108 protein-coding genes, 1 other RNA gene and 3 pseudogenes (1 of these 112 only partly in view) are annotated in these 115,343 nt (G+C 59.6%); 29 read left to right on the plus strand and 83 right to left on the minus strand.

The genetic code is table 11. The features are described 5' to 3' along the window. A protein-coding gene (gene hpf, locus BBBR_RS05985; protein WP_014483651.1) for a ribosome hibernation-promoting factor, HPF/YfiA family crosses the window boundary here: on the minus strand, positions 1 to 255 show its beginning. 408 nt of this gene lie to the left of the window's left edge; the window shows 255 of its 663 coding nt (coding positions 1-255); its start codon is at positions 253 to 255; its stop codon lies off the left edge, out of view. Positions 256 to 531: 276 nt separating this feature from the next. On the opposite strand from hpf, the gene rnpB reads away from it, so the two are divergent. Beyond that, positions 532 to 906, plus strand: an RNA gene (gene rnpB, locus BBBR_RS09915) — RNase P RNA component class A. A 71-nt stretch (positions 907 to 977) separates the two neighbouring features. Here rnpB and BBBR_RS05990 read toward each other — a convergent pair. The 7 genes from BBBR_RS05990 to BBBR_RS06020 form a co-directional block, all read right to left on the minus strand. Beyond that, on the minus strand, positions 978 to 1,577 hold the full coding sequence (locus BBBR_RS05990) for a regulatory protein RecX (RefSeq protein ID WP_003830647.1): 600 nt from the start codon (positions 1,575 to 1,577) through the stop codon (positions 978 to 980). Further along, positions 1,574 to 2,758, minus strand: coding sequence for a recombinase RecA (gene recA / locus BBBR_RS05995; protein WP_014483649.1), 1,185 nt, complete (start codon positions 2,756 to 2,758; stop codon positions 1,574 to 1,576). The genes BBBR_RS05990 and recA overlap by 4 nt, the downstream gene beginning before the upstream one ends. A 306-nt stretch (positions 2,759 to 3,064) precedes the next feature. Beyond that, positions 3,065 to 3,298, minus strand: a complete 234-nt coding sequence (locus BBBR_RS06000; RefSeq protein ID WP_003830645.1) for a DUF3046 domain-containing protein — start codon at positions 3,296 to 3,298, stop codon at positions 3,065 to 3,067. A gap of 106 nt (positions 3,299 to 3,404) precedes the next feature. Next, on the minus strand, positions 3,405 to 3,923 hold the full coding sequence (locus BBBR_RS06005) for a helix-turn-helix domain-containing protein (RefSeq protein WP_003830644.1): 519 nt from the start codon (positions 3,921 to 3,923) through the stop codon (positions 3,405 to 3,407). Between the two features lie 59 nt (positions 3,924 to 3,982). After that, a complete protein-coding gene (locus BBBR_RS06010; RefSeq protein ID WP_003830643.1) occupies positions 3,983 to 4,540 on the minus strand; it encodes a CinA family protein in 558 nt (185 codons plus the stop codon). A gap of 100 nt (positions 4,541 to 4,640) precedes the next feature. Further along, positions 4,641 to 5,276, minus strand: coding sequence for a CDP-diacylglycerol--glycerol-3-phosphate 3-phosphatidyltransferase (pgsA, locus tag BBBR_RS06015; protein ID WP_015438915.1), 636 nt, complete (start codon positions 5,274 to 5,276; stop codon positions 4,641 to 4,643). A gap of 178 nt (positions 5,277 to 5,454) precedes the next feature. Next, on the minus strand, positions 5,455 to 8,310 hold the full coding sequence (locus BBBR_RS06020) for a DNA translocase FtsK (protein WP_003830641.1): 2,856 nt from the start codon (positions 8,308 to 8,310) through the stop codon (positions 5,455 to 5,457). Positions 8,311 to 8,520: 210 nt separating this feature from the next. Here BBBR_RS06020 and BBBR_RS06025 point away from each other — a divergent pair, with 210 nt between their 5' ends. Next, positions 8,521 to 9,270, plus strand: a complete 750-nt coding sequence (locus BBBR_RS06025; protein ID WP_033892489.1) for a Fic/DOC family protein — start codon at positions 8,521 to 8,523, stop codon at positions 9,268 to 9,270. Between the two features lie 42 nt (positions 9,271 to 9,312). Here BBBR_RS06025 and miaA read toward each other — a convergent pair whose 3' ends face one another. Both miaA and miaB read right to left on the minus strand, forming a co-directional pair. Further along, complete coding sequence (gene miaA, locus BBBR_RS06030; RefSeq protein WP_003830639.1) at positions 9,313 to 10,296, minus strand: tRNA (adenosine(37)-N6)-dimethylallyltransferase MiaA; 984 nt, start codon at positions 10,294 to 10,296, stop codon at positions 9,313 to 9,315. Between the two features lie 122 nt (positions 10,297 to 10,418). Next, a complete protein-coding gene (gene miaB, locus BBBR_RS06035; protein ID WP_016462777.1) occupies positions 10,419 to 11,870 on the minus strand; it encodes a tRNA (N6-isopentenyl adenosine(37)-C2)-methylthiotransferase MiaB in 1,452 nt (483 codons plus the stop codon). A 72-nt stretch (positions 11,871 to 11,942) separates the two neighbouring features. Here miaB and BBBR_RS06040 point away from each other — a divergent pair, with 72 nt between their 5' ends. Then, on the plus strand, positions 11,943 to 12,743 hold the full coding sequence (locus BBBR_RS06040; RefSeq protein ID WP_003830637.1) for a GTP pyrophosphokinase: 801 nt from the start codon (positions 11,943 to 11,945) through the stop codon (positions 12,741 to 12,743). Here the strand turns inward: BBBR_RS06040 and BBBR_RS06045 are convergent. Then, positions 12,740 to 13,687, minus strand: a complete 948-nt coding sequence (locus BBBR_RS06045) for a DMT family transporter (RefSeq protein WP_003830636.1) — start codon at positions 13,685 to 13,687, stop codon at positions 12,740 to 12,742. The two genes, BBBR_RS06040 and BBBR_RS06045, sit on opposite strands and share 4 nt — an antisense overlap. A gap of 122 nt (positions 13,688 to 13,809) precedes the next feature. Beyond that, positions 13,810 to 14,631: a Bax inhibitor-1/YccA family protein gene (locus BBBR_RS06050; protein ID WP_003830635.1), complete on the minus strand. Its 822-nt coding sequence runs from the start codon at positions 14,629 to 14,631 to the stop codon at positions 13,810 to 13,812. A gap of 78 nt (positions 14,632 to 14,709) precedes the next feature. Between BBBR_RS06050 and BBBR_RS06055 the strand changes: the two genes are divergently transcribed. Then, a complete protein-coding gene (locus tag BBBR_RS06055) occupies positions 14,710 to 15,495 on the plus strand; it encodes a response regulator transcription factor (RefSeq protein WP_003830634.1) in 786 nt (261 codons plus the stop codon). A 62-nt stretch (positions 15,496 to 15,557) separates the two neighbouring features. Further along, positions 15,558 to 16,196, plus strand: a complete 639-nt coding sequence (locus BBBR_RS06060; protein WP_003830633.1) for a GNAT family N-acetyltransferase — start codon at positions 15,558 to 15,560, stop codon at positions 16,194 to 16,196. 118 nt (positions 16,197 to 16,314) lie between these two features. On the opposite strand, the gene acnA is transcribed toward BBBR_RS06060, so the two are convergent. From acnA to BBBR_RS06090, 6 genes are all read right to left on the minus strand, one after another. Further along, entirely contained in the window at positions 16,315 to 19,014 is a 2,700-nt protein-coding gene (gene acnA, locus BBBR_RS06065) for an aconitate hydratase AcnA (protein WP_032738324.1), read from the minus strand. 118 nt (positions 19,015 to 19,132) lie between these two features. Then, entirely contained in the window at positions 19,133 to 21,745 is a 2,613-nt protein-coding gene (locus tag BBBR_RS06070) for a cation-translocating P-type ATPase (RefSeq protein WP_003830631.1), read from the minus strand. A gap of 64 nt (positions 21,746 to 21,809) precedes the next feature. Beyond that, positions 21,810 to 22,394: a type 1 periplasmic-binding domain-containing protein gene (locus BBBR_RS06075; RefSeq protein ID WP_003830630.1), complete on the minus strand. Its 585-nt coding sequence runs from the start codon at positions 22,392 to 22,394 to the stop codon at positions 21,810 to 21,812. An 11-nt stretch (positions 22,395 to 22,405) separates the two neighbouring features. Then, positions 22,406 to 23,665, minus strand: a complete 1,260-nt coding sequence (locus BBBR_RS06080) for a class I SAM-dependent RNA methyltransferase (RefSeq protein ID WP_003830629.1) — start codon at positions 23,663 to 23,665, stop codon at positions 22,406 to 22,408. Next, positions 23,655 to 24,431, minus strand: coding sequence for a DUF3159 domain-containing protein (locus BBBR_RS06085; RefSeq protein WP_003830628.1), 777 nt, complete (start codon positions 24,429 to 24,431; stop codon positions 23,655 to 23,657). The genes BBBR_RS06080 and BBBR_RS06085 overlap by 11 nt, the downstream gene beginning before the upstream one ends. A gap of 15 nt (positions 24,432 to 24,446) precedes the next feature. Further along, positions 24,447 to 25,292, minus strand: a complete 846-nt coding sequence (locus tag BBBR_RS06090) for a DUF3710 domain-containing protein (RefSeq protein ID WP_003830627.1) — start codon at positions 25,290 to 25,292, stop codon at positions 24,447 to 24,449. Positions 25,293 to 25,416: 124 nt separating this feature from the next. Here BBBR_RS06090 and BBBR_RS06095 point away from each other — a divergent pair, with 124 nt between their 5' ends. After that, a complete protein-coding gene (locus BBBR_RS06095) occupies positions 25,417 to 26,277 on the plus strand; it encodes an exodeoxyribonuclease III (protein WP_003830626.1) in 861 nt (286 codons plus the stop codon). A gap of 308 nt (positions 26,278 to 26,585) precedes the next feature. Here the strand turns inward: BBBR_RS06095 and BBBR_RS06100 are convergent, their stop codons facing one another. From BBBR_RS06100 to BBBR_RS06120, 5 genes are all read right to left on the minus strand, one after another. Next, a complete protein-coding gene (locus BBBR_RS06100; protein ID WP_003830625.1) occupies positions 26,586 to 28,595 on the minus strand; it encodes a dipeptide ABC transporter ATP-binding protein in 2,010 nt (669 codons plus the stop codon). Between the two features lie 22 nt (positions 28,596 to 28,617). Beyond that, positions 28,618 to 29,622, minus strand: coding sequence for an ABC transporter permease (locus tag BBBR_RS06105; protein WP_003830624.1), 1,005 nt, complete (start codon positions 29,620 to 29,622; stop codon positions 28,618 to 28,620). An 18-nt stretch (positions 29,623 to 29,640) separates the two neighbouring features. Further along, positions 29,641 to 30,567: an ABC transporter permease gene (locus BBBR_RS06110; protein WP_003830623.1), complete on the minus strand. Its 927-nt coding sequence runs from the start codon at positions 30,565 to 30,567 to the stop codon at positions 29,641 to 29,643. Positions 30,568 to 30,956: 389 nt separating this feature from the next. Next, positions 30,957 to 32,597: a peptide ABC transporter substrate-binding protein gene (locus tag BBBR_RS06115; RefSeq protein ID WP_003830622.1), complete on the minus strand. Its 1,641-nt coding sequence runs from the start codon at positions 32,595 to 32,597 to the stop codon at positions 30,957 to 30,959. A 253-nt stretch (positions 32,598 to 32,850) separates the two neighbouring features. Then, the gene (locus tag BBBR_RS06120) at positions 32,851 to 33,870 is read right to left on the minus strand and encodes a tyrosine recombinase XerC (RefSeq protein ID WP_003830621.1); all 1,020 of its coding nucleotides are present in this window, start codon (positions 33,868 to 33,870) and stop codon (positions 32,851 to 32,853) included. 161 nt (positions 33,871 to 34,031) lie between these two features. On the opposite strand from BBBR_RS06120, the gene BBBR_RS06125 reads away from it, so the two are divergent. Both BBBR_RS06125 and BBBR_RS06130 read left to right on the plus strand, forming a co-directional pair. After that, positions 34,032 to 34,844 (plus strand): ABC transporter ATP-binding protein, encoded by an 813-nt coding sequence (locus BBBR_RS06125; protein ID WP_003830620.1) that lies wholly within the window; start codon positions 34,032 to 34,034, stop codon positions 34,842 to 34,844. Beyond that, complete coding sequence (locus tag BBBR_RS06130) at positions 34,841 to 37,699, plus strand: ABC transporter permease (RefSeq protein ID WP_003830619.1); 2,859 nt, start codon at positions 34,841 to 34,843, stop codon at positions 37,697 to 37,699. The genes BBBR_RS06125 and BBBR_RS06130 overlap by 4 nt, the downstream gene beginning before the upstream one ends. A gap of 252 nt (positions 37,700 to 37,951) precedes the next feature. On the opposite strand, the gene BBBR_RS06135 is transcribed toward BBBR_RS06130, so the two are convergent. The 5 genes from BBBR_RS06135 to typA all read right to left on the minus strand — a co-directional run bounded on the left by BBBR_RS06135 (position 37,952) and on the right by typA (position 42,848). Further along, complete coding sequence (locus tag BBBR_RS06135; RefSeq protein ID WP_025263055.1) at positions 37,952 to 38,209, minus strand: DUF6725 family protein; 258 nt, start codon at positions 38,207 to 38,209, stop codon at positions 37,952 to 37,954. An 85-nt stretch (positions 38,210 to 38,294) separates the two neighbouring features. Next, positions 38,295 to 39,311 carry a prephenate dehydrogenase gene (locus BBBR_RS06140; RefSeq protein ID WP_003830617.1) on the minus strand — a complete coding sequence of 339 codons (1,017 nt, stop codon included), beginning with the start codon at positions 39,309 to 39,311 and terminating at the stop codon, positions 38,295 to 38,297. Next, complete coding sequence (locus BBBR_RS06145; protein ID WP_003830616.1) at positions 39,305 to 40,285, minus strand: prephenate dehydratase; 981 nt, start codon at positions 40,283 to 40,285, stop codon at positions 39,305 to 39,307. The genes BBBR_RS06140 and BBBR_RS06145 overlap by 7 nt, the downstream gene beginning before the upstream one ends. 58 nt (positions 40,286 to 40,343) lie before the next feature. Next, entirely contained in the window at positions 40,344 to 40,784 is a 441-nt protein-coding gene (locus BBBR_RS06150) for an alcohol dehydrogenase (protein ID WP_019727473.1), read from the minus strand. Positions 40,785 to 40,916: 132 nt separating this feature from the next. Further along, a complete protein-coding gene (gene typA / locus BBBR_RS06155) occupies positions 40,917 to 42,848 on the minus strand; it encodes a translational GTPase TypA (protein WP_003830614.1) in 1,932 nt (643 codons plus the stop codon). A gap of 400 nt (positions 42,849 to 43,248) precedes the next feature. Here typA and BBBR_RS06160 point away from each other — a divergent pair, with 400 nt between their 5' ends. From BBBR_RS06160 to BBBR_RS06170, 3 genes are read left to right on the plus strand one after another with little or no spacing between them, the layout of a single operon-like run. After that, the gene (locus tag BBBR_RS06160; RefSeq protein ID WP_003830613.1) at positions 43,249 to 43,854 is read left to right on the plus strand and encodes a PadR family transcriptional regulator; all 606 of its coding nucleotides are present in this window, start codon (positions 43,249 to 43,251) and stop codon (positions 43,852 to 43,854) included. A gap of 16 nt (positions 43,855 to 43,870) precedes the next feature. Next, on the plus strand, positions 43,871 to 44,632 hold the full coding sequence (locus BBBR_RS06165; RefSeq protein WP_015438937.1) for an ABC transporter ATP-binding protein: 762 nt from the start codon (positions 43,871 to 43,873) through the stop codon (positions 44,630 to 44,632). Further along, positions 44,629 to 47,751, plus strand: a complete 3,123-nt coding sequence (locus BBBR_RS06170) for an ABC transporter permease (protein WP_003830611.1) — start codon at positions 44,629 to 44,631, stop codon at positions 47,749 to 47,751. Before BBBR_RS06165 ends, BBBR_RS06170 begins: the two co-directional genes overlap by 4 nt. 158 nt (positions 47,752 to 47,909) lie before the next feature. On the opposite strand, the pseudogene BBBR_RS06175 reads toward BBBR_RS06170, so the two are convergent. The 15 genes and pseudogenes from BBBR_RS06175 to BBBR_RS06245 form a co-directional block, all read right to left on the minus strand. Then, positions 47,910 to 48,080: pseudogene (locus BBBR_RS06175) on the minus strand (integral membrane transport protein); the annotation flags it as partial. Between the two features lie 97 nt (positions 48,081 to 48,177). Beyond that, a complete protein-coding gene (locus BBBR_RS06180; protein WP_003830609.1) occupies positions 48,178 to 49,476 on the minus strand; it encodes a cysteine desulfurase family protein in 1,299 nt (432 codons plus the stop codon). 2 nt (positions 49,477 to 49,478) lie between these two features. After that, positions 49,479 to 50,372 (minus strand): carboxylating nicotinate-nucleotide diphosphorylase, encoded by an 894-nt coding sequence (gene nadC, locus BBBR_RS06185; RefSeq protein WP_003830608.1) that lies wholly within the window; start codon positions 50,370 to 50,372, stop codon positions 49,479 to 49,481. 3 nt (positions 50,373 to 50,375) lie between these two features. Beyond that, the gene (nadB, locus tag BBBR_RS06190; protein WP_032738323.1) at positions 50,376 to 51,980 is read right to left on the minus strand and encodes an L-aspartate oxidase; all 1,605 of its coding nucleotides are present in this window, start codon (positions 51,978 to 51,980) and stop codon (positions 50,376 to 50,378) included. Between the two features lie 56 nt (positions 51,981 to 52,036). Then, positions 52,037 to 53,317, minus strand: coding sequence for a quinolinate synthase NadA (nadA, locus tag BBBR_RS06195; RefSeq protein ID WP_003830606.1), 1,281 nt, complete (start codon positions 53,315 to 53,317; stop codon positions 52,037 to 52,039). Between the two features lie 52 nt (positions 53,318 to 53,369). Then, positions 53,370 to 54,206, minus strand: coding sequence for an NUDIX hydrolase (locus BBBR_RS06200; protein ID WP_015438942.1), 837 nt, complete (start codon positions 54,204 to 54,206; stop codon positions 53,370 to 53,372). 132 nt (positions 54,207 to 54,338) lie between these two features. Then, positions 54,339 to 55,013, minus strand: a complete 675-nt coding sequence (gene scpB, locus BBBR_RS06205) for an SMC-Scp complex subunit ScpB (protein WP_003830604.1) — start codon at positions 55,011 to 55,013, stop codon at positions 54,339 to 54,341. 12 nt (positions 55,014 to 55,025) lie between these two features. Next, entirely contained in the window at positions 55,026 to 55,877 is an 852-nt protein-coding gene (locus BBBR_RS06210) for a segregation and condensation protein A (RefSeq protein ID WP_003830603.1), read from the minus strand. Beyond that, on the minus strand, positions 55,877 to 56,716 hold the full coding sequence (locus BBBR_RS06215; protein WP_025263063.1) for a ParA family protein: 840 nt from the start codon (positions 56,714 to 56,716) through the stop codon (positions 55,877 to 55,879). The genes BBBR_RS06210 and BBBR_RS06215 overlap by 1 nt, the downstream gene beginning before the upstream one ends. 224 nt (positions 56,717 to 56,940) lie before the next feature. Then, the gene (gene xerD, locus BBBR_RS06220) at positions 56,941 to 57,870 is read right to left on the minus strand and encodes a site-specific tyrosine recombinase XerD (protein ID WP_003830601.1); all 930 of its coding nucleotides are present in this window, start codon (positions 57,868 to 57,870) and stop codon (positions 56,941 to 56,943) included. 35 nt (positions 57,871 to 57,905) lie between these two features. Beyond that, a complete protein-coding gene (locus BBBR_RS06225; protein ID WP_003830600.1) occupies positions 57,906 to 59,060 on the minus strand; it encodes a glycerate kinase in 1,155 nt (384 codons plus the stop codon). Between the two features lie 70 nt (positions 59,061 to 59,130). Then, positions 59,131 to 59,514 carry a 50S ribosomal protein L20 gene (rplT, locus tag BBBR_RS06230; RefSeq protein WP_003830599.1) on the minus strand — a complete coding sequence of 128 codons (384 nt, stop codon included), beginning with the start codon at positions 59,512 to 59,514 and terminating at the stop codon, positions 59,131 to 59,133. Between the two features lie 51 nt (positions 59,515 to 59,565). Next, positions 59,566 to 59,760: a 50S ribosomal protein L35 gene (gene rpmI, locus BBBR_RS06235; protein ID WP_014483610.1), complete on the minus strand. Its 195-nt coding sequence runs from the start codon at positions 59,758 to 59,760 to the stop codon at positions 59,566 to 59,568. Further along, on the minus strand, positions 59,741 to 60,526 hold the full coding sequence (gene infC, locus BBBR_RS06240) for a translation initiation factor IF-3 (RefSeq protein WP_047928382.1): 786 nt from the start codon (positions 60,524 to 60,526) through the stop codon (positions 59,741 to 59,743). The genes rpmI and infC overlap by 20 nt, the downstream gene beginning before the upstream one ends. A 298-nt stretch (positions 60,527 to 60,824) precedes the next feature. Continuing rightward, positions 60,825 to 61,397 carry a hypothetical protein gene (locus BBBR_RS06245; RefSeq protein WP_003830596.1) on the minus strand — a complete coding sequence of 191 codons (573 nt, stop codon included), beginning with the start codon at positions 61,395 to 61,397 and terminating at the stop codon, positions 60,825 to 60,827. A 95-nt stretch (positions 61,398 to 61,492) separates the two neighbouring features. Here BBBR_RS06245 and BBBR_RS06250 point away from each other — a divergent pair, with 95 nt between their 5' ends. From BBBR_RS06250 to ybaK, 3 genes are all read left to right on the plus strand, one after another. Beyond that, the gene (locus BBBR_RS06250) at positions 61,493 to 62,218 is read left to right on the plus strand and encodes a thiamine diphosphokinase (RefSeq protein WP_003830595.1); all 726 of its coding nucleotides are present in this window, start codon (positions 61,493 to 61,495) and stop codon (positions 62,216 to 62,218) included. A 234-nt stretch (positions 62,219 to 62,452) separates the two neighbouring features. Beyond that, entirely contained in the window at positions 62,453 to 63,511 is a 1,059-nt protein-coding gene (gap, locus tag BBBR_RS06255; RefSeq protein WP_003830594.1) for a type I glyceraldehyde-3-phosphate dehydrogenase, read from the plus strand. A gap of 93 nt (positions 63,512 to 63,604) precedes the next feature. Further along, complete coding sequence (gene ybaK, locus BBBR_RS06260) at positions 63,605 to 64,111, plus strand: Cys-tRNA(Pro) deacylase (protein WP_003830593.1); 507 nt, start codon at positions 63,605 to 63,607, stop codon at positions 64,109 to 64,111. Positions 64,112 to 64,151: 40 nt separating this feature from the next. On the opposite strand, the gene BBBR_RS06265 is transcribed toward ybaK, so the two are convergent. Further along, on the minus strand, positions 64,152 to 65,144 hold the full coding sequence (locus BBBR_RS06265) for a 4-hydroxy-3-methylbut-2-enyl diphosphate reductase (RefSeq protein WP_014483607.1): 993 nt from the start codon (positions 65,142 to 65,144) through the stop codon (positions 64,152 to 64,154). A 291-nt stretch (positions 65,145 to 65,435) separates the two neighbouring features. On the opposite strand from BBBR_RS06265, the gene BBBR_RS06270 reads away from it, so the two are divergent. The 3 genes from BBBR_RS06270 (at position 65,436) to BBBR_RS11370 (ending at position 67,652) form a co-directional block, all read left to right on the plus strand. Further along, positions 65,436 to 66,392, plus strand: a complete 957-nt coding sequence (locus BBBR_RS06270) for an aldose 1-epimerase family protein (protein WP_003830591.1) — start codon at positions 65,436 to 65,438, stop codon at positions 66,390 to 66,392. A 134-nt stretch (positions 66,393 to 66,526) separates the two neighbouring features. Further along, on the plus strand, positions 66,527 to 67,471 hold the full coding sequence (locus tag BBBR_RS06275) for an aldose 1-epimerase family protein (protein ID WP_003830590.1): 945 nt from the start codon (positions 66,527 to 66,529) through the stop codon (positions 67,469 to 67,471). Between the two features lie 106 nt (positions 67,472 to 67,577). Continuing rightward, positions 67,578 to 67,652 (plus strand): 50S ribosomal protein bL37, encoded by a 75-nt coding sequence (locus tag BBBR_RS11370; RefSeq protein WP_003817083.1) that lies wholly within the window; start codon positions 67,578 to 67,580, stop codon positions 67,650 to 67,652. 74 nt (positions 67,653 to 67,726) lie between these two features. Here the strand turns inward: BBBR_RS11370 and BBBR_RS06280 are convergent, their stop codons facing one another. Both BBBR_RS06280 and BBBR_RS06285 read right to left on the minus strand, forming a co-directional pair. After that, positions 67,727 to 68,035 carry a hypothetical protein gene (locus BBBR_RS06280; RefSeq protein ID WP_003830588.1) on the minus strand — a complete coding sequence of 103 codons (309 nt, stop codon included), beginning with the start codon at positions 68,033 to 68,035 and terminating at the stop codon, positions 67,727 to 67,729. Continuing rightward, complete coding sequence (locus tag BBBR_RS06285) at positions 68,032 to 68,793, minus strand: sigma-70 family RNA polymerase sigma factor (protein ID WP_003830587.1); 762 nt, start codon at positions 68,791 to 68,793, stop codon at positions 68,032 to 68,034. The genes BBBR_RS06280 and BBBR_RS06285 overlap by 4 nt, the downstream gene beginning before the upstream one ends. Positions 68,794 to 68,943: 150 nt before the next feature. On the opposite strand from BBBR_RS06285, the gene BBBR_RS06290 reads away from it, so the two are divergent. The 3 genes and pseudogenes from BBBR_RS06290 to BBBR_RS06300 form a co-directional block, all read left to right on the plus strand. After that, a complete protein-coding gene (locus tag BBBR_RS06290; protein ID WP_003830586.1) occupies positions 68,944 to 70,491 on the plus strand; it encodes a UDP-N-acetylmuramoyl-L-alanyl-D-glutamate--2,6-diaminopimelate ligase in 1,548 nt (515 codons plus the stop codon). Between the two features lie 60 nt (positions 70,492 to 70,551). Further along, on the plus strand, positions 70,552 to 71,559 hold the full coding sequence (locus tag BBBR_RS06295; RefSeq protein WP_032738322.1) for a lipid II:glycine glycyltransferase FemX: 1,008 nt from the start codon (positions 70,552 to 70,554) through the stop codon (positions 71,557 to 71,559). Positions 71,560 to 71,777: 218 nt separating this feature from the next. Next, positions 71,778 to 72,185 (plus strand): annotated as a pseudogene (locus BBBR_RS06300) (GNAT family N-acetyltransferase); the annotation flags it as partial. A gap of 13 nt (positions 72,186 to 72,198) precedes the next feature. Here the strand turns inward: BBBR_RS06300 and smc are convergent. Together smc and BBBR_RS06310 are read right to left on the minus strand one after the other, a co-directional pair. Beyond that, the gene (smc, locus tag BBBR_RS06305; RefSeq protein ID WP_003830583.1) at positions 72,199 to 75,846 is read right to left on the minus strand and encodes a chromosome segregation protein SMC; all 3,648 of its coding nucleotides are present in this window, start codon (positions 75,844 to 75,846) and stop codon (positions 72,199 to 72,201) included. Positions 75,847 to 75,890: 44 nt separating this feature from the next. Further along, positions 75,891 to 77,492 (minus strand): bifunctional folylpolyglutamate synthase/dihydrofolate synthase, encoded by a 1,602-nt coding sequence (locus BBBR_RS06310; protein ID WP_003830582.1) that lies wholly within the window; start codon positions 77,490 to 77,492, stop codon positions 75,891 to 75,893. A gap of 587 nt (positions 77,493 to 78,079) precedes the next feature. Between BBBR_RS06310 and BBBR_RS06315 the strand changes: the two genes are divergently transcribed. Both BBBR_RS06315 and BBBR_RS06320 read left to right on the plus strand, forming a co-directional pair. Then, entirely contained in the window at positions 78,080 to 79,675 is a 1,596-nt protein-coding gene (locus BBBR_RS06315) for an aminopeptidase P family protein (protein ID WP_014483600.1), read from the plus strand. A 137-nt stretch (positions 79,676 to 79,812) separates the two neighbouring features. Next, entirely contained in the window at positions 79,813 to 80,334 is a 522-nt protein-coding gene (locus BBBR_RS06320) for an NUDIX hydrolase (RefSeq protein WP_003830579.1), read from the plus strand. Positions 80,335 to 80,431: 97 nt separating this feature from the next. Here the strand turns inward: BBBR_RS06320 and BBBR_RS06325 are convergent, their stop codons facing one another. Further along, on the minus strand, positions 80,432 to 81,709 hold the full coding sequence (locus BBBR_RS06325; protein ID WP_003830578.1) for an N-acetylglucosamine-6-phosphate deacetylase: 1,278 nt from the start codon (positions 81,707 to 81,709) through the stop codon (positions 80,432 to 80,434). 53 nt (positions 81,710 to 81,762) lie between these two features. Next, positions 81,763 to 82,575 (minus strand): glucosamine-6-phosphate deaminase, encoded by an 813-nt coding sequence (gene nagB, locus BBBR_RS06330; RefSeq protein ID WP_014483599.1) that lies wholly within the window; start codon positions 82,573 to 82,575, stop codon positions 81,763 to 81,765. Positions 82,576 to 82,911: 336 nt separating this feature from the next. On the opposite strand from nagB, the gene BBBR_RS06335 reads away from it, so the two are divergent. Beyond that, positions 82,912 to 84,036 carry an ROK family transcriptional regulator gene (locus BBBR_RS06335; protein WP_003830575.1) on the plus strand — a complete coding sequence of 375 codons (1,125 nt, stop codon included), beginning with the start codon at positions 82,912 to 82,914 and terminating at the stop codon, positions 84,034 to 84,036. 27 nt (positions 84,037 to 84,063) lie between these two features. Here BBBR_RS06335 and BBBR_RS06340 read toward each other — a convergent pair whose 3' ends face one another. Next, positions 84,064 to 84,978, minus strand: coding sequence for an ROK family protein (locus BBBR_RS06340; RefSeq protein ID WP_003830573.1), 915 nt, complete (start codon positions 84,976 to 84,978; stop codon positions 84,064 to 84,066). A gap of 225 nt (positions 84,979 to 85,203) precedes the next feature. Between BBBR_RS06340 and BBBR_RS06345 the strand changes: the two genes are divergently transcribed. The 4 genes from BBBR_RS06345 to BBBR_RS11380 all read left to right on the plus strand — a co-directional run bounded on the left by BBBR_RS06345 (position 85,204) and on the right by BBBR_RS11380 (position 88,612). Then, positions 85,204 to 86,418 (plus strand): ROK family transcriptional regulator, encoded by a 1,215-nt coding sequence (locus BBBR_RS06345; protein WP_003830571.1) that lies wholly within the window; start codon positions 85,204 to 85,206, stop codon positions 86,416 to 86,418. A gap of 69 nt (positions 86,419 to 86,487) precedes the next feature. Then, the gene (locus BBBR_RS06350) at positions 86,488 to 87,384 is read left to right on the plus strand and encodes a carbohydrate kinase family protein (protein WP_003830569.1); all 897 of its coding nucleotides are present in this window, start codon (positions 86,488 to 86,490) and stop codon (positions 87,382 to 87,384) included. A gap of 251 nt (positions 87,385 to 87,635) precedes the next feature. Then, positions 87,636 to 88,055: a hypothetical protein gene (locus tag BBBR_RS11375; RefSeq protein ID WP_003830567.1), complete on the plus strand. Its 420-nt coding sequence runs from the start codon at positions 87,636 to 87,638 to the stop codon at positions 88,053 to 88,055. Next, positions 88,028 to 88,612 carry an MFS transporter gene (locus BBBR_RS11380; protein WP_003830566.1) on the plus strand — a complete coding sequence of 195 codons (585 nt, stop codon included), beginning with the start codon at positions 88,028 to 88,030 and terminating at the stop codon, positions 88,610 to 88,612. The genes BBBR_RS11375 and BBBR_RS11380 overlap by 28 nt, the downstream gene beginning before the upstream one ends. A 118-nt stretch (positions 88,613 to 88,730) precedes the next feature. Here the strand turns inward: BBBR_RS11380 and dtd are convergent. Then, positions 88,731 to 89,210, minus strand: a pseudogene (dtd, locus tag BBBR_RS06365) (D-aminoacyl-tRNA deacylase); the annotation flags it as partial. A gap of 208 nt (positions 89,211 to 89,418) precedes the next feature. Next, positions 89,419 to 90,549: a tyrosine-type recombinase/integrase gene (locus BBBR_RS06370; RefSeq protein ID WP_003830564.1), complete on the minus strand. Its 1,131-nt coding sequence runs from the start codon at positions 90,547 to 90,549 to the stop codon at positions 89,419 to 89,421. A 309-nt stretch (positions 90,550 to 90,858) separates the two neighbouring features. Here BBBR_RS06370 and BBBR_RS10735 point away from each other — a divergent pair, with 309 nt between their 5' ends. Beyond that, positions 90,859 to 90,999, plus strand: coding sequence for a hypothetical protein (locus BBBR_RS10735; RefSeq protein ID WP_100198989.1), 141 nt, complete (start codon positions 90,859 to 90,861; stop codon positions 90,997 to 90,999). Position 91,000: 1 nt separating this feature from the next. Next, positions 91,001 to 91,207 carry a helix-turn-helix transcriptional regulator gene (locus BBBR_RS06375; RefSeq protein ID WP_003830561.1) on the plus strand — a complete coding sequence of 69 codons (207 nt, stop codon included), beginning with the start codon at positions 91,001 to 91,003 and terminating at the stop codon, positions 91,205 to 91,207. Positions 91,208 to 91,269: 62 nt separating this feature from the next. Here the strand turns inward: BBBR_RS06375 and BBBR_RS06380 are convergent, their stop codons facing one another. From BBBR_RS06380 to BBBR_RS06515, 30 genes are all read right to left on the minus strand, one after another. Continuing rightward, a complete protein-coding gene (locus BBBR_RS06380; protein WP_003830560.1) occupies positions 91,270 to 91,824 on the minus strand; it encodes a PBECR4 domain-containing protein in 555 nt (184 codons plus the stop codon). A gap of 557 nt (positions 91,825 to 92,381) precedes the next feature. Then, entirely contained in the window at positions 92,382 to 92,663 is a 282-nt protein-coding gene (locus BBBR_RS06385; protein WP_003830558.1) for a hypothetical protein, read from the minus strand. Positions 92,664 to 92,679: 16 nt separating this feature from the next. Next, positions 92,680 to 93,483 (minus strand): N-acetylmuramoyl-L-alanine amidase, encoded by an 804-nt coding sequence (locus tag BBBR_RS06390; protein WP_003830557.1) that lies wholly within the window; start codon positions 93,481 to 93,483, stop codon positions 92,680 to 92,682. Between the two features lie 25 nt (positions 93,484 to 93,508). Further along, the gene (locus BBBR_RS06395) at positions 93,509 to 93,736 is read right to left on the minus strand and encodes a histidine kinase (protein WP_225851442.1); all 228 of its coding nucleotides are present in this window, start codon (positions 93,734 to 93,736) and stop codon (positions 93,509 to 93,511) included. Next, on the minus strand, positions 93,726 to 93,890 hold the full coding sequence (locus BBBR_RS10920) for a hypothetical protein (protein WP_154646685.1): 165 nt from the start codon (positions 93,888 to 93,890) through the stop codon (positions 93,726 to 93,728). Before BBBR_RS10920 ends, BBBR_RS06395 begins: the two co-directional genes overlap by 11 nt. Positions 93,891 to 93,953: 63 nt before the next feature. After that, positions 93,954 to 94,343, minus strand: coding sequence for a hypothetical protein (locus BBBR_RS06400; protein WP_003830554.1), 390 nt, complete (start codon positions 94,341 to 94,343; stop codon positions 93,954 to 93,956). Between the two features lie 19 nt (positions 94,344 to 94,362). Then, the gene (locus tag BBBR_RS06405) at positions 94,363 to 94,851 is read right to left on the minus strand and encodes a hypothetical protein (RefSeq protein WP_003830553.1); all 489 of its coding nucleotides are present in this window, start codon (positions 94,849 to 94,851) and stop codon (positions 94,363 to 94,365) included. 19 nt (positions 94,852 to 94,870) lie between these two features. Next, positions 94,871 to 95,236: a hypothetical protein gene (locus BBBR_RS06410; RefSeq protein ID WP_225851441.1), complete on the minus strand. Its 366-nt coding sequence runs from the start codon at positions 95,234 to 95,236 to the stop codon at positions 94,871 to 94,873. A gap of 27 nt (positions 95,237 to 95,263) precedes the next feature. Beyond that, a complete protein-coding gene (locus BBBR_RS06415) occupies positions 95,264 to 95,707 on the minus strand; it encodes a hypothetical protein (RefSeq protein WP_047928254.1) in 444 nt (147 codons plus the stop codon). Continuing rightward, positions 95,694 to 95,864, minus strand: a complete 171-nt coding sequence (locus BBBR_RS10925) for a hypothetical protein (RefSeq protein ID WP_003830551.1) — start codon at positions 95,862 to 95,864, stop codon at positions 95,694 to 95,696. Before BBBR_RS10925 ends, BBBR_RS06415 begins: the two co-directional genes overlap by 14 nt. Positions 95,865 to 95,941: 77 nt before the next feature. After that, on the minus strand, positions 95,942 to 96,256 hold the full coding sequence (locus tag BBBR_RS06420) for a hypothetical protein (RefSeq protein WP_003830550.1): 315 nt from the start codon (positions 96,254 to 96,256) through the stop codon (positions 95,942 to 95,944). Positions 96,257 to 96,267: 11 nt separating this feature from the next. After that, the gene (locus tag BBBR_RS06425; protein WP_225851440.1) at positions 96,268 to 96,834 is read right to left on the minus strand and encodes a nitrate reductase; all 567 of its coding nucleotides are present in this window, start codon (positions 96,832 to 96,834) and stop codon (positions 96,268 to 96,270) included. Positions 96,835 to 96,848: 14 nt separating this feature from the next. Further along, complete coding sequence (locus BBBR_RS06430; RefSeq protein WP_003830548.1) at positions 96,849 to 101,699, minus strand: hypothetical protein; 4,851 nt, start codon at positions 101,697 to 101,699, stop codon at positions 96,849 to 96,851. Between the two features lie 6 nt (positions 101,700 to 101,705). Next, a complete protein-coding gene (locus BBBR_RS06435; RefSeq protein ID WP_003830547.1) occupies positions 101,706 to 102,611 on the minus strand; it encodes a hypothetical protein in 906 nt (301 codons plus the stop codon). Positions 102,612 to 102,626: 15 nt separating this feature from the next. After that, complete coding sequence (locus BBBR_RS06440; RefSeq protein ID WP_003830546.1) at positions 102,627 to 105,488, minus strand: hypothetical protein; 2,862 nt, start codon at positions 105,486 to 105,488, stop codon at positions 102,627 to 102,629. A 34-nt stretch (positions 105,489 to 105,522) separates the two neighbouring features. Then, complete coding sequence (locus BBBR_RS06445) at positions 105,523 to 105,849, minus strand: hypothetical protein (protein WP_003830545.1); 327 nt, start codon at positions 105,847 to 105,849, stop codon at positions 105,523 to 105,525. Next, on the minus strand, positions 105,846 to 106,268 hold the full coding sequence (locus BBBR_RS06450) for a hypothetical protein (RefSeq protein WP_003830544.1): 423 nt from the start codon (positions 106,266 to 106,268) through the stop codon (positions 105,846 to 105,848). The genes BBBR_RS06445 and BBBR_RS06450 overlap by 4 nt, the downstream gene beginning before the upstream one ends. Positions 106,269 to 106,368: 100 nt before the next feature. Continuing rightward, positions 106,369 to 106,635, minus strand: a complete 267-nt coding sequence (locus tag BBBR_RS06455) for a hypothetical protein (protein WP_225851439.1) — start codon at positions 106,633 to 106,635, stop codon at positions 106,369 to 106,371. Positions 106,636 to 106,640: 5 nt separating this feature from the next. Continuing rightward, positions 106,641 to 107,240, minus strand: coding sequence for a hypothetical protein (locus BBBR_RS06460; protein WP_003830542.1), 600 nt, complete (start codon positions 107,238 to 107,240; stop codon positions 106,641 to 106,643). Positions 107,241 to 107,253: 13 nt separating this feature from the next. Next, complete coding sequence (locus tag BBBR_RS06465) at positions 107,254 to 107,685, minus strand: hypothetical protein (RefSeq protein WP_003830541.1); 432 nt, start codon at positions 107,683 to 107,685, stop codon at positions 107,254 to 107,256. Beyond that, the gene (locus BBBR_RS06470; RefSeq protein WP_003830540.1) at positions 107,685 to 107,972 is read right to left on the minus strand and encodes an HK97 gp10 family phage protein; all 288 of its coding nucleotides are present in this window, start codon (positions 107,970 to 107,972) and stop codon (positions 107,685 to 107,687) included. Before BBBR_RS06470 ends, BBBR_RS06465 begins: the two co-directional genes overlap by 1 nt. 4 nt (positions 107,973 to 107,976) lie before the next feature. Next, the gene (locus tag BBBR_RS06475; protein ID WP_003830539.1) at positions 107,977 to 108,375 is read right to left on the minus strand and encodes a hypothetical protein; all 399 of its coding nucleotides are present in this window, start codon (positions 108,373 to 108,375) and stop codon (positions 107,977 to 107,979) included. After that, positions 108,372 to 108,890: a hypothetical protein gene (locus BBBR_RS06480; protein WP_003830538.1), complete on the minus strand. Its 519-nt coding sequence runs from the start codon at positions 108,888 to 108,890 to the stop codon at positions 108,372 to 108,374. Before BBBR_RS06480 ends, BBBR_RS06475 begins: the two co-directional genes overlap by 4 nt. A 14-nt stretch (positions 108,891 to 108,904) precedes the next feature. After that, the gene (locus BBBR_RS06485; protein WP_019727447.1) at positions 108,905 to 109,252 is read right to left on the minus strand and encodes a hypothetical protein; all 348 of its coding nucleotides are present in this window, start codon (positions 109,250 to 109,252) and stop codon (positions 108,905 to 108,907) included. A gap of 8 nt (positions 109,253 to 109,260) precedes the next feature. Next, the gene (locus BBBR_RS06490) at positions 109,261 to 110,463 is read right to left on the minus strand and encodes a phage major capsid protein (protein ID WP_003830536.1); all 1,203 of its coding nucleotides are present in this window, start codon (positions 110,461 to 110,463) and stop codon (positions 109,261 to 109,263) included. 14 nt (positions 110,464 to 110,477) lie between these two features. Further along, positions 110,478 to 111,224, minus strand: coding sequence for an HK97 family phage prohead protease (locus BBBR_RS06495; protein ID WP_003830535.1), 747 nt, complete (start codon positions 111,222 to 111,224; stop codon positions 110,478 to 110,480). After that, positions 111,221 to 112,627: a phage portal protein gene (locus BBBR_RS06500; protein WP_003830534.1), complete on the minus strand. Its 1,407-nt coding sequence runs from the start codon at positions 112,625 to 112,627 to the stop codon at positions 111,221 to 111,223. Before BBBR_RS06500 ends, BBBR_RS06495 begins: the two co-directional genes overlap by 4 nt. 21 nt (positions 112,628 to 112,648) lie before the next feature. Beyond that, positions 112,649 to 114,262, minus strand: coding sequence for a hypothetical protein (locus BBBR_RS06505; RefSeq protein WP_003830533.1), 1,614 nt, complete (start codon positions 114,260 to 114,262; stop codon positions 112,649 to 112,651). A gap of 13 nt (positions 114,263 to 114,275) precedes the next feature. Then, on the minus strand, positions 114,276 to 114,638 hold the full coding sequence (locus BBBR_RS06510) for a terminase small subunit (RefSeq protein ID WP_003830532.1): 363 nt from the start codon (positions 114,636 to 114,638) through the stop codon (positions 114,276 to 114,278). Between the two features lie 92 nt (positions 114,639 to 114,730). Next, on the minus strand, positions 114,731 to 115,027 hold the full coding sequence (locus BBBR_RS06515; RefSeq protein ID WP_003830531.1) for a hypothetical protein: 297 nt from the start codon (positions 115,025 to 115,027) through the stop codon (positions 114,731 to 114,733). Positions 115,028 to 115,343: the final 316 nt, after the last annotated feature.

Genomic DNA, 115,343 nt, shown 5'->3' on the forward strand with positions numbered 1-115,343 from the left:
ATCAAGCGCCATGTCCAGTGCACTGAACTCGTCAGTGCTGGAAGCCTCGGCGCGGACCACAGTGCGTCCGGCGATAACGGTGATTTCCACGCGCTTGGCGGTATCGGCCTGACGCGGGTTGCCCTCATGAGTCAAAACAATCTGCGCACGCTGCGCATCCGGGGCGATAGCGGTCACACGATTCATCTTGGTCTCGACGACATCACGGAACCTTTGCTTGATCTGCGTGTGACGTCCAGTAACGACGATTTCCATGTTGACCTCCTCTAGTTCAAGCGGTTTCCCGCTATGTGTGCCGAACAGCATCATCACCGTCCGGGTAAGTTTCATTGTAGACGAACAACGGGTAAACAGCCGGAAACTCGCCCATAGAAATACGTTTATTTTCCGACTTTTATCTGCACCCCATCAGTGCCTATACTGGGTGTTTGGGCCTTGTTCCTCAGCGCCGTATTTTCGGACGGTTCGCCATTTCGCTATATTTTTCTTTTCGCCAGCCGGTTCTCTATGGCATATGTATAATTGCAAGCTTGAGACCTCTTGATGGCCGCGGCCGTGATCTTCATTGGGATCGGCTGAGGAACTTCCGGGCTCCATAGAGCACGATGGCGGATAACGTCCGCCCAGGGTGACCTGAGAGATAGCGCAGCAGAGAATAGACCGCCCGTCCTCGACGGGTAAGGGTGAAACGGCGGTGTAAGAGACCACCGGGCCTCTGGTAACAGCAGGCCGCATGGCAAGCCTCATCGGGAGCAAGGCCAAGCAGATGGCGGTAAGGGCTGCTCGCCCATGTCATCGGGTAGGCTGCTAGAGCCTGACGGCAACGTCAGGTCGAGATGGATGGCCATCCGTGCCGCGCGTTCGCGTACGGCATGACAGAACCCGGGGTATAAGAGGTCTCATTTATTCTTTTGCGGCTCCGCCGTGAGTCTCTCCCTCCGGCGCTACGCACCACCTCCCTCGTCAGAGGGAGGTTATTACGACAGTAATTCGGCGGCGACGCGGCGTAGGGTTTCGGGGCTGTGCCCTTTGCGCCCGCCCGCGGACCAGAACCGGCGCTGACGCACCTGCCGATCAAGTCCACGTGTTCTGCGGGCCACTCGACGCCCCAATTCCCATGCGGCATCTTCGAATACGCCTTGTTGTTCGGCCTCACCGCACACCTGCTCGGCGAGCCAGCGATCCACGCCTTTACGGGCGAGCTCCATCACCGCACCGCGCCTGCCCATCATGCGGCCGGCACAGTAGCGCACCGCCGATTCCGCATAGGCACGATCATCGATCAGTTGCACACGGATGAGGCGTTCAATGACCTCATTAACGATTTCTTCGTCATACCCTTTGCCAAGCAGTCGTTCACGCAGCGCACCGGACGAGCGCGGAGCCGCATCCAAGAGACGCAACGCCGCCTCACGGCAGGCATCTGCATCGTTGGAATCATCGGCAACCGCGCCCATACCTCGCCGAGCGAATCGATGGGACGACTCCGCATCGACGTTTCTTTCGCCCTGTTCGGCACGGCATCGTTCCTCCAACGCAACGGGATTGCGCTGAAGGAACGCTTCTGCACTAATCATGATCGGGCCTTGGCGCGAGACGACTTGGCGGCAGGCGCTGCAGTGGCCTTGGTGTCCTTGGCGGCATCGGCCGCAGCGGCCTCGCTGACTGCGGCAGCTGCAGCAGCGTCTTCGTCTTCGGCAAACTGATCGGCGGAACCGATCAAACCAAATTCTGCCTTGACCTTGTTTTCAATCTCTTCGGTGATGGCCGGGTTGTCCTTGAGGAACTGACGAACCTTCTCTCGACCCTGACCAAGCTGGTCGCCCTCATAGGTGAACCACGAGCCGGACTTCTTGACCACGCCGACCTGTTGGGCCATGTCGATGACCGAACCTTCGCGGGAGATACCTTCGCCGTAAAGCATGTCGAATTCGGCGGACTTGAAGGGCGGGGCCATCTTGTTCTTGACCACCTTGACGCGCGTACGGTTGCCCACCGCTTCATCACCGTTCTTCAAGGTCTGGATACGGCGAATGTCAAGACGCACAGAGGCATAGAACTTCAGAGCCTTGCCACCGGTAGTGGTTTCGGGATTACCGAAGAACACGCCGATCTTTTCGCGTAGCTGGTTGATGAAGATGGCGGTGGTACCTGCTTGGGCCAAGGCACCGGTCATCTTGCGCAGAGCCTGGCTCATGAGTCGGGCCTGCAAACCGACGTGGCTGTCTCCCATCTCGCCTTCGATCTCGGCCTTTGGCACCAGAGCCGCCACCGAATCGATAACGATGACATCAAGCGCGCCAGAACGAATCAGCATGTCTGCAATCTCAAGAGCCTGTTCGCCGTTGTCCGGCTGAGAAACGATAAGCGAATCAGTGTCCACGCCAAGTTTGCGAGCATAGGCCGGATCGAGCGCGTGCTCGGCGTCAATGTATGCGGCCACGCCACCCTTCTTCTGGGCATTGGCCACCACATGCAGGGCAAGCGTGGTTTTACCGGACGATTCGGGACCATAGATTTCCACGATGCGGCCCTTCGGCAGGCCGCCAATGCCCAACGCCATGTCGAGCGCGAGCGAACCGGTAGGGATTACTTCGACATTTTGCACGGGCTGATCGCCGAGGCGCATGGCCGAGCCCTTGCCGAAGCTTTTTTCGACCTGCGCCAAAGCAGTGTCCAGCGCCGCCTTGCGCTTGGGATCGAGCTCGTGCTTGGTCTCGGTTGCCGGATCTTGGGCCGGCTTGGTCTCAAGTGCCATGATCTTCTCCTTATCGAAGTCGTATGCGGGTGAACGCCTTCCACCGTATGGGAGGCCATCTCCCACGACAAGCCAAAACGACCATTGTGGTTCCAGCTTGCCCGATCACGCAAGACAAGAACCGCTTATTCCCGCCGAAACGGGCGATTCGCATCTTGACATATACGGCGTGCCTATCCGTCACTGTGGATAACTATAGCCACACAAGCGAACATTTGTTCGAATTTGTGCAACGACACGCCGGCGAGTATCGTTCCTCGACCCAACCAATGAAATCGACCGCCCAGCGCCACAGCATAGAGCCCACTACGCAGCGGGCAGCGGCGGCGCGTTATGGTCACGGCCCCAACGCTTGGAATCAGGAATCTCCATCTGATCGCAGAGCACGTTCCAAATCACGCGAGGCTCCTCCCCCGCGTCCAAAGCCTCAAGAACGGTCATATTCGCCAGCTGCGGCATACGCTGATCCCGGGCCAGAGACCGGCCATAGCTACGACCGAACACTTCTTCAAGCAGCTCCCAAAATTCCCGTTCACGCATACCCGACAGTGTGCCACCACCCGCCGGACAGAAAAACCCGCACCGCCAAACGGCGATGCGGGTCAACAACTCAGGAGGACGTTCCCGCCCCTCATCTCCCACACGATTAACGTTCGACGGACTCGAGGTAATCGGCCACCATACGCAGCATCTGTGCAGTTGACACGCCCAGCGCATCGGAAATGGAGCTCAGCAATTCGGAGCTGGCTTCCTTCTGACCACGCTCGACCTCGGACAGATAGCCCAGCGAGACGCCGGCCTTCTCGGACACCTCACGCAGGGTGCGGCGATCACGCGTACGCAGATCACGCAGCACACGGCCGATAGCACCACGCAAAGAAACCTCACGTGGCTCCTCCTCGGCCACCGCGGTCTCGGCAACGGCATTGGGCTGGTATGAGGCGGATTCCTGCTCCTGCCGCATACGGTCACGAGCCGCCTGACGTTCATCCTTGGCCTTCTTTGCGGCCTGGGCCTTGAGCACCTGCTGCTGCGCAAACATCACTGCGCGGCGCTGGGCCGGGGTCAATTCACGCATACGGGCGACACCCGGCTGTACCGCCATCGGCTTCTTAGCGGACACTTCCATTTGTTCGTTCACTCGGGTCATCGTTTCCATCGCCATAGCCCCTTCCAAGGTCGGTTCAGTGTTTCCACTTAGTACAACACGATGACCCCGCGGTTTTATTCCTTAAAACTTGCTGTGAATAGACTCAAGTTTTGCAGAATATGAAATACGGTTTGGCGGCGAACCTCCTCGCGGGTGCCACTCAAACGCAATTCGACGGCCTTGACTATCTCGATGCCATCGTCAGCAAGAGTCGCAGGGATACGTAAACCCACATAGACCAGACCAGCGGGCTTATCGCCGTCCGGGCCGGGACCGGCTACCCCGGTGGTGGATAGCCCGATAACGCAATCACCGTATTCCGGCTGCCCATATAACCGCGCAGCGCCAGCCGCCATCTGACGCGCAACTTCGGGATGCACGGCACCCTCGCGCTCCAGCAACGATCGGTCAACATGCAGAATCGAGGCTTTGGCCTTGATGTCATAGGTGACGGCCGACCCCAGCAGCACATTGGAAGCGCCGGGAATACGCACAAAGGCATCGGAGAGCAGACCTCCGGTCAGCGATTCGGTGCAAGCTATCTTCGCGCCGCAAGTCTCGCAGACGGCAAGTATGCCCGCAGCAAGCTCGTCGCAGGATTGCTGCAGCTTCTCATTAGCGCTATCAGTCATATGCGGCCTTCCTTTTCCAACCTATGCAACGCCTATACAACAATGGGATGCGGCGGCAGGCCATATCCCATCAATGCCATACGTTACACGAATGATTCCGTCACTGCTTCTTGGTGCCGACGAACGTGTTGTACAGGTATATGACGCCCGAGTAGAGGCACAGCACCAGAGCCACATAGATAATGGCATAGGTCAGAAAGTAGTAGGCGGTCATCCAGAACGGCGTGCTCTGGCCGCTACCCAGAGACCACATCGGCAACAACAGCATGGCAAGACCCACACATTCAAACACGGTCTTGAGTTTGCCGGGCCATGCAGCGGCGATAACCTTGCCGCCGGGGCGTTCCATCACAAAGAAACGCATCACCGTAATGCCGATTTCGCGAATCAGGAACAGAATGGTGACCCACCAGGCGAGCTCACCAAACGCAGAGCATACGATCATCGCACCGCAGGTAAGCAGCTTATCCGCAATCGGGTCCATCAGCTTGCCCATTTCGGTGACCTGGTTGTATTTGCGGGCCATCCAACCGTCAATCTTATCGGTGGAGGCGGCGATGATGAACAGCACCGCAGCCACCCAACGCATGGTGAGGTTATTCGCGCCCCACTCACCTGCCATGATGTCGAGTACCAGGAAAATCACCACGAGCACAATGCGCGAGTAGGTGACCAGGTTCGGCGGCGCGTTCCATCCGTCGAACAATGATGATTTGGGCGTTGACTGCTTGTCCATTGTGTTCTCATCCATAGTGTTCACGTTACCCCCACACTTCTACCTTAGGTGGGTATTGGCTGGAGATTGACGGTTATTCTTCGGAAATCAGACTGTAACCCAGCGTCTGTGCAATTACGCTTCTCTCCCTCCGCCCCTTCGGGGCACCTCCCTCAGCAGAGGGAGGCCAAAAGATGATTCACTCACCAAGCTCGGGCTGCTGAGGTGCCGAGGATTCCAGCGAGCTGGTCTCTCCTCGGATAAAGGCGAGCACCTGCGGCAAATCCTGCGGTTGGACGAGCACCGCACGAGCCTTGGATCCCTCGGAGGGGCCGACCACGCCACGTGATTCCAGCAAATCCATAAGGCGTCCGGCTTTGGCAAAGCCCACTCTGAGCTTGCGCTGCAACATCGAGGTGGAACCGAACTGGGTGGTGACCACAAGCTCGGCAGCCTGCAGCAGCACGTCCATATCATCGCCGATCTCCTCGTCGGGCTCCAGGCTGTCCTTCTTCTCAGCCTCCTTGGCCATCTGTTCGATGTCCTCGCGATACTTCGGCTTGCGCTGCGTGCGCACGAATTCCACGGCTTTGCGAATCTCGGATTCGGAAACCCACGAGCCCTGCACACGAATCGGTTTGGCGGAACCCATCGGCAGGAACAGGGCGTCACCCTGACCAATCAGAGTTTCGGCACCGACCGTGTCAAGGATGACTCGCGAATCGGTGGCGGATGAGGTGGCGAACGCCAGTCGGGAAGGAATATTGGCCTTGATCAGACCGGTGACCACATCCACGGACGGCCGCTGGGTAGCGAGCACCAGATGCACGCCGGCGGCTCGCGCCAGCTGGGTGATGCGCTGGATAGAGCTTTCCACGTCGTTCTTGGCCACCATCATCAGATCGGCCATCTCGTCGACCACCACGAGAATGTACGGATATGGGGCCACCTTGCGCTGGGAGCCTGCCGGCGCATGTACTTTGCCGGCACGCACGGCTTCATTGAAGTCCTTGACATGGCGGAATCCGAAGTATTCCAAATCGGAGTAACGCGCATCCATCTCCTTGACCACCCATTCGAGGGCCTGTGCGGCCTTCTTCGGATCGGTGATGATAGGAGTGAGCAGATGGGGAATGCCCGCATAGGCGGAAAGCTCCACACGCTTGGGATCGACCATAATCAGGCGCACCTGTTCGGGCGTGGCGCGCATGATCAGCGAGGTCAGCATCGAGTTGATGAAGCTGGACTTACCGGAACCGGTGGCACCTGCCACCAACAGATGCGGCATCTTGGTCAGATCAGCGGTTACGAAATGACCTTCGACATCCTTGCCTATGCCGGTAATCATCGGGTTCGGGTCGTTCACGGCCTTATCGGAACGCAGCACGTCGCCCAGATGCACGATCTCACGATCCTCGTTCGGGATTTCGATGCCGATGGCGGATTTGCCGGGAATAGGCGAAAGGATGCGCACATCGGAACTGGCCACCGCATAGGCGATGTTGCGTTGCAGGTTGGTGACTTTTTCCACCTTGACGCCGGATCCAAGCTCGACCTCATACTGGGTGACCGAAGGGCCTCGCAAGAATCCGACAACCTTGGCATCCACCTTGAATTGCTCAAAGGTGGAAGTCAGCGCCCGAATCACGCGGTCATTTGCCGGCGTGCGCATCGCGTGGGGCTGCCCCCTGGTCAGCAAGCTCAGGTCAGGCAGCTGGTATGGCTTATTGGCATCGTCCTCAGCATCGTTCCCATTGGCAGCGTTTGGCTGGCCATCGGTATTGGGGATGCCTTGGCCCACGCCGCTGCCATCCGCATTGGCTCCCGTATAAGCGCCGGTGGCATCATCCCCGGCTGCCGCAACGGTGGCCATATCGGTTTGCGTGGCGCTGGGTGCCCATGGGTCATTTGTCGCCGGCCCGCTGGGCATAACGACAGTATGGTCGGCAGCAACCGCACTCGTAGGAGCGGCATCGGCGGCAGCCATGTCTCCGACGGCATGCGAGGCACCCTCATAGGCCGAGGATGCGATGGTCCGACCTCCCGTGATTTCGCCGGTTGCCGTATCTACCACTGGAGTTTCCGCAGCGGCGCCATGCTGGCTGGCCGCACGGTCGAAGGGATTGTCGGCGGCATACCGATCAAGGGTCTGGTCGTCCTCCGTCTTGGGTTTACGTCCAAACAGCCGAGCGAAGAGACCCGGTTTGGCCGTACCGGACTTGTTCTCTCCATCAGACTCCTCATCGGTGCCATCATGCGCGGGCACGCCTTCGGCAAAAGCGAGCGTGGAGTCTCCAACACGAACCTCGTTGGGGAACTGATTGCCGTCATCCGGCTCCTGGCCCTTGGGCACATACGGCTTGCGCTGGATCTTGGCGGATAGCTTACGAGCGTCTTCCGGTATATCGGTCACATGGGTGCCGGTAATCATCAGCAGGGAAAACAATCCGACAACTACGAACACGATAATCGCGAATACATTGGATAGACCCCAAGCAAGCGGCGAGCCAAGGAAAAAACCCAGTAGTCCGCCTGCAGATTGCAGAACCGCGATATTGAAGGATGTATGGCTAGACGCGATGGCCACATCAAGAATCGAACAGACGGACCACATCAGCAGCACCCAACCGGTGACCACACGTGGATTGTTGGATCCCTTGCCTGAGTTGCGCATCAAACGAATGGCCACAGCGGAAAGCAGCACCGGCAGCACAACACTCATCAGCCCGAGCACGCCAGACGCTATGGCATGCAGCAGCTGGCCAAACACTCCGTCAACACGAAACCATTCGGAAGCGCAGAACAGTACGGCGAGCACGAGCAACAGGAAGCACAGGCCGTCACGACGGTAGGCGGGATCGTACTCACCGACGCCGGTAACCGCACGTACGCCGGCGCCCAAGGCACGCGGAATCGCAAGCAGGACCTTCTTCCATGTGGGCTCAACATCAAGGTCGAACTCAGGTTGGACCTTGGTCTCGCCATCATGGGTGGAGTTCCCGCCGCCTTTGGATTTGCGGCCATTATTGCTGTTGGAGGATGCTGTTCGTGCCATATCGTGACTGATTCTACTAGGACGGGGGCTCATGGCCGGTGACGACACCGTGACAATGCAGGATAAGCGAAATCACCGGTCACTGTTTCAGCGATTTCATCGCGGCCATTCCCCTATCAACGTCGGATATACCCTATGATGGGTTGCATGACACCCGCAGAGCGTGCGAGCGCAGTCGCATTTGCACTGAAGAACTGCGCACTGGAAGCTATGACGCCGGGCGAGGCAACGATGCGAGCCGCGGCCTCCTACGAACGCGGTTTGGAAGCCGTGACTCATCTCATTGATGTGGCCGATGAGCAAACCGCTATGCGTTTGCGTGCCGCAGCGAGTTCCGCGGGCACGGATCGTTTGGCTGCAGGCAGTCTTGATGATCACGCCACGGATCGTGCCGATGCCGTGTTCGCCCGTACCGTGTTGCTGGCGGAACGTCGCTGGAACCCTTCAGGCGATTTGGATGAGTTGATCGCCATACACAAGGATCTCTTCGAGGGCGTGTTCGAGGATGCCGGCAAGCTGCGTACGTCCAATACCACGCGTGAAGTGACCAATGACCGTGAGCGTGCCGCGAATCCTGAGGCGTTCTTCCCGGCTGGTCTGATTGAGACCGGCGCGCATAATATCGCGACGGAATTGGCTGACAAACGCAACCTGCATGCCATGGATCGCGATGTGTTCGTACATGCGTTTGCGTCGCTGTATGACGAATTAGGTTATCTGCATCCGTTCCGGGGTGGCAATGCCATGGTGCTGCGCATATTTGGCTCACGGCTGGCTCATGATGCCGGGTGGGATCTTGATTGGGGCGAGGTGACACGCGAGGAATACCGTTCCGCCAAACACATGGCCTATCGCGGTGACATCTCCGCATTCGAGGATATGTTCGACCGTATTCTGCGTCCCGCCAATCCAACGCGCGTATTCCTTATAGCCGGTTGGAACCAAGGACCAGCACACTGATTTCCTGTACGTGTCTCCCCTCGAAGAGGGGAGACACGTGATTTATGCTGCGATATCTCCCAGATGATGTTGGGTATATTCGTCGGCACGGGCGTCAATGGGGTCATAGTCGCCGGCATCGGCATGCGCGATGATGGCCATCGCATTGTCGACCAGCTTCGGGTTCAGCGCCTGCAGCCAATGGATGCGAGGGTCGCGGCCGAACCAACCCATCTGCTTGCGGGCCAACCGCTTGGTTTTCTGCGCGATATCGGCAAACGCTTCGTTCACGTCCCAGATGCCGTCCAGTAGGTCGATGACCTGCTGATAACCGAGCGCGCGCACGGCGGTGGCGCCCAAATGAGGGCGGATACGTTCGACTTCCTTGATAAATCCATCGTCATACATCTGCTTGGTGCGCAGGTCGATGCGATGATCCAAATTCGGACGATCCAGATCAAGACCGATTTGGACGGAGGGAATCACATAACGGTAGCGCGGCAAGCTTGCCGAATACGGTTTGCCAGTAAGCTCGATGACTTCAAGTGCGCGAATGGTGCGTCGCGGGTTGCGCGGATCCATGCGCGCGGCGGCTTCGGGGTCTTTATCCCGTAATTCGTCGAACAGCACGCCCGCCCCCTCGGTTTTTTCGCGTTCCTCGAGCCGTTTGCGCACATCAGAATCAGTGCCGGGAAAAGTAATGTCGTCAATGGCCGCCCTGGCATACAGCCCTGAACCGCCCACGAGAATCGGGCGGATATCGCGCGATTGCAGATCGGTGATGGTCTGCCGGGCAAGTTGCTGGAAACGAGCGACGGTCATCGTGTCTTCCGGGTCGATGATGTCGATGAGGTGATGAGGTACTGCCGCCTGTTCTTCAGCGCTCGCTTTCGCGGTGCCGATATCCATACCGCGGTACATCTGGTAGGCGTCCGCGTTCACGATCTCGGCCCGCTCCCCCGCCTCGGCCAACCGCTTGGCAATGGCGATGCCAAGCCCGGTCTTGCCTGAGGCAGTAGGCCCTACAATGCTGACGACTCGCTTCATGTTGTTTTCCCCTCGTACACTTTTGCTCGTACCGTAACTCCCCTCAGTCCGCTTCGCGGCCGGCTCCTCTCAGAGAGGGGAGCCGAGAACTTGCAGTTCCTCTCTCTGAGTGGAAAACCCTCTCAGTGTCGTACCGAGTAGGTCTGCCCTTGAGCAAGGTCAGGGTCGGCGATGAGATTGTGGCGACCGGCATGGGTGACGGTGGCCGTCACGAAGTCGCCAATCTGCGGCATGGGCTGACCCTCGGGCACGCCGATATGCACCAGCACGCCGGTCTTCTCGCGGCCGGTGACTCGATGGGTGTCGGCATCCTTCTTGCCCTGAGTACCGGTGATCATCACTTCAACGTCACGGCCTTCGAAGGACTGCAGATTCTCCGCGGTGATCTGTTCCTGCAACGCCACCAGTCGGTTGAAACGATCCTGGACCACATCGTGCGGCACCTGTTCCATCTCGGCGGCCGGCGTGCCCGGACGCGGCGAGTAGATAAAAGTGAATGCGGAAGAGAACCGCGCTTGACGCACGACATCCAAGGTCTGCTGGAAATCCTCTTCGGTCTCTCCGGGGAAGCCGACGATGATGTCGGTGGAAATCTGCGCATCCGGCATGGCCTGACGCACCTTCTCCAGAATCGTCATGAACTTGGATGCGCGGTAGGAACGGCGCATGGCCCGCAGAATCTTGTCGGAGCCTGACTGCAGCGGCATATGCAGCTGATGCATCACGTTCGGGGTCTCAGCCATGGCTTCAATAACGTCATCGGTGAAAGCGGCCGGATGCGGCGAGGTAAAGCGAACACGCTCGAGCCCATCAATCGTGCCGCAAGCACGCAACAGTTTGCTGAAGGCGTAGCGGTCACCGATGCCATATCCGAAGGAATTCACGTTCTGCCCGAGCAGGGTGACTTCCTTGGCGCCGTTGGCCACGCACTGGCGCACTTCGTCAAGAATGTCTCCCGGACGGCGATCCTTTTCCTTGCCTCGCGTGGTCGGAACGATGCAGAACGTGCAGGTGTTGTTGCAGCCCACGGAAATCGCCACCCACGAACTCACGCGGGAAGCCCTGGCCGCAGGCAGTTGGCTTGGGAACTGCTGAAGCTGGTCATCGACCTTGACCTGCGGAGTATCGGTGGCACGGTTCTGGTTGAGCAGTTGCGGCAGGTCGCCGATGTTCTTGGTGCCGAATACCGCAGCGACCCATGGCGCCTTATTGGCGATTTTTTGGCGGTCAAGCTGAGCCATGCACCCGCCAACGGCAATCTGCAGGTTCGGGCGTTGACGCTTCATCTCCGCCCACAGGCCCACCGTGCCATACATGCGTTCGGCAGCGTTCTCACGCACCGCACAGGTGTTGAGCACAATGAGATCGAGGTCATGGTCATTGACCTGTTCCTCGGTGGCCGGCACATAACCATCTGTCTCGAGCACGCCGGCAATGCGCTCGGAATCATGCACATTCATCTGACAACCGAGGGTATGGATGTGGAACACGCCCTTGCCGCGTTCCTGTGTTGTAAGGTGCTCATCGGATTCAATCGAGGCGCGCTCCGCCTCGGTCATCATGTCTTCGTTCATAATGATCGATTCTATCGGCCGGGTTCGTCATGATGCGCGGCAGCGGTCCGCACCAACTGGAGAAACCGGTACATGGAGTATCTTGGGAGATTCCCCGGAAACTCCCATATCGGGCAGCTTGAGCCGAGTATATTGATTGACGTGATACTTGACCGACATAGCCGACTGAACACTTCCGACCTGCAAGCCCGACTGAAGACGCTGGACTTGCCCGGCGGCATCTTCAACACCGAGCAAGTCACCGAATTCGTGGATCAGATGCAGGTATATGAAGGCGCAATGTACGAAATCAGCACCAAGCTGGAAATCCTCGATGACGAGTTCCAGGTGCGATTCAGCCATGATCCGATACATCATATGGAACGGCGTCTGAAATCCGTGAACTCGATTATCGGCAAGCTGGAACGCAAGGGACTGCCGCTCAGCGTCAATTCCATCAAAGACAACCTGTTTGATGTGGCCGGCATCCGCGTGATCTGCAATTATCGCGATGACGTGTATTCCGTGTCGAACTACCTGTCGTCGCAGTCCGACATTCAGGTGCTGCGGGTCAAGGATTACATCAAGAATCCAAAGCAGAACGGATACCGTTCACTGCACGTCATCTATGCGGTGCCGGTGTTCCTGTCTTCAGGCGCGCATTACACGCCGGTCGAAGTGCAGTTCCGCACCATCGCCATGGATTACTGGGCATCGCTGGAACATGCGCTGCGATACAAAACCGACCTGCCGGACGCCAAACTAAATGAGCATTCGCAGACGCTGCTCGACTGCGCGCGATCCTTGCAGAACATCGAAGTGCAGATGCAGAACATTCACCGCGATATTAACGGCGCACCGCAGGTGGGCGAAGCTCCCAAGACCACAGACTAGTCTTTTCTCAGGAATTTTGGCAGTTTGGCAGGGGCCTGCGCCAGCAGAGTGCCAATGAAGATCAGCGCACAGCCAAGATATCCACGAGGAGTCATCACCTCGCCAAGCAGCAGCGCGCCGCCGACCGCGGAGAAAAACGATTCCAGGCTCATCAACAGGCTCGCGCGAGTCGGCGGCACCCACTGCTGACCAACCACCTGCAACGTGTAGGCGATGCCCACCGAACCGAAGCCAGCATACAGAATCGGAATCCAGGAATGCGCGGCACCGGCCCAATCGACCGAGCCCTCAATCAAGGAACCAGTCCAACTCAACACGGCGGTAGTACAGAACTGCCCGAATGAAAGTTTGATGGCATCCACTTTGGCACCCAGCGTGTCGATGACCAAGATATGCACGGCAAACAACACGGCAGTAAAGACCAGCAGAATATCCGACAACCCGATTGAACCGAATCCGTCAGTGATGCACAGGAAGTAAAAGCCCGCGATAGACAATGCCACGGCCGCAAACACCAGCACGCCGATGCGCCGACGTAGGAACACAAATGCCAGTAACGGCACCATCACGATATACATGGCGGTAAGGAATCCCGCGCGCCCGGCTGATTTACCGTACAGGATGCCATATTGCTGTAAAGTGCTGGCGGTGAAAAGCACAATGCCGCAAATCACGGAAATGATAATCGGGTTGGCGAGCAGACGAATCGCAGGCGATGAGGTCTGAACCAACTGATCTCCCGCACCGACTGCCGCGGTGTCGGCAGCTTCACTGGTACTGCTGCTCCCCCGACCACGCTGCCACAGCAGAATCGGCACCAATGACAATGCACCTAGCGTGAAGCGGGTGGCATTGAAGAACATGGGGGACATCGAATCCATGCCCTGCACCTGCGCCACAAACGCAAAGCCCCAAATCAGCGCGGTCAGCAACAGGCACAACATACCCACAAGTTCTTGTCTTTTCACGGGGAGTCAGCCTACCGCCCAGATGTGTCGGGCATGAAAAAGCCCGGCCACATTGTGGTCGGGCTTGATGCGGTCGTATGCCGCGAATCAGTTCATGACTAATCCCTGTTGCCCAGCAACTGGAGGATGTAAAGGAACATGTTGACGAAGTCGAGGTAGAGGTTCAGCGCGCACAGGATGGAAACCCTCTTGACCATCTCCGGCCCCTGAGCCTCGTACTGGCTCAGCAAAGCGCGCGTGGACTGCGCATCGTAGATGGTCATGCCGGCGAACAGGATCAGGCCAAGCGCGCACACAATCTGGGTCATGCCGTCAACGTGCAGGAACATGAGCACCAGCTGCGAGATGATAAGCACGATCAGGCCGATCATAAGAATCGGGCCGGCCTTGAGCATGTTGATCTTGGTGGTCATGCCGAACATGGTCAAAGCGAAGAAGAACGCCGCAGTGATACCCAGCGCGGTGACGATCGAACCAAGGCTGTACACCATGAAGATGGAGCTCAGCGTAAAGCCCATAAGCGCCGCGTACACATAGAACATGACGCGGGCGGTGCCGGACTTCATCTTGGTGACTCGGGCGCCAAGCACCACGGCAAGACCCACCTGAACCACACAAAGCGCGATGAGGCCGATGGCACCGGTGGATGCGAGGAACGCGTAATAGGCTCCCGTCATCTGCCCGATAAACGCCACTATCGCGGTGACGATGACGCCAATGGTCATTTCGCCGTAGACCTTGGTTACGGAAGCGCGGCGAGCCTCCTCATAGCTGTAAGTCATCGTCGTGTTGATGGCCGTTGTGCCTGCACCCGTGCCTTGCGCGGCATACTGGTAGTTCTGCTGCGCGGTGTTGTAATCGGAAGTATTGTATTGCGGGTTGTACTGCCCGTTGTTCTGGGGCTGCTGACCGAATGTCATAATCGCTCCTTTAGCGTTGTTTCACGTTCCATACTAGTAGAGCAATGCTGAACATTCCATGAATGAGAACGGCTTTTCGTGCATCTCAGCTCGCGGCGTAACGAATACCGAGTTGTTGATGATTGGTATGAAGCTCAGTACCAGTCCCAAAGCGCCAAACACCACGGCAACAACACCACAGATCGTAAGGGGTTGACGAGGCTGATGTTGAGCGGTCTCAGCAGGAGCAATCGGACCGGGCTGCGTAACGGGTTGCTGATCGGATCAAGAGGGACTGACGAACGTACGGCGTCATGCGCCCGAAACACCGGTATCGCTGGAGGTTTCGGCTTTCCCATCGGCGAACAGCCGGATGTGGTGTTGATGGATATTGCCATGCCTGATGTGGACGGCATTGAAGCAACTCGCAGACTGCAATCGCTGCCCCATGCCCCGCATGTATTGATTCTGACTTCGCTCAGCCCTTCCAGCACCGTGGAGCGTGCGGTGGAGGCCGGCGCTGAAGGCTTTGTATCGAAAACCGATGCTCCTGATGACATTATTCGCCGCGTTCTGGGAGTATGCGCCGGGGCACCACAGTTCAACACAGCCAGTCAGAAACAGCTGATTGACGATTTAAGCGAGTCTCAACCGCGCTCGCGCAGAGATGCGGCGCGCGAATTGCTTGGTGCGTTGCCCGATCGTGAGCGTGAAGCCGTGATGTTGGCTGCGGAAGGCTATACCAACGCCGAGATCGCCTCCCGTATGTTCATCTCGGAACGCACGGCAAAAGCGCATCTTTCCTCGGCTGCGGACAAACTGAACATGGGTCGGGTACAGATGGCTCGACTTGTGGAGAGGGCCGACCTGCCCGCACGATTGTAAGATGCCCTTCCGTTACGCTCGCGGCTTCATCATTGTTAGGACGTAACAGGCATAATGGGCATATGAGTGAACCGATTATCCGCACTTTGCGCAAGAGCGACTACCCGGCATTAATCGACGTGGTGCGCCGCATGTGGTACCCCGAGTACGACGAGAAAACCGGCCTGCTGGCGGCCGAGACCGACTGGGAGAACTGTCTGGCGCGCGCGACCTGCGCGTTTACCGCGGAGCTCGACGGGGAACCAGTCGCGTTGATTCTGGGGCGAGTCGACGCGTTGGACCATCGCAGGCCGTTGAACACTCATCGCATCAATTCCTTGCGAGGTCTGCTGCGATTGGTGTGCGCTAAGGACGGACTTAAGGCCGCCGGCGATATTCTGGGGATTCTCAATATCGATGAGCATCTGCGTAAACAGGCTACGCAGACTGGTCACGACTACTCGGCGGAAGTGGTGTTGTTCGTGCTGGATCCGGCGGCTCGTGGACATGGACTAGGCCGCCGCATGTTCGATACCTTGATGACTGCATTCCGCGAAGCCGGAGTGAGCAAGTATTTCCTGTTTACCGACACCACCTGCGATGTCGGATTCTATGTGCATCTCGGTCTGGCCCAGGTAAGCGAGCATACGCTGCCCACGAATGGCGACGGCGAACAGGCCACGTCTTTCTACCTCTATGAGGGGCTGGTTCCCGAGAATTAAATTACCCTGCTCGGCATAGACGACAAACCATTACAAACGATAAAGGCCGGCATCTTAGAAGATACCGGCCTTTGCTCCCCTCAGTCAGCTTCGCGCTCAGAGAGGGGAGCCAAGAAAGTTACTTCATGAGGTTGCGCAGCACGTACTGGAGGATGCCGCCGTTGCGGTAGTAGTCGGCCTCACCGGGGGTGTCGATACGTACCACTGCATCGAACTCGGTCTTGGAGCCGTCCTCGTGAGTGGCAGTGACATGAACCGTCTTGGGGGTTACGCCCTCATTGAGCTTCTCGACGCCGGCGATGTCATAGGTCTCGGTGCCGTTAAGGCCCAAGGACTCATAGGATTCGCCTGCCGGGAACTGCAACGGAAGCACGCCCATGCCGATGAGGTTGGAACGGTGGATACGCTCGAAGCTCTCGGTGATCACGGCCTTGACGCCGAGCATCACCGTGCCCTTGGCAGCCCAGTCACGCGAGGAGCCGGTGCCGTATTCCTTGCCGGCCAGCACCACGAGCGGCACCTTGTTATCGATGTAGTCGCGGGAGGCTTCGAAAATCGTGGTCGGCTTCTTGGCGAGGAAGTCGTAGGTGAAGCCGCCGGGCGTCACCTCCTCGCCCACGGAGGCGAGCAGCTGGTTGCGCAGACGGATGTTGCCGAACGTACCGCGCACCATGATCTCGTGGTTGCCTCGACGGGAACCGTAGGAGTTGAAGTTCTTCGGCTCCACGCCGCGCTCGGTCAGGTACTTGCCGGCCGGGCTGGAGGCCTTGAACGCGCCTGCCGGGGAGATGTGGTCGGTGGTGACCGAGTCGCCCAACAGGGCCAGCACGCGGGCGCCGTGGATGTCGGCGACCGGGTCCGGCGTGGCCTTCATGCCGTCGAAGAAGGTCTGCTTGCGCACGTAGGTGGACTTGTCGTTCCATGCGAACAGTTCGCCTTCCGGCACGTCGAGGCCCTTCCAGCGATGGTCGCCGTCGAATACGGAAGCGTAGTCCTTGAGGAACATCTCGCGGCTCACGGTGCCGTCCACCACGGCGGCCACCTCGGAGTTGGTGGGCCAGATGTCCTTGAGGTACACGTCGTTGCCATCCGCGTCGGCGCCAAGCGGCTGGGTTTCGAAGTCGAAGTCCATCGTGCCGGCGAGCGCATAGGCGATAACCAACGGCGGGGAGGCCAGGTAGTTCATCTTGACGTCCGGGCTGATGCGGCCTTCGAAGTTGCGGTTGCCGGAGAGCACGGCGGTGACGGTCAGGTCGTTGGTGTTGATCGCCTCGGAAATCTCGGGCAGCAGCGGGCCGGAGTTGCCGATGCAGGTGGCGCATCCGAAGCCGACGAGCTGGTAGCCGAGCGCGTCGAGGTCGTCCTGGAGGCCTGCGGCCTTCAGGTAGTCGGCCACGACCTGGGAGCCGGGAGCCAGCGAGGTCTTGACCCACGGCTTCGGCTTCAAGCCCTTGGCGTGCGCGTTGCGGGCGATCAGGCCGGCGGCGATCATCACGGACGGGTTGGACGTGTTGGTGCAGGAGGTGATCGAAGCGATAGCCACGTCACCGTTCTCGATGTCGAAATCGCCACGGAAGTCGGTGGACACAGCCACCGGATCCTTGACGGTCTTCTCGGTCTCGTAGGCGGGAGCGGTCTTCTCGAACATCTCCTTGGCTTCGGACAGCAGAATGCGATCCTGCGGGCGCTTCGGACCGGCGATGGACGGCACCACAGTGCCGAGGTCAAGCTCCTCGTATTCGGAGTACTGCGGTTCCACGTAATCCGGGTCGGAGGCGTCGCCCCACAGCTTGTTGGCCTTGGCATAAGCCTCAACCAGCGCGACCTGCTCTTCGGAGCGGCCGGTCAGACGCAGATAGTCGAGCGTGACGTTGTCGATCGGGAAGATGCCGCAGGTGGAACCGAACTCCGGGCCCATGTTGCCGATGGTGGCACGGTTGGCCAGCGGCACGGAGGCGATGCCCTCACCGTAGAATTCCACGAACTTGCCGACCACGCCGTGCTTGCGGAGCATGTCGGTGATGGTCAAGACCACGTCGGTGGCGGTGACGCCCTCCGGGATGGAACCGGTGAGCTTGAAGCCGACCACGCGCGGTACGAGCATGGAGATCGGCTGGCCAAGCATGGCGGCCTCGGCCTCGATGCCGCCGACACCCCAGCCGAGCACACCCAGACCGTTCTCGGTGGTGGTGTGCGAGTCGGTGCCCACGCAGGAGTCAAGGTAGGCAAGCGTGTTGCCGTTGGCCTCGGTCTTGCTCATGACCACCTTGGCCAGGTATTCGATGTTGACCTGGTGGATGATGCCGGTTCCCGGCGGCACCACGCGGAAGTTCTTGAATGCCTGCTGGCCCCAACGCAGGAACTGGTAGCGTTCGCCGTTGCGCTGGTATTCGATGTCCATGTTTTCCTGGACCGCGTTGGCGATGCCGTACTTATCGATCTGCACGGAGTGATCGATGACCATGTCGGACTGAACCTGCGGGTTGATGACCTCCGGGTCGCCGCCAAGCTCCTTGACCGCGTCACGCATGGTGGCGAGATCCACGATGCAGGGCACACCGGTGAAGTCCTGCATAATCACGCGGGACGGCGTGAACTGGATTTCATGGCTGGGCTCGGCGTTCGGATCCCAGTCAAGCAGGGTCTTGACGTGCTCGTCGGTGATATTGGCGCCATCAATATTGCGTACCAGATTCTCGACCAGTACCTTCAGCGAGTACGGCAGATGATCGATGCCGTCGAGATTGGCGATGTTGTAGTAATCGAAGTCCTTGCCGGCGGCCTTCAAGGTCGCCAGCTGGTCGTCGCGTAAGGACATGCTTCCTCCGAAATCATGTATCGGCTTGTCTATGCCGCTGATTATCCGCTTCAAATGGTACGGGTACGTTACTTTGCCTCTGGCGTGTCGGCTTGAAGTGTGAGACAATTCGCCGCTATTAGATGTTGAATCCGTGTTGGCGCAGCAGCTTGCCGGATACTTTGCCGACAAGCGGCGCCAGCCATAGGCAGATCACGAAAATCAGGGCTGAACCACCCAAGGCGATCAGTGTGGCCACCAACGTAGTGCCGGTCGGCAGAATCAACGCGAAGAAGTTCGCGACAAACGGGATGAACGCACCAATCACTCCGGCTGCGGCAAACGCCGCGACCAGTATGCCTCGCCAACTGTTGAGGGGCTGAGCCACGCGGGCGAGCACGAATACGCCCATCAGGAACAGGATGATCGCGCTGGTGGCACGCAGCGCGGATAGATCGACGTTTTTAGTCACGTCCCAGCCCATGATGCCGGGCAGGAACCATGCCGTCAGCAGCACGGACAGCGCGGTGGCGATGCCGCCCGGCAACGCGAAGGTGACCACACGCTTCAAGAATCCCGGAATATAGCGGCGGGTATTGGGCGCGAGCGCCAGAATAAACGCGGGCATACCAATGGTAAGGGCGCCAATGTACGTGATGTGGCGCGGCAAGTATGGGTACGGAATCTGGGTCAGCACCACACCGAGCGAAATCAGCGCAGAGTACACGGTTTTGACGAGGAACAGGCTGGCCACGCGTTCCATGTTGGCCATGACCTGGCGGCCTCGCGCCACCACATCCGGCAGATGAGAGAACTTTGAATCGACGAGTACCACTTGGGCCACGGCTTTGGTGGCCGGCGCGGCATTGCCCATAGCGATGCCGAGATCCGCTTCCTTGATGGCGAGCGCGTCGTTGACGCCGTCGCCGGTCATGGCCACCACGTGGTTCTGCGTGTGCAGCGCCTGGACGATGGCCTTCTTCTGGTTGGGTAGCACACGGCCAAGCACATCGACGTTTTCCAGCACGCGAGCGAGTTCGTTCACGTCTTCCGGCAGTTCTCGCGCGTCCATGAATCGCGGCTCATGTTCGCCGGTCAGCCTCACTTTGCGGGCGATGGCACCAACCGTGACCGGATTATCGCCGGAAATCACGCGACAGCGCACACCCTGCTCACGGAACCAAGCGAGCGTCTGCTCGGCATCCTCACGGATCTTCTCGGAACACAGCACCAGCGCCACCGGTTTGGCCTGCGGGTCAATCTGTGGATTGTCCGTATCAGCGAGCGATGCCGTGGAACGCGCAACCAGCAGCACACGATTGCCGTCATTGGCGTAGTCACTGACTTGTTGCAGCACATCCGAATAATCACCGTCGAGCGCGGAAATGATGACTTCTGGCGCACCCATGTACCAGGTTTCACCCCCGCTGGCGGGGGCTGTCATCGCAAGATGACTGGGGGTGATTTCAGTACGGCCACCCTCCGACTCGCTGCGCGAGTCACCTCCCGCCGGCGGGAGGATAGGCTTCACCACCGCACTCCATTTGCGGGCCGAAGAGAACGGAACGCGGGATTCGACTTGGCCCGGTCCGTAGCCTTGAGCTTTTAGACCGGCGAGCACGGCCTGTCCGGTGCCGTTGGGCTGTTCCTCGTTGCAGCAGTCGTAGAGGGCCTGCGTGGCCGCCTGTTCAGTCAATGTCTCAAAAGAACCACCCTCAGTCGGCTGCGCCGGCAGCTCCCGCCAGCGGGAGCCAAGCATGATGAGCTGGTTGAAGGCGATGCCGCCATCGGTGATCGTGCCGGTCTTATCAAGGTTGAGCGCATCCACGCGGGCGAGCGTCTCCACGGATTCAAGTTCCTGCACCAGCGTGTTGTGGCGAGCAAGCCGCATGGCGGCCACCGCGAAGTTCAGCGAGGTCAGCAGCACGAGGCCCTCAGGAATCATGCCCACCACGCCGGCGACCGCGGAAACTACAGCCTGCCTCCATTCGCCGGTGGAGAGCGCCGCATCCCATCCGCCGACCGTGTGAATCTGCGAGAGAATCAGCAGAATGCACAACGGCACCACGAGGAAGGTCATGAACTTCAGAATCGTGTTGATGCCCTTGTTCAGGTCGGACACGGTCTTCTTGTAGACCTTGGCCTGAGCGGTGAGCGTGGCGGCATATGAGTGGCTGCCCACGGCGTTGACCTTGACCAACGCCATGCCGGAAACCGCAGTAGCTCCGGAATAGACCTGCTCCCCCACTTTGTGGCGCACGGTTCGCGATTCGCCGGTGAGCATGGATTCGTCGAGTTCCAGTCCCCAGGTCTGGATGATCTGACCGTCGGCAGGCACCTGTTCGCCGGAACGAATCCACAGCAGATCGCCGAGCACGATTTCGTTGTGCGGCACTTCGACATCCTCGCCGTCGCGGCGCACCAGAAAATCAGAGGCCACAAGAATGGAGAGCTTGTCCAGCGTGCGCTTGGCCTTGAGCTCAGTGAAAATGCCGATACCCGTGTTGATGATGATGACGAAGCCGAACACCGCATCCCGCCACGAGCCGGTGACCAGCACCATGACCATGGCCACGAAGATGATGCCATTGAACAACGTGAATACGTTGGCTCGTACGATGTCCTTAACCGAACGCGAGGTGGAGGTTTTCACCGCATTCGATTGGCCGCTTTCAATACGCTGCGACACTTCCTTGACAGTAAGACCGGTTTCGCTGATCTCAGGCATTTCCACAGCTGCTGTTGCACTCATATCTTCCAGCCTACCGTGCCGGATTCCATAATTCGCTACGATTCAAGAATGATTTGATTTAGATTCACTCTGTGGCAACGGCGATGGTACGGTCGTGGGGTTCGTCGCGGGCGATGGTGATGACTGCATCGGCAATGGAGACAGACTTGGCGCTAGCAGCATCGTCTGTGTTAAGAATGGCAGCGTATAGCAGTTCGTCTTCGGGCGCATGCTTGGGATTGAGCAGGGCGACGGGAATGCCGGCTTCGCGCACATTGGTCAGCGCCTGGTTCCAACTGTCTCGATTCGCGTCGGTGACATCGATGCCGCTGATGATTACGATTTTGACTGCGCGGTCCACGAAATCGGTGACACCTTGCTGCGCGGTGGCCGCAATCTTGTCAGCAGTTTCAGAATCGCCCGGCGTATCCAGCGAGGCGTAATACACGTTGAGAGTGTCATCGGCCAGCGCATCGATGGCCTTCTTGTCCGCCGCGGTATCGGTCGATCCGACGAAACCGACGGTGATATCCGTTTTGTGCGTCGAATCATGGGCCACCGATGGCATGCTGTCTTGCGTATCGCCGACGGCGCGACCGGTCGGCGTGCAAGCGACCAATGACAATACGACCGCCCCACAGGCCAACAACCTCAGAATTCGACGCATCATAGACCCACCCGTCAACGGCTGAAAACGGCCACTGTCTCGACGTGGTGGGTCATCGGATAGATGTCGAAGGCACGGATGTCCTTGAGCTCGTATCCCTCTCCAATCAGGGTGGCGGTATCGCGAGCAAGGCTGGTGGGGTCGCAGGCAATGTAGACCACGCTGGAGGCACCGGCCGCCGCAATCTGGCGGCAGACCTTGGCACGGGCGCCGGCGCGAGGCGGGTCAAGCACCACGATATCCGGCTTGGCCAAGTGCGCGGGCACATGTTCCAACGTTCTGGAGACATCTCCGGCACGGGCATCCACGTCGTTCAGATTCATGGCACGCAGGTTGCGCTGGGCATTCTTCACGGCCACGCGCGCGCCTTCCACGCTAAGCATGCGGGTGCGTTCACCGGTCATGGTGGCCAGTGGCAGGGTGAACAGACCGGAGCCCGAGTACAAGTCCCAGATCACAGGTGCCACAGCACCCTGCAACTGCTGGTTGACCTGATTGATCACATGCGTGCCGAGTGCAATCGGTGCCTGACGATGCACCTGCCAGAAACCGTTGGCATCAACCCGATAATCGAAGGTCTTGCCGTTGATGGTCACCTGTTCAGTGAGCAGCTGGGAGCCATTACGCAGCTCGCCATCGATAAGCACGGCATAGTCATCTGCAGCAATATCAGCGTCGCCACGCGGCTCAGGTACGGACAGACGGATCTGGGAGCCGGGCTCAAAGCCGCCCTCCCACACATGCTCGCGCTCGGCCACGTCCAGCAATGCGCGGGTAGCGAGAGGCATGGTGTCGATGGCCACGCGAGTATGCGTACCGCGCCGGCGCATGGACGGCTTGCCGTTCTCGTCGGCAATCATTTCGATGCGGGTGCGCCAGTGAAGACCGTCAAGCTCCTCATCACCGGGCATGCGATCGATTGGCACGGCCACATCGATATGACCGAGCCGGCTCATCTGCTCGGAAACGGTGAGGGCTTTCCACTTGAGCTGGCCGGGCAGTGAGACGTGCACGAGATCCGCGCCGCCGACTCCCCCGCCCATCGCCAGCGGGCCGGCAAGAGACCAAGCCGGATCGACACGGTCCTCGGATGCTTCGAGCACTTCGATAACTTCACCGGTCCAGAACCGATCATCGCGATCATGAGGTTCGTCAAGTTCAATGCGTACCAGTTCGCCGGGCAAGGCAAAGCGGACGAACACCACGCGGCCATCGATATGGGCCACGCAGCGGCCCTGATCGGCGTATCGCTCGATGCGGACTTCAGCTTGCATCGCTGTCCTTTCCGGTTTTGCCCGCCACGGGTTCGCTGACGGCCTCAGCCGCAGATCCCGATTCGGATTGCGTAACGTTCTGAGTAGCCACGGCTTTATGACGGTGCATTGGCGTGGCGATGATGAGGTAGCTCACCCAAATCGCCAGCGCCCAGAACGGGATGCCCATAAGCAGACGGGCCACGCCAAGCGCGGCCACATGATTGGTCAGATACAGCGGCACCTGCACTGCCAATCGCAGCAGGAACAGACCGACCCATAGACCGGTGATGATCATGTAGGCACGTTTCAATGCCTTATCACTCATCCAGTCGTTGAACCACGCCTTGAAATGCTCAGTAGGCAGGCTACGGATAAATTCGACGACCAGTCCGAGGCCGGGTACCCGTGCAATCAATGAGACGGCAAGCAATGCGGCATAGCCGGCATTGGTAATGAATCCGAAGATGTAGTAGTTACGGGCCTCATGGGTCTGCCATGCCCAAATCAGGCAGATGCCGACCGCCACCAGGCCGGAAACCGCGCCCATCACCGATTGGCGTTGAATCAGGCGCGCGATAACCTGCAACACCGCCAAAATAGCCGAAACGGCGATGGTGAGGTTCAGATTGCTCGTGACCACGAACAGCACGACGAATACCACGCCGGGCAGCATGGATTCGATAACGCCACGCGGGCCACCGATGGCGTCGATGACGGAGAAATCCTCGCCTTCATTGCCGGCGTCGGCTAGAGCGGACAGGCCGGTGCGTTTGTTGTCTGCCAAGTCTCTTCCTATAAATCAGCGAACTTCGGAGAACATCGGGCCGCGAGACAGCGTGGTCTTCACTTCGGTCTGCTGGTCCTGGCTCAGCGGACCCTTCGGCTTGTTGTCCGGAATGTCCTTGAAGTGTTCCTTGCCATTCTCCTCGCCGGCTTCGGCGGCGGCCTTGCGCTCGGCAGGTGCCACGGGCGGGTGCATCGGAATCAGATCGCGCGGAGCCAGCGGCTCTTCGCCGCGCTCAACCACGATGTCCGCAAAGAATTTGTTCAGTGCCTCGGTCTCCGGGCTGTCCGGATCGGTGGCAGCGACACCGGAGAAGATGCCACGCAGCATCCAACGCGGACCGTCCACGCCGACGATTCGGGTGTTTACGGTCTTGCCGCCCTTGACGTTGACCGGCAGCTTCAGCTCGGTGCCAAACACGCCTTCGACCTCGGATGCAGCCTTGTTGGCCTCAATCAGATCAGCGCGCACATCATCCCAGAGCCCTAGGGTCTTGGGAGCTGCGAACGCTTCGATTTCCAAGCTGGACTTGCCATAGGTGATGGTGGAACCAAGCACCTGCTGGGTGGCGCGGTTGGCCTTGATGCGCAGTTCGATGTTCTGCATGAACGGCAGATAGTAGGCACCCAGATCCAGATAGTCATCGTAGTCGGGTACTTCTTCGTCGTTCACATCCCACGGACCGCGTTCCTCGCCACGGCCCACGTACTCGCTGGAAGGTTCCGCCAATACGGTTTCAGCGCTTTCCGCCTTTGCTGCGGCGTTTGCGGCCTCGGCAGCCACCTTGTCCTCGTCGACAAGCTCTACGGCCGGCTCGGTTTCCTTCTTGTCCTTCTTCTTGCCGAATCCGAACAGTCCCATGATTCCTCGTTTCGTATAACGGTTGCAACCTTGCTAACACTAGCACTCAGGCTTAGAGAAAGCTGAGCATCGCGGCCGCCGGTGTCCGGTTCGATTCGTAGGGAGGCCACAATAGTATGGCCGCATGACCATCACCATTACCACGTCTAACGTCAACGGCATTCGTGCGGCCAAGCGCAAGGGCATCGAGGATTGGGCCGGCAAGCATGCACCGGATGTCTGGTGCATGCAGGAGGTTCGCGCACCTCAGGACGATGTCGATTCCATTTTCGATGAATTTGGTTTTGAATACGCCACCGCCGGCAAAATCGACGCGCCGGCCGACCTCCATACCATGAACGAGGTCTGCCGGGTGAAAGGCCGCGCGGGAGTCGGGCTGCTCACCGACTTGGAAGTGCTTGACAAGCGATATGGTCTGCCAGGTCTGAGCGAGGATGTGGATTCGGGGCGTTGGATCGAAACCGATGTCAAAACGCCTGAGGGCTATACGATCACCGTGGCATCCGTGTACATACATGCCGGCAACACCGATGATCCGACCAAAATGGAACAGAAGTATCGTTTTCTGGACACTATGCTGGCCCGCATGGGCGCGCTTCGTGATGAAGCCGCACATGGCGGCAAGCAGGCTGTATTATGCGGCGATTTCAACATCGCACATACGCCGCTCGATATCAAGAACGCCAAGGCCAATGAGAAGCACGCCGGATTCCTGCCCGAAGAACGTGCCTACGTGGACAAATGGCTGGACGAATACGAGTTCGTGGATGTGATGCGTTCGTTGGCCGGTGATATTCAGGGGCCGTACACATGGTGGAGCCAACGAGGGCGCGCCTTCGACAACAATGTCGGCTGGAGAATCGACTACCAGTTCGCCACGCCCGAGCTGGCGGAGACCGCACGCGGATTCGTCATCGACAAGGCTCCCACGTATGACAAACGCTGGTCCGATCACGCCCCACTCACGATTACATACGAGGTATGACGTATTCTGTGGGACAACATCCGAAAATCGACGATTTTCGCGGGTCGTCCCACGCCCCGCATCATGAGCAATCATCGACTACGCCAAGAATGGCGTAATTCCGGGCTTCGTGAGAAATCTACTGTGGGACAACACTCATGTTTATCGATTGATGTTGATGTTGTCCCACAAATTGTGGGACAACATCGGAAAAACACTGATTTTTGCCTTTCGTCCCACGCGAACCATCATGCAAACCGACACATATGAATATTGGGGTCTTTCCACGGATGGAAAGACCCCAATACTATGCGCTCAAATGCAGATTATCAGTCCAGACCGAGCTGGAGCTTGCCGCCGGGGATGGCGTCGAGCAGGTCTCGGGTGTACTGCTTCTGCGGGTGGTCGAAGACCTCATCGGTGGTGGCGTGCTCCACGAGCTTGCCATGCTGCATCACCACGACCTCATCGGCGATCTGGCGAACCACGGCTAGATCGTGGGTGATGAACAGATAGCTCAGGCCCTTTTCGGCCTGCAGGTCGTTGAGCAGACGCAGCACCTGATCCTGCACCAGCACGTCCAAGGCGGAGACGGCCTCATCGCACACGATGACGTCCGGATCCAGAGCCATGGCTCGTGCGATGGCGATGCGCTGACGCTGGCCACCGGAAAGCTCGTTCGGGTAACGACCCATCACGGAAGCCGGCATCTCGACCATGTCCAGCAGTTCCTTGACACGGTTGGCACGCCACTTCTTATCGCCAATCTTGTGGATGCGCAGGGGCTCCTCAATGGAACGGAAGATGGAGTACATCGGGTCGAGCGAACCGTACGGGTTCTGGAACACCGGCTGCACATGGCGGCGGAAACCGAGCAGATCCTTGGCCTTGAACGTGGAGGTGTCGCGACCTTCATAGAACACTTTGCCGGAAGTGGGCTTCAGCAGGTGAAGCACCATGTTCGCCACGGTGGACTTGCCGGAACCGGATTCGCCCACGATGGCCAGGGTGGTGCCACGCTTGACGGAGAAGGACACGTCGTCGACGGCCTTGAACATCTCCTTCTTGCGGGGCAGCTTGAATTCCTTGGTCAGGTGGTCGACGGTGATGATGTGCTCGCTTTTCTCAAGCGTGCTTTCGCCGGCGATGTGGTGGCCAAGCAGGGCGTCCGCGTTCTCACCGCGCTCCTTGGCGGAGATGATGCGCTGGGAGGCCAGCGACGGGGCGGCGGCCACGAGTCGCTTGGTGTACGGGTGCTGCGGGTGCTGCAGCACCTCGAGGGACGGACCGGATTCGACGACCTGACCCTTGTACATCACGACAATGCGCTGGGCACGCTCAGCGGCAAGGCCCAGATCGTGGGTGATGAACAGCACGGCGGTGCCCAGTGAGTCGGTGAGCATGTGCAGGTGGTCGAGGATGCGCTTCTGCACGGTCACGTCCAGAGCGGAGGTCGGCTCGTCGGCAATCAGCAGGTCGGGGCGGCAGGCCAGACCGATGGCGATGAGCGCACGCTGGCGCATACCACCGGAGAACTCGTGCGGGAACTGACGGGCACGGGTGGCGGCGTCGGGCAGACCGGCCTCGGACAGCAGACCCGCGATACGGTCATCCATTGTGGAGCCGATGACGTACTTCTTGGCGAGGTACCAGGCCTGATCGTCGGCCACGCCGGCCTTGATGAGGTCGTCGGCCACGCGCCAACGGGTTTCGGAGCCCGGAACCCATTCGTTGGTGAAGCGGGCGACGGCCTTGTCGAAGGCCTCGCCGGACACGCCGGCTTCGGTCAGGGCCTTCTTGGCCTCGGTCATGAGCTCGGGCAGTTCCTTGGCGCCGAGGAAGGTCTCGTCGTCGTTGCCCTTGACTTCGACCTCGTCACCGGCCAGGGCCTTGGCGAGGGCGGAGCGCTTCTCATGGTCCACGTCCATGTTGTTGGCCTTCAGCGCTTCCTTGACCTGGGTGCCGATACGCCACACCGGGTTGAGGTTGCTCATCGGGTCCTGAGGCACGAGGCCCATCTTGGTACCGCGCAGCTTGTCGAACTCGCTCTGCTTGGCGCCGGCGATCTCCTCGCCGTCAAGCTTGATGGAGCCGTTGACCACGTGACCGGTGCCGGGCAGCAGGCCCAGCACAGCCATGGCGGAGGTGGATTTGCCGGAGCCGGATTCGCCCACGATGGCCACCCACTGGCCGGGATAGACGGTGAAGTTGGCGTCTCGCACCGCATGCACCGGCTTGCCGGTGTCGGTGGTGAAGTCGATGGCCAGGTTCCGGACTTCCAGCAGCGGGCCATGCTCTTTCTGCATGGCCAGCATCGTGGCGTTGGTATTGTCAGTCATTGTCTTTCTCCACTCCCCTTGCTCAGGCCGTTCGGCTCTTCGGGTCGAGGGCGTCCTTGACGGCGTCGCCCATCATGATGAACGCAAGCACGGTGATGGCCAGTGCGGCGGACGGGTAGAACAGCACCATCGGATCGGTCTGCAGGTTGGTCTGCGCGCTGGAGATGTCGCCGCCCCAGCTCACCGTGGTGGTCGGCAGGCCGACGCCGAGGAAGCTCAGCGTCGCTTCCGCCACGATGTAGGAGGCCAGCGAGGTGGTGGCGATGACGATGATCGGGGCCAGGGAGTTCGGCAGAATGTGGCGGAACAGGTTTCTGGCCGGCGTGGAGCCGAGGGCCGTGGAGGCGGTGTTGAATTCGAGGTTCTTCGATTCCAGCACGGCGCTGCGGGCGATGCGGCATACGCCGACCCAACCGAAGAGCGTCAACACCAGCACGATCTTCCAGATGGACTTGGAGGTCTTGAACATCTGGAGCACCACGATGGCGCCGAGCAGCATGGGCAGCGCGAAGAAGATGTCGTTGATGCGGCTCAGCACCGCGTCGACCCAGCCGCCGAAGAAGCCGGCGACGGCGCCGATCAGGGTGCCGACGATCACGACTAGTAGCGTGGAGAGCACGCCGACAGACAGCGAGGTGCGCGTGCCGTAGATCACGCGGGTGTACACGTCGCAGCCCTGCAGGTCGTAGCCGAAGGGGTGTCCGGCGGAGGCGGGGCTCAAGGAGTTGCCCAGATCGCAGGCGTTCGGATCCTGCTTGGTGAACAGACCGGGGGCGATGGCCACCACGATGATGAACAGGATCAGCAAGCCGGAGATGATGAACAGCGGGTTGCGGCGCAGGGTTCGCCAGGCGTCGGCCCACATGCTGGTGGCCGGTGCGGATTCATCGACGGAATCGACGTCCTGCAGCGGGGTCTCCTCGAGGGGGGCTACATAACGGTCCTGACCGGGCAGGGTTTCCATGAAGTATTCGGTTCCCGGCTCGCCGGTCTGGTTGAGCTCGTTTTCAGTGGTTTCGTTTGCCATGTGACTCACTTCTCCCTATCACGCGTAGCGGATACGCGGATCGAGGGCCGCGTACAGCATGTCGACAACGAGGTTGCACACTACGAAAATCAGCATGAGCAACGTGACGATGGACACCACCAGGTTTGCCTCGCCCTTCAGAATGGACTGGTAGGTGAGGAAGCCGATGCCGTGGATGTTGAAGATCTGCTCGGTGATCATGGCACCACCCATCAGGCCGCCGATGTCCTGGCCCAGGTAAGTGACGACTGGAATCAGGGAGTTGCGCAGCACGTGGCGCAGCATGACCTGACCGTTCGACATGCCCTTGGCGCGTGCGGTGCGCACGTAATCCTCGGCGATGTTGGAGGAGATTTCGGAACGGGTCAGTCGGATGATGTAGGCCATCGACGCCGATCCGAGCACCATGGCCGGCATGAGCAGGTCGAGGAAGCCGGGGTCGGCGCCTGCCGTCACCGGCAATATCGCCCACTGAATACCAAAGACATATTGCATGACAAAGCCGGTGACGAAGGTCGGCACGGAAATAAGCAGCAGGGAGACGATCAGGATGACGGTGTCGTACCACTTGCCCTTCTTGAGGCCCGAGATGATGCCGAAGACCACGCCGAAGATCGCCTCGAACACGAACGCCATCAAGCCGAGCCGGATGGTGACCGGGAAGGCGCGGGCGATTTCGTCGAGAACAGGCTGCCCGGCGAAGGTATCGCCGAAGTTCAGGGTCAGTGCATTCTTCAGGTAGATAAAGTACTGAACGATGAACGGCTGGTCGAGATGGTATTCTGCGCGGATCTGGGCTGCGACGGCCTCATTGACAGGCTTGTCTCCGAACATGGCCTTGACGGGGTCGCCCGGCAGGGCGAATACAAGGGCATATACCAGAAGAGTCGTACCGAGAACCACGGGGATCATCTGCAGAATGCGTCGCAGAAGATACTTACCCATACGGTTGCTCCTTATTTCCTAGATCGGCCAGAAAGGGTATAACAAGACCCCTTCCGGTCGATAAATACTCCGACAGTTTACCGCATGCCCGGACTGTGATATGTAAATTTGCGTTAACGCAAGGTTTGAGATTGGGCAATACTGGTGGATATGTCCATGGTTGCGGTCGGATAGTGGATACTTTAACTTGGTTCCCGCTGTCGGGAGCTGGCTCGCGAAGCGAGACTGAGGGTGGTTCATCATGGTGTCACCACCCTCAGTCGCCTACGGCGACAGCTCCCGCCAGCGGGAGCAAGCACCCCTCACACAACACAATAAAGGGCGGGGATCTTGCGATCCTCGCCCTTTATTTCCGAACTACCTAACGGTATCCGTTCAGTGAGTCAGACTCACTTCTTGGACATCTCGGTGTAGGTCGGGAGGTTCTGCCAATCGAAGGCGTAGCCGGACTTCACGTTGAGGGAAGCCGCACCGTTGGCGTTGGAGTAGTACAGCGGGATGGCCGGAAGGTCGTTGAGGAGGATTTCCTCAGCCTGCTGGTACAGCTTGTTGGCGTCATCGACGGACTTGGCGGCGGCGGCCTGCTTGCACATGTCGTCGAAGGCCGGGTTCTTGTAGTCACCGTCGTTGGAGCCGTTGCCGTCAGCAGCAGCGGTGGAGTACAGCTGCCACAGGTAGTTCTCGGCGGACGGGTAATCGGGCTGCCAGCCGGTACGGAAGGCGCCCTTCATCTGACGATTGGTGACGGCGTCACGGAATTCCTGGAAGGTCGGGATCGGGTTGGTGGCCGCGTCGATGCCCAGGTTGTTCTTGAGCTGGTTCACGACGGCGTCGTAAATCGGCTTGGCACCACCATCGGCGTTGTAGGAGAAGGTGAGCTGGCCGTCGTACTTGGAGATGGTGTCAGCCTTGGCCCACAGTTCCTTGGCCTTGGAGGCGTTGAACTTCAGGTTGTCGGCACCCTTGAGGGAGTCGGAGTAGCCCGGGGTCTTCGGGGAGGTGAACTCGGTGGCGGCGGAGGCGTTGCCGTTGAGCACCTTGTCGATGAGCTGGTCACGGTTGATGGCCATGGAGATGGCCTGACGACGCAGCTGACCTTCCTCGTCGTTCTTGAAGTGATCAAGGGAGGACGGGATGGTGAAGGTCTGGATGACGGAGCCGACCTCGGAGTAAGCCTGGACCTTCTTGTCGGTCTTGAAGGTCTTGGTGAAGGCGGCCGGGACGGATTCCATCACGTCGAGGTTGCCGGCCTGAATGTCACGGTAAGCGGCGGAGTCGTCGGTGTAGACCTTGAAGGTCACGCCATCATTCTTGGGCTGCTCGTTACCCTTGTAGTCAGGGTTCTTGACGAGGGCGATTTCCTTGTTGTGATCCCAGTGGTCCAGCTTGTACGGGCCGTTGCCGACCGGCTTCTGGCCGAAGGCCTTCGGGTCCTTGTAGAAGGACTCGGGCAGCGGGGCGAAGGCCGAGTAGCCGACCTTAATCGGGAACACGGAGTCGGACTGGTTCAGGTCGACGGTGAAGGTGGTGTCGTCCACGACCTTGAGGCCGGAGAGCTGCTCGTCACCCTTGAGGCCATCCTTCTGCAGATCGTCATAGCCGGCGATGGCGGAGAAGAAGGAGGAGCACTTCTGGGCGTTCTTGGCGTTGGCCACGTAGGACCAGGCCTTGGTGAAGGACTCAGCGGTCACCGGAGTGCCGTCGGTGAACTTCCAGCCAGACTTGATCTTGATGGTGTACTGGGTGGCGTCATCGTTCGGGGTGATGGACTCGGCCACTTCGTTGGAAGCCTTGCCGTCCTTGTCGAAGGAGACCAGACGGGAGAACAGCAGGTCGACCGGCTTGCCGCCGCCGGTTTCGTTGGTGTTGCCCGGGATCAGCGGGTTCTGCGGTTCGGAGTTGTACGCAGTGATGATGTTGGAGCCAGCGGTGTCACCGGAGGCAGCGTTGCTGTTGGAGCCGCCGCAGGCGCTCAGCAGCATGGCCACGGAGCAGGCCATGGCAGCGAAAGCAAGAGCTTTCTTCTTCATATGATTTCTCCTATTCATTAGGTTGCAGGACGTCTCAGCCCCGCCTCATGCGAACGGGACTGGATTCCCCGTCACCCGTGAGACTTGCATCTCACGATGTCTCGAACAATCCAACCCGTTGCTGATTGCCTGACATTTTTGCGCACTTGGGAGACAACCAGTTGCTTTTTTGTTACGCCTATGTAAAATCATGGTCCATTTACCGGCTATGTTCAGCCTTTGCTAAGTTTGTTAACCATCGTCCACATAGTGGTCATGCTCGGGGGAATGCCTGACCGTAACGGTTTTTGAGCTGCTCGATGGACACGTGCGTATAGCGTTGTGTGGTTTTCAAGGAGGAATGCCCAAGCATCTCCTGCACTTCCCTCAAATCAGCTCCCCCATCCAACATGTGCGTGGCTGCCGAATGGCGCAAGGCATGCGGGCTGATGTCCGGAACGCCCGCTTCACGTGCGGCCTTATGCACGATTTCACGCGCCACACGCTGGTTCAGCCGTTTACCACGCATACCGAGGAACAAGGCTCCCTCGTCTGAAGAAATACCGTTCGGGGGGACGGCTTTTTCAATCGCCAAACGAGCCAGCGCTGGCCGTCCATAATCGATCCAGTCCTGCAATGCCTGCTCCGCAGGCAATCCAAACGGAACCACCCGTTGCTTGTTGCCTTTACCGGTCACTCTGACGGTGCGATTGGAAAAGTCGACATCACGAATATCCAAAGAAACCAATTCGGCCACGCGGATGCCGGTGGCATACAGCAATTCGAGAATCGCCACATCCCGCTGGCGTTCTGCGATTTCCCTCGCCCGATCCGCGCTCCGCCCACGAGCGGAATGAGGACCATCAGCCGAGGAATCATTGGAGATATCACGATTCTTCCGTTGCAGGGCCTCACTATGCTCAGCACAATCAAGAAGCTGCTCGGCCTGCGATTCAGTAAGTACAGTCGGCAAGGTGTTAGGAATCGAGGGGGTCATTAATGTGGCGGCCGGATTGACACCAACCACGCCATGCTCATAGCCCCAAGCGAAGAAACCTCGTACCGCTACGGTTTTGCGGGCCATACTGCTTCTGGCGTGATTGTGCGATTCCGTTGCCATCCAACTACGCAGATCATTCAGCGTGATTTCGTTCAGGCTGACCACACCACGCAACTCGAATAGGTGGAGACAAGCCTCAATGTCGCAACGATACGCTTTTAGCGTATTAGCGGATAGCCCACGATTAGCTCTCAGATAGGAAATAAAGGAGTCGACGTCACTGCTAAACCGCATACTTATCGCTCCTCTGTCGAGTACTGTCAGATAAACTATAGGCACAGAGCGGCCCCATACACGGGTATCCCCTTTGCCGTGACAACGCCAACCGGCCTTGACTCAGGGAACGAAACCGTATTGGCCGCAAAGAAACGAACTTCCATGATGATTGGGGCAGTATGGCACGGCACAGCGCAAAAGGCGTCGCACAAAGCATCGAACAGGCCGAGGAACAGCACGACCATGTGGTGGCGCGGGCCGTAGATCTGACGAAAACCTACGGTGACGCCGACAGCCAGGTAGTGGCGCTGGATCATGTGAACGTGGAATTCCAGCGCGGCCAGATGACCGCAATCATGGGCCCGTCCGGCTCAGGCAAGTCCACGCTGATGCATTGCATGGCGGGACTCGACCAACCGACTTCCGGCAAGGTGTTTATCGAAGGCCTCGAAGTGTCTTCGATGGGCCAGAAGCAGCTCACCGACTTGAGACGTGCGCAGATAGGATTCATCTTCCAGTCGTTCAATCTGGTACCCACGCTCTGCGCTGAAGAGAACATCCTGCTGCCTTTGCAAATTGCGAAGAAGCCGATTGACCGCGATTGGTTCAAGCAGGTGGTCAAGGTGGTCGGGCTGGAGAAGCGACTCACCCACCGGCCAAGCCAGCTGTCCGGCGGACAGCAGCAGCGCGTGGCCTGCGCCCGTGCGATGATGGCCCGCCCGTCCGTGATTTTCGCCGATGAGCCCACCGGTAACCTCGATTCTCGTTCTTCACGTGAGGTATTGGGCTTCCTGAAGCAGTCTGTGACCGAATATGGCCAGTCCATTGTGATGGTGACGCATGATCCGCGCGCCGCCTCCTACGCTGACCGCGTGCTGGTTTTGGCCGATGGCCATATTACGCAGGATCTCGACCACCCTACCTATGAGCAGATTCTTGAGGTCTTTGCCGATGACGGTGCGGATGAGGCCGGCAAGGTGGCACAAGCATGATCAAAATCGGATTGCGCGACGCCCGCGCGCATTTCGGGCGATTCGTCATGTCCATCATCGCCATCGCACTAGGCGTGAGCTTTGTGGTCGGCTCGTTCTGTTTCCGTGAAATGATGAACAACCAGGTCTCCGACATGATGGGCACCAGCGCCGACCATGACGTATATGTTCGCGGCTCAAAAGAAGTCAAATCCGACTCCTCCGGCCTGATGGCCGCCTCGTCTTCCTCGAAAACCTATAACACCATCAACGTCGATCTGGCCTCGACCATCGGCGACGTCAAGGGCGTGAAAAGCGCGGAAGTCGTGTATTCCGTGTCCGGCACGGTGCTGGTCGGTAAGGACGGCGCGGCCGTATCCACCATGGGAGCGCCGACATTGGCCGTGGGCTTTGGCAAGGATGTGCCATGGCGTTCCGCCACATTCACTTCGGGCACAGACCCCACCTCGGACGACGAAATCGCCTTGCATTCCTTTGCCGCCGAGAAGGCGAATCTGAAGGTTGGAGACAAAACCAAAGTCGTCTACCCGGACGGGCCGAAAGACGTAACGGTAACCGGTATCTTCGATCTGGATTCCTCGCTTGCCGGTGCCATCATCATCGATATTCCACCATCTTTGGCCAAGACGTACGCCACCCAGCAAAGCGACGACCCGGATAAGACCGACCAGATCGGTATCTACGGTAACCTCAAAACCCCGCTGGACGAGCAGGCGCAGCAGGAACTCGCCGACCGTATCAATAAGGCGTTGCCTGCCGGCTCCAAAGCACATGCCATCACCGGCAACCAGCTGCGCGACGAGTCGACCCAATCCGCGCAGGAGGCACTGGGCTTCGTTCAGCCATTGATTCTTATTTTCGCGGTAATTGCCCTGTTCGTGGGCTCGTTCATCATCGCGAACACGTTCTCGATGATCGTGCGCGAATCAATGCGCGGCTACGCAGTGCTGCGATCAATAGGAGCCTCCCCCGCCCAGGTGTTCACCACGGTGATCGTGCAGGCGATTGTGCTCGGTGTGGTCGGTTCCGGCATCGGTATCGGGCTCGGCTGGGGCATGGTCAAAGGCATCGTCGCGATGATGGGTCAGATGGGCACGCCGATGACCGGATCCTCGAATCCGAGCGTCTCGGACATGCTGGTTGGTCTCGCGGTAGGCCTGATCGTCACGCTGATCGGCGCGGCGTTGCCGGCCAGTCGTGCCGCAATGGCCCCGCCCATTCAGGCAATGAACGAGACCGTGAACCCGGAGAAGCCAGTATTGACTCGCGGCATCATCGGCACCACGATGATTGTGGTGGGCGCACTGACCTGGGCCTGGACCTGCCGCATCGCAGTGGCGGACGGCGATCCGACGCTAATCGGCTGGCTCAACGACTTCGCTTCCTGGACCGGCACCGGCTGGCCGCTTGGCGTGGGCGCGGCGCTTATCGTCATTGGCGTTATTGTGGCGGGCCCGGCTTGGGTCTCCCCTGCCGGCGCGGTTTTGGGCTGGATTCCGGCGCATGTGTTCCAGGTAACGGGCCGGCTCGCCACTCGTAATCTCTCCCGACACAAGCGCCGCACCTCGAACACGGCGGCGGCCCTATTCGTGGGCGTGGCAATCGTCTCCTGCCTGAGCGTGGTGGCCACCTCGGCCAAGGCCTCGGTGAATGACATCGTCGACACTGGATTAAAGGCTGATTTCTCCATATCGTCCGCGGCATCCGGCCAGATTCCCGATAATGCCGTCGAAGCGATTAAAGGTGTAGATGGGCTGAAGTCCGTGTCTTCAAATCGAATGATTTTCGGTGCGAAGTATGACGGCAAGCAGGTCAAGGGCATGACGTTCGCGGCTCAGGATTCCCTGTTCACTGACGTGTTCGCGCCCGAAATCATTGCAGGTGACGCGAATAAAGCATTGCGTGGCGGCGAACTGGTGGTCGGCGAAGACATCGCCGACGATCAAGGATGGAAAGTCGGCGACACCGTAAAGGTGTCCACCGAGAACACGACGGTCGACGAAGAGGCCACCGCCCAGGCACAGGCCGACTATCAGACACAGGTTCAGGCTCAAATTCAATCGTTGACCGAAGAGGCGCAGAAGCTGGCATTGGCTGGCGATGCGGCGGGAGCGCAGGCCAAATCCGATGAGATTCAGCAAGTCACGCAGCAGGCTCAAAACGTGGATCCTGCAACTTTGGTGAAAACCAAGCAGGTCACGGTAATCAAGAAGCTCAAAGTCGGTGCGATCATCTCGAATTCGGTATACCGTTCGTGCGTGTTCGTCAATGATGATTTGGGCGACCAGCTGGGAACCAAGCAGACGATGTTCACCATGCAGATGTATCTGGTGGCCAAGCCGGGCGAGAATCTCGACAAGTTGGAGCAGCGCATCAAGAAGGCGGTCAAGCCGTACTACGTGATTTCGGTGATGAACCGCGACGAATACAAGTCCACGATGGGCTCGATGGTCGATCAGATTCTGTTGGTGCTTTATGCGCTGTTGGCATTGTCCATTGTGATTGCGATTTTCGGCATTGTGAACACGTTGGCGTTATCCGTGTCCGAACGCACCAAGGAAATCGGTCTGTTGAGGGCCATCGGCACGTCGCGCGGCCAGGTGCGAGGCATGTTGGGCATCGAAGCGGCCATTATCGCCGTGTTCGGCACGGTGATGGGCATGGTGGTCGGCGTCGCGGCAGGCGCTGTGATTCGCGCGGTGTACGAGGCCGACGGCCTGAGTGTGCTCAGCATTCCGTGGGATCAGCTCGGAGTGTTCCTCGTGCTCTCGATTCTGGTGGGTCTCATCGCCTCCGTCTCGCCTGCCTCTCGCGCGCTCAAGCAGCCGGTTCTGGATGCTGTTGCCTCGGAGTAACTGCTGTCACCTCGCATTATTCACTGATATCTCGGAGTAACCCAATAATCTCGTCATCATTCATCTCGCCCAGCGACAGATATTCAGGAAATAACCCCTTTCGTCCTGAACTTCTGTCGCTGAGTCGCAGTCAGCAACAGGATTTTAGGGTGAAGACGTTTGTTTCCTGAATTTCTGTCACTGAGTTACTGTCAGCGACAGTATTTCAGGGCGAAGCCGTTTATTTCCTGAATTTTTGTCGCTAAGCAGTCGTTACGGCCTCAGAGGCGTGACCGGACGCTCCGGTATCGGCTTCAATGTGGCGATTTGCTCCTGATGAATCGTCACGTTTTGTGCTGGACGAGAGCCGTTGGCCGCGGCGTCACGCACCAGTTCCAACGTGTAGCCGTCCCATGAGACCACATGACCCACGTAATCGCGGAATTTCATACGATGGTCAGTGGGATCCACGCCCTCGGTAACACGCACCACCACTCGCGCGCCTGTTGGAATCTGCCTGGGCAACGTCATAATCATCATCCCCTTGCCGTTCCCGATATATCAACTTCGATACGCATTCCACTGTACTCGTCGTACCTGTGAGCAACGGTATTGACTACATGGCAGGGCGCAGCTGAATAATCGCCTGACGTGGGTTGACGAAGCCGATGATGGCTTCACCTCTGCGCGCGGAAAACAGCAAGGTCTGCTGCCAACCGGATTCAGGAACGGTAAGCTCGCGTTCCGGCAAGCTCTCGGCTGCACCGTCACTCGCATGTGTGAGTGCGGACTTGTACTGGCGGAACGGGTTGCCTTCAGCAAAGAACCGAATCACGTCGGTTTCGTCGCCGTCATGCAATTGGTCGGCCATATCAGTCAGACGCTTGGCCATACGGCGAAGCAACGCTTCGACATTCAACGCATCCTCCTCGACCATCGCACGCGTGCGATTAGGGTCGGTCAGAGCCACACGGGTCATATCCCTCCAACAGCCAGCGGCCAATGCGGCCGCAATATTGCGATCGGGGTAGGCAGACAGTTCGTTGATCAGCGCGGTGGATACCACGTGTGGCATATGGGAGATCATTGCCGCAGCTTTGTCGTGCGTCTCATCGTCCAGCACGATGAGACGGTTGCCAACACCTTTGGTAATCAAAGCGGCCACGTCAAGGAATCGTTGATAATTCGTGGCACTATCAACGGTCACCGCCCATAGTGCATCATCGTACAGATGCGGGTCTGCAGCCTGCCAACCGGACAATTCGTTGCCGGCCATCGGGTGGGCACCCACATAGCACTCCCCCAATCCGGCGGCTTCGACCTGCTCGCGAACCATGCCTTTGACCGAGCCCACATCAGTGATGGTGGTACGCGGATGTTCGACCATAAGAGGAGCCAACGAGTCAAGCATTGCAGGCATGGCTTTCAGCGGATTGCACAACACGACCACATCCGGCTCAGCATCCATGAGCTCAGCCAATGTGCTTTTGCAGAATATGCCATCTGCCTCGGCTTGAGCATAAGGATGCGGGCGATGGTTCCATGCGACTACACGTATGCCCCGCTCGGCCAGGCGCCGGGCAAGAGAACCGCCAATCAGTCCCAGTCCAATGATTCCGACTGTATTTACCACAACAATTCCCTCCTGGCCTCTTCGGTGTGCTGCCAGCCTTCTGACGGATGCTCAGCATCGACATGGACACCACCTTCGGGCAACATCCATGCATCAACCGGCGGGCTGGGACGTTCACGACGTGGGTATACAGCCAGAGTCTTAGCCCAATCACCATGTTCGGCAATTTCTTCGAGCACGGCATGGAACTTGGGCTCCCGCGGCGAGGCATCAAGCGTGGCGATGAAACTATAAGTGCCATCGTTCCCCTTTATGGGGCGGGAAATGAAGCTGGTCATATTCAGTCCTGCGTCACGCAGCACATCAAGCAGATCGGCCAATACACCAGGACCTGTGACCAGCGGAATGAATGTGATGATGGTTTCAAAATCGTCGGCATTATTGCGGTGCGCGCGGGCATTGAGATCCTGAACCACATCTCGCGGAGCAATGACAAGGAATTCAGTGCGGGCTCCCTCGAAATCCTGCACATGTTCGGCAAGGGTATCCAGGTTGTACAACTCACCACAGATGCTGGGACCGAGCGCCACTTGGCCGGGCTGCAAATCGCGGCAGGCAGCGGCATTGGACGATGAGGGCTCGGGCTTGAGATGATGTTCGGCGATGAATCGTTTGCATTGCGCCAGACCATGTGCGTGAGCGCTGACGATGCCGCCGGTGCAATCATAAATGCCGTGACCTCGCACCGTGAAAGCATTAAAGACCACATCCACACTGACACGGGCAAAACCCGCTACATCAGTGGCATCAATCAGGGCATCGAGGTTGGGCACCACATACCCTTCGACGTTGTTTTCCCAAGCGATCACGCCCCAACCCTGACGCGATTCGACGGCTTGCATGATGGCAGGTACATCCGGTAGAGCAACGAGGTCAAAGTCCTCGAGCGGTGCGAACCGATTGGCGGCCGTTATTGCCGCCTGATGGGTGAATGTGCCCTCCGGGCCCAAATAGAACAGTTTCATGCGTGCCATAAGGTTCTATGGTAGCGGGTTTGAGGGCGATGGCTGCGCTTTTGCTCAGCGATGGTCTCTATCGGGATTGCTTCGGCATAACGCTGAACCAGCGTGCGGGAAGGACAAGCAGGATCACTTGGACGAGAATCAGGCCGTAGAGCCAGATGTATCCGGCATGCTGGGCGAAGAACGGCATCTCGCCTTGGAATCCGGCGACAATCAGCGCCTTGCCTGAGGTGGTGGTCAGGGCCATGCCCCAGGCAGTCAGGGAAGATGCGATGAGATGCAAAGCCAGACCAACCACGCCCATGCGTGAGCGGGCACACCATGTCGACAGGCCGATAATCAGGAACGCAAGAACCAATCCGTATGGAATGTTCAATTCAGCCCCCATACGATGGGCGAACGTGCCCACAAAGGCAGATGCCACGCCCGCCGCAATCGTGATCAATACTTTGACCAGCACGTTCTGACGATGCGACCACGGACGCAAATCGGTATTGCTCTTCACAGTCATGCGTTTCAGTATAGATATAGACATGCCCCCGCTGGCGGGGCTGTCGAACGAAATGAGACTGGGGGTGGTTTACGATGACCACCCCAGTCGGCTCCGCCGACAGCCCCCCCCGCCAGCGGGGGCAATTCGGAATCACTTACCCTGCTGGGCGGCGTTCTGGCGGCGCTGCTTGGCGCGCCACTTGTACCAGTCCTCGCGGCCGAGGATGATCTTGCGCACGCGGATGGACTCAGGGGTGACTTCCACGCACTCGTCCTCGTTGGCGAAGTCCAGGGACTCCTCGAGGCTCATCTTGATCGGCGGGGTCAGGGTTTCAAGCACGTCGGCGGTGGCGGAACGCATGTTGGTCATGTGCTTGGCCAGCGTAATGTTCACATCCAGCTCGTCGGGCTTGTTGTTCACGCCCACGACCTGGCCCTCGTACACCGGAGACTGCGGCTCGACGAAGAAGTTGCCACGGGCCTGCAGACGCTGCATGGCGTACGGGGTGGCCACACCCTGACGATCGGAAACCATGGAACCGTTCTGGCGGATGGTAATCTCGCCAGCCCACGGCGCATAGCCGGCGGACAGGGAGGAGGAGATGCCGGTGCCGCGAGTGGCGGACAACAGTGCAGTACGGAAGCCGATCAGACCGCGGGACGGCACGGTGAACTGCAGACGAACCCAGCCGGAGCCGTGGTTGGTCATGCCGTCCATGCGGCCCTTGCGGTCTGCCATGAGCTGGGTGACGGTACCCATGTACTCTTCCGGCACGTCGATGGTGGTGTTTTCCATCGGCTCGTTGACCACACCGTCGATCTTCTTGGTGACCACCTGGGGACGGCCGACGGTCAGCTCGTAGCCTTCGCGGCGCATCTGCTCGGCGAGCACGGCCAGCGCCAGCTCACCACGGCCCTGGACTTCCCAAGCGTCGGGGCGATCGGTGGGCAGCACCTTGATGGACACGTTACCGATGAGCTCGCGGTCAAGGCGATCCTTGATCATGCGGGCGGTGAGCTTGTGATCCTTGCCTTCGGTGCCGGCCAGCGGGGAATCGTTGGTGCCGAAGGTCATGGAGATGGCCGGGTCATCGACGTGGATGAGCGGCAGCGGCTTCGGATCGTTGGGGTCAACGATGGTCTCGCCGATCATGATGTCGTTGACGCCGGCGACAGCCACAATGTCGCCGGGGCCTGCGGACTCGACCGGGATACGGTCAAGGCCCTGGGTGCGCAGCAGTTCGGAGACGCGGAAGTTCTCGAGAGAGCCATCCACCCGGGACAGACCATAGGTCTTGCCCTTCTCAAGGGTGCCGTTGTAGATACGGACCAGGCCGAGTCGGCCGAGGAAGTCGGAGGAGTCGATGTTGGCCACGTGAGCCTGCAGCGGAGCACCCTCTTCATATTCCGGAGCCGGAATGGTGGAGATGATGGCTTCGAACAGCGGCTCAAGGTTGTCGTTGTCCGGCAGGCCTCCGTCGGCGGGCTGGTTGGTGGAGGCGTAACCGGCCTTGGCGGCGCAGTAGATGACCGGCATTTCGAGCAGCTGGTCGAGATTCAGGTCGATGCCTTCGTGCTGCACATCGTCGGCCAGGCCGAGCAGCAGGTCGGAGGTTTCGCCGACGACCTCTTCGATACGGGCGTCAGGGCGGTCCACCTTGTTCACGCACAGGATGACCGGCAGCTTGGCTTCGAGTGCCTTACGCAGCACGAAACGGGTCTGCGGCAGCGGGCCTTCGGAGGCGTCCACGAGCAGCACGACGCCGTCGACCATGGAGATACCGCGCTCGACCTCGCCACCGAAATCGGCGTGGCCGGGGGTATCGATGATATTGAGGGTGATGCCCTCCGGGTGGCCGTACTTGGCAGCCAGCGGGCCGGTGTATTCCACTGCCGTGTTCTTGGCGAGGATGGTGATGCCCTTCTCGCGTTCCAGATCGTTGGAATCCATCACACGATCCGGCACTTCCTCACGCTCGCTAAACACGTGGGACTGCTGAAGCATGGCATTGACCAGGGTGGTCTTGCCGTGATCGACGTGAGCCACAATCGCCACATTACGGATATCTCCACGAACCGCCATCGAAACCTCTCTTAATACTGATTTTCTTGCGTAATCGTTCGGTACTTGCGTTCTCGAGTACTTGCTCTTGGATATCTACCTGTACCTACACACAAACCGTCACGATGTTACTGGCACACCTTGACACACAACGGGCCCGGCTTTCTGAGAATTAGTCACATGTCATCTGGCTTGCGAGACTTGTTGTATTCCACACTCTCGACTCCCCTCCCTGAGGGGAGCTGTCGCCGTGGGCAACTGAGGGGGCGCCAAGTGCATCCCTGAATGTATCCCTGAATCTCCCCTGAATCATCCCTGAGTACAGCATCGTCATGGGTAGTTACTGAGTAACCTGATATCCAACGATAGTTACTCAGTAACCTTCGCCCAAGGCAAACCGTCTATGCAAAGGGGATGCGGTATGGCAATCAGAGAAGCGCTATTAGCACTGTTGGAGCGAGGCCCGGCCAGCGCCTATCAGCTTAAGAAGGACTTCGACCGCACCATCGGTCTGACTTGGCCGCTCAATATGGGGCAAGTTTCCACTACGCTGCAGCGGTTGAACCGCGACGGATTGATTGAAGAGACCGCGCCGACTACTAGCGGATCCAATGATGTCGGCACCGCAGCGGCCGCACCATTATGGCGATTGACCAATTCCGGCGCCCAAGAGCTTGACCGATGGTGGCGCTCCCCCATTACCCCGGAACAACGCGGACGCGACGAACTAGTGATGAAGCTGGCCGTCGCCGTGGAAATACCCGGCCTCGATGTTTCCGAACTCATCCAACACCAACGCCACGCTTTGCAGCAACTGCTGCACGACATCACCCGACTGCGCCGGCAAACACCGCCCACCGAACTCGCCACACGTCTAGTACTCGACCACCATATTTTCATCACTGAAGCGGAATTGCGCTGGCTCGATACCGTGGATGAGACCCAGCTGCGAGCACAACTGGCGCAGCACCCCGTTTCGGCACCTCTCACGGCAAGCTCAGCCGCACTCACCGCCACCATTCAATAGTGCATAGGAGCACATCATGACTTCTCCCGTTCTTTCTTCTCTCCCGCAATCTTCCCCATGCGCGCTGGAATTACACGACGTCACTCGCGTTCACGGCAAAGATGCACGTCGTGTCACCGCGCTCAGTCACGCCAATCTCACGCTTCGCCCGGGTGAATTCGTGGCCATCATGGGCCCCAGTGGTTCCGGCAAATCCACTTTGCTCAATCTTGCGGGCGGGCTCGATGTGCCCACGCAGGGGCACGTGCTGGTCGAAGGCCGCGATCTGGCCACACTGTCAGTGGCCGAACGCGCGGCCATCCGCCGCAAATCGATAGGCTACGTGTTTCAGGATTTCAATCTGCTGCCTTCCCTGAGCGCAGCCGAGAACGTGTCGTTCCCCTTGGAATTGGATGGCTGGAATCCCCGCAAGGCACGTGAGGCCGCGATGCAATCCCTCAATGAAGTGGGGGTAGCCGATATGGCTGATCGCCGACCTGAAGACATGTCTGGCGGCCAGGCGCAACGTGTGGCGATTGCCCGCGCACTGGTCGGCCCACGCCGTCTACTACTGGCCGACGAGCCGACCGGAGCTCTGGATTCCAATGCCGGCATGACGATTCTCGAAGTGTTGCGCACCCGCGCAGATCGCGGCGCGGCCGTACTGCTGGTCACTCATGAGCCTCGCTTCGCCGCCTGGGCCGACCGCACGGTGTTTTTGAAGGACGGCCGTATCATCGATGAAACCGGCTCCAGCAATATGGATGATTTGCTCAACCTTGAGGAAAGGGGAGCATGATGGCACGCGCAGCCCTCAATAATCTTGCCAATGCCACCGTCGGTCGCTCTGCCCAAATTCCCCATGCCGCTAGGCCAAGCCTTGGCGCACGTTGCAACCGGTATCGGGCCGCGCTGCGACTCGGCTGGCGCGACGCACTACGGCACAAGGCCCGCACCCTACTGTCCTTGCTGCTGGTAATGCTGCCAATCGCCGCAATGGTGGCCTCCATCGGTATGACCACCACCATACCGCCCACCAGATCGCGTGCGCTGGCGACAATCCCGGCTGATACGCAGGCGGTCATCACCGCCACCGCCAGGCCCCGCACCGGCCAACCGTTCCGGCAGTCACCCGAAAGCGGCGGCGTGTGGCAGGACGATCCCTCCCAGCAGCCGGCCTCGGCCGCCGAGCTTGCGAAGATTCTGCCGCAACAGGATCGGCTGCTCCCGTATTGGCAGTCGCCCGAACTCATCGCCATCACCGGCACCGCGTTGCAACCCGGCGAACAGACCAAGGCTGGGATCGACGTGAAAAGCGGGAACGACATTGATCTGAACGCAGCCTCCACCGCGACCATGACCGAGGCTTCACCTGAGGCATTGCAACGAATGTTGCCGAAGCTGGTCAAGGGTTCGGCGCCGCAGAATAATACGCAGATTGTCATCAGCCGCACATTGGCGGATAATCTCGGCGCTTCTCTCGGTAGCACGGTGACGTTCGTCGCTCCGCCGTTCGATGGCTGGATGAGCCTGGACGGGCGCATCGGCGAGGCGGTGGCCGACACTCAGCGTGCTTGGACAGTCAGCGGGCTGACCGATGAATCCGAAGCCGCGGCATGGGGCTTGGAAGGCTGGATGTCAGCCATATTGGAATCTGATGGCGTCGGCGTGGATGGCCATTATTTGGTGATCGGTCCAGAGCCGGTCACGTGGGCGCACACCCGCAGCATGAACCTGTTGCAGGCCATCGTCATTTCCCGCCATGTGCTGACTGACGGCTATCCGCCCGCATCGCAGCTCTACCCGATACAGATCGATGCGGCTACCATGTTGAACCACATGGTCACTGTGGTCATCACCATGCTGGTGGGTATGTTGCTGGTACTGTTTCTGGTCACGCCCGCGTTTACGGTGTCGGCAGATCAGTCACGTCGTGTGCTTGGGCTCGCGGCCGCATCCGGTGCTGCACCACGTGACCTCAGTCGAATCATTTCCTCGCAAGGTCTCGTTATCGGCGCCATCGGTGGCGTGCTGGGCTCGGCATTGGGATTCGCGCTTACCTTGGCGGCCGGCCCTGCGATAGGTGCATTGCGCGGATCCACGCCGCTGGAGATCCTGCACGGATTCTCGTGGAGCTCGCTGCCGATGGGTATTGTCACGGCAATCATCATTGGATTTGCCGCGACGATTGCGCCGGCTCGGCATGTGGCGCGTATGCATCCAGTCGATGCGTTGAAGGATCGCCCGACAAGAGAGGAAATCGGCTACGGTGAATCCGCGAATGGCGTGGATACGAAGCTTCGCCGTAATCCTTTGAGACTGCTCCGTGTTGCGGTTGGTCCGATTCTGGTCTTGGCCGCCATCGTATGCGCCGCGCTCAGTCTGACATTGCCATTGCCCACGCTGGCCGATCACAATCCGGGCGCGGTTCCGGCCGGAACCGAAGCGCATATGGCTCTGCTTGTTGCCACGATTTTGTTGGCTGTCATAGGGCTTGCGTTGTCGATTCGCACTTTTGCACGGTGGTGCGGCAAAGCGAGTTCCCAACTGAACATCGGCGCACGCCTGGCACTCAGGGATGCAGCCGAGCATCATCGACGGTTCGTTCCGGCGGCATGCGCGGTGCTGATTACCATGTGCATCGCCTCGTACACACTGGTAATCACCGGCTCCATGGTGGCGGACCAGCGAAATTCCACGATGACGATGACGTATGGACCGTCGGGGATGGCCATTGGGGCCGACGTGCATGTCAGCAATGAGTTCGACCGTGCTGTGGTGTCGGATGCGATACGCCGGCTTGGCAAAGAGACACCGATACGCGCTCATTACCCGGTGTACACCGAGGATGTCAAGCGATGGTCAAAGCTCAATGATACGACCGAAGTCGATTCCGACAAGTTGAACGCCGAACACGGCTACATGTATGCCGCTGCATTGCTCCCGGCCGGTCACACTTGTGATAACCCAACGATCCAAGAGCAACCGGACACGTCCACATGGGTGGGCCAGGATGCCGCTTCGGCCCTGTATCCAAACGTTCCGATACGTTGTGTGCCGATAAACCGATCCCATCAGCCAACGTATTCGAATATACTGCCGAGTTTCCGCGGCGTGAATCTCATTATGGATGGCAATGCGATGCGTTTGTCCGGCTTCCCGAACGCGGATGAGGCGGCACAGGTGCTTGATGCGGGCGGTGTGGTGGTCGGCGATGCCGGCACAATCGACGCGGGAGGTATGGTGCGTGTGGCCATTTCGCCGAATCCGGCAATTGCAAACGAATCTCAGGCCACACATATCGAGAAGCGCAAGGCCATCTACGTGCGCGGCGCGTACCCGCTGGTGATGAGCCCGGCAACAGCACAGGCGCTCGGCATCAAACAATTGCAGTATCTGGGTGAGTATCTAGACTTCGCCGGTGGCAACTCCCCCATTACCGTAAAGAAGGCCTCAGCTTATGCAATCGAAAATCTGCCGCTAGCATCCACGAGCACTGACGGGAATCGCCTGCCGTGGGGTGACAATATGGCATTGGTGCCCATTGGCCTGTTGGCATTGCTGGCACTGATGGCCACGCTCGTTTCATTGCTGCTGGCTCGCACGCAGGCCCAGCGCGACATGGCCACGATGGTCGCCGTGGGCGCGCCACCCCGATTCCTCAGACGTTACGGCCTGACGCAGGCTGCGGTGATTCTGCTGGCCGGCGCGCCAGTGGGCGTGGTATCCGGCGTGGCGTTGGGATGGCTGCATGTGGCATGGAACCGCAGGATCGGCGTGGACGGTCATTGGCTGGAAACCGTGCCGATCTGGGGATTGCAGGCGGCGCTGGCATTCGGCGTAGTGGCAACCGGACTGCTGGTGGCGTGGCTGGTCACAAAACCACCGCGCAATCTCACCCGTCGTTCCCTCGATTGATCAGTGACATACGGCAACTCTTGCCGTGTCATTCGGGAGCTATAAGACAAAAAGTGGCCCACACATTGGTGTGGGCCACTTTAGTAGTGAAGGCTGAAGTGTAATCAGTCTTCGAGATTGAGGCCTTTGCGCTCGGGCAAGCAGAGGGCTGCTATGCAGGCGAGGATGAAGGCGGCCGCGAAGGAGACGAGGCCGACGTCCATGGCGTCGAATGCCCAGCCGACGCCGGAGGCGACGAGGAGTTTGCGATGCGCCTTGTTGAACGGCAGTCGGTCGAGGCGCTCGTTGCGGGTGAGCTGCGCGGGTTGCGCTGAAGTGGTGGTGCTCACGGCGTTTCCTTTCTGGTAGCGGGGGCAGAATTCGCGATATCTGCGAAAACCACCCCAGGTCAGCTTTGCTGACAGCCCCCCAGCCAGCGGGGGCAAGTTAATATCGGGTGAGGTCGGTGTAGGACTCTTCGATGGCGAGGCTGATGCGTTCGACTTGTTCACGGGTCAACGGTGTGCGGAACGTCATACGCAATGCCGATTTAGCAATGGATGGTTCGAGCCCCATAGCCAGCAGAGTCGGCGGAATTTCGTGACGTCCAACCGCGCAGGCCGAACCGGACGAAGCAGCGATGCCGCGTGCATCCAAATCGACGAGCAGGGCTTCGCCGGTGACGCCGGGGAAGATGAACGAGGCGTGGCCCGGCAGGCGACGCTCGGGGTCGCCGGTCAGGTCGGCGCGGGGAGCCACGCGGCGAACCGCGTCAATGAGCATGTCACGGGAGGCAACCAGTTCGCGATAATGCGCCTGCATGCGCGCATTCGACTCATTGAGCCCGATGGCGAGCGCCACTGCACCGGCCACGTTCTGTGTGCCTGAGCGCAGGCCACGCTCCTGCCCACCGCCGGAAAGCACTGGTTCGATGGATGTGCGGCCACGTACCAGCAGCGCGCCCAAGCCTTTGGGCGTGCCGAACTTGTGGCCGGAAACGGATAGAGCATCCACATCCCAATCGCGGAAACGAATCGGAATCTGCCCGGCGGCCTGCACGGCGTCCACATGAATGGGCACGCCATGCTTATGGGCTATGCGAACCAACTCCTCCACCGGCTCCACAGTGCCGACCTCGTTGTTGGCCAGCATGGTGGAGACGAGCGCGGTGCGCTCCCCCGCCTCGCCGTCGAGCTCGTGTTCCAGCGCGTCGAGATCGAGATGTGCTTGCGCATCCACGGGAATATGCACGACGTCGAAACCGAACCATTCATGCAGCCATGCCGCCGATTGGGCCACGGCCGGGTGTTCGATGGCGGAGATGATAATGCGTGGGCGGTGGTTTGTCGTCTGCTCTCCAGTCTGCGATAAGGCGGACGGGTCGGCCAGGTCGGTGCCGAACTGCTCGCCATCGTCTTCGGCAAGTCCATAGAACGGCTGTAATCCCAACTGCCGCATACGGGCCATGGCAATGCCTTTGATGGCAAGATTGTCCGATTCGGTGCCACCGGAGGTGAAGATCACGTCATCTGGCCGGGCTCCCAATGCCGCAGCGAACGATGCGCGTGCCGCGTCCAGCGCACGGGCCGCGGTTTTGCCGGGCTGGTGCACGCTGGCCGGATTGGCATAGGCGTCGGTCAGGAACGGAGTCATGGCTTCGAGAACGGCCAGGCTCACCGGTTCGGTGGCAGCGGCATCGAGATACAGTTCGCCGGCTTCGCTGGACGTGTTGGGAGTATCGGCCATGATCAGATCCAGTCCAATCCGAGGTCGATGCTGCGCACGGAATGGGTGAGCGCGCCTACGGAAATCACGTCCACACCGGCGGCAGCCACGGCCGGAACACGCTCCAGATTCATGTTTCCACTGGCTTCCACGATGGCCTTGCCATCAATGAGTTCTACTCCGCGGCGAGTGTCATCGAGTGAGAAATTATCCAGCATGATCGTGTCTGCGCCGCCCTCGAGCACGGCAGGAATCTGCTCGAGGCTATCGACTTCCACCTCAATATGCGTGGTGTGGCCTACCTGTTCGCGCACGTGACGAATGGCACCGGTCAGGTCGATACCATGTGCGGCGAGCGCCGCCAGATGATTGTCCTTCATCATGACCGCATCGGACAGTCCGTAACGATGGTTGTGGCCGCCACCGCAGACCACGGCATACTTCTCGAACGGGCGCAAGCCCGGAGTGGTTTTGCGCGTATCGACGATGCGGGTGCGTTCGTAACGGTGAGGACGGGTGACCGATCCGTCATAGTTGTCACTGTAGATGGCGTTCACCGCGTCCACGAAAGCGGCGGTCATGGTGGCGATGCCGCTCATGCGCTGGGTGAAGTTGAGGGCGATGCGTTCGGCGGTAAGCAGGTCACGTACCGGACCGGTTACGGTGGCGAGCACCTGGCCGGCTTGGAATCGTTCGCCGTCCTTGATGGCAGCGGTGACAGTGACGGCTGGGTTCTGCGTGGTGAACGCAGCGCGAAACACCTCGATGCCGCTCATCACGCCGTTTTCGCGTGCGGTGAGATGGGCCGAGCCGGTTTCGCCCGCGGGGATCGTGGTCTCGCAGGTGATGTCGCCGTAGGGTGCGTCTTCGGCGAGCGCCGCTTCGACGGCGGTATGGATGATGTGTTGCGTAAGCATGGGTCAATCCTTGATGTAGGCGACGGAGTGAGCCCATTCGTCCTGCGGCTCAGCATAATCGGTGCGGGCGTGGGCGCCTCGGGATTCGGTGCGGGCGAGCGCGGCGGTGGCGGCCACATAGCCCACGGTGAGCATATTACGGTTCTCCAGTGCTTCAGCATCGGCCACGTCGGCCTGTGCGTCTGCTGTAGCAAGTCCTTGACCGAGTTCGGCGATAGCGGTTTGCAGCCCATCCGCGTCGCGCAGTACGCCAACGCCATGCCACATGGTGTTTTGGATGCGGGTGCGATTCCACACATCTGCGGTTGCGTCATCGCTGGTGAGCACCGGGGTCTTCAATGCAATTAGCTTATGCGTGAATGCTTCGCCGGTGGCGGAGTTCAGGAACGGTTCGGGAGCCCAGACCGTGTCATCACCGTCCGCGACTGCGGCCAAACCGGCACGGCGACCGTAAACGAGTCCTTCGAGCAGTGAGTTGGAGGCGAGCCTGTTGGAGCCCATCACACCGGTACGGGCGCATTCGCCGGCAGCATACAGGCCGGGAATCGAGGCGCGAGCGTCCAAATCAGTGCGGATACCGCCCATGTAATAGTGCGCGGCCGGTGCCACCGGAATCGGCTCCTTGCTCCAATCGAAGCCCAGCGAGCGCGTGTAGGCGTCGATGGTTGGGAATCGGTGGGCCAGGAAGGCTGCCAGATCGGGATTCTCCTTCGCCATCGGCGAGGCATCGAGCATGACCGGCTTGCCTCCCTGACGTTGCATCACGCGGAAGTTTTCGCGGGCCACTACGTCGCGCGGAGCAAGTTCGGCACGCGGATCCACGTCTTTCATGTATCGGCGCCCGTACTCGTCCAGCAGTACCGCGCCTTCGCCTCGCACGGCTTCGGAGACGAGGAAGTGCTCGCCCACGGCCATGGCGGTGGGATGGAACTGGTAGAACTCCAAGTCGGCAACCTGTGCCCCCGCACGCCATGCGGCGGCAACACCATCAGCAGTGGCAACCTGCGGATTGGTGGTGTACGGGTACATGCGTCCCGCGCCACCAGTGGCCAGAATCACGCGGTCGGCGGCAAGATCCTTGTCCTGCCCGTCAATCAGCAGCCGGACGCCGGCAATACGGCCGTCACGCACGATAAGGTCTTTGAGGAAGGCATGTTCGATGATATGGATACGCGGATTCTCACGCACCATGGCGGAGACGTCCAACTCAAGCACCTTGCCTGTGGCGTCTCCCCCGGCATGAACCACGCGGGCACGAGAATGCGCCGCCTCAAGGCCACGTAGCATATGCCCCTGTGCATCCCGGTCGAAGTGCACACCGGCCGCGGCAAACTCACGAACACGGTCAGCTCCCTCACGGGTGAGAATGTCCACGGCCTTCGGGTCGCACAGACCGTGACCTGCCGCCATGGTATCGGCCGCGTGCAGCTTCGGGTCGTCATCGGAGAAAATGGCGGCGGCGATACCTCCCTGCGCATGGTAGGTGTTTGATTCCACCAGTTCCGTCTTGGTTACCAAGGTCACGTCATGATCGGTACCGGCCACGGCCAGAGCCGCGGACAGTCCGGCGACGCCGGCGCCCACGACGACGATTTCAACGTTGCTCATTGTGTTGCTTTCCTCTGTTTTTTGGTTCGCTCCCGCTGGCGGGAGCTGGAGAGAGGTCACGGGTGAACGCGCAGCATGCGCTCCAATGCCACCTTGGCTTCGCGGGCGGTGTTGTCATCCACGATGATACGGTTGACCACATTGCCCTGTTCGAGGTTTTCCAGCGCCCAGGCCAGATAGGCCGGGTGGATACGGTACATCGTGGAGCACGGGCAGACCACCGGGTCCAGGCAGAACACGGTCTTGTCCGGGTACTGCGCGGCCAGACGGTTCACCAAGTTGATTTCGGTGCCCACGGCGATGGCGGAACCGGCGGGCGCGTTGGCGATCTCCTTGACGATGTATGCGGTGGAGCCAGTGCCGTCGGCGGCGTCGACCACCTGCATCGAGCATTCGGGGTGCACAATCACCTTGACGCCCGGGTATGCCTTACGTGCACGCTCGATCTGTTCGACGGTGAAACGCTGGTGCACGGAGCAGAAGCCCTTCCACAAAATCATCTTGGCTCGGGCGTAATCGGCCGGGTCGGAGGCACCGCCCTGAGCCTTGAATGGATCCCACAGCGGCATCTCGCTCAGCGGAACGCCCATGGCGCGGGCGGTGTTGCGGCCAAGGTGCTGGTCAGGGAAGAACAGCACGCGCTTGCCGCGCGCGAACGCCCATTCCAGTACGGCGTGCGCATTGGAGGACGTGCACACGATGCCGCCGTTGCGTCCGCAGAATGCCTTCAGCGCCGCGGAGGAGTTCATATAGGTGACCGGGATAATCTGCTGACGACCATCGGAATCCGGCTCGGTGCCGCAGATCTCGCCGAGCTGATCCCAGCATTCCTGCACCTGGTCGATGTTTGCCATGTCGGCCATGGAGCAGCCGGCGGACAGGTTAGGCAGGGTCACACTCTGCTCGGGGGTGGAGAGGATATCGGCGGTTTCAGCCATGAAGTGCACGCCGCAGAACACGATATGGTCGGCGTCCGGGCGTTCGGTGGCGTTCTTGGCCAGCTGGAAGGAATCACCCACAAAGTCGGCATGCTTGATAATCTCATCACGCTGGTAGAAGTGGCCGAGGATCAGCAGTTTAGAGCCAAGACGCTGCTTGGCGTCGGTGATGCGCTGCTGCAGTTCCTCGTCGGAGGCCTTGCGGTATTCGTCCGGCAGCACCTGCTGGCGCGGCGCGTTGGCGGGCAGACGGTCGAGCATCGAGGCACCGGGACCGTAGCTGGGTGCGGTGGTGTCGAAATGCCACGGATCCTGGGTCAGTCCTGCATCGCAGGTGCTTTGCGCGCCCAGCTTGGCGATGATCTCGTCAACGGAGGGCGCAATGAATGATGCGGTCATAGTGGTTCCTTTCTGTAACGTCTATGCGCCGTGCCTGCAGGCATGGCAAAAATCAAATCTGTGCGGATGGGCTCAATGCAGCAAGCACATCCTTGCGTTCGTTGCGCTTGGCCATTGCCGCAATGCCACTGCCGTCGAATTCATGCGGCGTTCCGGTATGGGCAGGTAGCTGAGGCACATATCGGTACACGGCTGCCGGCCGCTGACGGCCTTCACGCACTTTCTCACCGGTGTCTTCAAGATCGCCGGAGGAGAGCATTTTGCGACGGAAATTCGCCAAATCAAGGCTTTCTCCGGCGATGGCCTCGTATACGCCGTGCAACTGCCGCAAAGTGAAGGTGGGACCGAGCAGACGGGTGGCCACGTCAGAGTATTCGATTTTGGAGCGCAACCGAAGCAGTGCGTAGTCGATAATCTCGCGATGGTCGAAAGCCAACGGCGGCAGCTCATCCTCGGGGAACCAGCGCACATTATCGCCATCCTCGAAATGCGCGGCCTCGGCCTGGCCTACGAGCGCCCAGTACACGACGGAGACCATCGGCAATCCACCATGGGAGCGCTCTGGCCCGCCAAAGGTGTACAGCTGCTCGAGGTAGCGAGGATGCAGCGCAGTAGTTGACTCCAATGCGGAGTAAGCGGACTGTTCCAGCGACCAATCGGACCTCAGGTCGCCTCCGGGCAGAGCCCAAGTGCCGAGGAAAGGCTGACGGACTCGCTTGACCAACGGCAACCACAGACGGGAATGAGGTGTTCCAGCTCCGGTCTCAGCAGATTCGGCTTGCGTTGCGCCATGTTCGGGCATGTCATCAGGGCCAAGCGCCAAGATCACCACGGACACACCAACCTGCGGTGGTGCACTGCGGCGCTCCGACACATTGCCGAATCCCATGCCTTGCCTCTTTCCAGTGAAATATTCTTTCTGGTCAGACAGCATAGCACTACTTATAGTCATAATGACTATAAGTCACAATATATGCGAGAACAGTAACAAAAACGGTCTGCATTACCGCAGACCGTGCTGTCAGGAAACCGGCTCCTCGTCTGATTCGCCGGGTCTTGTCATTTCCGCCACAGACGGCAGGAACGGGGCCAACGATGGCAACTCATCAAGGCTATTGAGTCCCATCTGGTCCAGGAAGAACTCGGACGTGACCAGCAGCGCCGCACGGGAATCGGGGTCCATGCCGTTCTCTGCGATAAGGCCTCGCACGGCGAGCGAGCGAATCACGCCATCGGAGTTGACGCCACGGATTGCCGCCACCTGCGCACGGGTGACCGGCTGCCGATAAGCCACAATAGCCAGCGCCTCCAAAGCCGCCTGGCTCAGCCGCGCGGTCTGCCCATCGGTGACGAACGCGGAGACGACCGGCTCGAATTCGGCGCGGTTAGCGAACTGCCATCCTCGTGCGGTATGACGCAGTTCAAATCCTCGCGGGCGAATGCCACGAGCCGCATCACCCTCATATTCGGCACGCAGTGCCTGCAATGCATCTTCTACGTCGCTCTCATCCACCACCAGCACACGGGCCATATCCTCTACAGTCTGTGGCTGGTCGGCGACCATAAGAATGGCCTCCAGACATGCAGCCAGCCCGCCGGGAAAATCATCGACGGTAAAGTCCACATATTCGGGACGCGACTGCTCCGCTACTTCCGTCTGCCCATTATGTTCGTCATATTCGTTGCGCTCGCTCATCGGTCACCTCTCTTACGCAAAATCACCTTCGGAAATGTTCACGTCGCTCATGGCATCATCCACACCGGCGACCCATCGCAGATGCAGCTCCTCGAACGGCCCATTCTGCCGATATTGCAGCACACCTTGTTTGAAGAACACCAGCACGGCCATGAACCGGGCAACCACCTCGATACGGGATGCGCAATCCTGGGTCAGCTCGCTAAATGACATCGATTGACTACCAGATTCCAAAGCCTTGCGCAATCGGTCACGCACCACCACGGATTGCGCCCGCAAATCGACCAACGGCACATGCAGTTGGTGAACCGACACCTCGGAGGCCGGTGCATTGGCGATCACCTGTGCGGCGAGTTTCGCCAGTTCCGCGGGCGTGAGCGTCCACACGAGCTCGGGCAGCATGGCCTGTATGCCCTCATCCATATAAGCCGGGTGGGGGAACCGCCCGGAATTGGCGGCGAATCGCGCGCGGAAATCGCCGGCCGCCTGCTTGTAGGCGCGGTACTGAATCAGGCGAGCGAACAGCAGATCGCGTTCGCGCAGTGCCTCGAGACTCTGCTCGTCATGCTGATTCTCCTCGCCACCGGGCAGGATGGCCACGCTTTTGGCCTCCACCAGAATCGAAGCAACATCCAGGAACGCACTGGCCTCGTCCATGTTCTTCGTGAAGTCAAGGCCACGCACATAAGCCAGGAATTCCTCGGTGATTGAGGAGAGCGAAACCTCGGTCAGTTCGAGCTTGTTGTTGGCGATCATGCCGAGCAACGCATCGAACGGCCCGGAATAGACCTCAAGATTCACCTGGAAGCCGGAGCCTATGGCGGCCTCGACTTCCTCCTGCTGGCTTACGAGAGTTTCGCTCATCAGGCCACAATGCCGCGAGACACGAGCTCGCGGGCCACCTCGCGGTATTCCTTGGCGGTCTTATGCCCGGGGGCGTAGATAACGATGGGGGCCGCAGCCACACTGGAGTCAGGCAACTTGATGGATCGGGAGATGAACGTGTGGAACACCTTGTTCTCGAACGCCTCATAGATACGCTGGCATACTTCCTCGCAGTGGAGGGTGTTGGTGTACATGGTCACCAGCACGCCGTAGACCTCCAACGCGGGATTGATGCGGGACTGGACCTTCTCGATGGACTGCATGAGCAGAGCCACGCCACGAAGGGCAAAGAATTCGGCGGCCACCGGAATGATCACGCCATCGGCTGCGGCCAGGGCGTTCACCGTGAGCAGGCCAAGCGAAGGCTGGCAATCCACGATGATGACATCGTATTCGGCCTTGAGCTTGCGCAGCACACCGTTGAGAATCTGTTCTCGGCCCACCTCGGTGACCAGCTGGACTTCGGCCGCCGACAAGTCAATGTTTGCAGGAATCACATCGATGTTGTCGAACGCGGTGTGCTGCACCACATCATGGGGATCCACAGACATATCGAACAATGCGGTGTAAATGGTGCTCTCCACGGCATTCGCATTGATGCCCAAGCCCACGGTGGCGGCACCTTGCGGATCAAAGTCGACGATAAGCACTCGGCGGCCATACTGTGCCAAAGCTCCGGCGATGTTAATGGAACTCGTGGTCTTACCCACACCGCCCTTCTGGTTGCACATGGCAATGACTCGAGCCGGACCGTGCTGCTGCAACGGTTCGGGAGCCGGGAAGGTTTCGTATTCACGTCCAAGAAAATCGGTAGGCATATCGTCTACCTTATCAATATCCGTGTTCCGAGATGGTGCAGCGACATACGTTTCGTCCATCGGCAACGTACCTTGGCGGAATGTGCTGCTGCCGCGACGATCTGCCATGCCTGAACCTTCCATCAAACTCTGATTTCTCCCGACTAGCCTACTCTTATCCGTTCGCTGCCACCGTTACCACATCGCGCCACGCCAGTATGCCGAAACAATCCGTCTCATCGCCGCTAACGCGCTCTGGGATGCGCGGTGAGATACGTTTCGATCAGAGCCTCGGGACTCACGTGCGTATATATCTGCGTGGTGGTGACGCTGGCATGGCCCAGCAGTTCCTGTACGGTGCGCACGTCCGCACCGCCCTGAATCAGATGAGTGGCGAACGAATGCCGCAGCGTATGCGGATGCAGCGGCTTGGTGATGTCGGCCCGCCCCCCCGCTGTTTTGACGATTTCCCATACCGATTGGCGTGAGATGCGTTTGCCTCGCTTGTTCAGAAACAGCGCTCGACGTTCAGGGACTTTGGCCGTTGATCTGCGTTCCAGCTCGCCTCGACCCGCGTTGAGATACGCCACGACTGAGTTACGGGCATAACTGCCCAACGGCACCAGCCGTTGCTTGGACCCCTTGCCCATCAATCGGACGACCTTCTCCTCAAGGTCGATGTCGTCCAGATTCGTGCCCACGGCCTCCGAGACGCGGCATCCGGTGGCGTACATGAATTCGAGAAGGGCCTTGTCCCGCAACACCACCGGGTCGGTGGAACCGCCGACGGCTGCGGCATCCAGCAGCCGGGACACCTCGTCAACGCTCAACACGTCCGGCAACACACTGGCCCCTTTGGGGGCTTTGACCGAAGCGGCCACATCCGCCGATACCGCATGCTGGGCCAAGGCAAAACGGTGAAATTCGTGGATGGAGGCCAATCGGCGGGCCTTGGATCGCGCGGATTCCCCGTCCGCATCAAGTGCGGCGATATAGTCCTCGACATCCTGTTTGGCTATATCATCCGGCTTGGTGATGCCATGGGTCTGAAGCCAGGCGACATATTTATTGAGGTCGGATTCGTAGGCGGAGACGGTGGCTTTGGCGAGTCCCCGTTCGATGCCGATATGCACGAGGAACTGCTCCCGCAGTGTGCCGAATCCGTCAACGCCCATAACGGCTCATATTACGCCATCGTTCTGTGCCGGCCTCAACGCCGTCCGAGACGTATCAGACGTCCGACGTTTTCCGCCGCGCGAATGAGATTCCTTGGCCCATCGGCAATGGCCTCGTTCAATGGCATGGCACCGGGAACAATGCCGAACACCGCATCGACACCCACGTCATAGAGTTGGTCGATGCCTTCGCCCACATGTCCGGCAAAAGCGACCACACCGATATGCGGATTACGCTCTCGCACCGCCTTGGCCACTCCCATCGGCGTTTTGCCGAATTTCGTCTGAAAGTCAATGCCGCCTTCGCCGGTGAAGCAGTAGTCGGCGCCTTCGGCGCGCTCGACAAGACGGACCGTGGAAGAGACGATATCCACGCCGGCACGCATCGTGGACTGGGTGAAGGCGAGCAGTCCCGCGCCAAGACCGCCTGCGCCGCCGGCTCCGGGCGTATGGGCCACATCGATGCCCAGTTGATCCTTGATCACCGCCGCATAATGGGCAAGATTATTGTCGAGTTGGGTGACCATCTGCGGCGTCGCACCCTTCTGCGGACCGAATACCGCCGAGGCTCCGGTCGGCCCCACAAGTGGATTAGTCACATCGGAGGCAATCAGTATGCACGTGTTTGCGATGCGCGGGTCAAGCCCCGACACATCCACCGTGGCAAGTCGATCAAGAAAACCGCCACCGCGGGGAATGGGATTGCCGTGTTCGTCAAGGAAGCGGACGCCCAATGCCTCTGCCATGCCTGCACCGCCATCATTCGTGGCTGAGCCTCCCACACCAAGTATGATCGTGCGGACTCCATCATCAAGCGCGTGCTTCATGAGCTGGCCTGTGCCATAAGTGGTGGCGACGAGCGGATTGCGGGTGTGTTCGTCGACGAATTGAATGCCGCTCGCGGCGGACATCTCGATTATCGCAGTAAGTCCGGAATCGTTAGCATTCCCAAGAATGCCGTATTCCGCAAAGGTCTCTCGCTGCAGCGGATCGAGCACCTGCGCACTGCATATGCGGCCATGAGTGGCATCCACCAAAGAGCGAACCGTGCCTTCGCCGCCATCGGCCATCGGCACCATCACGTATTCGGCATCCGGAAACACCCGCAGCAAACCATCTCGAATAGCCGCGCATGCCTGCTTTGCCGTCATACATCCTTTGAATGAATCCGGTGCAATCACAAATTTCATAGCGAATCCTTACCGCCACATATGCGAAAACCCCGCACAATGGCGGGGTTCTTACCAGATGTCGATAGACTCAGGCCTCAACCGGAGCGTTGACGTCCTCAGGCAGAGCAGCCTTGGCGGCGTCCACGATGGTCTTGAAGGTGTCCGAGTCGGAGACGGCGAGCTCGGCGAGAGCGCGACGGTCCAGCTCGATGCCGGCAAGACGCAGGCCCTGGATGAAGCGGTTGTAGGTGATGCCCTCAGCGCGGACAGCAGCGTTGATGCGCTGGATCCACAGCTTGCGGAAGTCACCCTTGCGAGCCTTACGGTCGCGGAAGTTGTAGTTAAAGGAGTGCAGCAGCTGTTCCTTAGCCTTGCGGTACAGGCGGGAGCGCTGGCCGCGGTAGCCGGAAGCCCTCTCGAGAACAACGCGACGCTTCTTGTGGGCATTCACTGCGCGCTTGACACGTGCCATAATCTATTCCTCAGCTTTCTAAAGTCTTGTTTGTTCCTGTAAGCCCTAAGCTCACTTCTGCAGCAGCTGGTGCAGCTTCTTGGCCTGGCCACCGCGCAGCACGGCATCGGCGGACAGAGCGCGACGCTTGCGAGCGGACTTGTGCTCGAGGTTGTGGCGCATGGCGGAACCGGCCTGCATCACCTTGCCGGAGCCGGTGATACGAGCGCGCTTGGAAGCGGCGGAATTAGTTTTCATCTTCGGCATTGCTGCCCTCCTTGCTGGTTTGCTTCTTGTCGGAAGTCTTCTGAGAAATCGCGGTCTTCGCATCGGCCGCGGCCTGAGCCTGCGACTCCTGCTTGGCCGCTAGGCGAGCCGCCTGACGAGCCTGACGCTCGGCGCGGGACTCGGCGCCACGACGGCGCTGCTCGGACTGGGTATGCACCTTCTTGCCCTTCGGCGCGAGGGTCATGATGATGTTGCGACCCTCCTGCTTCGGCTTGGACTCAACGGTGCCGAATTCCTCGACATCGTCGGCCAGACGCTGCAGCAGCTCCACACCACCGATCGGACGGGAGATCTCACGACCGCGCAACATGATGGTGACTTTGACCTTGTCGCCTCCGTTGAGGAAGCGGGTCACATGGCCCTTCTTCACGTCGAAATCGTGGTCGTCGATCTTCAGGCGGAAACGAATCTCCTTGATTTCCGCGGTGCTCTGGTTACGACGAGCTTCACGAGCCTTGATCTTCTCGTTGTACTTGAACTTGCCGTAATCGATGAGCTTGGCGACCGGAGGCTTCGCGTTCGGGGCCACCTCGACGAGATCGAGGTTTGCCTCCTTGGCCAGGTTCAGCGCGACGGTGGTCGCGATGACGCCCACCTGCTCGCCCTTCGGGCCGATCAGGCGTACCTGCGGGACGCGAATCTCGTCGTTAATGCGTGGTTCGTCGCTGATGATGACTCCAATCCTCTGCTTCAATTCCTTGGGCCGGGCTCCTTGATGAAATGCAATCAACGCTCGATGGTTCATGGCAAGCCGGAACATACGCATTCACGCATATGCACGCAGACATATCGTCATTCCTGATTGTGCTCATTCATCTGGCACAATCGCTAGGCTGTTTGCCTTGAACCCGAGGCCTTGAAAAGCTTCCAGGTGGGGGTGCCCCGCTTTCTTGATTTCTCAAGCCAAATGGAAAGTCTACCATATGCCCGGACATTGACGGGCCGTGTGTCGGGTTCCCTACTGCACGGCGCGCAGCAGGCCGCCAATACCCTCATCTTTCAGAATCTGACGATACGGGCCGGCTTCCTCGGCGATGATTTGATCAATGGCATGCATGCCCAGCACTTCGACCGGCGCTTTGTCGTCTGTGAGAATGGTCGACGATGAGTCCGGTTCGCTCGTAAGTGGTCTCACGCAGGTTGAGTGCCTTGGAGGCCTGCTGCATGGAGTTCTCTTCGGAGCCGGAACCCGGCTTCTTGGCGAACAGTTCGCGGTTCGTGGTATTCGGCACGTCGGCCGTCAGCATGTTCCCATTGCCGAACACGCTGGCGATGTTCATTTTCGGATAATACTGCTTCAGCTGGCGGGCGTAGGTGCCGGTGCCCATGCCGAGGATCAGCGCGGCGGCCACCATAATGCGCATATAGAGCTTGTCCGGGTTCGGGTCCTTGTCGGTCCAGCGCCCGCCGAACACCGCGCCCAACGCCAAGGCGATCATGATGGTGCCGATGATAATGGTCCATACAATCTGCGAGCTGGAGAAATAGGGCGCAAGCAGACGGGACGCGCCAAGTTCCGCGGCCATGACGGACATGCCGGAGAAGAACTCGGTGACGTAGAGGAATACCTTCGATTTGAGAATCGGTCTCTCGCTAGCCTCGGTAATCTGTGCCATCACCTTCGTTCCCCTGCCTGATCACTACTGTTCTGTTGCGTAGCCTATCAGTATTTTCTTCCCCGCAGGCCGCGCAACGGCTACAGTAGTCGGATATGAGTAAGGTATGCGTGATTTTCGGAGCCGGAGAATACTATGCCGGAACTCCCGTGGTGCCGGATGGCGCGTATGTGGTAGCGGCCGATGGCGGACTGGATCATACACGCGAGCTGGGCATCGTCCCCGATGTGATGGTGGGCGATTTCGACTCATTGGAAGGACGCCCGCCCCGCACCGACGTACGCACGATTACGCTGCCCTCGCTGAAGGATGACCCGGACATGCTCTCCGCCTTGAAAGTCGGCTGGGCGGCGGGCTGCCGCGAATTCCATGTCTATGGAGGTCTGGGCGGACGCATTGACCATACGATTTCCGGCATTCAGCTCATGACCTTGCTGGCTGGGCACGGGGCAAGCGGATATCTGTATGGCGACGGACTGATAGTCACAGCAATCACGGATGGCAAGCTCTCCTTCCCCGCGCACCCGGTACCCGAGGACGGACGAATGGTGTCGGCGTTCTCCCACTCCGATGTTTCACTTGGCGTGAACGAACCAGGATTGAAATACGAACTCAAAGACAGCACGCTGACCAACACAATGGTGCAAGGCGTCAGCAATGAGTTCCGCGACGGCATAGATGCCGCCATCAGCGTGGAACATGGTACCTTGATCGTCACCTTCCCCATCGAAGTGGCATTGCCGCAGGTAAGCCGTTTCCATGAATTCAGTGGCGGCATCGGCAAGCTGGACACTGAAGTGTCCAAGCTGTTGGTTCGCTGACCGGACGTGAGCCCCAACTTCCGTGGATTCACGCCGTCGGTCCAATACGGGAAACCGCATATCGGTTGCCGGCGATCCACAATGTGAGCGCTCACAAAAAAAACGACGTTTTTGCTCAAAACGCACGCTCAGACATTGCCATGTGTACAGAGTCGGCATTACAGTAGCAACTGTTGGTAAACAATGGCCCGGTGTGCCAGAGCGCACCACGGGCACCCTACAAGGGAGAATTACATGACAGTTAAGATTGGTATCAACGGCTTCGGTCGCATTGGTCGTCTCGCCTTCCGTCGCATTTTCGAGCTGCAGGCTCGCGGCGGCCAGGCTGGTGACATCGAGGTTGCCGCCATCAACGATCTGACCACCCCGGCTACCCTGGCTTACCTGCTGAAGTACGACAGCACCCACGGCACCTTCCGTCATGACGACGGCACCCCGGTTGACGTCAAAGCCACCGAGGACTCCATCATCGTCGACGGCAAGGAATACAAGGTCTACGCCGAGAAGGACGCCAACAACATTCCGTGGGTCAAGAACGACGGTGTCGAGTACGTGCTCGAGTGCACCGGCTTCTACACCTCCGCCGAGAAGTCCCAGGCTCACATCAACGCTGGCGCCAAGAAGGTCCTGATCTCCGCCCCGGCCAAGGATGACACCACCCCGACCGTCGTGTTCGGCGTGAACCACGACATCCTCAAGGCTTCCGACGTGATCGTCTCCGCCGGCTCCTGCACCACCAACTCCATGGCCGCCATGGTCAAGCTGCTGGACGAGAAGTTCGGCATCAAGGCCGGCTTCATGACCACCATCCACGCCTACACCGGCACCCAGATGCTGCTCGATGGCCCGCGTGGCACCAAGACCGGCCGCAACCTGCGCGCCGCCGCCATCAACACCATCGCCCACTCCACCGGCGCCGCCAAGGCCATCGGCAAGGTCGTTCCGTCCGTGAACGGCAAGCTGCAGGGCCACGCCCAGCGCGTCCAGGTTCCGGACGGCTCCGTCACCGAGCTGACCACCGTTCTGAACACCGAGACCACCGCCGACGAGATCAACGAAGCCTTCAAGGCCGCCTTCTCCGACACCGACTACTACGGCTACAACGATGAGGGCATCGTTTCCTCCGATATCCTCGGCGACACCCACGGTGGCGTGTTCGACCCGACCCAGACCGACGTCAACACCATTGACGGCGTGACCCTGGCTCGCACCGTGTCCTTCTACGACAACGAGTACGGCTTCACCTCCAACATGATCCGTACCCTGCTGTACTTCGCTGAGATCTCCGAGTGAACCACTGCGGTCTAGGCCGCTACGGTTCGTTTGAGAACTAAGCTGTGAGACCCCCGCCTTGTGCGGGGGTCTCTTCGTAGTAGAACGGTAATCATGGCAAAGAAGAAGCACGATAAAGGCGCAGGATCCACTCCGGCGACCGTCCAGCTGGAAAAAGCGGGCGTCGAATTCCACGTCTATGAATATGAGCATTCCAACGATCACATGGACGATGGCTACGGCGTGGAAGCGGCCACCAAGCTCGGTTTCGACGAACACCAGGTGTTCAAGACGCTTATGGCGGACACCGGCTCGGAGCGTGTGGTGGGCGTGGTGCCGGTCAGCGGGCATATGGATTTGAAGGCTCTGGCCGCGGCAGCGGGCGCCAAGAAGGCCTCGATGGCCGACCCCAAAGTGGCTATGCGCGAATCCGGCTATGTGGTCGGCGGCATTTCGCCTTTGGGCCAGAAGACGCATCATAAAACCGTATTAGACGAAAGCGCATTGCAATTCGACCAGATTCTGGTCTCCGGCGGCAAGCGCGGCCTGTCCGTAGGCGTCAATCCGCAGGACCTGCTCAAGGTGTTGGACGCCGTCGCCGCGCCAATCGGCACGTGGTGACTTTGTCTTGGCTCCCCTCGCAGAGGGGAGCCAAGGATGACTATTTCTTCCGGCGCAGCTCGGCAGGCAGCACGAAGTGCATGTTTTCCTTGATGGTTTCCACCGATTTCATGCCGGTGAAACCCTGATTGCGCAAAGTATCAATTACACCGGAAACCAACTCATCCGGCACGGAGGCGCCCGAGGAAATGCCCACGGATTCCACGCCCTCAAACCATGACGGATCAAGCTCGTTGGCATCATCCACGCGGTAGGCCTTGCCTCGCTCGCCCAAGCCCTCCTGAGCCACTTCCATCAGACGTACGGAGTTCGAAGAGTTGGCCGATCCGACAATCACCACACAATCGGACTGCTGGGCCACCAACTTCACCGCCGCCTGACGATTCGACGTAGCATAGCAAATATCAGAGCTCGGAGGCTCCTCAATCCACGGAAAACGAGCCTTCAACGCAGCAATGGTGCCGGCCGTTTCATCCACGCTCAATGTCGTCTGCGAAAGCAACACCAACTTGGTGTCGGGTGCAAAATCCAGCGAATCGACATCCGATTCATGCTCAATCAGATGCACATGCTCGGGGCTCTCCCCCACTACGCCAACCGCCTCATCGTGCCCTTTATGCCCGATGTAGACAATCTCATACCCCTCGCGCACAAAACGCAACACTTCACGATGCACCTTGCCTACCAGCGGGCAAGTAGCGTCCACCACGTGCATACCACGGCGCTGAGCCTCCGACTTCACCACCGGAGATACGCCATGAGCGGAAAACACCACCGGAATGCCAGCCGCAGCGGCCGCATCCGGAATCTCGCTCAACTCTTGGACGAATACCGCACCCTGGCCTGCCAAATCCTCGACCACATGCTTGTTATGCACGATTTGCCTACGCACATACACCGGTGGCAGACCATCCTCACGGTGGAGCTTCCCAGACGATTCCGCAGCCTTAAGAATCGTTTGCACGGTGAGAATCGCACGATCCACACCAGCGCAAAACCCGCGCGGGTCGGCGAGCACCACACTTTTGGTCATCGGAACCTCCTGAATGTCAACACTGTTCTCCAGTGTAAAGCAGGGACTACAGGAGGTTACTGCCAACCTCCTGTGCCAGAGCCCGTGCTCCGCCATCTTTTCAAAGAATCCCCGCGTTTTTCGCGTACGATGTGACACTCGCCACGTTCACCACCCGCAATGCTCTTTCCTGATACACGTGCCGACTCCATAGCCGCCGCCAATCCCGCTTCGACAGCGGAAACGCGCTAGACTGAGGCCAGCGATAGCAGGAGCTACCGAACCATCCATCCTCACTACGGGAGTGATTCCATGACGAGCAAAACGCCACGCACCGGCAACCAGTATTCGATTCACCACGGCGACTACTCCGCTGTGATTTGCGAGCTAGGCGCGAAAATCCGCCGGTTCGACTTCAACGGCAAGGAAATCTTCTGTCCATTCGGGGTCAACGATCTGACCCCGACCTGCAACGGATACGTGCTGGCCCCTTGGCCAAACCGTATTGAAAACGGTGAATACGATTTCAACGGCAAGCACTACTGCGCTCCGGTCAACGAATATCACCCGGCTCCGCGCAACAACGCGAACCATGGATACGCCTACCACTACATGTGGAAGCTCGAATCGCTCACCGACAGCGCCGTGACGCTTTCACTGCGCTTCCCCAACCTGGACGGATACCCGTTCGATGTGACCGTGACCGTGACCTACGAATTGGGCGAAAATGGCATGACCGTGACCATCAATGCCCGCAATGATGGCGACGAGCCGGCACCTTGGGCTCTTGGCCTGCACCCGTGGCTTGCCAACGGCGAGCAGGGCGCGACTTCCGCCGAACGCGATGCCGACTCCGCCGCCTGCCATCTGCAGATCAAGGCCGCCAGTCATGTGACGGTGAACGAGGCGCTGATTCCCACCGGCACTGAACCTGTTGCCGGCATCTACGATCTGAACGATGGTCCGACGCTCGAAGGCCGCGCTTTCGATGACGCCTGGGTTGATGTGGAGCGCGCCGCCGATGGCACGACCACTACCACGTTCACCCGTCCTGATGGTATCGAAGTGAAGCTGATCGGCGACGAAACCATCAATGCCTGGCAGTGCTACACCGCCACGGGAGCTCCATTTGCCGAGCATCCGTACGGCATCGCCGTCGAACCGATGACCGCCCCGGCCAACGCCTTCCGCACCGGCAACTATCTGGTGACACTCGCACCCGATAGTGATTACACCACTGTGGTGCGTTATGAAGTAGCCCAGAAGTAATCCAGAAATAGCCCTATGAATTGGCTCTCCTCATTGAGGAGAGCCAATTTTGTTATCTATATACGCCGCGTCCCAACGCTGATGCGGTACGATTGCGAGCGGTAACAATACGCTTTCACAAAGGAGTGTGCACTATGGCTTTGAAGCCTCGCACCGGTAACCAATACGCCATCTCATCCGGCGAATGGAGTGCCGTTGTCACTGAGCTGGGCGCCAGCTTGCGCGAACTGAAATGGCGCGGCGAAGACATCATCGTCCCCTTCGACCCGGACAAGGTGATTCCCTGCTGCAACGGATGTGTGCTGGCACCGTACCCGAACCGCGTGACCAACGGTCAGTACTCCTTCGACGGTGAAGACTATCAGATGCCGATCGACGAATTTGACCGTCAATCCTCCCTGCACGGCTATGCCTACCGTTATATGTGGGAGCTTGAGGACCTGCAGGAATCGCATGTGACGCTCTCATGGCGCTCCCCCGACATCGCCGGATATCCGTTCGACATCACCATCACCGCCACCTACGCGTTGGACGAGAACGGCCTTACGGAGACCTTCACCGTGCACAACAACGACGCCGTGAAGGCACCGTGGGCGTTCGGCATTCACCCGTGGCTTGCCAACGGCAAGCATGCCACTGGCCCGGCCATCACCGCCGACAACGAGCCATGCCGCCTCGAGCTGCATTGCGACACTCACGTGACTGTTGACGAGCATCTGCTGCCCACTGGCGAAGAGCCGGTCTCCGGCATCTTCGATCTGCGCAGCAACCCCACCCTTGAGGGGCGCGGCTTCGATGACGCCTGGACCGACATCACCAACCGCAGTGCTGACGGCAGCACCTCTGCCGTATTCACCCGCCCCGATGGCATCAAGGTCACTCTGACCGGCGACAAGACCATCAATTCCTGGCAGGTCTGCACCGGCAACGAGATTGGCGAGAAAGTCCGTCAGCCCGGTGTGGCCGTCGAACCGATGACTGCCTACGCCGATGCATTCCGTACCGGCAAGGATCTGGTCGTGCTCGAACCAGGCGCTGATTACACCACTGTGGTCACGTTCCAGGCCGAGCAGCTCTGAACCAATCAGCCGAATGTGCGCCATATGGGCGCGCGGTTTGAGAACGTCGCGCTCATGTGGCATAATTCCGAAGGCTTAATTTTTTACTGCAGCAAAGGAGTCCATCATGGGCATGCGCGGACGTAAGCGCAAGGATCGTCGTAAGAAGGCCGCCAACCACGGCAAGCGTCCAAACGCCTGATTCTTCGCGTTTGATATAAACGCAAAAGGCCCGTCTGAGCAATCAGACGGGCCTTTTCATATATATCTCTCACATCATTTGTCCTCGCCGCAGCAATGGTCGAGCGTGGCTTTCAGACGGGCCATGAGGCATTCAGGAGCCACATCCGGCCGCAAGTAGGCGCGCATCGCGGCAATCAGAGCCTGTTCGCGCGCATCGCAACACGTGCTGGGGTCAAAACAGTCACCCTCGGCCACGATATGCACGTCAGCCGATGCCGTTCCAGTCTCATCATCACGATGATGTACTGCAGTAATGTGCACTTCCGTCTGGCTGACCGTGCCATCGGACGAAGTACGGGTTATGGAGATGTGACGGGTATGCTCTGTCGGCTGGTCGTTCATCGCATCTCATTTCCCTGAGGCTTACGAGACTGTCGAAGCATGCGAGCGCGTGCTACCGTATCCGTGATGGTTTGCGCGGCGTCATCGCTGTCAACAGTATGTTCACTAGTTCCATTATGGACGTGTTCCACGGTTTGACCAACGTTTTCGCCCAACTTCGCTGATGGTGAATCGGTAATGTATCCGCGATCCTTGGCATATGAGGCAAGTTCCCGTTTCAGTTGAGTACGTGCACGGTTCAACCGGCTCATCACCGTGCCTATTTTCACCCCTTGCTCGTCAGCCACCTGCTGATAGGACTTGCCGTCGATGGCGGCATCGATGAACACTTGCCGACGTTCTGGAGACAATTTGGCGAGCGCAGCCATAATCTCTTCCGGAGCAAAGGCATCCAGATATTCCTGTTCGGCAGATTTCAACCCATCTGAAGTATGTTCAGAAGCATCGTAGATGTCCCAGTCATCATATTCGCCGGTCGAATCGTTGGCGCGTTGCGGACGTCGTTTGGCCTTGGCGTACTGGTTGAAATACGCGTTTCGTTCGATGGTCGTCATCCATGCCTCGAAGTTCGATCCAGGCTGGAAGGAATCAAACGCCTTGAACCCGCGCTCGAACGTATCCTGCACCAGATCCTGCGCATCGTCGGGGTTGTTGGTCAGCCTCATGGCCTGACGATAGAGCGTGTTGACGGCGGGCATGGCGAGCTGCTCGAAACGAGCGCGCTTAGCCGCCATGGATTCCCCGGCTTCGGCCGGCATCCCGGTATGCACTGTTGCTTCGCTTGTCGTCACAATTCTCCATTCTAGCCAAATCTTGTGCCCATATCGTGGCTGATGACATGTGAGCCACGCCACGGCATGACCGCCCTGTAGAATGGCTAATCGGCTAGGAATAGGGAGAAAAGATTTATGGCTTTGACTTTGGCTGCGGCCGCCGAATTGCTCGACCGACATCATCTGCTCCGCGAAATCATCCAAGGCGATTGCTGGACCGACAACGCAGCGGATCTCGCCGGCGCCGACGAGCCGTTCACCGCCATCACCTATGACACCCGCAAAGTCACTCCCGGCACACTGCTATGCTGCAAGGGCCGGTTCAAGGCGGATTACTTGACGGACATCGATCAGGCCGGACTTGCCGCATACATGGCCGAAACCGAGTATTCCGCCGTCACCCGCGCCCCTGGACTGATCGTCAATGATGCGCGTAAGGCCATGAGCCTGCTGTCCGCTGAGTTCTATGGCCGCCCGCAGGATGAGCTGACCGTCATCGGTATCACCGGCACCAAGGGCAAGACGACCACCGCCTATTTTGTGCAGGCCGTGCTCAACGCCTATTCCGGCGGCAGGGCCGCACTGTTCTCTTCGGTGGACAATTGCTTGGACGGCCACACATATGCAGAATCCGACCTGACCACGCCCGAGTCGATGGACGCTTTCCGCATGATGCGCGAAGCCGCGAATAACGGCATGCGGTATCTGGTGATGGAAGTCTCCTCCCAGGCATACAAAGTGGAGCGCGTGTATGGCCTGACGTTCGATGCTGGGGCATTCCTCAATATTTCCCCTGACCACATCAGCGCCATCGAACACCCCACATTCGAGGATTATCTGTATTGCAAGCGGCAGATCACACACAATTGCCGCACACTGGTGCTCGGCGCCGACTGCGATCATGCCGATTTGATTCGGCAGGATGCTCAAGCCTCGAATGTACCGGTCACCACTTTTGCGCTGCATGCTGCGGACGGGCACGGCACGCATGCCGATTTCGTCGCGCTGCCGGATGCATCCTCAGGCTACCTGTTCCAGGAGCAGGGCAAGGCTATTGGCGATTTCTCGCTGGAACTGGAAGGCGAGTTCAATGCCGCCAACGCCGCTGCCGCCATTGCCTTGTCACGTGCAGTCGGCGTACCAGCTGGCTCAGAGGCTTTCCGCGCTCTGGAACATGTGCATATTCCCGGGCGTATGGAACATTATGAATCCGGCAATATGGTGGCGTACGTAGATTATGCGCACAACTATGTGAGCACGAAGACCCTGGCCGAGTTCGTGACACATAAATACGCGGATCGCAATCCGCGTGTCGTCGTGGTCACTGGCTCCGTGGGAGATAAAGCCGTGGACCGCCGTGAAGGCATCATCAAGGGTGCGCAGGATTATGCGGATCGCATTATTCTGACTGCGGAAGACACAGTGCACGAGCGCATGATCGATATTCTTCATGAGATGCAGGGTTATATCACCAATCCTCGAGTCGTCTCGGATATCGAGCTCGATCGTGCGAAGGCCATCGAAAAAGCAGTCGAGGATGCGCACGCCCATGCGGACAGGCTGACCATTCTGCTGGTCATCGGCAAGGGCGAAGAACGTTGGATCAAGGTCGATGGCAAGCACGCGCCTTACGAGGGCGATGACCATGTGGTCAAGCGACTGTTCGGACTGTTGAACGACTGATCAGCCAGCCATCTGAACCCGCAATCGGAATAAGAAAAGCAAGAGGATAAGGAGCAATCATTGATTACGCTGGAACACGTCACGTTGCCGACCATGGAACAGGCCGCGGCAGAGGCAGGCATCGCACTGCCGATTGAGCAGACGGAAGCCTGGGGCCGCTATCAGGCCAAGGTGCCGGGACGTCGCCCGTGGGGCGCGTACCTTATTCGCCGCGACGGCGATTTGGTGGCGGTCATCTCCCTGATCGATTACGAGACCCACGGCTACCACTACCTGCGTTCGCTGCATGGTCCGGTGTGGAAGACCAAGCCCACCCAGGATGAGGAGCGCGAGGTCATCGACGCGATGGTCAAGGCCGTGCGCTCCCACGACCGCAAGGTGGTGTTCCTGCGCGTGGATACATGGTTCGATGAAGGCTACTACCGCGTGCTGTCCACGGTACCGTATGACCAGACCGTGATCGTTGACCTGACCGGCGGCGACGACAAGATTCTTGAGCGCATGGTGGCGCGTGGCCGTCAGAACGTGCGCAAGGCCCTGCGCGAAAGCCCGGCCACATGCGCCGACGAAACCGAGCAGGCTTCCAAATCGTTCGACGAGTATTACGGCGTGATGGTCGACACCGGCAAGCGCGACGGCTTTGCCCCGGCTCCGAAGCAGGACTATGAGGATATGATTCAGGAGCTCGGTCCTGAGCACTGCCGCCTGTTCGTCAGCCGTATCGACGGCAAGGTGGTCAACTGGTGCCTGATTACCTTGAACGACAATCGCGCCGTCTACTACTACGGCTGCATGAGCACCGCCGTGCGCCGCCTGCGCGTGCCGGACAAGATGTTCTATCACATCTTCTGCACACTGGGCGCGCAGGGCGTGGAAAGCCTTGACATGATGGGCATCGGCTCTGACTTCGCACCGTCCTTGAAGGGACTGAACCAGTTCAAGACCAAGTTCGCCCGGGAGATTACTCCGGTGGCGGCAGGCCATGACATTCCGGTCAAGCGCGGTTTCTACAGCCTGCTGCGCTTCATTCAGAAACTGCGTAAGGGCTCAAACGCGGACAGGCACTAAGCTCGCTTCCCCCTGATGACGAGCTATCGTCATCCAGAAAACATTCAGCACAGCTCCAGCTTCTAGGCGGGTAGATTCTAATCGTTCTGCCACGTGAGCGTCGCACAATAACCAATGGTTATCAATACATCGACGCATAGAGTCTGGTTATGCTGACTGTCGCCAGAACGACATTTCGTGATATTGAAAAAGAAGCCGCTGGTTGCGATATCACGCTGCCCATTGAAGACTATCTCGACATGATTGGCGCATTGGGCGCGAGACACTGCCGCGTATTCGCCGCGCGCATCGATGGACAAGTGGTGGCCTGGTCCATCGTTACGGTGGAAGGCTCGTATGCGGTGCACTATTATGCCGCCATGCGCGACACTGCCATGCGTATTCATGTGACCGATCGACTGCTGTATGCCGAATGCTGCATGCTGGGCTCGCAGGGTATCACCGATTACGATTTGATGAGTATCGGCTCTGACTTCGCGCCATCGCTCAAGGGTCTGAACGCATTCAAGACCAAGTTCACCGAGACGATCACACCGGTGGCCCCGACCCGTGACGTGCCGCTCAAGAAGATCTTCTACAAGACATTGCAGGCCGTGCAAGGTGTGCGCCGAGCGTTCCGCCAATAAACCCGGGAGTGGCTTATTTGTCCAGCTTCTGGCTCACTACAGCGGTGACGCCATCGGCTCGCATCGTCACGCCGTACAGCGCATCGGCGATTGACATCGTGCGCTGCTGATGCGTGATGATGATGAGCTGGGCATGGGCACGCAACTCGTTGAACGCGTCGATGAGACGGGTCAGGTTCACATCGTCCAGCGCGGCCTCGACCTCATCCATCACATAGAACGGGCTTGGGCGCGCGGTGAAAATCGCGAACAACAGAGCCAATGCGGTCAGCGAGCGCTCGCCACCGGAGAGCAGGCTCAGCTGTTTGACGCGCTTGCCTGCCGGGCTGGCCTCGACCAGCACGCCCGTGGTGAGCAGATCCTCTGGATTCTCCAGACGCAACCGTCCTGTGCCACCCGGGAATAGTGTGGCGAACATCTTCTCAAAAGCTTCGGCGGTATCGTCAAACGCGGACTTGAACACCTCGACCATGGTGGAGTCAAGATCCTTGATGAGCTGCATGAGATCATCACGAGACTTGACCACATCGTTGCGCTGGTCGTTGAGGTACTTGTTGCGTTCTTCCAGCGCCTCGAACTCCTCGGTTGCCAGCGGGTTGATCTTGCCAAGCGCAGCCAAGTCGCGGCGGGCCTTGTCGAGTCGCTTCTGCTGTTCCTGGCGGTTGTATGGCACGGTCTGGAAGCGGCTGGGGTCCGTAACGCTGTCCGCTGCGGCGTCGGGGGCATCGGTTGCCGCATCGTCGGCATTGCCGTCGCTCTCGCCATCCATATGCTCCAGTGGCACAGGATTGCCATCATCGTCAAGTACCGGGACCGGCTGATCGGGGCCATACTCACGTACCAGTTCCTCCAGGGTGAGACCGAGCTCATCGGACACTTTCTGCATGAGCTGACCGGCTTCGGCGGCCAGACGCTCACGATTCACGTCCAAGGCGTGTTCGCGGCCTGTCAGATCGGTGACCTTCGGCTCAATCTCATTGCGCTGGGCGCGCAGGGTTTTGAGCTCATCGTCATGACTGGACGCCGCCTCCTGTAGCTTGTCCCGCTCAGCGGCGACGCCCTGCAGCGTGCGTTCCACCATGGCGGCCACCTCGCGCGCATCATCAGCCACGCCTTGCAAATGGGCGGCCTGATCACGCCGACGCTCGTTCAACGATTCGATACGGGCGCGACGTTCAACGGCTTCCTTGGCATTATCGCGCAACAGCCCGGCCTGTCGGGTCAGGGACTCCCCCTTGCGACTGGCTTCAGTCCATGCAATCTTCGCGGCGACCTCATGCTCACGGGTCAGGTTCAAGTCACGTTCCAGTGTGCGCTCGCGTTCGTCAAGCTCATCGAAATCGGCATGCTCGTCAGTGGATTGCTGCGCCGATTCCAAAGCGCGGTTGAGATCATCGAGCTTCAGCTGATGTTCGTTACGATTCTCTTGAGTGTCAGCAATTTTCTTGTCCAACTGTTCAAGCTGACGCGCGAACGACGCAACCCTATCCTCGGCGGATTTCAGCGACTTTTCCGCTTGCTGAGCCTTGAGTCGGACTTCCGTGCGCTTGGCGGATTCCTGATCGACCAGACGGGCGACCTCGTCACGCTTGGATTTGGCCTCGCTCACCTGCTCAGCCAATTCATTGGCCTCGACACCAAGCTGCTTGACTTGGGCCAGCGCCTTGTCCCTGCGGGCGGCAAGCGACAGGTCGGACTGGGAAATCGATGATCCGCCGACTGCGGCCACACCGTGGGCAAAGGTCTCGCCATGCTTGGTGACGGCGCGTGGGGCCTTTCCGGAAGCGACGAGACGCTGCGCTTCATCAGCCGTCTCGGCTGCGGCCACATCGGCCAGCAGCAGCTGCACGGTGCGCACGCAGGCCGCGGCCTGCGTCTTATCCGAGGCCTCGGGATTAGCCGTCACAAGGTTCGCCAAGCATATATCGGTATCGGCAAGAGCAGCGAATGGTTCCTCGGCCGGCATTACGGTCAGCACCACGGCTTTGCCGAGCTTGTCTTCACGGGCACGCTCGAGGGCATGAAGCATATTGCCGGTTTCCGGCACCACGATGGCACTGGCATATTGGTCAAGCGCGTGGGCCACGGCTTCTTCCCAACCATCAGCCACATGGATAAAGTCGGTGAGACGCCCGAGGGATGCCACCTGCTCGTCCCGTTCCAGCGATCCGGAGGCGTTGCGGCTGTCCAACGTGTCGGACAGTGCATCGGCTTTGGCCTGCAACGAGATGATCTTGGACTGTACGTCACGCTGACGATCGGTCAGCTCATTCAACACATCGCGACGCTCTGCCAGGGCGGCACGGGCCTTGTCCAATGCGGCACCGTCATCATCGGCCACGGATTGCGCCTCACTGCGCAGCGATTCCAACTGATGCTGCGCATCATCATGCTGCTTGGCGAGCGTCTCCCGCTGCCCGGTATGATCCTTGGCGCGGCTGTCCGCCAGTTGTACGGCGGATTCCTCTCGGGCTATCAATTCACGCAAACTGGCGATATGGGCGTCACGCTCTTGCGCGGTTTTACGGAGCTCGGTCAAGGTCTGACGGATGGAAGCGAGCTTCTTTTCATCGTCGGCGCGCTCTTCGGTGGCCTTATCAAGTGCGATGCGGGCGTCCGCCACGGCTTTGGTCTGCGCTGCAGCCTGAGTCTCCAGCTCTTCGGCCCTCTTGAGCAACATGTCCGGGTCTTCTCCGAAATTACTGACGATCTGGCCGGTGAGCGAACGTCCGCGTTCCTCAGCCAACTGGGCAAGCGCATGCAAACGCTCCCGGATCTGGGAAAATTCATGCCAATACTGATTGGTCTTGGCAATGGCCGGGCTGGATTCGGAACTCAACGCCTCGACTTGTTCGATGCGCACCTTGACCTGGGCAAGCTCGCGTTGGGCAACGGACAGCTGACTGCGCACATCGCCGAGTTCCTTGCGCACCGTCTCGCGGCGAGCCATCGAACGCTGGGCATCCTCGGCATAGATGCGAGCCTGGGCGTCACGTACGGAAACCTGAATGGCATCGGCCCGGCGAGAAATGCGCGCCTGACGGCCCAACGGGCCAAGCTGCCTGTGAATCTCTCGCAGTAAGTCATCGAGTCGGTTGAGATTTGATTCCGTATTGGCCAATTTGCGCAGGGCGCGTTCCTTGCGCTTGCGATGCTTGAGGATTCCCGCCGCCTCCTCGATAAACGCACGGTGGCCGGACGGGTCGGCCTTAAGAATCGCATCCAGACGGCCCTGCCCCACGATGACGTGCATCTGCTGGCCCAAGCCAGTATCCGAAAGCAATTCCTGAATATCAAGTAGGCGGCACTGAGAACCGTTGATGGCGTATTCGGACCCACCGTTGCGGAAAATAGTGCGGGAGATAGTGACTTCCGTGTAATCGATGTCAAGCGTGTGATCGGAATTGTCGATGGTCAGACTCACCTGCGCGCGGCCCAGTGGAGGGCGGGAGGAGGTGCCGGCAAAAATCACGTCCTCCATCGACGTGCCCCTCAGGTTCTTGGCTCCCTGCTCACCCATCACCCAAGTCAGCGCGTCGACGATATTCGATTTGCCTGAACCATTGGGACCCACAACCGCCGTGATACCAGGCTCAAAACGCAGCGTGGTCGCGGAGGCAAAGGACTTGAATCCGCGGAGGGTGAGTTCCTTGAGATACATAACTTGACCGTTTTTCGTTGATGGGTGTTACGGACTACTGTATGTCAGGCGTCCGAGCCCGCACTGGAGTCCTGGTCAGATGAACCGTCGGCATTGTTGTTCTTCGCCGCATCGCCGAGGCCGAGCACATCAAATACGTCGAAATCATCGGGGCTGACGTTATCCTCGAGCGTATCGGCGCCGGGCTGATCCCCGTGACCATCTGTGGCATCATCGAGATCGACCGCCGGCTGATGGATGGCCATAGCCTGCTGCATCGTGGGGCTGGCATGCTCGGCGAGCATGGTACGTGCGTCACCGGCGGTCACGAAGCTGCCGCAAACGAGCACGCCATGGCCATAGCCGACACCCAGCTCATCTTCCGCATCGACCATATTGACGGCTGTCTGGATGGCATCAGGCAGATTCGGCTCCTTGATGACACGATCACGGCCGAACACCTCAACGGCGATCTTCTCCAGCTCATCGGCCGGCATCACGCGCTCGCGCCAGGAATTCTCAGTGACCACCACGGAGCTGAGAATCGGCTCCAACACACCAAGATACTCTTCGACCTGCTTGTCTCGCATCATGGCGACTACACCGACCAGTTGCTTGAAGTCGTAGCTTTCCTCGATGGCCTTACGCAGGGCTTCGGCGGCGTTGACGTTATGGCCGCCGTCCAAAATGATGGTCGGCGAGGTACGAATCTGCTCGATGCGGCCCGGAATCTTCACCGAGCCCAATGCTTCGGCCACCAGATCGCCGTCCAGTGGCCCGTTGACCGGAATCACCACTTCGGCGGCGGCGAGCGCGGCGAGCGCGTTATGCGCCTGATGTTCGCCGAACTTGGCAATCGGCACGCCCTCGTACGTGCCATTGGGCGTGGTGAGAGTGGCCACCTGGCCGCCGACCGCGGCCATGCGATCGGACACGGTCATCTCGTAACCATCACGCACCAACATGGCATGGTTGCGTTCGGCGGCCTCTTCAAGAATCGGCATAACCGCTTCCTCATGCGGCTGCGCACCGATAATGGCGGTGCAATTCGGCTTGATGATGCCAGCCTTCTCGCCTGCGATCTGCTCGACGGTGTCCCCCAGCCATTGCATGTGGTCCATGTCGACAGGGCCGATGACCGCGGCATCCGCGTTCAACACATTGGTGGCGTCCCACAGGCCGCCCATGCCCACCTCGACGACGGCCACATCCACGGGAGCGTCGGCGAATTTCCAGATGGCCATGGCGGTGAGTACTTCGAAGAAGCTCATCTTCGGCTTGCCCTGTTCCTCCATTTTGGCATCCACCAAGGCTACGAGGTCCTTGATCTGGTCCCATACGTCGATGAAATCGTCATCGGAAAGCTGCTGGCCGTCGATGGCGATACGCTCGTTGACCTTCTCCAAGTGCGGTGAGGTGTACAGGCCGGTACGCATGCCGTACGCACGGCAGATGGCTTCGGCCATGCGCGCGGTGGAGCCCTTGCCGTTGGTGCCGGTCACATGGATCACACGGAACGACTGCTCCGGGTGGCCCAAAATATCGAGCATCAGATTCATCCGGTCAAGATCCAGATTCGTGGTGTTATGCTCCGGCGGACGACTCATGATGTCCAGTTCGACGTCCCGCATGCTCTCGTTGTTCCGATTCGGATGCTCGAATGACATGTACTCTTCTGACCTCTGCGCTCAATTGATGCTCATATTGATCCGTACGTTCCCATTATGCGTTCGTACGAATTTATGCGTGTCCGTATGAGCTCGTATGTGTCCACACGAGTTCGTACATATCCGCATGTGTTGCTTTGTGTAACTCGGTTGCGCGCGACCTTTCTTCATGCTTTCGCATGCGCAAAACCGCACTCTCCCAAGCTCCTCCATCTTAGCCGCCGGGGTAGTTTATCGTGCGCGCTCAGTGAAACCGCCTCGCATATTGTGTCTGGAAAACTGAAATAGTCCATTTCACATATACCGATGTCATGGAATGCAATCTTTTGCGCATCAAGCTGTTCAAGGCCGGAATCCCGAAAACGGATGCCGACGGATAATCCGGATATACAGGGACGAGCAGATTGCAATAGACGGTTGCGCCCATAGTATGGCCCATGTCCACAAGTCTGTCCACATTCCGCGCCGAGTTCCGCTTCCATTCCACAATCATGCCAGGAATGCAATCATGCCAGGAATGCATATGGCCGACTAGTATGAGGTTGGAAATCGATGATTCGATAACAACTACATACAGGAGAGTGGCAATGGGTGAAGTGATCACCGCCAAGGACAAGGAATATGAGGCCGAAGAGCGCAAGAGCGCGCCCGGCGACAACCAGTCGATGAGTGACCGCGTGAACAATCGATCGCTGCGTCCGCAATCGCCCGCATTCAAGGATTTCATGAAGTCCGGCTGGGCCGACGACGACCCGGAAATCAAGCCGCTCGAATCCTCCAAGTACATTCCCGCCCGCCTTGAGGCGCTAGGCAAGGCATTCCCCGGCGAGCGTCTGGTCATTCCGGCCGGCCAGCCGAAGGTACGCAACAATGATTGCGATTACGCCTTCCGCCCGGATACCACCTTCGCCTATTACACGGGCCTGGGCTCCGACTACGAAGCAGGTGCCGTGCTGGTGCTGAACCCGGTCGACCCTGACTCCCCCGAAGCCGGAGCCGGTAAGACCCATACGCCGGAACTGTTCGTGGCTCCGCGCGCAGATAACTCCACCGAGGACTTCTTCATGTCCGCACACTATGGCGAGTACTGGGTGGGACCGCGCGCAGGCCTCAAGGAAATGCAGTCGATGACCGGCATCGAAACCCATGACATCGCCCAGCTGGCCGACTCGCTCGGCAAGGATGTCGGAGCCGAGGCCGGAGCCGTTCGTGTACGCGTGGTCAGCGAAACCGACCCGCAGGTCACCTCGATGGTCGAATCCATTCGTGAGGCAAACGGCTTCGCCGACCCGGACAAGAATTCTGCCGCCGATGACAAGCTGCACGAGTTCGCCGCCGAGGCCCGTATGGTCAAGGACGACTACGAGATCAACGAGATGCGCAAGGCCGTGGATGCCACCAAGCATGGCTTTGATCGTCTGCTCTCCTCCTTGCCGTCCGCGCTCGACAAGCCGCGTTCCGAGCGCATCCTCGAAGGTGCGTTCAACGCCGTCTCCCGCGAGCTGGGCAACGCCGTCGGCTACGACTCCATCGTGGCTTCCGGCCCCCACGCCCCGATCCTGCACTGGATGCGCAACACCGGCGTGGTGAAGAACGGCGATATGCTGCTCGTGGACGCCGGCGTCGAGGTCGATTCCCTGTACACGGCCGACATCACCCGTACCTTCCCGACCAATGGCAAGTTCACCGACTTCCAGAAGCGCCTGTATCAGGCAGTGCTGGACTCGCAACAGGCCGGCTTCGAGGCTGCCAAGCCGGGTGCCACCTACTCTGACATCCATCACGCCTGCATGCGCGTGATCGCCGAGCGTCTGCACGACTGGGGTCTGCTGCCGGTGAGCGTTGAGGAGTCGCTCTCCCCGCAAGGACAGCAGCACCGTCGTTGGCTCGCCTGTGGTGTGGCTCACCATCTGGGTCTTGATGTGCATGACTGCGCACAGGCTCGATTCGAGTCCTATCAGGGAGCCCCGATTCGCCCGGGCATGATTTTCACCATCGAGCCCGGTCTGTACTTCCGCGAGGATGATTTGCTGATTCCGCCGGAATATCGCGGCATCGGCATCCGCATCGAGGATGACGTGCTCATGACCGAGAACGGCCCCGAATGGATTTCCGCCGGCATCCCGAAGCAAATCGATGATGTCGAGCAGTGGATGGCCGATCAGGCCGCACAGGCGAAGTAATCAAACCAGCTCCCTCTTTGAGGGGAGCTGTTACCGTAGGTGACTGAGGAGGGTCAGCTCACGTAAACTCCCCTCAGTCTGCTTCGCAGACAGCTCCCTTCGGAGAGGGAGCCAATTATTGTGAAAAGGGAGGCAACATGCCTACTCCAGAATTCGTGTTGGAACTTCGCAAGAAAATCGGCCATGATCTGCTTTGGCTGATTGGTGTGACCGGCTGCGTGCTCAACGACCAGGGCCAACTATTGCTCGGCCGCCGTTCCGACACCGGCGAATGGGCGATGATCTACGGCATCAATGAGCCGGGTGAGCAGCCGGCTGACACCGTGGTTCGTGAAATCAAAGAAGAGACCGGGGTCGATGCCATCGTCACCGATCTGGTGGCCGTTACTTCGTCCAACAAGGTAATCACATACGCCAATGGCGACAACACCATGTACATGGATCATTCGTTCCTGTGCGCTTTGAAGCCGGGAGGCAATGTCAAGCCATTTGTCGGTGATGAGGAAAGCCTCAATGTGGGCTGGTTCGACCTGGATGACCTGCCCTCTCCCCTGGCGGCAAGTACCACGGAACGACTCGGACTGTTCCACCAGTATTTGGAGAACAAAAAGCATGGCGACGCTCATGCCCTCTTCCAATTTGACGGGCAACAGCACTAGCAAAATCCTGCTACAGCATGAATGTGGGGAGCTCCGGTATCACACCGGAAGCTCCCCACATTGTTAATCGGTCAGGAACGAAGCCTTGCCATTGCAGCTATTTCAACTTACGCCCCGCACACCAAACCTGTTCGACCGTCCAGTCGGCGGGATTGATAAGATTGAAGTCGGCGGCAAAACCGGGCGCAATCAGGCCGATTGGAGCACCAGTCACCTCATTTGGCCGATTGAAGCCAAAGGCCTTTGCCGGTGTCAACGTCGCAGCCTCGACCGCATCGACAGCACTGATGCCGAGCTCGTTAACCGCACGACGCACAGCCACCTCCAGCAATAATGTGGAGCCGGCAATGGCGCCGTTGGACACCAGACGAGCATGACCATCGACCACATTCACGTCCAGCGCACCGAGTTTGTATGCGCCATCCGGGCAATCGGTGGCGGCCATGGCGTCGGTGACAAAGGCGGTACGATGCGGCGCGAAACGGAACGAAAGCTTCACCATGGGATTCTGCACATGGAAACCATCGTTGATCAGCTCGATGGTCACGCGAGGATCCTCCACTGCGGCCGGAATCGGGCCCGGCTCACGATGGTGCAGGCCGTTCATCGCGTTGAACATGTGCGTCATGATGCCGGCCCCTGCATCAAAACCAGCCTTGGCGGTCTCGTAGTCGGCATCACAATGCCCCACCGCAGGCACCACACCGGCGGCGCGGAACTGGCGGATGGCGGAAATGCCATGCGGCAATTCAGGGGCAATGGTTATCTGCCGGATGCAGCCCAGCTTGCCATTGACAGCACCTGAGGCCTCCAGCATCTCATCCACGATTTCAGGAACCGGATCCTTGAGGCATTCCGGGTCATGAGCACCCTTGCGGGCCAAGGCCAGGAAAGGCCCCTCCAGATGGCATCCCAAAATATCGGGGCGTCCGGCTTCCATTTTGGCGCGCACATTGCGGATATTGCCGCAGATGACGTCCACGGGATTGGTAATCAGCGACAGCACCTGACGAGTCGTGCCATGCACGGCATGCCCGGCACGAGCCACATCGATGCCATCCGGGCCGTCATCGAAGCTCTTCTCCCATGCACCGTGCGAGTGAATGTCCACATAGCCAGGAGTCAGGATTCGCCCTTCGGCATCCACCACTGCATTACGGTCAGCGGGGTCGATGCCCACCGTGCCGCAATACTGTTCGAAAGCCTCATCGCCCACACCGGATGCCACGATGGCACCGGATGCGTTGGACACGACCCAATACCCACTCTGTTCGCCGCGCGCATCCACCTTGCGGGCATTGCGAATGGCCACCGGAGCCGGTGCGCCTTCCAATGCCGCCGTCACACGGGAGACAATTTCTTCCCTATCAGACATATGCAATTCCTCCACGTGGTTGCCCCCCCCTGAAAGGGGAGCCAACCAATAACTCAGATGCCCTGCCAAGCCGGCTTGTGGGTGTATGCGTAGCGGTAGTAGTCCTTGTGACGCAGGCGGCTCGCAGCCTCCTCGTCCACGATAATCGTGGCGTGCGGATGCATCTGCAGCGCGGAGGCCGGGCAGAATGCGGAGACGCCGCCTTCGACGGTCTCCTCGATGGCCTCGGCCTTGCCGGCGCCGAAGGCAAGTAGCACCAGATGGCGGGCCTTCATAATCGTGCCGATGCCCTGCGTAATGCAGTGGGTCGGCACCTGGTTGATGTCGTTGTCAAAGAAGCGCGCGTTATCCACACGGGTCTGCTCCGCCAGAGTCTTGACGCGAGTACCGGAAGCCAGCGAAGAGCCCGGCTCGTTGAAGCCCACATGGCCGTCCGTGCCAATACCCAGAATCTGCACGTCGATGCCGCCAGCGGCCTCGATGGCGCGATCGTAGGCAGGGCCGGCAAGCGCCACCTTGTCGCCATCCTCAAGCGGCGTGCCATTGAGCACGTCACCGGGCACGTGGACCTTGGACGGATCCAGGCCAAGAGGCTCCACCACGGTACGGTGGATGGTGGCATGGTAGGACTCGGGATGGGTCAGCGGCAGCCCGATATATTCGTCGAGCGCGTAGCCACTCACCTGGGAGACGTCGATCGACTCGTCATGCACGATCTTGGCAAGCGCCTGATAGGCTGCCAGCGGGCTGGAGCCAGTGGCCAGGCCCAGCACTGCGTTCGGCTTGGCTTTGATGAGATCGGCCACGCAACGGCCATAAATCTCGCCTGCTTCGGCTTCGTTCTTGACAATGATGATTTCCGGCATAGGTATCTTCCTCCGTTCATGAGGCCCGCTAGACACGGGCTTCTGCCCAAAGCCGCCCATCATGGTTCATGGCAACTTCTTTGTCACTTTCCACAATGTGCAATCCGATTATGTCGATGTTCGCATCAACCTAACCAGTTATTTGTTAATACTACTTACAATTATGGACGTACGGACACTCGGCGTTCCCAAACCAGAACAATCGAGTACACTGGAATGTATTAGTGAAGTTCCCTAACAGATTCAACGCCGAGCGGAATCTCACATACCGTGTGGTTATATAGACATACAGCCGCCACGGCACATGCGCAGTCATCGTTCAGGCAGGAGGAATGTATGTCGTATCCCGGTCTTGCCACCGCGACGGATGACCGTACCGCCAAAGCCTCCCCCGCCGATGTACGCCGCAAAAACCGTCAGCTCATTTTCGCCCTACTGTTTCCGACCAAACAGTATTCACGCGCCGAACTTGGCCGCCGCACCGGACTGAGCCGCGTGGCCGTGTCTGACGTGGTCGGCCAGATGCTCGAAGAAGGCCTATTGCGCGAAACCGGCCAGGCGCCCAGCGGCGGCAAGGGCAAACGAGGCACGCTGCTGAGCATAGACACCAACCGGCTGCGCATAATCAGCATTGATTTGACGCAGGAGCATCTGCTTCACGGCACGGTCACCAATCTGCTTGGACAACCGCTGCGCCACGCCGAAGTCACCTTGAATGCCGGAGCATATGTTTCCGTGGACATCATCATCGAACTCATCGAGAAGATGCTCGGCATGTCCGACGGCGAGGTCATCGGCATCGGCGTGTCCTCCCCCGGTGTGGTCGATGGCGGCGTAGTGCGATCCTCCACGATGCGCGGATGGCGCAATCTCGATTTGGCCACACCCATCAACGAGCATTTCGGCATCGACACCACCGTCAGCAATGACGCCACTAGTGCCATGCTCACCGAACGCTTCTTCGGCCAGGGCGGGCCGAATATGCTGTTCGTGCGGATGGACAGCGGCCTCGGTTCGGCGATTCTGCTGAGCGACACCCCAGTCATCGGCGAACTGCATGCGGCGGGCGAAATCGGCCACATCTCCATCGACTTGAATGGTCCACTATGCCCATGCGGCAAACGTGGATGCCTGGAGACCATGATTTCCGCCGATGCGCTGAGAAAACAGATGGCCAACGTCGACGATGACGAGCGACAGGCAATACTCGCCCGCGCCGGACGGTACCTCGGCCAGGCCTTGGCCATGCCCGCGGGCCTGTTGGATATGTCCGACGTCTGCATATTCGGGCAACCGGACATCATCAACACGACCTTCATCGACGCCGCCCAGGCCTATCTCGACGCCAGCACGTCATCGTCCTTCCACAAGCATACCGTGATCAGGCGCTGCGAATGTGGGCCGGACATCACCGTGCAGGGAGAAGCCATCGCCGTGCTGCTCCAGTATCTGGCCAAATAGTCAGATAGCCAGCACCGGGTGGCAGCACTATGCGGCCATAGCCGCTCCGATGGCCCCCACCGGCTGCCCCGCTGGGGCCAGACGAAGCCGAGCCGGCAAATCCAGCGACTCCAAAAAGCGGCACTGTGATTCTCGACGACGCAGCTCAGCGGTAATTACCTCAACCAACGGTTCGCCGGTTTTGGCCATACCGCCACCCAACACGATCAATCGGGGATCGACCGACTGAGCCAAAATCTGGATGGTGTCGCCAATGGCCCTCACCACCATATCCAGCACATCCACGGCCTTCGCCTCACGTCTGCTGGCGCAGCGAATCAAGTCGGGCATCGGCGGATCGGCGTTCGGCCACAACCTGCCCACCGCAGCCCCCGAGCACACGGTTTCCAGACACCCATACTGGCCGCAGGGGCACTTCAAACGATGCGGCTCAACCGGAATATGACCGATTTCGCCTGCGGCCCCACTATATCCATGCAGCAGCACCCCGTTCTGCACGATGCCCGCAGCCAGTCCGGTACCGAAATTCAGGAACGCGATGGTGCCGTCCAAGCCATCCGCACCTCCCAACAGCACTGCAGCACCCACTGCGGCAGCGTTGACATCGTTTTCCACATGCACCGGCACGCCTGCCAGTCTGGAGACTTCGGGGCCCATATCCAACGAAACCACATCAAGATTCACGATGTTGCCCACGTGTCCGGTGGCGGAGTCGACCGTGCCCGGTGTGCCGATGCCGATTGCCGAGACCTCGTCAAAGCGGGTTCCCGCGGCCTGCCGCGCGACCGATACAATGTCCTCGACCACCGCAGCGTTACCATGACGTGCAGGGATTCTGGCGGAGTTCAGCACCGCGCCCGTTGCATCGACAAGCGCCGCCTCGATTTTGGTGCCACCCACATCAACACCAATCCTGAAATTGTTCACGGTGTTATCAGTCATTGCCTATCCCCCGTTCTTCGTCGAACAATATGCTTGGAATCAGTATGCATTTATGTATTGACAACTATCTTAACAAATTACAGAAAACCATGCGCCTCATACGCGACACGCCGAGACATAAGTTGATTGCGCGAATAGATTAACTACGTTAATATCTTAATCAAGTTCAGATTCAAAGACGAGCGGACGTTACCCAGGCAACGACGCGGGACAAAGGAGAATGATATGGCAGACGATACTGCACGCGCCACTTCTCAGGCCAGCGTTTCCGAATCCAACCGCTCCCGCATCGTCAAGCATCTCTACCACAACGGCATCAGCTCCCGCGCACAAATCGCCAAGGCCTTGGAACTCACGCCGGCCGCCATCACCAAGATCACCGCACGGCTTATCGAAGCCGGCATGATTGAAGAGACCGGCGACCTGGAAGGCTCCAAGAACCGCCGTTCCATCGGGCTGAAAATTGACACCGCTCGCTTCCGCGTCATTGGTGTCAAGTTCGCCCGTCCCCTCGTGCAAATCGGCGTGTTCGACCTGTGCGGCAATGCGCTCAGCACCGAAAACCTGCCCCCGGTGTACGACCACACCATCAGCGACACCATCACGGCCATCCACCAACGCATCAGCGAGCTGCTTGATGACGATCCGTCCATCGTGGCCATCGGCATGGCCGTTCCCGGCCCTTACCTGCGCAACGTCGGCCACACCGCTGTGGTCTCCAGCATGCAAAGCTGGCGCAAAATCAACTTCATCAACGAATTTTCCACCGCGTTCCGAGTGCCCGTCTTCATCGAGCAGGATGCCCGCGCCGGCGCGCTGGCCCACTACCTGTTCGACCCCGCATTCCACACCAACGATTACCTCGCCTACTATCTGGTCGGCGAAGGCGTGGGACTTGGCGTCATCGACAATGGCCACCTCGTCAACGGCGCGCAAGGCGCAGCCACCGAAATCGGCCATATCTCCGTTGATGTCAACGGCAAGCCCTGCGATTGCGGCAACGTCGGCTGCCTGGAACGTTACTGCTCCGCCCCGGTCATCCATGACATGCTTATCGAGGACGGCTCGGTTATCCCGGACGCCTCAGACATGACCCATGCCGAAGCCGCCCGAGCCTTGTTCGCCAAAGCCAACGAAGGCAACGCCGCGGCCCAGTCCATGGTTCGCGAAGTGGCGCGGTATATCGGCTACGGCTGCATCACCATCTTCAACGCTTTCAATCCCGAACACATCATCATCGGCGACATCGTATCCGAGGCGGGCCATCTGCTGCTGGACACGGTTCGCGCCACGGTGGCCGAACGAGCCATCCCCGAAATCAACGATTTCACCTCCATAACGCTCTCCACCCTACCGATTGACTCCACCGTCTGCGGAGCTGCGGCTGTGGCGGTCACCCAGTTTTTGGAACACCCCTCGGTGTTCTTCGACGTTTCCTGACCGAAGCGCCGACCAGAGATTTCCATACGAAATCAGTAATCAGAGAAACCATAAGGAAAGGAACCAACCATGACTACCCCGATCGTTCTGAGCCTTGGCGAACTGCTGTGGGATATGCTGCCGGGCGGCAAGCGAGCCGGCGGCGCCCCTGTCAACTTCGCCTACCACGCGATGAAGAACGGCACCGAAGGCTGGGCTATCAGCGCGGTCGGTGAGGATGAGCTCGGCGACGAGCTGATCGCCAAGGCCGACGAAGCCGGCATCAACACCGTTATCCAGCGCAACGCTTGGCCGACTTCCACCGTCGAGGTCGCCCTGAAGAACGGTATCCCGGAGTACACCATCGTCAAGGGCGTGGCCTGGGATCACATTCTGTACACCCGCCAGCTCATCAATGTTGTTTCCAAGGCCGACGCCGTCTGCTTCGGCACCCTGGCCCTGCGCTCCCCCGAATCGCACGCCACCATCACCGAGCTGCTCAAGCACACCAAGCCGGGCGCGATGAAGTTTTTCGACATCAACCTGCGCGGCGACCACTACTCCAAGGAACTCATCGAGGAGCTGCTCAAGGCCGCCACCGTATTCAAGATCAACGACGAAGAGCTCCTGCTGCTGCGCGACATGTTCGATATTCGCGGCACCTCCGGCGAGGATGCCTCCCGCTGGTTCCTGGACGAGTTCGATCTCGATTACGTGATTCTGACCGCTGGCTCCGCCTACTCCACCATCATGTCCCGCAAGGGCGAGGTCTCCACTCTGGACACCCCGCATGTCGAGGTGGTCGACACCGTCGGCGCCGGCGACTCCTTCTCCGGCACGTTCACCGCTCGCACTCTGCTCGGCGACTCGCTGGCCGACGCTCACCGCAAGGCCGTCAACACCGCCGCCTTCGTGTGCACTCAGGCCGGCGCTTGGCCGGAGTATCCGGCTGAGATGCCTGACTACCTCGTTGCCGCAGGCAAGTAAGCCTTCGGCAACACCGACCAATAGGCCATACTTTTCCAGCCTTTTTCGGCTCATGCTCACGCTGGGACAATGACGTTCCGGCACTCGCCAGACCCTGTCTCCCGGCGTGAGCCATGCCCAAAAACAGGTGATTGATAACTGAATATCGATTAGCGATTCATTGTCTCATTGCAGTAAAGAAAAAGGGAATTCAAAATGAGCAACGAAACCACCAAGACCGGCAACGCCGGCCTCGTAAAATCGCGCCTGTGATGTTCGCGTTCTTCGTCATGGGCTTCGTCGATCTGGTCGGCACCGCACGTCTGGTGCTAATCGTCATCTCTTTCGCCTTCCTCGGTATCGGCAACACCTTGATGCAGGTGTCTCTGAACCCGCTGCTCACCGTGTTCGTCAAGGGCGACAAACTCGCCTCCACGCTGACGCTCGGCCAGTTCGTCAAGGCCTTCGACTCCCTGTTCGCCCCATACATCGCCATCTGGGGCGCCACCAAGCTCGGCATGTGGTGGATCCTGTTTGTGATCTACCTGGTCGTCGGCATCATCGGTTACGCGCTGCTCGCCTTCGACAAAATCGATGAGCCCGCCCCGACGCCGGTACCACCACCATCGGCCGCTGTTTCAAGCTTCTGTTCTCCGACCACATCGTGTTCCTGTACTTCCTCGGCATCGTAGCCCACGTGGGCGTGGACGTCGGCATCAACGCCCAGGCCCCGCGCATCCTCACCGAACACACCGGCGACACCTTCACCGAAATCGCCGCCACCGCCACCATGGTCTACTTCATCGCCCGTATGATCGGCTGCTTCACCGGCGGTATCGTGCTCTCGAAGATCTCCAACCACGTCGGCATCCCGGTGTGCGGCATCATCATGACCGCCTCCGCCGTGTGCTTCGCCATCTTCTGCTCGATCACTTCCAACCCGCCGGTCGCCTTGTTCTGGGTGGCTGTGGCTCTGGTCGGCTTCGGTAACTCCAACGCGTTCTTGCTCTTCCTCTCCCACGCCCTGATGTACCGCCCGGAGCGCCAGAACGAGATTTCCGGCCTGATGTTCATGAACCTGATCGGCGGCGCCATCTTCCCGCCCATCATGGGTGCCCTGGCTGATGCCATGAACGCCCAGCTCGGCACCATCATCGTGATGGCCGTTGGCTGCCTGTACGTGCTGGTCATCGGCGTTGGCTACAAGGCCATCATCGAAGGCAAGAAGGCCGCTCAGGTCGAGGCCTGATAATTTGGCCCGCGTTGGCGGGGTTTGCCTCAGCAGATAAACGACAAGCCCTGTACGAATCACGCTCATGGTTCGTACAGGGCTTTTGCATGCGCACTTGGCACTTGGCACAGTGCACGCCACCTGGCATATCGATTTCGGTATCGATGATGATGGTCACCGGCCCATCATTGACCAAGCCAACCCGCATATGCGCGCCGAACCTACCTTCTTTGACCGGCACTCCCCCGGAGCGTAGCGCCTCATTGAACTTGATCCATGTAATATCGGCGTGCTCCGGCTTGCCCGCCTTGATGAAGCTCGGGCGGTTGCCTTTGCGCACATCGGCAAACAATGTGAACTGCGAGATGGAGAGAATCTCACCGCCGATGTCCTGAATCGAGCGGTTCATTTTGCCCTGCTCATCTTCGAATACCCGCAGATTGAGGATCTTGTGAGTCAACCACGCAATCTGCTGGTCACCATCCTCATCGGTCACACCCACCAGAATCATGAATCCCGGACCAATCTGCTGGGGCTCAAATGTAGGGTCCAATGTGCCCAACTCATTGATCACGTCCACGGATGCTTCAGATACTCGTTGCACTACAACTCTCATGACTCCCTACAGTAGCAACAAAAAAGCGCCGTTCCCTTACGGAAACGACGCTTGTCTTGGTGGAGTCGCGGGGAATCGAACCCCGTACGGTCTTGTCTTAAAAACGTTGAAAACATGCGGTTTTTAAACGTTTATTGCGTTTTTTGCCCACATTTTGCCCACGTGTCACCAGACCATTGGCAGTCCGAGGCATTGGCGCGCCCACCGCTCAAGCCGCCAGACTCCTACCCTCACCAATCGCCCGCACCAGCAATCCATCCATCGCATCGCCGACGGCATCCAAATCATCGTCGAACAGATCCGCATACACGTCCAAGGTCATGGTCGCGCTCTTATGCCCCAGCTGCCTTTGCACCGCCTTGACATTCGCGCCGGCATGCACCAGCAACGACGCGCACGTATGCCGCAGGTCGTGGATCGTCATCGAGTCCGCGATCTCGTCACCGAGACTGCGCTTCTTCGCCCAGTAAAACCAGCTCGACGTGCTGCAGGGCCCGTGCGTCTTCCGCAGATACGAACCGGTGCGCCTGTCGGGAAAAAGCAGGTCGGACTGCCGACGGCCATCGCAGGCCTCCTCAAGGCATGACTGCAGCATGCGCGGGAAGATGACGGTGCGCTCCTCCCCTGTCTTCGGTGCGTCCACCACGATCTGATGATTGACCTCGGTGGCGGACCTGCGCACATGGATGCGCTGCCTGTCGAGATCCACGTCACCGACCTGCAGGCCCACCAATTCGCCCCAGCGCAGACCACACAATCCAAGCGTGAGCACTATCGGCCTGCGCCAGTCCGAGGCGTCGGCCAGTGCCAGCAATTGGTCGATCGAAAGATAGACGTGCTTCTTCCTCCGCTTGCGCGGCAATTCGAGACCATCACAAGGATTGTCGTGTATGCACTTGTCGGCCTTGGCTTTTGCGAGCAGTGCGCGGAGGATGCCTTCGGCGCGGAGCACGACGCTCGCGCTTTTCGATTCGGCCAGTGCGCTGACCCACATCTGCACTTCGTCGTGGGTGATGGACTGGACCTCGCGCATGCCCCATTTCGGTGCCACGTGCACGCGCCAAGCCCGTTCCAGCGTCTCGATGTAGCTTGGTTTGGCCTTGGTCTTTTTGGCGGCCAGCCATGGCTCCCATAAGTCTTCGACCAAGCGTCTTCCGGCCTGTGGGTCGATGTATGCTCCGACGCTTTTCGCGGTGGTCACGTTGGCCGCGCCCCATGCGTCGGCGTCCATCTTGCGGCGGAATCCTCTTTTGCCTGTGGGCGTGCCGTCCGGCTTACGGTAGCGCACTTCGTAGCGTTTGCCGCTTTTCGTCGCGTATTGGCGGATTGTGTAGGCCATGCTCGCCCCTTCGTTTGCGTGGCATCAAGTCTATCAATCCGTTGATTTTTTCTGTTTTTCGTGTTTCGGCTTGCGTTACTTTATTTACTGTGCTAATATAGTTTATATCAAGGAAAGGAGGTGAACATGACACCATCGGAGATAATCACCAGCGTCTCGCTTCTCGTCGCGAGCATCGCGGCCCTCATCAAAGCAGTGACCGGACTCATCAAGGAGATGAGGCGGAAGCCGAAGAGGAAAAAGTGAGAAAGGGTTCCGGCCAGTCGTAGGGGCCGGAACCCCATATCTCCGATTATGCCATGGGACATCATGAGAACGGAATCGATAGTCAGCGCGGTATTCGCGCTCGGAACCGCCGCCAGCGCATGGTTCGGCTGGCCGTTCACCCTCACCGCCGGATGCGCCATCGTCAGCGCCGTCTTCGCGCTCATCGCCGGAAGGAAGGACTGACATGCCCATCGAATACCTGAGCGTCACCGACGTGGCCAAGCGCCTCGGCATCAGCACCGCCGCCGTCAGCGCCTACAAGCTCCCCCAGCCGGACGCCACCATCGGACGCACGCGCGGCTGGCTCCCCGGCACCATCGACCAATGGAACGCGCAACGCCCCGGACGCGGAGTCGGCGGTGGCAGGCCGCGCAAGCATCCGGCGGAGTGACGTCCGCCCCGGCGCTCATCCGCGAGCGCCGGGGCGGTTTTGTTGTTGGAGGTTGGATGTTGTCAGTCTTGGATCGATGGGTGGAACTGTGCCGTGTTCAGGTATTTGATCGAGACTACATGGTGGATCTGGGTTCCTGGCATTTTTTCCTTGGCCGCGTTCCCCTTGCGTAGGGATTGCGGATAGTAGGGGCCGTCCTCTCCGCTTCTTCCGAGGCCGATGCACCAGACTGTGTTTCCCATGTAGAGGCGTATCCGGCTGTTGCCTGATTCGACCACCATGGATGCGTCGTTCAGTGCGAATGCGCTGGCTATCACGTCGGTCTTCCTCGCGAGCCATCGCGCGTCTCCGGTGGGCGCGACCCTTTTCACCGAGATCCCATGGCCGGACAGGAGGTCGGTGTACAGGCGTCGGGCGGGAAGTCTGCGGGTGCGGTTGTCGTCGGCGTAGTATTCCAGGCCGCATAGGTGGGCGAAGTTCGAGGCCTTCCATTGGATGTCCAGCGTCATCCCGTCGTCGCACGCGATTCTCGTGATCGTTCCGACGAGATTGGCGTATAGTCGGGCTGCCTTTCGGGCCTCGCCAAGCATCCGCCGCTTCGCCTCGGTCACGTTCACGCCCGGAATCCTCCCAGAAAATTAAAAGAGGGGCGCCGACCAAGCGCCCCTCCGAAGCCGTGTGGCTGATCTTTTTACAGTCTTCTGCATGACTAGCGTCCCGTTTGCGCGGGAAGGGTCACGGCTCCGGTTGGTCTCAACCGTCTGGCCCAGCCGTTGGGCGAGACATCCAGCTCTCGCTGATGGCGCATCGACTCGCCATCGGATGCCTGCGGCAGCCAGCCACACGCTTCGAACCCGAAACCCTGCCCACCAGCAAAGCAGGTCCGGGTCTCAAGTTCGATTGCAACGATACCCCATGACGGCGGACATTCGTCTCGCCGTGAGCGTGATCCGGACGGTATTCGCACAAAACCACCGGGCCGCCGCGACGGCGGCGGACGACCACGCAAACACGCCGAATAACAAGAAAAGCCCCTCCCCCAGCAATGCTGAGAGAGGGGCGATGTTTCATAAGGGCGCAAAATATTCGTTTATGGGTTATCCATGCGATATTTCACACCTGAGTTTGATTTCCGGGCGCGAGTTTCAGTTTCACGCCCGGAAATTAATCACGGTCAGGCGTTGCGCAGCGGATTGTAGGCGACGCCAAGACCGCTGGCGATGAAGCCGGCCACGGTCGAGATGTAGCCGCCGATGGCCGCGTCACCGAAGGTCATGAAGCCAAGGCCGACGCACGAAGCGATCAGACCCAACACGTAGACGACGGTGCGCACCTGCTTCGAGAATACTGGCGTGTACGCGCTGTCGGGCTGCACGGTGTCGGTGCCGTCCTCACGCTCGTCGGTGAGATTGGCGATGGCGGTCTCCAGAGTGTTCTCTTTTGCATGCTCAGCCATTAACACCACCTTCCTTTCAGGCTTTGACGAGATACCAGGTTGACTTGTCCGCCGGGGCCAGCGCGATGTACCGGATGGCGCCGGAATACGCCGTGTAGCGGCCCCAGATGTAGCCGTCCGCGACCGTGCCCCAATGATCCAGATTGACGGTCTGGCCGTTGGAATAGGTGGCGACCACATTGCCGGAAACGCTCGGACGGTCGCGCACGTTGAGCCCGCCCACGTTCACACGGTACGTGCCCTGCAGCACGTTTGCGGCGGACGATGCCGTGGCGGGCTGCGTCGGCTGGACGGTCGGCGTCGGCGCAGTCGCGCCGGTCATCCTGTCATACCATGCCTGCGCCTTGGCCATGTAGGCCGCGTTCTGGCTTCCTGCGATGGATGCGGGGCAGGCTGTCGCGGAGAAATGGCTGTGCGGGAAAACGTTGACGCCCCACTGAGGGCGTCCGAGGCCGAAATGCTTGCAGAGCGCGGCCACCAGATGCGCGCCGTTGTCCAAGGTCGCTTCGGAGATCATCCACGGACTGGACGAGATGTCCGCATGCTCCACGCCGATGGACGTGAGGTTAGCGTCCCAATCACCCGAATGCCATGCGGTATCCGTATCCCAGACGAGCTGCGTAACCCTGCCGTCCGCCGCCACCTGATAGTGCGCGCTGGCCTCGCGGGTCTGCCACGTGTTGTAGCAGTCCCTGCCGGTCAGGTTGCCGCAATTATGATGCAGAACGATCTTGTCGACCTTGCATCCCTGACGGCCCTTGGTCATGTGCGTGGAGAGGATGAGATCCTCGTCCGCTTCCAGATTCTCCCATGATTTCATATGTTTCCTCCTTTTTTGATGGTTTTTACGCGAAGACGAGCGTCCACATCACGACGGCCATCTCCAGCAGTCGCAGGAGCGGCAGCATGAGCAGGATGACGCAGACGATTGTGAACGCGCCCAGAAGCAGCGTCACGACACAGACGAGCCATACCGGCACGTCATGTCCGCGCCACAGCAGCCACGCCACCGCAAGCAGCAGCACGACGAACACGGCGGCCACGGACGTCAAAGCGAGCATGCTAGACGTCATCGCCATCACCCCACAACGCCGTCAACGGCATGCCTTTGTCGAGGATGCCCACATCCTCTCCTTCCCGCCCCCGAGTCAAGGGCAAATAGAAAAGCCATCCCGAAATGGGATGGCTTTGAAAACCGGTGTGAAAATCAATGCCTGTGCGCGCCATGATTGAATATGATGACGAGCGCGAGCAACAGCAGCCATATGCCGCCTGCGATCATGAGATGCGTCATTGCCGGTCCTCCAAATATTTTTCGGCGGCGTTGACGATCCAGCATTGCGCGTCCAATTTCTCAAGCTTCGCCAACTCGTATCGGACGGCCTCGCTATGGTCATGCGACTGGTCGCCGTAGATCAGGCTGATGATCGTGTTCTTGATCGTGTCCCGGCAGAGCTCGTCCATACGGTCGTCGATCTTCGCCGTCCGCTCTCCCAAGGTCCGCGTTTTCGCGAAATGCTGGGAAAGCGGACTGTCGTATGGCAGGCGTTCGGGTCTTACGTGCGCGTACAGGCCGGTCGCCAACGCGTCCAAAGCGCCCGGCCATATCCTGAGCAGCAGGGTGATGAGGGCGCACGCGCCGCCCACACCGCCGAAACCAGCTAGAAATGTCTGAAACACATTACGTCTCCTTAAAAAATCAGTTTTGCAGCGGCATGAGACCGCCATACAGTGCGTCCATTTTCGGGACGAGCTTCTTGTATTCCTGCCAATCCGCCTGTGTCATCAGATTGATTGCCGAGAATCGCAGCGGATGATTCAACGGACACTTCAACTGGATGTGTTGCGCATCATCCATATGAAAATCAAAACCAAGGAATGTGTTTCCGCTTGTATTGTCATGAGGAAGCAGAACTCCCCAGTTATTTGCTGCGTTGGATACGTAGCAGATACCATTCTCATGCCATCTGCTACCTTCCGGCACTTGGGAAACCCAGAAGTTCAGATGGAAATCACCGGAGACCGGTTCGCCCAGTCGGATATCGGCACTAGGATTGACAGCGCCGCTGTTCGGCGTAACGATCATGCCATCAGGGTCAACATGCTGTACGGTCGTCTGGTATGTCGAGATGGCACTGTTCGGGAGCATGAGGAGTGGATCTGGAATCAGATTCGTTACCAGGCTCATGCCACCACCCCCAAGAGGGTCAGGCGAGCGGCATCGTATTCCCGGTGAAATATCCGATGCTGTCGAGCAGGGTCTTGTTCGCCTGATACTCGTCCCACGTGCAGATGAGAATATTCGTCACTGTGACGGTCGGATTGCCTGACTTGACGGAATAATACATTGACATCGGACCGGCCAAGCTGGCGGTCAACGCGTAGCTGACACGTTGGCTTGCACTGAGGTCGCCATACGCTCTCATCGAGATAGTGCCGCCGGTGACGTTCACATAGGCGCTGACCAGATATTTCGTCCCTGGCTTGTTCGGAATGGTCGTGATATCCACCCAACGGCCTGCCGACAGGGTGATGGTCGAGGATGGTCTCGTGCATAGGTTCGTTACCATCATCGGGCATCACCGTCCCGGTGCGCGGCGTCAGCCGAGTGGCATGGTGTCGCCGGAGAAGAAGCGAGGATACCCCCCCCCGAGCGCCGCGTCATACGTCGAGGCGAGCTCCAACTGGGGTTGCGAGTACACTCCTTGGTTAAAAAACACGACGCGGTTTTTCTTCTGGCTGCCCGTTGCGGGCGCGGTGAGCCGGATGACGATCATCCCGTTGCCGTCCGGGACGGTGTTCGAGGAGTACAGTTCGCCGATGACGAGCATGACAGAGCCTCTGCCGTTCTCTGACCTGACGCTAAACACGTACTCGGCGCCGGGGTTCAGCTCGGGGACGTGCAGCTCGTCGTACCCCTGAGATCGCGACGGTCGGAGCGTGCCGTCACCGGGCATGTCATTCGCGTAGTCGATGCCCCACGCGCCGAGCGAGGCGCCGTTACGGTCGAACCGTGGATTGGGATACCAGTTAATCCTCTGCATGATTCTCCTTATCGAGACTGTCGAGCACATCCTGCGGGATCAGTTTCATGACCGCCGCGAGTTGGCTGGTGAGGATCGCTATCTGCTTGTTGAGTGTGCCGATCTGTTGCGAGAGCTGGTCGATGACGGTGTTCGCGTCGGCTGGAATCTGAGTCAAAATGTCTCCTTTTTAATGCGGAACCCCCACAATCCGATTGGATTGCAGGGGTTGAAAAACTGGGTGAAAAGCAGGGGTCAGTCGGCGGCGGTCATCGTGTCGATACGGGTCACGGCCTTAAGCTCGTCCAAGGTGAGGGTGCGTCCGAGATTCGTCTTAACATCCGTCACTTTGACGGATGTGCCGGAATCGTCGAACGTGGCGAGCACGCCGCGCTGGTAGTCGCGCCACGATTCGGCGGTGCCGTCAGCGCTGGAAAACTCCAATCCCAATCGGCACAATTCCGCGCGCACCGACTCCTTCGGCGGACGCAAATCAAGCACGCCAGACGGCTCGGCGGGCGTCACGGTAGGCGAGGTATCGGTAGTGGTCTCAGTGGTCACATCGGTCATAATCAATCTCCTTAATTCTGTTGGTTTTGTCTTGGCATGAGCGCTTCGTAAAAGCGTTCCTCGCATTCGTCCAGCATCGCCTGACTGGATTCATCCTCAAGGAAGGCGTCCAATCCATCGACATCCTGCGTACAGGCCACGTCGATGCCACTCGACGCTTCCGGTGCGGAAGCGTCAGCAGCCAATGCGGCGCACATTCGCGCGTCGGTCTCATTCGACATGACCGGCAATCGCAGCCCGGCGCGCGTCCTGTTTCGTGCGGCTGTCAGCGGATCGTCCAACACTTCCCCATCGGCGGCGAGCATGCTCACGTCTGTCGCGGAATCGGCCAAAGCGTTTTCCAACGCTTCGAACGCCCCGGTCCACACGCCACGCCCCGTCGAAGGATCGTATCGGCTCGTGTCCTCCCTGCCCTGCATGATCGCCGCGATCGCCTCACGGGTCGAAGCCAACCCGAGCAGCGCCTTCCACGATGCGAGCACCTCAGGCATGAACACGAAACTGTTCGACCCGTTCACCGGCGGATCGCATCGGATGATGCACAATCCGTTCGCATCCCGTTCGAAAGTCGATGACAAGATTTTCCCTCCAATCATTTGACCAGATAGGCCAGGTATTCTGCGTACACTTCGACCGGGCACGGCTGGTCGGCGTTGAAAAGCTTCAGGTTGAAGCCGCTCTGACCGCCCGTGCTGGTGGGATGCGCGATGATGCCGGCCCATTCCGAATCCGCGTTCGCGACCGCATAATAGCGGCCGTATTTCGTCGGACTGAGCCTGCAAGTGATTTGCGCTGATGCGCCGGTCGGGATGCTATGGCCGGGGTTCGGCCACCACGCCTTCCACGCGGCGCCGGATTGGAAGGTGGACCTGTTCGCGATGCCGCCGAGAAAGCCGCCGAGATACAAATATCCGGTCGCGATGTTCGCTCCGACTCCGACCCTGCCGTTCGCGTCGCGCGCTTGGAGCCAGACCCTCGCACCGTTCACGCTATCGTAGGACAAATCGAGCGACGCACTGGCAGTTTTGCTCTCGTCGGGCTCGTCGTAATTACTGTCCGCCATGGCGTACACCTCGGACGCGATACCGCCGCTTCCGGTGCCGCCCCGCTCGCGTGGCTTGGATCCCAGACGCAGGAAAGACGCCGGGTCGTTCTTTTTGACGTGTCCGCTCCAAAAATCCAAGACGCTCATCTCGCCGACATCGTTCGACTGGACGGCCGATGCGATGGCCGGAAACCTGTAGTATTCGCTGTTCGACGAGTCACAGGCCACGAATTCCACTCCGTCACCGATAGACTTTTCCGCTCCGCCAATGACACCGGTCGCGTAGTCCGGAGAAATACGCACCCTATGCCCGCTAACGCGGGTCTGGAACGTGCCGGTCAGCAGGTTCGACCTGCCCTCGCCGTCCAGAATGACGGTCTGGTTGTGGTTCGAATCCCACATCCGCAGGCCCGTCGAATTGAGCTTCACGCCAGTGTTCGCAGCCTCGGAGCTTTGGAATATCGCGCCGGTGAAGACGTAGCCTCGGAACTGGCCAGCGGCCACCTTGTCGGACGTGATCGTTCCAGCCGCGATCTTCACAGCGGTCACCGAATTGGCGGCGAGCTTGTCCGTGGTGATCGCGCCGGATACTATCTTGTCGGCGTTGACCGCGTTGGCGGCGAGTTTGTCGGCGTTAACGCTGTTGGAGGCCAGCTTGTCGGTCGTGACAGCGCCAGCCACGATGTCGCCAGCCTGAATCTTATGGACATTCAGGAGCGCCACGGTCATGTCCTCCGTCACGCGGAGCTTCGCGGTCGTGACCGAGTTCGCGGCCAATTTGTCGGTGGTGATGGCGAGCGAGACGATGTTGCGTGCCTGCACCGAGTCGGCTGCGAGCTTCGCGGCGGTCACCGCGTCGGCCACCAGCTTCTCAGCGGTCACGCTGTTGGCGGCGAGCTTGTCCGTGGTGATCGCATTGGCCTTGACCTTCTCGGCGGTCACGGAGTCCACGGCGAGATGCTTCGCGGCCACGGTTCCAGACGCGAGAATGTTGTTCGCCACGAGGTCAAAAGGTTCGAAGCGCGTGCCGTCCCACGTCAGGACTTCAACGACGCGATCTGCAAGCGGCACCAAAACGCTTGGAGAAGCATTGGGCGCACCCTGCCAGTACGTGTAGAAGTCGGCCATGAGGCTGGGCGAATTGTTCTTCTCGCCCTTCCAGCGCGTCCAATATTTTTGGGTGCGCCACCACATGTCGCCCGGCTTCAGCCCATCATGCGCGGGTTCGTCCGGGCCACGGTAGATGAGGTTCTTGCCGTCCGCCGTGGTCTGCGCCTTTCTCGCGGCGGCCTGCGCCTGATTCGCCTGCGCGGCCGCGTTCGCGGCTGTGGTCTGAGCCTTGTCAGCCGTTGATTGCGCCGTCTGCGCGGCAGCATGTGCCTTGACAGCCGCATTGGCCGCATCGGTGGCCGCCTTGTCCGTCACCGCCGACCATGTGCCGCCGTTCCACCGTTTCGGCGTGTTAGCGCCATTCGTCGTGTCTATCCACAGTGTCGTGGACTTGCGCATCGACGCATCCGGAGCAGTGGACTGGATGAGCACGTCGGCCTTGCCGTTCGCCACGCCAGCGGCGGCGGCAGCAGCCGTATTCGCCTTCTGCGCGGCATTCGCCGCATCGGTGGCGGACTGGGCCGCACTGTCAGCCGTGGCTTTCGCTTGGGTCGCAACGCTCGAAGCATTGACTGCTGTGGACTTGGCGGCATTGGCGGACTCATTGGCAGTATTCGCCAGAGTCTGCGCATTGCCAGCCGTCTTCTTCGCGCTCTCGGCGGCGGTCTGTGCCGCGTTGGCGGCATCCTTCGCCTGACCTGCGGTGACGGTGGCACTCTTGGCGGCAGTCTGGGCGGCATCCGCCGTTGACTGGGCCGTGCCTGCGGCGCTCTTCGCACTGTCTGCCGTGCCCTGCGCGTTTTTCGCTGCGGCAGCGGCATTCTCAGCGGCCTTCTTCGCGTCGGTGGTCTTCGCCGCGTTGTCCGCGATATCCGACTTCGCCTGCTCGATCTGCTTCGCATTGTTCTCCACGTCGGCATAGCCCATGTGGTTCCACGCGGAGCCATCCCACACAAGCGTATCGACCACGCGATCAGACAGAGGCACCAAGACGCTCGGACTGTTATTCGGAGTCCCCGTCCAGTAGGTGTAGAAGTCGGCAAGCATGGAAGGGCTGTTATTGGGCGTGCCCTTCCAGCGAGTCCAATACTTCTGCGTTTTGAGCCACAGGTCGCCGACGATGAGATTGTCCTTCGGCTCGTCGGGGCCGCGAAACGTATGGTTCTTGCTATGGGCTTCGGCATACGCCTGCGCCACCGACTCCTTCGCCTTGCTGATCTCGCCGTTCGCCGTGGTCAGGTCGCTTTTGGTCTGCGCGATGTCCTTCCGCGCCTGAGACAGATCGGCCTTGGCTTGCGAGAGCGTCTGATTCGCCGCATCAAGACCAGTCTTATTCGCCTGAATGTCCTTCTGGGCCTGCGTCAGCTTCGCCGTATTATCCTTCAAAGCCGTCTGATTGTCAGCCAGGTCTTTTTGGATCTGCTTGACCTCTTCAGGCGAGACAGCCGAAGCCACCGTCACCGAGGCGACTGCCGACCAGTCGGACCTGTTGCCCGCATGGTCGACCGAACGAAGGGCGTAGGAGTGCTGTGAACCGGCTGCCAGACCGGTCACGAGATAATCGCCCTGACCGGACTGGTTTGCGCTGATGACGGTCATGACGGCCGCATCGACGCCCTCGCCGACCTCAATATGGTCGAAGTCCGATTCCATCGACGCGCCAGTGCTTGTCCTGCCATCCCAATGGACGGTCACCACGCCAAGCTCGGACGCAAGCACCGGCTTCGACGGTACGGAGCATGGCGTCGTATCCGACTCCACAGTTGCCACCACGACGGCCGACCATTCGCCGAGCTTGTCCGAATACGTCGGCACGGCCCTGACGCGCACCTCGATTTGCGTGCCGCAATCCAAGCCGCCGAAACCGAGCTGCGTCTTATCAGTCGTGCCTGCCGAATGCCAAGGCGCACCATCCACGTGCCTGCGCCACTCAATGGCGTAATTGCTGATCTCGATGGACGTGTTGTTCGTGGCTTCGGTCACGGCGGACCACGAAGCCGTGGCCAGACCATGCGCGAAACCATCCGCACCAATGTAGGCGTCGGTCTGCACGATCAATCCGAGAGGGGCCTTCGGCACGCGATGGTCACGGTCGGACGAGGCGGTCGTGCCGCCCTCGCTGCCGGCCAACGCGGCGCCACCGGTGATGCCCTTGATCTTCTTCGCCTGACGCACGGAAGCGTCATACTTAATATCATTCAGAGCGATTGAGCAGGATAAGCCCTCGTTCTGGCGCATGCTCAGGTCGATTTCCTGCACGCGCACCTTCTCCCCATGGGAGACGGTGGGGGCGGTAATCCAATCGCCAGCATGATAGTCAACGAGCGGCAGACTGTCCATGTCGGAAACGATGAGATCGCGCGTGTACTGGCCACGCACTCTCGCCGCATCATCAAGCGTGGACTGCATGAATGCCTGCGCGGTATCCTTATCGGACACGCCACCCTGCGAGCTATAGGATTCCCACTTGCCCCAAGGCGTCGGAGCAGCCGGATTATCCATGCGAAAAAGCAGATTATTGTCACCCTCGACAAGGATGGTTGATGCCAGGTCGGCGATGGACTCCTCGAATGGGGCTTCGCTGATGTCACGAGCCAATTGCAGCACGACCTGCTTGCTTAGATCACGACTCAAAGCCGTGCTGTCCGCATTCCACATTTTCAGCGTGCGGCCGCTGGTGCGCCAGTCGCAGCCACCGCCATTGACCAGCGAGCTGAGAATGGTCTGCAGGTCGGTGCCGAGCGAATAATACAAAGTGTATTTTCTGTTCCAGGCATCACCATTCGAGTCTCTGGCGGTGTCGAAGCCGAGCGTCAGGCCGGTGGCCGCGCCGCCACGGGCCTTATTCTCGTCAAGGAGCGTCTTGAGAATCGTGCCCGGATTGGACGAATAAAATGGGCGCTTGCCCTTGTTGTCGCCGTCCGTGAGCAGATGGCTGGAATCGTTGTTCTCCGCCTTGCTCAGGAGCCAGCTGATCGACTGGCCGGAATAGGTGACGGTCTTGGTACGGTCGTCCGTCTTGCCGCTGCGCCCAGTGATGACATAGCGAGCATTGTCCGGCTCGCGATAGCCGGTGCCGTCCGACACCTCCACGGCCACCTCGATACCGTCAGTAAGCTCACGGTCGAACGCCTGCGCGTCACCGGACAGCATCGAATACTCGATACTGATGGCACCGTCATCATCGTGGAGCATCGACGCGCTGAAGCTCACCGGCTCCGCCAATACGCCGATACGTGCGCCGAAAGGCCTGTATGCCACCAGACGAGCATGCAAAGACTTGCCCATGATTAACTACTCCCATGATTGCAAAAACCGGCATGTCACCTTGTCGGTGCCGCCGGTCTGTCTGATATCGAGCCGATAGTCGCCGGAATCGATCGCGGGCCACACCTGCAACGGTTCGGTGGTCCAGTCGACGCCATTCGACGCATCCGTACCACCGGACCATGCGTCGGCATTGGCAGCCGTCCACGCCTTGCGATTGGCCACATCGATAAAGAGGTAAGGTCGTGAGGCGTCACGCTGGCCGCCCCACATGAGGTTCGTGCCACTCACCGGATCCGCGATGGTAACGCCAGTGGCCGCTCCGAAACGAAGCACCAGCATGCCGATCGGAGCGTTGGAAAGCCACCCCTCCGGCATGATGTCGAAAAGCTCGGACGGCCCGGCGTTAGGCAATCCCTGCCAGCGAGCCCAATACCCCTTGCCGCTCGGCTTGGAAACCCCGCCCGGCAGCAGCCTGCCACCCGACGCGGCCAACGTCGCCTCCTGCCACTGCACGCCACGCCAAAACACGTCCGGCAGTTGGAACACGGCGGTCATGACGCGCAGGTCGCGGAACGGGCGTTCGTCATCGTCCGGCTCGCAGCTCGTGCACACCGCTCTCGTGACCATGCTGCGAGAACTGCCGTCCTCCAAGGTCTCCGTCCTGCCGAGCGTGAGCTTCGCCGCATGCAGGCAACGGGCACGGAAACGCGAGATCAGCGCATCGGAATCCGCGCCCCACGCCGCGACCTTGATTGTCAGCTCCGGCGCGTCCAGCACCGGAATCGAGGAGCCTACGATGACGCCGCTGCGTCCGCTCACCTGCACCGTGTCAATGATCGGCGACAGCGACGTGTAATGCGTAGTGCCGACGATGACGCGCATCCGCTCGGAGTCGAGCGGCTGGCCGTTGAGCGAATAGCTGACTTTCATTCGGATTCCTCCCGATTACCATTGCGGCATGGCCGCTGTCTGCAACTTCTGCTGCGTGCTTATCGACGTCGGCGCGATGGCCGGATAGTTGAACGTCTGCGTGATGTTCGTCACGCTCCCACCATTGCCGTAGGCGACTGCGTTAACTCCACGCGAGGCGTTGGCGACGCCGACGGAATACGAGGCGTCCTGCGACGGCAGGATGCCAGTCAGCCTTCCAGCCGCCTTCCTCACCTTCGAAGCGCTCTCGTCGATGCCGACGGCCATGCCCTCGCCTATCATCTCGCCGACCTGATCGCGGAACACTCGCGACGGTGAATGGATGCCAAGCTTGCGTTTCACCCAATTCAAGGCGTTATCGGCCGCATTGACAGCGGCGGTCACGAGTCTGCCTGCCGCGCCTGCGATGCCGGTCGCGATGCCGGTGATGATATTCATACCGACACTCCCCCAGTTAACCGACGTGAACCCGCTCATGATCTGTCCGATCATGCCGGGAATGGCACCGATAAGCCTTGGCACCGACGCTATGAAGCCGTTGGCAAGTGCGCCGAGCAGCTGTACGCCAGCCTGCAGGATCTGCGGGAGACGATTGATGATGCCACCGACAAGCTGGCCGATGAGGATCGGGACCTTGCCGTTTAGGTCGGGCAGGGCGTTGATGAGGCCCTGCGCCAGTCCGAGGATGAGCTTCAGGCCGCTGTCGATGATTTGCGGCAGGTTGTTGAGGATGCCTTGCACGAGGTTGAGGACGGCGTTGATGCCGATGGGGATGAGCTGCGGCAATTGGGCGGACAATCCGGCCAGCAGCGTCGTCAGCACGATGACAGCCGTGGATGCGATCTGAGGCAATGCCTGCACGATGCCCTGCAAGAGGTTCGTTATCATCGTCAATCCGGTTTGCAGGAACGACGGCAGTCTCGACGTGACCCACGATTGGAACTTGGTGAGCAGCTTGGGCAGGCTCGTCGAGATCCATGTGGTCGCGCTGGTCAGCAGCATTGTGCCGAGCTGTCCCAACGCGCCGAGCACCGGCGGCAGTATCTGCATGACCAACGCCGGCAGCGTGCTCCCCAAAGATGAGAACAGTTGCGGCAGTGCGGCGGTGATGCCGGTGATGATCTGCGCGATGCGTGGACCCACGTTCTGGATGACTGTGCTCACGGAATCGACCAGTTGGGTGGTCAATCCGTTGATGTCGGCATTGTCCTTGCCGAGTTCCGCCAGCCAGTTCTGCCATGCGGCCTTCATCATGCCGACGGAGCCCTCGATGGTTGTCGCGGCCTCCTTGGCGGTGGTGCCGCTGATGCCCATCTGCTCCTGCATGATGTGGATGGCCTGCACCACGTCGGAGAACTTGTCGATGGACAGGTCGCCCATCTCCCCGTTCGCCTGCTTGACCTTGTTCGCGTCCTGGATCAGACGCTCCATCTCGGATTTGGTACCGCCGTAGCCGAGCTTCAGGTTGTCGAGCATGGCGTAGTTGCCGCGCGCCAGAGACTGGTAGGTCTGTTGGATGGACTCGATGTCGGTGCCCATCTTGTTGGCGTTGTCCGACATGTCGATCATGGCGGTGTTGCCGAGTTCCGCCGCCTTCGCGGTGTCGCCGCCGAGTGAGCTGATCAGCGAGGCGGAAAAGCTCGTGACCTGCGTCATATACTCGTTGGCGCTCACTCCGGCTGTCCGGTACGCTTCCGCCGCGTACTTCTGCACGGTGCCAGAAGCGCCCTTGAACAGCGTGTCCACGCCGCCGACGGCCTGCTCATAGGTCGCGTATGCGTCGAGAGCGCTCTTGCCGACTCCTGCCAAAGCAGCGACGGCGGTGCCTACGCCAGCCAGTCCGACCGTGGCGACGCCCTTCAACGCGCCGACGGCCTTGCCCGACATGGAGCTGATCGCGCTCCACGCAATGTCGGCTCCGCCCTTCAACGCTCCGGCCATCCGTGAGGCCACGGAGCTGGCGACGCCGAACAGGCCTGAGAACACTCCGCTCGCCGCCGATCCGACGTTGCGGAAATAACCGCCTATGCTGCCCACGGCATTCTTAAATGGTGCAGGAATCTTCGCGGCGATGCCGCTGATGCGCTGGCCGAGCCCGTAGGACAGGTCGTCGCCGAACTGTCGGGCGATGGCCGCGCCCTGTTTGAAGGGGCTGGCGACCTTGCCTCCCAACGCGGACGCCTTCGAGGCGACCTGATCGAACGCGCTGCGGGCGATGCCGCCGATCTTGCCGAACACGCCCGCCCCGTCGAGCATGGCCATGTCGGCGTTCGCCCAGCCGGCGCGCACTTTCTCGATCGCACCCAACGCCGGGGCAGCCATCGCCCTGCCGAGGTTTCTGAACGCCGCTCCGAGCGAACCGGCTGTCTTCTCGCTGCTGGCGGCGAGATTGTCCTGAGCGTCCTTGAGCGCCTTCTGCGCATCCTTCAACCGGTTCTCGGCCTGCGTCGCCCGGTCGGTCATGGTGGACAGTCTCAGCCGCGCCTGTTCGAGCCTGATGGTCGCGGCCTCGGCCTGCGTGCTGCCCTCACCATGCTTGGCTATGGCATTGGCGACGCTCTCCTCGGCGGCACGCACCTGATTCGCCGCCGCCTCCTGCTGGAGCATGGACTGACGGTATGCGGCCGTGGATTTCGCCACGTCACGCTCATAGGATTTCAACACGTCCGCGCTGAAATCGTTCGCCGACTGCTTGAAACCGTTTTTGAACGCGCGTCCGAACAGTCCACCGCTTTTGCCGCCGTCCATGCTCGAATCGAAGGTCTTCGACGCGGCCTTGCCACTCGCGCCGACCTCCTTGTTGACCGCGCTGCGGAAACCCCTCATCGAGGGGAAAACGCTGATGTGCGCGGAACCGAGTTCGCTGCCGAACGCCATGCGGCACCTCCACTATTCAGTTTTGTCCAAAAAATCAGTCCTCGTAGAGCGTCTGGAACACCGGGCTCATGCCCTTGGTCTGTTCGCGCAGCCGCTCACGCTCGGCCTTCTCCCTGTCCGCCCGCAATCGTTTCGCAAGAGAATCGAAAGGTTTAGGATACTCGTCGCTGCCAAGCGCGTAGACGACCGGTATCTCACCCCACCGGGCCGGATAATCCAAGCCGTTGAGCTCCGCGCCCGTGTAGGTCGACGGATCGCCGATGAGCTGCTCGAGGAGCGCTATCGCGTCGCCGTAGCGGAGCCTGCCGCCAAGATCGGCCTGCAGACTCCACCCATGCGTCGTGAAATCGGCTCGGATCACGCTCCCGTGGTCGGCGAGCTGGCGGGAGAACCATTGGATTTTCCCAGTGAGGCTCCCTGCGAGCGCACCACCGCGTCGCCATAGTCGGACAGGAGGTTGAACACGACCTGCACCGGTTCGCCGTTCAGCGCTTTCGCCTGTTTGTCTCCGGCGAAAGCGCTCAGAATGCGTTTGAGCTGTTCGACGCTTTCCGTGTCATCGGACGTGTTCGACAGTCTGGTGAAATCGTCGATGCTCATCGACAATGGGAGCTTGTACGTGCGTCCGCCGGGCACGAGCGCCCAATACACATCGCCCTTGATGATGTGGCGCACCTTGTAATTTTGTGCGATGGAGGCGAACGCCTCCTCGTCGTTTTCTTCCGTCCACTGGTCGAAATCCTCGACGGTCGGCTTGAAGTCGGTGGAAGTGGAAGTCATTGTCTTGTCCTATCTGCTTTTCGCCTGCCTGCGGTAAAAAGGGTTCCCGGACCGCGCAGACAGGCGAGATAGGCGGTCCGGGAAGATTTTCGTCCGCCGGTCAGGCGGCGCGTGCGGTGACAGTGACCGTCAGATCGGGTGAGGTCACGCCGCCATACGTGGCGTTGATCCTCGCGCTCCCGGCCTTGACGGCGGTGAGCGTGCCGCCATCGACGGTCGCCACGCCTGCATCCTTGGATGTGAACATGGCCTGTCCGGTCACGTCCACGGTGGTCTTGTCCACATGGGTGGCGACGGCCTTGAGCGCGAGCTTCGCGCCTTGGACGACCGACGGCCTCGTATTGCCGTCAGCCGAAGTCACGGCCACCGCCGTCACGCTTTTGGGTCGTACCAGCTTTCGATCCAGCGCGTGTTCGGATGCGCAGGATCCACGTACAGCGGGTCCTTCATCCATTCGACGGTGAGCTCGCGGCCGGTGGCCGAGCCACGCTCCTGCTGGTCAGGTTTGTTGTCGTTAATCTGCATGACGCCGGCGCGACGGTGGACACGCCCGGTGTCGAACGTCTCCTCCTCGTACGCCATCCATTTCGCATCCTGGATGATGTCGGCCACGTGGTAGACGCCATTGGAGTCCGGCTCGCCGATGGTGATCTTGCGGGTCAGCGCATTGTTTTCGGCCGGGCTGAAAGTCTGCGTGAGGCTGGTCGCCAGCGGCCGCTTCTTGTACCCGTCCTGCAAAAACTCGATGGGATCGTCGCCGTCGCGCGAATCCTGATTGCCGCCGTCGGACTTGACGAGTCCGATGCATGCGGTCGACCGATTGTATGCGGCCGGAAGTTCCGTCGTCGCCTTGCTGGGTGCGATCATTTCCGGCGTGATTTTGTTTTCTGTGGCGTACGGGACGATCATGATGGCTGCGGTGACGAGCGCCTCCACCTGTCCCAGATCCATGCCCTGACTGTCTTTGGCCATGGTGATTCCTTCCTTATGGTTGTCTGATTCCGGCCGTCGAATATTCGACGGTCATGTAGTAGCGGCACCATGCCGCGTCCTCGCCGACCGGGTACGGGCCGTTGCAGCCGTCAGACACGACGGCGCAGATGCGGCTGCCTTCGGCAAATCCGATGAGGATGCCGGGCTCGCCGGTCAGCACGCCGTACACGCAGGCCGCCAGATCGCGGCATGGTTTCGTGTCGTTGCGCGTCCATCCGAGCACGTTGACGCCTATCGACCTGTCGAACGTCACGCGGTCGGCGGATTGCGTGCCGCCGTCATCACGCACGACCACGAGCGGATAGGAGCCGTCGTAATCGTCCGGGATGCGGTTTCCGACCTGCAGGCCCGCGACGTCCGTGATATTGGAGCGCAGCCAGCCGGTGAGGAAAAGCTCGAGATCGGGTGGGATGACGCTTGCCATCAGACCCTCGCCTTCCTCAAAGACTTGGCCAGATTGCCGGTCTGCGCCTCCACGAGCAGGGTCTTCGGGTCGTGGCCGACGACCATGACGGTCGTTCGGTGCTCCCTTTTGACCTCCTCGATTCCAAGGCCGTCGCGGTATGCGCCTGTTTCGACCGGCGCGGACGCCTTCGCGTAGGCGAGTGCCCTGTTCGCGGCCAGCGTGGTGAGCGCCTTGACCCCGGCGCTGTTGAGAATCTCGTCGAAGAACTTCGGATTGAAGTCGACCGATATCCTGCTTTTCGCCATTTGTTCAGCCCTTTCTTTCCGTCAGACGGCATTCCAAGGTCGGACGCCAGCCAGTGAACGCGTTCGCGTCCTTAGAAGGGAATCCGTCGACTTCCCACAAGCGTCCGTCGTCGGGGTCTGCGCGGATCCGGTCGCCGATTTTCACGTCGGCTGTCGGATCCGGGATGGTGAGGTACGCCGTGGATGCGGTCTGCGTGTCGAGCGTGTCCGGCGTGCGCATGCTGGAGCTGGATGAGAGCGCGCCCATGATGGTGAGCTCGTCCGGAGGCACGCTCCAGTCCGGCTCGTTCTGCGCCGGATTGTACGGGTTGGCCTTGCGTTTGGCGCGCAGTCGCATGAAGCGCGTGGCACCAGCCATGCCGAAAACGCCGCCACCGGCATTCAGATCGTCAAGCAGGCTCATGGCAATCCTCCAAGCCGGTAGGGTTTGAGCTTGTCCTTCTCCTCCTGCATGAGCGACACCGCATCGTATGACGCGCTGGACCCGTTGGTGGACTGGGATTTGACGAGTCCGATCGGGCTCATGCCGGCACGCTTCGCGGCGCTGATGAGCACCTGCTGCACGTCCGGCGCCTCATTGTATCCGGCATGGATTGAATAATGGATGGCCGCGACACCGACCGGGAAGCCACCGGAAAGCGACTCCACAAGACCCGTCTCCGGGTCATAGGCGTAAGCCAGTGGATTGCCCTGACGGTCGGTCAATGATTCGATGCTCGTCACATGACGTGCAGGCAGCCGAATCACCGTGCCGCCGCGAGTATTCAGCGTTCCCGCCAATGCCGCGTTCGGCATGACATGCCAGCCACATTCGCGGCGGATGGCCGCCTGCGCGGCCCTGAGCCGAAACTGCGCGTCATCCTCGAAGGCCGAAGGGTCGGCAATCATGTCAGGAACCACATTCGCTTCATCACTCATGCCGACCTCCAATCTCAGCTCGTCTTCACACTGCCAGCAGCCACAAGACCAGCCACAAGCGCATTGACACGCCTCGCCAAATCGTTGTACGCGGTCACGAGCGCGTCGTACTCCGCCTTCGTCGGGGCGGTGGAAGCCGCAGCCGCGACGGAGGCGTTCGCAGTGCCGGAGATCGTGACATTCGCCAGCTTCACGCCACCAAGAGTGTTCTCGGCGGCGGCGGGAAGCACATACGGAGTGGCAGTGGCGCCGCCGGTGACGTTCACCGGATTGTCGTTGCCGTCCACGAAGAGCACGTCCTCGATGTACGTCGAAGCGTCCACCTTGGCCTTGGATGCGTCGGCCAGCCGATACTGCTTCACGGCTCGCCTCACTTTCCGGCCTTGCCGAGGGACACCTTGACGAAAGCCTTGGGGTACTTGACCTGCAGGGCGAGGCGTTCCTTGACTCGGAACGTGATCTTGTCGTTGGTGAAGTCGTTTTCGTGGCTGTTGGTGGATTCGACGGTCAGACCGCCCTTGCGGTAGATGGTGCCGCCTGCCTTGAACGCGCCGACGAGCACGGTTCCCTTGGTCATCGCCTCGGTGACCACGGTGCGCAGTCCCCACAGCGGCGGGTTCTGCATGATGCCGCCGTTGCCGTACTGTCCGGCGAAGAAGCCACCGCCGAAATACTGGCCGTTCGCATCCTTGGACAGGCGGATTGTCTGATAGTCGGCAGGGTTGATGACCACGGCGTCGGCGGAGAAGCCGGTCGCGGTGGCGATATCCGTGGTGGCCGCGAAGATGCGGTCGGGGTCGGAATCGTTGGCCTGCGCCTTGGTCTGGATTTCGCGGTTCAGAATGCCCCTGAGATTCGGGTCGGTGCCGTTGCCGGACAGGAGCTGAATCTCCTCCTGCAGCTTCAGATTGTATTGGGCGTGCTGGTTGATCTCGGACACGACGAACGGCAGGTCGTCGGCCATGTCGTCGGTGATCTTCCACCATGCGGCGATCTCGTGCAGGCTGTCGGACACCCAAGTCGGGTCCGGAAGGTGGATCTGCGGCTTCTGCCCGCCCTCGGCGACGGTGGTGGCGTTGCCTTCGAACGCGCCGTAGACCGGGTATTTGATGGTGGTGCCGCTCATGGTGCCGGACGCGAACAGGTCGGCGATGACGAGCGGACGCTCGTACGGCCATACGCCGTTCTGGTCGGTCTGGGTGAGGAACGGCGCGTAGGCTCCGGACGCTCCGCCTGTGGCCTGAGTGTCGGAAGCGGCCTTGAATTCCGGAGTGGAGAACAGGCCTCCCTTGGTGGCGAGCACGCTCAACCCCTTTTCCTTCAGGGACTTGACGTAGAAGTCGCCGAGGGTCTGCGCCTCGACGCCCTTGTGTTCGGTCTTGGACGTGCCGGCGAGCTTGTCGAGTCCTTCGCCGGCCTCCTTGAACAGGTCGATGCGTTCCTGCAGCTTCTTCGCCTCGGCGTAACGCTGCTTCAGCTCCTCCTGCTCCTTTTCGGTGATGTTATCCATTCCCTTGGCGAGGATGGACTGTGCCGCCTTCTTCTCGGCGGCGAGCTTGTCCATGAGGTTCATGGCGCTCCTTTCGGTTAATTTTGCAGCGAGAAGAAGTCGCTGATGGTTTGGTATTCCTTGGCCCACTGCGGGTCAAAGCTTTTCTGGTCTTTCCTCTTCGGGTCATCCGTGGAATCGTCTGGCTGATCGCTGGAATCATCCGTGGAATCGTCGGTTGCGTCATCGTCCGGCTTCCTGTTGTCGGAGTCGATGCCGTCAAGCACCTCATGCAGACTGTCGAGCGCCGCGCGGAGCTTGCTTTCGTTCGAAGCGCTGATCGCACGTCCGCTCTTCACTTCAAGCACCTCCGCGCCCTGATTCGCGGCCACCTGCACAAGGGAAATCTCGAACAGTTTCAGCTGGCGAATCTCACGGTATCCGTCCCACGAGCTCTTGCCGTCCTGCACGAACGCGGTCTCCTCGGCGAGGAAGCCGATGCTCATCTGATGGATGAGTCCACGCTGCAGAAGCTCATACGCGCGCTTGCCTTCCGGCAGGTCAAGGTCGAGGCGGGCCGTGACCAGCAGGCCATGCTCGTCCTCCACCGCGCTCAACGTCTCGCCGATGATGTCGGTGGGCTTGTCGTCCTTGTGCTGCCAGTGGATCGGGATGCCCGCGCCCGTGCCGGCGTAATCATTCTCCAGTGTGCCCGCGAAGGCCCCCTTGACGATCACGTCATCGTACAAATCCTTGTCCCACGTCGAGGCGTAGCCGCTGAACACGCCCTCGCCTTGGCTATCGTCGAGGGATTTCAGTTCGAAGCCCTTGAAATCAAGCCTCATGATGTCTCCTCCTTGGTGAGCGCGTTCCACTCGGCGTGGAATTGCGCGTCATACCGGTAAAGCCGTTTGAATTCGGCGAGCATGGCCTTAGCGTCCTCGCCGTTGACTGGATTGTTCTCCTGCGCGTTCTGCGTCCTGCCGCCGTCCTGCGGACTGGGCTGGCCACCCTCGCTGACGTTCAACGGCGTGATGAGCTGGTCGCCGCCAGGAACGCGAGGCCAGTCGAGAATCTTGCGTGCCTGATTCGTGGTCATGAAAGGCCTGCCGGTAGCAGTGCTGAGCGCCTGATACTGTTCGTAAGTGGTGCCACGGAGTTTCGCGTCCACGTTCGCCCTGATATAGCAGTCCGGCTCGCCCACAGCCTCTGGAAGGCTGAGATTCAAGGCTTCTTCGAGAGCGACGATGTACGGCATGAGCTCCACGTTCCAGAGCTTCTCCTTGTAGGCGCTGATATTGGAATTCGTGCCGGTTCGGAATCCGATGTTCTCCGGCGAGATTTGGAAGGCGTTGCATACCGCGATGTTGATGCGGTCACGCGCCTCCAGATCGTTCACATCCACCGGCTTGAACACATTGTCCAGCGGGCGCATCTCCATGCCGTCCTTCAGGACAGGCCAACCACCCTCACGTCCGCCATTCTGGATGAAGTTACGCAATGCGTTGGTGAATTCGTCGTAGTCCTCCTGCGACAGCCACGGCATCTCCTTCGGTCGATACACGTAGCCACCGGCTTGCATGCCATTCTTGGCGATACTGCGCCGGTAGGACGCCATGGCCTTCGCCTCGGCCAATAATGGCCGAAGCACGTTGGTCACACTATCGCCATACTGGAGGCCGGAAATAAAGCCGACATCCAAATGCACGCGCGGATCCGGCAAATCGAAATGCATGGCCTGCTGACTGTCCATCGTCAGCAGATTCACGCCGGTAATCTCGCCGAAAGCGTTACCAGCCAGCTGATAGCAGTCGGATGGTATGCGACGGAGCGCGAAACGGCCACCATTCACACCAAGCAGGCAAAGCCACCGGTCATCGAGCAGCATGTCACGAAGCAGCATGCTAAGGAACCGATAGCGCGTCATGCCCGGCAATGGCGAAGGACGCTTCATCAGGTCGGCCAACGCTCCACTGGTGACCTCCTCGGAGTCACCATCAGCGTTCTTTCGATACACCTTGAATGGCAGCGAGGCGATATTGCGGGTGATGAAGTCGATCACGACACGCACCGCGTACTCACGGCAGTAGATGCCGGAAGCGTCCCCGTAGAAGTCCATGTCGGACGGCCAGCAATCACCGTTGACGAGCGGGATGCTCGTGGCCGGCATGGGATGCTCGACGGCCTCGGCCATCTTCATGCCCACGGTTGCGGCGTTATTGCTGAGGAGCCTGTCAAGGAAACCCATTCACTCTCCTCTCTTGGAAAATCAGAATCTAACCCTTACGCCGACGCTCGGCGCGTATTTCGGTGTCTCGGCTCCGGCCTGCATTGTCTCCAACGCATACAATGCCTGCGATTCGGCGACCAAGCCGGAAATCTGCAATGCGGACTTGGTGCGGTCCCACACCTCGACCTCGCCGAGCCTTCGGGACACGGCCACACTCACCTGCTGTTCGACTGCAGGCTGCGGGAGATGCCGCAGCTTGCCCTCACGCACACGGTCGTGGAAACGCCCGCAGCACGCGCCCAGCCGGAATCCTTCGATGAGATGCACCGTCCACCCTTTTTCGGTCAGCGGGTCGATGAAGTCCACTGCCGGACAACCCTTGCCCTGCACGGCGATCTCCGTGATATGCGGCCAACGCTCCTGCAAAAGGTCGAGATAATGCGGCACCCACAGCATGCCGTCACGGCGGGCTATCAGCTCCACGTGCGGCAAACCGTCCGCACGAATTCCGGCGGCGGCCACATACGTGGTCTTACGGTCGGCAGACGTGTCCACGGACAGGACGACACGATTACCGTCAGGGATCGTGGAACGCGAGTCGATGCCACTGGCCCACATTTTCGGACCGATGAAAGGAATGATGTCAGCCGTGACCCACTGGCACAGGACCTCGGTGCGGAACGCGGCCTCGGTCATGCCGTCAATGTCGGACCGAACCGACATGACGGTCATCGGCCCATAGCCGAGCGACGGATTCGCATGCCGGATGGCGTCGGCATCATCCACCGGACACTTGTCAGGCGCAGACCACTCGAAATAGCCGAACGATCCGTCCTGCTCGCCGGACGTGAACACGTCGGCCGGATTTCCACCGTCGGCGCTCAGGCGCGTCCACTCGTCTACAAGCTTGCGCCCCTTGTCCACCTGCTTGCGCAACGCCACAGACCTGTAGTCGCCAGCATTGGAAATGCCCCACAACTGGCTCGACCACACGGCCTTCGTGGTCTGGCTGACGGCATTCCAGCCATCATCATTATGCTGCTCACGCAGCTCGTCGAACACGACACGGGCGGCCGATTTCGCTCGAATGTTCTTATCGGCGCGGACGATATACCGGGCTTTCGAGCGGGTGATGATCGCTTCCTCGCCGTTAGTGTTGACGAATTTCTGCGTCATCGCGGCAAGATCCGGAATCACCAGATCCGCTTCCTCATCGGTAGAAGGCTGAGGATTGCACCACTCCTTGACCTGATTGTACGGGCCCTTCGCATTGTCCAACGTCTGCGCAGCACCGACCACGAGGAATTTGACGGGCGGAACCCGGTCGGGATGCTTGTTGGAATCGACGAACAGCCACCATGCGGCCAGCACGCCCATGAGCGTGGTCTTGCCATTCTGGCGGGCGACAAGCACAATCACCTTGCGGAAACGATACGAACCATCCTCCAGCAGTTCGAGCGCATGGACGAGCAGCCACTGCTGCCACGGGTAGAGATGCACATGCAGCATGATCTCCGCGAACGCGATCACCGCGAAACCATTCGAGGTCTCCTTGGTCAACGGCCTGAGCGGCGGCGTGAAGATACGCGGCAAGGTCACACCATGCCTCTCATCGTCGATGGCACCGAAAACCGTGAGATTCTCCGCCGCCATCAGACACCGCCTCCTAGCCGAAACGCTTCATGAAATCCGCCATCTGCACAACCTTGTCGCTCTTCGGCTTCTCCTGCTTCGCCTCGGCCTTCGGCTTCGCAGGCCGACCAACCTTAGCCGGAACATCCACCGTCAAACCAAGCGACTGGCAGTATTTCAAAAACGTCGGAACCGACACATTGTCCAATTTCCCGTTCTCGTCAATGAAACCAGTCTCGCAAATCGAATCAATCCGGTTGGCAAGGATACGCGCAGCGGCCACGACAGCCGCATTCTCGGCACGCAACGACTTCGCATTACGCAAAGACCTCTCCAACGCATCAGCCACGGACTCATGCGGGAAACGACGCTCGGAAACACCCTTCTTAACTGCCATAAAGCCTCCTTCACGCGCGACCCATCAACAAAAAACATCATCGGGGAGAGGAAGAGCAACCACGCGGGCAGTGTTGCGTGGTTGCTCTGTTTTCAGGATTTCACCGCCCCTACCTCGTCGGGGTTGGTTTCGAATGCTGTTTTGAATGCTTTGATTGCGTTTGTGAATCGTGTGATGAGTTCGTCTGTGCTTGGTGGCTTGGGTCTGATGAGTGTGGTGTATGTGGCTCCGACTTTGTAGGTGTTGACTTCGTTGTGGGTGACGTTGATCGGGATGTTGACGGTGAATGAGCCGATTGGGAATGTCTTGTCACTGATTGTGGCGATGAGCTCTAGTGTGACTGGCTGCTGTGGCATCATTGCCTCCTTGCTCATGCTGTTGTTATCCATTGTCTTGAGAGTGTTCCGATTGGTGTTGGTGGGTCTTGGTTGCCTCGGAGTCTATTGCAGCTGGTGTGGCTTGGGCGGAAGCCTGCTGGGTCGAACTGGAGTTCGGCGTGTTTGCTGACTGGGTAGAGGTGGTCAAGATTGTATGATTCGTCGCTCGTGTTCTTTTCGGCGGTGTAGTCGATTGGCATTCCGCAGAGCCAACAGACCGCATGCCGTGCTTTGCATTGGTTGAAGAATGCGGCCTTGTCTTTTTCGAATTGGCGTGTGGTCTTGCGGACTCTTGGCATGTGGTCACCGCCTTGGTGCTTCGTGCCGG

This window comes from Bifidobacterium breve DSM 20213 = JCM 1192 (assembly GCF_001025175.1).
In the GTDB taxonomy this organism is placed as follows: domain Bacteria; phylum Actinomycetota; class Actinomycetes; order Actinomycetales; family Bifidobacteriaceae; genus Bifidobacterium; species Bifidobacterium breve.

Excerpts from the sequence above, each read along its gene's own strand:
- infC (WP_047928382.1), bottom strand. The coding sequence starts at position 60,526 with ATGAACCATCGAGCGTTGATTGCATTTCATCAAGGAGCCCGGCCCAAG.
- BBBR_RS06345 (WP_003830571.1), top strand. The coding sequence starts at position 85,204 with ATGGCAGACGATACTGCACGCGCCACTTCTCAGGCCAGCGTTTCCGAA.
- BBBR_RS06385 (WP_003830558.1), bottom strand. The coding sequence starts at position 92,663 with ATGGCTGAGCATGCAAAAGAGAACACTCTGGAGACCGCCATCGCCAAT.
- BBBR_RS06060 (WP_003830633.1), top strand. The coding sequence starts at position 15,558 with ATGAGTGAACCGATTATCCGCACTTTGCGCAAGAGCGACTACCCGGCA.
- rplT (WP_003830599.1), bottom strand. The coding sequence starts at position 59,514 with ATGGCACGTGTCAAGCGCGCAGTGAATGCCCACAAGAAGCGTCGCGTT.
- BBBR_RS06130 (WP_003830619.1), top strand. The coding sequence starts at position 34,841 with ATGATCAAAATCGGATTGCGCGACGCCCGCGCGCATTTCGGGCGATTC.
- BBBR_RS06070 (WP_003830631.1), bottom strand. The coding sequence starts at position 21,745 with ATGAGTGCAACAGCAGCTGTGGAAATGCCTGAGATCAGCGAAACCGGT.
- BBBR_RS06490 (WP_003830536.1), bottom strand. The coding sequence starts at position 110,463 with ATGAACCTCATGGACAAGCTCGCCGCCGAGAAGAAGGCGGCACAGTCC.
- recA (WP_014483649.1), bottom strand. The coding sequence starts at position 2,758 with ATGGCACTTGAGACCAAGCCGGCCCAAGATCCGGCAACCGAGACCAAG.
- BBBR_RS06045 (WP_003830636.1), bottom strand. The coding sequence starts at position 13,687 with ATGTTGTGCCTGTTGCTGACCGCGCTGATTTGGGGCTTTGCGTTTGTG.
- BBBR_RS06475 (WP_003830539.1), bottom strand. The coding sequence starts at position 108,375 with ATGAGCCTGCTTGACGATCTGAATGCCGGTGGCGGCGTTTTCGGCATG.
- BBBR_RS06105 (WP_003830624.1), bottom strand. The coding sequence starts at position 29,622 with ATGGCAAACGAAACCACTGAAAACGAGCTCAACCAGACCGGCGAGCCG.
- BBBR_RS06290 (WP_003830586.1), top strand. The coding sequence starts at position 68,944 with ATGGCTTTGACTTTGGCTGCGGCCGCCGAATTGCTCGACCGACATCAT.
- BBBR_RS06370 (WP_003830564.1), bottom strand. The coding sequence starts at position 90,549 with ATGGCCTACACAATCCGCCAATACGCGACGAAAAGCGGCAAACGCTAC.
- BBBR_RS06080 (WP_003830629.1), bottom strand. The coding sequence starts at position 23,665 with ATGCAAGCTGAAGTCCGCATCGAGCGATACGCCGATCAGGGCCGCTGC.
- BBBR_RS06510 (WP_003830532.1), bottom strand. The coding sequence starts at position 114,638 with ATGGCAGTTAAGAAGGGTGTTTCCGAGCGTCGTTTCCCGCATGAGTCC.
- BBBR_RS10735 (WP_100198989.1), top strand. The coding sequence starts at position 90,859 with ATGAGAACGGAATCGATAGTCAGCGCGGTATTCGCGCTCGGAACCGCC.
- BBBR_RS06325 (WP_003830578.1), bottom strand. The coding sequence starts at position 81,709 with ATGTCTGATAGGGAAGAAATTGTCTCCCGTGTGACGGCGGCATTGGAA.
- BBBR_RS06410 (WP_225851441.1), bottom strand. The coding sequence starts at position 95,236 with ATGATGGTAACGAACCTATGCACGAGACCATCCTCGACCATCACCCTG.
- BBBR_RS06165 (WP_015438937.1), top strand. The coding sequence starts at position 43,871 with ATGACTTCTCCCGTTCTTTCTTCTCTCCCGCAATCTTCCCCATGCGCG.
- BBBR_RS06170 (WP_003830611.1), top strand. The coding sequence starts at position 44,629 with ATGATGGCACGCGCAGCCCTCAATAATCTTGCCAATGCCACCGTCGGT.
- BBBR_RS06340 (WP_003830573.1), bottom strand. The coding sequence starts at position 84,978 with ATGACTGATAACACCGTGAACAATTTCAGGATTGGTGTTGATGTGGGT.
- BBBR_RS06450 (WP_003830544.1), bottom strand. The coding sequence starts at position 106,268 with ATGACTTCCACTTCCACCGACTTCAAGCCGACCGTCGAGGATTTCGAC.
- BBBR_RS06005 (WP_003830644.1), bottom strand. The coding sequence starts at position 3,923 with ATGGCGATGGAAACGATGACCCGAGTGAACGAACAAATGGAAGTGTCC.
- BBBR_RS06505 (WP_003830533.1), bottom strand. The coding sequence starts at position 114,262 with ATGGCGGCGGAGAATCTCACGGTTTTCGGTGCCATCGACGATGAGAGG.
- nadB (WP_032738323.1), bottom strand. The coding sequence starts at position 51,980 with ATGAGCAACGTTGAAATCGTCGTCGTGGGCGCCGGCGTCGCCGGACTG.
- BBBR_RS06280 (WP_003830588.1), bottom strand. The coding sequence starts at position 68,035 with ATGAACGACCAGCCGACAGAGCATACCCGTCACATCTCCATAACCCGT.
- BBBR_RS06470 (WP_003830540.1), bottom strand. The coding sequence starts at position 107,972 with ATGGCGAAAAGCAGGATATCGGTCGACTTCAATCCGAAGTTCTTCGAC.
- ybaK (WP_003830593.1), top strand. The coding sequence starts at position 63,605 with ATGGCAAAGAAGAAGCACGATAAAGGCGCAGGATCCACTCCGGCGACC.
- BBBR_RS11375 (WP_003830567.1), top strand. The coding sequence starts at position 87,636 with ATGTTCGCGTTCTTCGTCATGGGCTTCGTCGATCTGGTCGGCACCGCA.
- xerD (WP_003830601.1), bottom strand. The coding sequence starts at position 57,870 with ATGGGCGTTGACGGATTCGGCACACTGCGGGAGCAGTTCCTCGTGCAT.
- BBBR_RS06405 (WP_003830553.1), bottom strand. The coding sequence starts at position 94,851 with ATGAGCCTGGTAACGAATCTGATTCCAGATCCACTCCTCATGCTCCCG.
- scpB (WP_003830604.1), bottom strand. The coding sequence starts at position 55,013 with ATGAGCGAGCGCAACGAATATGACGAACATAATGGGCAGACGGAAGTA.
- BBBR_RS06320 (WP_003830579.1), top strand. The coding sequence starts at position 79,813 with ATGCCTACTCCAGAATTCGTGTTGGAACTTCGCAAGAAAATCGGCCAT.
- BBBR_RS06460 (WP_003830542.1), bottom strand. The coding sequence starts at position 107,240 with ATGGCCAAAGACAGTCAGGGCATGGATCTGGGACAGGTGGAGGCGCTC.
- BBBR_RS06025 (WP_033892489.1), top strand. The coding sequence starts at position 8,521 with ATGACGCCGGGCGAGGCAACGATGCGAGCCGCGGCCTCCTACGAACGC.
- BBBR_RS06210 (WP_003830603.1), bottom strand. The coding sequence starts at position 55,877 with ATGAGCGAAACTCTCGTAAGCCAGCAGGAGGAAGTCGAGGCCGCCATA.
- BBBR_RS06200 (WP_015438942.1), bottom strand. The coding sequence starts at position 54,206 with ATGGGATTCGGCAATGTGTCGGAGCGCCGCAGTGCACCACCGCAGGTT.
- BBBR_RS06270 (WP_003830591.1), top strand. The coding sequence starts at position 65,436 with ATGACGAGCAAAACGCCACGCACCGGCAACCAGTATTCGATTCACCAC.
- BBBR_RS06440 (WP_003830546.1), bottom strand. The coding sequence starts at position 105,488 with ATGGCGTTCGGCAGCGAACTCGGTTCCGCGCACATCAGCGTTTTCCCC.
- BBBR_RS06375 (WP_003830561.1), top strand. The coding sequence starts at position 91,001 with ATGCCCATCGAATACCTGAGCGTCACCGACGTGGCCAAGCGCCTCGGC.
- nagB (WP_014483599.1), bottom strand. The coding sequence starts at position 82,575 with ATGCCGGAAATCATCATTGTCAAGAACGAAGCCGAAGCAGGCGAGATT.
- BBBR_RS06000 (WP_003830645.1), bottom strand. The coding sequence starts at position 3,298 with ATGCGTGAACGGGAATTTTGGGAGCTGCTTGAAGAAGTGTTCGGTCGT.
- gap (WP_003830594.1), top strand. The coding sequence starts at position 62,453 with ATGACAGTTAAGATTGGTATCAACGGCTTCGGTCGCATTGGTCGTCTC.
- BBBR_RS06415 (WP_047928254.1), bottom strand. The coding sequence starts at position 95,707 with ATGCAGAGGATTAACTGGTATCCCAATCCACGGTTCGACCGTAACGGC.
- BBBR_RS06090 (WP_003830627.1), bottom strand. The coding sequence starts at position 25,292 with ATGGGACTGTTCGGATTCGGCAAGAAGAAGGACAAGAAGGAAACCGAG.
- nadA (WP_003830606.1), bottom strand. The coding sequence starts at position 53,317 with ATGACCGCATCATTCATTGCGCCCTCCGTTGACGAGATCATCGCCAAG.
- BBBR_RS06480 (WP_003830538.1), bottom strand. The coding sequence starts at position 108,890 with ATGAGTGATGAAGCGAATGTGGTTCCTGACATGATTGCCGACCCTTCG.
- BBBR_RS06335 (WP_003830575.1), top strand. The coding sequence starts at position 82,912 with ATGTCGTATCCCGGTCTTGCCACCGCGACGGATGACCGTACCGCCAAA.
- BBBR_RS06160 (WP_003830613.1), top strand. The coding sequence starts at position 43,249 with ATGGCAATCAGAGAAGCGCTATTAGCACTGTTGGAGCGAGGCCCGGCC.
- smc (WP_003830583.1), bottom strand. The coding sequence starts at position 75,846 with ATGTATCTCAAGGAACTCACCCTCCGCGGATTCAAGTCCTTTGCCTCC.
- BBBR_RS06125 (WP_003830620.1), top strand. The coding sequence starts at position 34,032 with ATGGCACGGCACAGCGCAAAAGGCGTCGCACAAAGCATCGAACAGGCC.
- BBBR_RS06350 (WP_003830569.1), top strand. The coding sequence starts at position 86,488 with ATGACTACCCCGATCGTTCTGAGCCTTGGCGAACTGCTGTGGGATATG.
- acnA (WP_032738324.1), bottom strand. The coding sequence starts at position 19,014 with ATGTCCTTACGCGACGACCAGCTGGCGACCTTGAAGGCCGCCGGCAAG.
- BBBR_RS06265 (WP_014483607.1), bottom strand. The coding sequence starts at position 65,144 with ATGACCAAAAGTGTGGTGCTCGCCGACCCGCGCGGGTTTTGCGCTGGT.
- BBBR_RS06095 (WP_003830626.1), top strand. The coding sequence starts at position 25,417 with ATGACCATCACCATTACCACGTCTAACGTCAACGGCATTCGTGCGGCC.
- BBBR_RS06395 (WP_225851442.1), bottom strand. The coding sequence starts at position 93,736 with ATGACGTCTAGCATGCTCGCTTTGACGTCCGTGGCCGCCGTGTTCGTC.
- BBBR_RS06040 (WP_003830637.1), top strand. The coding sequence starts at position 11,943 with ATGGAGTATCTTGGGAGATTCCCCGGAAACTCCCATATCGGGCAGCTT.
- nadC (WP_003830608.1), bottom strand. The coding sequence starts at position 50,372 with ATGCTTACGCAACACATCATCCATACCGCCGTCGAAGCGGCGCTCGCC.
- BBBR_RS06315 (WP_014483600.1), top strand. The coding sequence starts at position 78,080 with ATGGGTGAAGTGATCACCGCCAAGGACAAGGAATATGAGGCCGAAGAG.
- BBBR_RS06500 (WP_003830534.1), bottom strand. The coding sequence starts at position 112,627 with ATGGGTTTCCTTGACAGGCTCCTCAGCAATAACGCCGCAACCGTGGGC.
- miaA (WP_003830639.1), bottom strand. The coding sequence starts at position 10,296 with ATGAAGCGAGTCGTCAGCATTGTAGGGCCTACTGCCTCAGGCAAGACC.
- BBBR_RS06135 (WP_025263055.1), bottom strand. The coding sequence starts at position 38,209 with ATGACGTTGCCCAGGCAGATTCCAACAGGCGCGCGAGTGGTGGTGCGT.
- BBBR_RS06435 (WP_003830547.1), bottom strand. The coding sequence starts at position 102,611 with ATGAAAGTCAGCTATTCGCTCAACGGCCAGCCGCTCGACTCCGAGCGG.
- BBBR_RS06050 (WP_003830635.1), bottom strand. The coding sequence starts at position 14,631 with ATGACATTCGGTCAGCAGCCCCAGAACAACGGGCAGTACAACCCGCAA.
- BBBR_RS06115 (WP_003830622.1), bottom strand. The coding sequence starts at position 32,597 with ATGAAGAAGAAAGCTCTTGCTTTCGCTGCCATGGCCTGCTCCGTGGCC.
- BBBR_RS06010 (WP_003830643.1), bottom strand. The coding sequence starts at position 4,540 with ATGACTGATAGCGCTAATGAGAAGCTGCAGCAATCCTGCGACGAGCTT.
- BBBR_RS06020 (WP_003830641.1), bottom strand. The coding sequence starts at position 8,310 with ATGGCACGAACAGCATCCTCCAACAGCAATAATGGCCGCAAATCCAAA.
- BBBR_RS06430 (WP_003830548.1), bottom strand. The coding sequence starts at position 101,699 with ATGGGCAAGTCTTTGCATGCTCGTCTGGTGGCATACAGGCCTTTCGGC.
- BBBR_RS06180 (WP_003830609.1), bottom strand. The coding sequence starts at position 49,476 with ATGGCCGATACTCCCAACACGTCCAGCGAAGCCGGCGAACTGTATCTC.
- BBBR_RS06285 (WP_003830587.1), bottom strand. The coding sequence starts at position 68,793 with ATGCCGGCCGAAGCCGGGGAATCCATGGCGGCTAAGCGCGCTCGTTTC.
- BBBR_RS06465 (WP_003830541.1), bottom strand. The coding sequence starts at position 107,685 with ATGGCAAGCGTCATCCCACCCGATCTCGAGCTTTTCCTCACCGGCTGG.
- BBBR_RS06275 (WP_003830590.1), top strand. The coding sequence starts at position 66,527 with ATGGCTTTGAAGCCTCGCACCGGTAACCAATACGCCATCTCATCCGGC.
- BBBR_RS06110 (WP_003830623.1), bottom strand. The coding sequence starts at position 30,567 with ATGGGTAAGTATCTTCTGCGACGCATTCTGCAGATGATCCCCGTGGTT.
- rpmI (WP_014483610.1), bottom strand. The coding sequence starts at position 59,760 with ATGCCGAAGATGAAAACTAATTCCGCCGCTTCCAAGCGCGCTCGTATC.
- BBBR_RS06150 (WP_019727473.1), bottom strand. The coding sequence starts at position 40,784 with ATGACTGTGAAGAGCAATACCGATTTGCGTCCGTGGTCGCATCGTCAG.
- BBBR_RS06145 (WP_003830616.1), bottom strand. The coding sequence starts at position 40,285 with ATGGCACGCATGAAACTGTTCTATTTGGGCCCGGAGGGCACATTCACC.
- miaB (WP_016462777.1), bottom strand. The coding sequence starts at position 11,870 with ATGAACGAAGACATGATGACCGAGGCGGAGCGCGCCTCGATTGAATCC.
- BBBR_RS06120 (WP_003830621.1), bottom strand. The coding sequence starts at position 33,870 with ATGCGGTTTAGCAGTGACGTCGACTCCTTTATTTCCTATCTGAGAGCT.
- BBBR_RS06225 (WP_003830600.1), bottom strand. The coding sequence starts at position 59,060 with ATGAAATTTGTGATTGCACCGGATTCATTCAAAGGATGTATGACGGCA.
- BBBR_RS05990 (WP_003830647.1), bottom strand. The coding sequence starts at position 1,577 with ATGATTAGTGCAGAAGCGTTCCTTCAGCGCAATCCCGTTGCGTTGGAG.
- BBBR_RS06310 (WP_003830582.1), bottom strand. The coding sequence starts at position 77,492 with ATGTCATTCGAGCATCCGAATCGGAACAACGAGAGCATGCGGGACGTC.
- pgsA (WP_015438915.1), bottom strand. The coding sequence starts at position 5,276 with ATGGACAAGCAGTCAACGCCCAAATCATCATTGTTCGACGGATGGAAC.
- BBBR_RS06390 (WP_003830557.1), bottom strand. The coding sequence starts at position 93,483 with ATGAAATCATGGGAGAATCTGGAAGCGGACGAGGATCTCATCCTCTCC.
- BBBR_RS06075 (WP_003830630.1), bottom strand. The coding sequence starts at position 22,394 with ATGATGCGTCGAATTCTGAGGTTGTTGGCCTGTGGGGCGGTCGTATTG.
- typA (WP_003830614.1), bottom strand. The coding sequence starts at position 42,848 with ATGGCGGTTCGTGGAGATATCCGTAATGTGGCGATTGTGGCTCACGTC.
- BBBR_RS06245 (WP_003830596.1), bottom strand. The coding sequence starts at position 61,397 with ATGGCACAGATTACCGAGGCTAGCGAGAGACCGATTCTCAAATCGAAG.
- BBBR_RS06515 (WP_003830531.1), bottom strand. The coding sequence starts at position 115,027 with ATGGATAACAACAGCATGAGCAAGGAGGCAATGATGCCACAGCAGCCA.
- BBBR_RS06215 (WP_025263063.1), bottom strand. The coding sequence starts at position 56,716 with ATGCCTACCGATTTTCTTGGACGTGAATACGAAACCTTCCCGGCTCCC.
- BBBR_RS06495 (WP_003830535.1), bottom strand. The coding sequence starts at position 111,224 with ATGAGGCTTGATTTCAAGGGCTTCGAACTGAAATCCCTCGACGATAGC.
- BBBR_RS06100 (WP_003830625.1), bottom strand. The coding sequence starts at position 28,595 with ATGACTGACAATACCAACGCCACGATGCTGGCCATGCAGAAAGAGCAT.
- BBBR_RS06420 (WP_003830550.1), bottom strand. The coding sequence starts at position 96,256 with ATGACCGATGTGACCACTGAGACCACTACCGATACCTCGCCTACCGTG.
- BBBR_RS06250 (WP_003830595.1), top strand. The coding sequence starts at position 61,493 with ATGAGTAAGGTATGCGTGATTTTCGGAGCCGGAGAATACTATGCCGGA.
- BBBR_RS10920 (WP_154646685.1), bottom strand. The coding sequence starts at position 93,890 with ATGGCGCGCACAGGCATTGATTTTCACACCGGTTTTCAAAGCCATCCC.